A 90853-nucleotide genomic window follows, 5' to 3' on the forward strand; every position below is an offset into this window, starting at 1 on the left:
AAGAAGTCCAGAAAGAAGAAGTCCAGAAAGAAGAAGTCCAGAAAGAAGAAGTCCAGAAAGAAGAAGTCCAGAAAGAAGAAGTCCAGAAAGAAGAAGTCCAGAAAGAAGAAGTCCAGAAAGAAGAAATCCAGGAAGAAGAAGTCCAGAAAGAAGAAGTCCAGAAAGAAGAAGTCCAGAAAGAAGAAATCCAGAAAGAAGAAATCCAGAAAGAAGAAATCCAGAAAGAAGAAGTCCAGAAAGAAGAAATCCAGAAAGAAGAAATCCAGAAAGAAGAAATCCAGGAAGAAGAAGTCCAGAAAGAAGAAGTCCAGAAAGAAGAAGTCCAGAAAGAAGAAGTCCAGAAAGAAGAAATCCAGAAAGAAGAAATCCAGAAAGAAGAAATCCAGAAAGAAGAAGTCCAGAAAGAAGAAGTCCAGAAAGAAACAGCTCTTTCAGAAGAAGAAATAGCACAAAGAATATCAGTATTTCAAAATGAACTTGCCATGATTTGTCCTGTTTGCAATGAGGGTAAAATTGTTGAAAATGAAACAGAAAAAGGAAAAGTTTTTTATGAGTGCACCAATAATTTATGCCATTTTATAAGCTGGGCAAAACCTTATCATTTCACCTGCCCTTTGTGTAGTAATCCGTTTTTAATAGAAGAGGTTTCAACTAATGGCTCAAAAGGGCTTAAATGTCAAAGGGCAACCTGCGATTATCGCCAAGAGGGCCTGGGAAATCCAGGCCTATTTGCAAAACCCAAAAAAAAGAAAAGGATTGTCAGAAGGGTTAGAAGAAAAAAATAAGAGTAAATTTTTTAATCAAGCACATGTTGTTTTGGGATTATAGTTGTGAATTCTCCTGTAAATACAAGCAAATCTTTAGAATAAACATTTACTTTGACAAAGATTTTATTTTTGTCGGTTTTTAAGACTACAGCATCTGCAATGATAAGGTCTCCTATTTTAAGCGGCTTTAAAAACTTAGATGAGGATGCTGAAAGTACTACAAGGGGATGATTAACACATAGCATTGCAGCATAATCAGCAAGCCCAAAAATAAATCCTCCGTGAATAAGTCCTTTTTCATCCGCTGCCATTTCTTTGGTAAGTTTTAATTCTACCTTGGCTTGGTTTTTTGTACATAAAACAGGAGTTCCGCAAAGTTTTTCGTTAATTAGTTTGTGAGTATTAATCTTTGATTTCAAAAATAAGTTCCTCCTCTGTATTTTTAAGCTCAGGTATTTTAAATTTAAAACATGAGCCTTTGTTTTCTTCGCTTTCTACCCAGATTTCCCCTTTATGAGCTTTAATTGCTAATTTGCAAAAGGACAGCCCAAGTCCTGAAGATGATTTGTTTGATTCAAGGTGAAAGTATTTATCAAAAATAAGTTTTTGATTTTCAAGGGGGATTCCTTTACCCAGATCTTTTACATAAAAAACAATACAATTATCTTCGATTTCAAATCCTGTTGAAATTGATTTAGAGCCGCTGTGAGTTATTGCATTCATAATAATGTTTTGAAGAACTCTTAAAAGAACTCCTCTGTCACCCCAGATAAAAGGTCCATCATTTTCCTTGTATTGGTGAGTGATTTCAAGTCCTTTGTTTTTTGCAACGGCAAAAAGTCTTGATGAAGCTTCAGTTAAAATTTCGGGCACAGAAATTTTTTCCAATATCAGATTAAGAGAGCCATCCTGAAGTCTTGTTATATCCAGCAGATTTGAAATCATTGTATACATAGTGTCACAGCCGGACTGGGCAGCTTTTACATACTCAATGTTTTCATTATCAATGGTGTAGGACATTATATCAAGATTTGCAATAACTTCAGAAACAGGGCCTTTAAGATCATGAACCATCATTTGAAAGAATTCAGTCCTCATTTTTTCAAGCTTTTTAAGCTTTATGTTTTTTATTGAAAGTGTTTTTTGATTTTCTTCAAGCTTTTGAGTCAGTCGAAGGGTTTCTATCTGGCCGATTATTATTCCTGCAAGATCAAGAAGGATTTCCCTTTCTTCGTCTGAAAAACAGTCCTGACCTTTTTTTCCAGTAAGGTTGATTACTCCTATAACTTCATCCTTAATTATTATGGGGATTACAAGAAATGCCCTTGTCTTGTATTTCCCTTTTTGCCGACGTTCACCATCAAAGTCTTGAGGGTCATTTACATATAAAGGTTTTTTGTTTTTAAAAACCCAGCATGAGGGGCTTTCAGAGTTAAGCGGTTGTTTAATTCCTACAAGTTCAGGGTTTGTTGAAGCTGCAACTTCCATGCTCAGCCTGTTTTTTTTAATCATTATTGAGCCTTTGGAAGTTTCTGTTATAAGGGTGAGAAAGTAAATTAGCTCCATTAATTTTTCTGAATTTGACTTAGATTGATTGTTTGAGATTTTAATTATCTTTTTTATGAAACCCAAAATATCCATAGACTTGCTCATCTTAATCTCCATTGGAAGAGTTCTTTATAAAAGTTTTAAGTTCTGTTTATTGGCAGTCAATTGTTAAGTATTAAGTTTAAGAAGTTTTTTTACCTCTTCATTTGTGGGCATGATTTTTTCAAGCTTTCTTAATATTTCATCAGCTCTTAAGGCCTGTTTCATTGCCATGAATGATTTGGCAAGCATTAAATTTGCTTCAAAATTTTCAGGTTCAGTCTTGGTGATTTTTGTACAATAATCAATTACTTTTCCAGGCTGTTTAAAGTTGTTGTAAATTCTTGCAATGGTAAGCAAAACATCTGTTCGTTCTGGATAAAAAGTTTGAAGCTCTTCAAGAAGTTCCAGGGAATCTTCATAATGTTTGTGTTTAAGGTATAAAAAAGCAACTTCTTCTTTTTGAACAAGAGGGTCTTCTGCAAGTTCAAACACTTTGTTAAACAAAGGTTTTGCTTTTGCTATATTGTTGTTGGCAAGAAGAATTTTTGCAAAATTAAATGCTCTTTCATAATGTCTTGGGCTTATTTTCATAGCTCTTTCAAAGAACTTGCCAGCTTTTTCAATATCATTTTTTTTAAGATAGATTTCCCCAAGATGGTGGTATGCATAAACATCAAGCCTGTTCATTTTTGCTGCTCTTAAAAAGCATTTTTCAGCATTTGTCATTTCGTTTTTTTTATAAAAAAGAGAACCTAAAACCCTTATTGGACGAGAAGATTTTGGTTCAGCAATTATTGCTTTTTTGGAAATTTCTATGGCTTTGTCCAATTCTCCTGACTCGGCAAGCTCTCTTGCTTCTTTGAGTAAAACCATGAATTTTGGGGGGGTATTGTATTTTTCTATTACTCCCTTAATTTTGTTTTCAAGGGATTTGACTGTGAGCGGTTTTAAAATATAGGCGTCAATGTCTGATTCTGCAGCTTCTGCAACAATTTCTTTGTTTGATTCGGCTGTGATCATAATCACAGGCATATCCCTGAGTTTTTTGTTGTTTCTTATATGCTCCAAAACTTCTATGCCTTTCATTTTTGGCATATTCCAGTCTATTATTGCAAGATCAAAGTCTCTTTGGCTCATGGCTTTAAGTGCAAGCTCTCCGCTATAACACAGGGTGAATGAACTTCCGTATTTTAGGATTTTCATCATATTACGGATTGATTTGCACATGTTTTCCATATCATCTACAATAAGAACGTTCATTTTGTTGATGTCTATCATTTGTGTGGAGCTCCGTAGTGTAAATGGTTGCAGTTTTATTATTTAAATTGGCATTATATACCAAAAAAAAGAACAGACCATGAAAAATCTGATTTATCCTGATATTTGCTTTATTTGTAAAAATTTTTTTGAATACAAAGGGTTAAAAGAAGAAAAGTTTAAATTTCCAGGAGATTTTAACGAAGTGTTTTGCGATGTTTTATGTCCTGAGTGTTTAAGCAAAGTTTTTTTTGTTCAGGGTAGAATAAAAGATTTGTTTGCTGATAAAAAGTTTTTATCTTCAATTAATTCACCTTTTATTTATCAGGATTCTATTGTGGACATAGTACATTTGTTAAAGTACAATTATAAAACATTTTTTGCTGAAAAAATTTCATGGTTCATTTTAAAAACATATCTGGAATTTTATAAAAATCAGGTCCATGATCTGGCGGTGTTTGTTCCCATGCATAAAAAAGCTTTTAGGAAAAGGGGATTTAATCAAACCTATCTGATTGCTATAGAAACACAAAATCTTGCAAAAAAATACAGAGTTGATTTTCCTGAAATTAATAAAAATGTTTTAATAAAAATAAAAAACACAAGATCCCAGGCAGGATTAAAAAAAGAGGAAAGAAGAAAAAATATTTCCAATGTTTTTAAAGTAAAAAATTCTTTTCTTGTTAAGGGAAAAAAAGTCTTAATCATAGATGATGTTTGTACAACAGGCTCTACACTTGAAGAATGTGCAAAAACACTTGTAAAGTCCGGTGCCCAATGCGTGGATGCAATAACCTTTGCAAGAGCTGTTTAATATAAGGAGTAAATAAAATGCTTGAATTAAATCAGGTTAAATCAGGGTTTGTTCAGTTTGATGTTGTTTACGGAAATTATGAACACAATTTTAGTGAAGTTGAAAAAGGTCTTGAAATCTTAAATAAAAAAGAAACAGAGCTTGTAGTTCTTCCTGAAATGTGGAGCTGTGGATTTGATTATAATTCTCTTAGGGAGCATTGTCTTAAAACTCCGGAAATAATTGAAAGACTATGCGGTTTTGCAAAAAAATATTCCATGGTTATTACTGGATCCCTTCCTGAACTGGATGAAAATAAAATTTACAACACAGCCTATGTGATTGAAAAAGATGGAACAATAAACAGCTCATATAGAAAGGTTCATCTTTTTTCACTTGCAGGAGAGCATAAGAGATTTTCTAGAGGTGAAAAGGCAGTGGTTGCACAGACTTCAATAGGAAAGCTTGGTCTTTTAATCTGCTATGATTTAAGGTTTCCTGAGCTTTCAAGAACAATTACTGATATGGATGCTGATATAATTGCTGTAAGTGCTCAATGGCCTCTTGCCAGGCAGTCTCACTGGGAAATTCTTCTCCAGGCCAGAGCAATTGAAAACCAGTTGTTTATCATAGGATGTAATAGAACAGGAAGTGATACCAGGGAATATGGTGGAGGTTCTTTGATTGTTTCTCCTAAAGGCAGGCTTTTGTACAAAGCAGAAAACAAATTTGAGGCAGGTTTTGCAAAGCTTGAATTTATGGAAATGATAGAGTACAGATCCCAGATCCCTTCTCTTGAAGAAAGAGTGCCAGAAGCTTATAAATCCTGATTGAGGTTTTTATTATGGTTGATTATGCAAAAGCTCCGGTTTTTGAAAATATAAAAAATCTTTATCATGGTTTTTTTTTCAGAACTGGAGGAAAAAGTGTTTCTCCTTTTGATTCTTTAAATGTTTCCTTTGACGTAGGTGATAAAGAATCTGATGTAGTAAGGAATCGTAAATTTATTCTAAATGAACTTGGGTTTGATAAAATGATCTCTGTTAATCAGGTTCATGGAATTTCACATTATATTCCAAATCCCCTTGAAGGTGCTTATGGTGAACATTTTTTAAAAAAAGAAGATGCAGACATTTTAATAACAGATAATCCAGGGCAGCTTCTTTTGATAAAAACAGCAGATTGCCAGCCTATTTTAATTGTAGATTCTAAAAAAAGAGTTTGTGCAGCAGTTCATTGCGGATGGAAAGGGCTTGTTTCAAATATAATAGTGAAAACACTTGATATAATGATGGAAAAATACGGATCTTTACCAAAAGATTTGTCAGTTGCAATAGGTCCTTCCCTTGGTCCCTGCTGTGCTGAGTTTGTTAATTATAAAAAAGAGATTCCTGAATCACTTTGGGAATTCAGGATAGGAGACTATAATTTTGATTTAAGGGAAATTTCAAAACAATATTTTCTTAAATTAGGGGTTGAAGACAGAAACATTTGGATTGATCAAAATTGCACCAAATGCAGGGAGGATTTTTATTTTTCCTATAGAAACAATAAAGTCACTGGCAGGCAGGCATCTGTTATAGGGTGGAAACTTTAGTTGGGATTTAGAAAATGCATAAAATGATTTTTGTATTAAAAAATTTTTTATTTATTTTTCACCTTGGTTTGGGTACAAGGCACTTTGGAGTAAATAACAAGCTTTGGTCAAAAGACAGTTCTATTTTTTCTGTTCCCTTTTATAAGGGTATATTAACTTTTCCAGGAAGAATTAGAATGATGAAAAAAAGGGCTTTTATGGGTTTTATGCCATTTAATGAGGCAAAAAGGCTTTTTCCTTTATATGCAAAAAAAAATTATAGGAACGATTATAAATGAGTGGTTGTAAATCTTATAAAAATCCTCCAAGGCTTACTGAAACAGTAAAAGCTTCGGGCTGAGCGGCTAAAATAGGGCCGGAGGTTCTGGCCGAGATAGTCAAAGGGTTTCCCAAAACTAATAATAAAAATGTTATTGCAGGCTTTGAAAACTCTGAAGATGCTGGTGTTTATAAGATTTCTGATAAGTTTGCTCTTGTTCAGACCCTGGATTTTTTGACTCCTATAGTAGATGATCCCTTTGTTTTTGGACAGATTGCAGCGGCAAATTCTTTGAGTGATGTTTATGCAATGGGAGGAAAGCCTCTTACTGCAATGAATATTGTGTGTTTTCCTTCTTCAATTTATCCTCCTGATGTTTTAAAAGAAGTTCTTGATGGAGGCAGAAGTAAAATTGATGAATCTGGGGCAGTTCTTCTTGGAGGCCATAGTGTTGAAGACGATGAATTTAAATATGGTCTTTCTGTTACAGGTACAATTGATCCAAAAAATGTAAAAAGAAATTCTGATTCAACTAAAGGCCAGGATATAATTTTAACCAAAGCTCTTGGAACCGGAATAATTGCAACAGCTTTAAAAGGCGGAGTAGCTGATGAACTGTCAATAAATAAAATGATTGAAGTTATGATCTGTCTTAATAAATTTATAATTGAAATTATTGAAAATTATGAAATCGGCGGAGTTACAGATGTTACAGGTTTTGGGCTTGGAGGTCACCTTATGGAAATGGCTGTTGCCTCCCAAAAAAAAGTTTTTCTTTATTCAGAAAAACTTCCATTGCTGCCTATGGCCTTAGATTATGCAGAAATGGGACTGATTCCTGCAGGAGCATATAGAAACAGGAAGTATTGCAAGGACCATCTTCTGATTAAATCAAAAATAAATAAAGCTCTTGAAGATATAATTTTTGATCCCCAGACTTCAGGAGGGCTTTTAGTTACTTGTGATAAAAAGTTTTCTAAAGATATTTTGGGAAAAATACGAAATTCAAATGTTAGGGCTGAAATTATCGGTGAAGTTGTGGATGACGATAAAAACGGTATTGTTGAGGTTTTTTAACCAAAGGGGCCTTGTAAGGGGGTTTTTCGTTGACTGGGTTTTTTAATTATGGTAGGCGACGTTTTAAATGGAGATTTATGAATGGGTCAAATGAAGTGGTTTAAAGAGATTTCCTTGTTTGGAAGTGTGGGGCTTAGTTTTGCTTTATCCATATTTATAGGACTCTTTTTTGGGATTTGGCTTGACAAAGTTTTCTCTTTGTCTCCTATTTGTACCTTTGCAGGACTTTTTTTAGGAATATGTGCTGGATACAATGGCATTATTAAATTGATTAAAAGGATAAATAAACTCTGATGAGCAACTCTATGGACAAAGTTCCCCAGGTAAGAATAATAAAATTTGTTACAATTTCCAACTGGGTTCTTCTTCTTGTTTTCAGTTTGGCTTCATTCCCTTTAAAATCGTATAATTTTACCTCGGGAATAATTCTTGGAGGACTTATAGTATGTGTAAATTTTCATCTCCTTTCCAGGACTTTAAAAAAAGCTTTTGTTCCAGAAAAGCTTAAAAGTCATCAAAGCGTAATAGTAAAGTATTATATCCGCTTATTCATAAGCGGGGTGATTATATTTTTATTGCTGGCAAACAATATTGTTGCTCCACCAGGTCTTATTCTTGGTGTATCTGTTGTGGTTGCAAGTTTTTTTCTTGCCAGTATTCTTGAAATTAAGAAAATAATTTTTAAGGAGGCTGTGTAAGAATGGAACATCCATATTTGTTTTTGGTAAATTTTTTTGAAATTATAGGGCTGGGGGATTTTGCCCATGCCAACATCCACGTTATTTATACTTGGTTTATAATGCTTCTTCTTATAGGGCTTGGCTACCTTGGAGCAAGAAATGTTCAAATGATTCCTGGTAAAGCTCAGAATGTTTTTGAAGCTATTATTTCAGAGATTGAAAATTTTATGGTTGATACCGCAGGTGAAGAAGGAAGATGGTTTTTCCCAATTGTAGCCACTCTTTTTGTTTATATTTTTATATGCAACCTTTTTGGTCTTATCCCAGGTTTTTTTCCGCCCACTGCAAGTCTTAATACAACTGCATCATGTGCCCTTGTAGTTTTTTTTATGACACATTATATAGGAATCAAGTATCATGGTATTAAGTATGTAAATCATTTTACAGGGCCTGTATGGTGGCTTATCCCAATTATTATGCCCATTGAAATAATTGGTCATCTTGCCAGGGTATTGTCTCTTTCCTTTCGTCTTTTCGGTAATATGATGGGACATGAGCTTGTTGTAACTATTCTTCTTACACTTGCAGGGCTTTATCTTGCTCCATTGCCCATAATGGCTCTTGGAATTTTTATTGCCTTTGTTCAGGCTTTTATCTTTTTTCTTTTAGCTGTTATGTATTTTGCAGGTGCCATGGAAGTGGAAGAAAGTCATTAATTTTGGAAGCGTAATCAGTTTTATATATTTTCGGGTAATTTGTGAAGAAGCGTAATTAATTAACTTTTTAAGGAGGATTTTTTAATGGAAACACAGGCACTTAGTTTTTTTATCGCATCGGTTATAGGAGCCAGCTTTGGTCTTGCAATTGCAGCAGCATTTTGCGGATTAAGCCAGGGTATGGGTCTTAAAGCAGCTGTTGAAGGTATCGCACGTAACCCTGAGTCTTCAGGTAAGGTTACTGTTACCTTGCTTATCGGTCTTGCGATGATTGAATCACTTTGTATTTATGCCCTTGTTATTTCTCTTATCCTTATTTATGCACACCCTCAGGCAGAAGTAATTGCAGCTCTTCTTGGGTAATTAACTGCTTAAATTATCAGGTAAGTGAAAAATAAAAAAGTCGGGGACATTTTCTCCGGCTTTTTTTATTTTAAACCTCTAAGTCTTTATTTAGTTTTTTAAAATTTGTTTTAAAAATTTTCCTGTATGTGATTTTTTGTTTTTTGCAATTTCTTCAGGGGTTCCGGCTGCAACAATTTCTCCCCCTTCATCTCCTCCCTCAGGGCCAAGATCAATTATATAGTCTGAAAATTTAATCACATCAAGATTGTGTTCAATTACTATTATTGTGTTATCTGCCTTTACCAGCTTGTCCAATACTTCAAGAAGTTTTTTTATATCGTCAACATGAAGTCCTGTGGTGGGTTCATCTAGAATATACAAGGTGTTTGTTCCGGTTTTTTTTGAAAGTTCCCTTGAAAGTTTTATTCTCTGGGCTTCCCCTCCTGAAAGAGTGGTTGCTTGCTGGCCAAGTTTTATATATCCTAGTCCAACATCTTTTAATGTCTGAAGTTTGCTTTTTATCAATGGTATATTGGTGAAAAATTCTGAGGCCTGATTAATCGTCATATTAAGGACATCAGCTATATTTTTTCCTTTGAATTTTATGTCAAGGGTTTCTCTGTTATATCTTTTCCCTGAACAAAGGTCGCATTTAACATAAATATCAGCCAGAAAATGCATTTCAATTTTTATTACCCCATCTCCAGAACAGGCCTCGCAGCGGCCGCCTTTAACATTGAAGCTAAATCTTCCCGGCTTGTAGCCTCTTGCCTTTGATTCTTCTGTTTTGGCAAACAGCTCTCTTATATAGGTAAATATTCCTGTATATGTTCCAGGATTTGATCTAGGAGTTCTTCCTATTGGAGATTGATCAATGTTTATGATTTTTCTTATGTTTTCACTTCCTTCTATTGAATCATATTCTCCGGGTCTGAAAAGGTTTTTTCCATTAAATTTATTTAAAAGAGCCTTATAAAGAGTTTCAATTACAAGGGTTGATTTTCCTGAACCTGAAACTCCTGTAATACAGGTAAAAGAATTAACCGGGAATTTTACATTAATGTTTTTAAGATTGTTTTTTTTTGCTCCTTTTAATTCAAGAAATTCTTTTGCTTTTCTTCTTTTGGCCGGGATTTCTATTTTTTTTCTTCCTGAAAGATATTGTCCTGTAAGTGAATTTGATTTTAGTATTTCTTTAGGAGTTCCTTGAAAAGTTATTTCCCCTCCTAAAACTCCAGCTCCCGGGCCCATGTCAATTATTTGATCTGAATGAAGAATTGTATCTTCGTCATGTTCAACAACAAGGACTGTATTTCCAAGGTCTCTCATTTGTTTTAAAGTGTTTATCAGCTTTAGATTATCCCTTTGGTGAAGGCCAATACTTGGCTCATCAAGTACATATAAAACTCCTGAAAGCTTTGATCCTATTTGGGTTGCCAGTCTTATTCGTTGGCTTTCCCCTCCTGAAAGAGTTGAAGCTGTTCTTGAAAGGGTAAGATATGAAAGACCTACACTGGATAAAAACTCCATTCTGTCATTGATTTCTTTTAAAATAGGCTTTGAAATTTCACCTTTTTTTCCTGGAAGTTTTATTTGGGATAAAAACTTTTTTGAATCCCTGATTGCCATATCACAGATTTTTGGCAGTGTTTTTCCTTCAATTTTTACTGACCTGCTTACAATATTAAGTCTTGTGCCTTTACATGAAGAGCAGGGAATAAAGTTCATATATTCTTTTATTTCTTCACGGGATGCTGAAGATTTGTCTGAATCTAGGTATTTTCTTTTAAGGTTTTCGACTATGCCTTCGTATTTTTTATTTTTAACTTTTTTTCTGCCTTTGACCTGGTATTTAAAAGGGATCATATCTTTTGAACCATAAAGAATTGTTTCCTGGCATTTTTTTGGCAGATTTTCAAATGGAGTGTAAATATCAGCATCATAAAAATTAAGAATAGATTCTATAAAATCTAAAAAATAAAACGAAGTTCTGTTTGCCCAGGGTCTTATTGCCCCCTGTCTTATGGAAAGTTTTTTATCTGGTATTATCATTTCAGGATCAAGTTCTGTGGTGTTTCCAAGACCGTCACATTCAGGACATGCCCCCTGGGGAGAGTTAAATGAAAAACTTGAAGGCTTAAGTTCTGGATAGTTGATTTGGCATTTGGTACAGGCAAGGTTTTCACTGAACAAAATATCTTTTTCAAGATCAAGGTTTACTATTAGATTTCCATTTGACATTTTAAGTGCAAGCTCAACACTGTCGGAAAGCCTTTTTTCTATTCCCTCTTTATTGACAAGCCTGTCAATTACAACGTCTATATTGTATTTTTTGTTTTTGTTCATTTTAGGCAATTCATCAAGATCATAAATTTCATTGTTTATTCTTACCCTTGCAAAACCTTCCTTTTTAAGGCTTTCAAAAGTTTTTTCATGGGCTCCTTTTTTCTCAATAAAAATAGGAGACAAAATAATTAGTTTTGAAGATTTGGGGAAATTGATTACTTGATCAATTATTTGATCCACACTTTGAGCTTCAATTTTATCTCCGCAGGACCAGCAATAAGGGGTTCCTGTGCGGGCAAATAAAAGCCTTAAATAATCATAAATTTCAGTAACTGTTCCAATAGTTGATCTGGGGTTATGGCTGGCAGATTTTTGTTCTATGGCAATTGAAGGAGAAAGACCGTCAATAGAGTCAATATCTGGTTTTTCCATCTGGCCTAAAAATTGTCTGGCATAGGTTGAAAGTGATTCAACATATCTTCTTTGGCCTTCTGCATATAAAGTATCAAAGGCAAGAGAGGATTTTCCAGAGCCTGAAAGTCCTGTTACTACAATAAATTTATCTTTGGGTATGTCTACATCAATGTTTTTTAAGTTGTGCTCCCTTGCACCTTTGATGGATAAAATTCTTTTTTTCATTTAACCTCTTTATTTTTTATACTTAGAGTCTGAGTTGGATGTAAAATTTATCTGCTCAGGTTGAATTAAAAGTCCTAAGACTTGTAATCTAAGCTGGATTTAAAAAAAATAAAGCTAATTGCCAAAGTTTTTCATATTTACCGCCTGAAGGGCTGCAAGTTTTATTGCCTCTATCATGCTTTGGGGATTGGCAATGTTTTTTCCGGCTATGTCATAAGCTGTTCCATGATCAACAGATGTTCTTGGGAAAGGAAGCCCAAGAGTTGTATTAACTCCGTCTTCAAAGTGAAGAAGTTTAAAAGGGATAAGTCCTTGATCATGGTAGATGGCTAAAACTGCATCATAGGTTTTGTTTTTTGCTTTAAAAAACAAGGTGTCAGGAGGAAGGGGGCCTAAAACATTAATTCCTTTTTCAAGGGCTTTTTTTACAGCCGGAATAATGATTTTTTCTTCTTCATCTCCAAAAAGAGAATCTTCTCCTGCATGGGGATTAAGACCGCAAACAGCAATTTTTGGATTTTTTATTCCAAACCTTTGTTTAAGTGAAATATCTGAAAGAATAATTTTGTTTAAGATATTTTCTTTTGTAATGGCAAAAGGTACTTCTTTTAAAGGAATATGAATAGTTGCAAGAACAACAGAAAGACTTTTTCCATACATCATCATTGCATATTCTTTTGTGTTTGAATAGTGGGCAAGAATTTCAGTATGACCCTGAAAATTTATTTTAGAATTTTTCAGGGTGGTTTTGCTTATGGGAGCTGTAGCTATTGCCTGAGCTTTGTTTTCCATGCATAATTTTACCGAATCTATTATATAGGTAAAAACATTTTCTCCAGTATCTGGAGGAGGGGATGAATATTTAAAATCTTTAATAGGTTTTCCTGATTCAATAATCAAAAAATTATTAGTATCATGAAATGGTTTTTTGGGATTGTAATTGTTTAAATTAAAATTTATTGAAAAATCTTTGGCAGCCTTTTGGATTAGATTGGTATTTCCTACCATTACAGGACAGCAGATCTCGTGGATAGATTTTTCTTTAAGTGATTTAAGAACTATTTCAGGGCCTATTCCGCTTGGGTCGCCCATTGTGATCAGTATTACTGGTTTTATCATTTCTTAAAATCCTTTTTATTTAATAAGTTGTCTGAGTTAAAATTTAATTTAGCGGGTTTAAGTTTGGCGAAATATAAAATACACTAATTTTGTTTATCATGGAATCTTTGTAAAAGCTAAAAAACAATTTAGCCTGCAAACTTTGCTTGAAACTGGGCAGAACAGTGTTTTTAAAAAAGAACAAAATCTTTTACAATCATGTTCTAAAATCATTTGATTTCAGGAAGTTAAAAGAATTCAAGCTTAAAATTGAAAGAATAGACAAAATGTTTTTAAAAAAAATTGTCCAAGATTGCAGATTGTTAGATGAAAACCGAAGTAAAGCAGAGTAAATCTTCAAAAAACGGAGCTTTTTTAAAAAAGATGTTTTTTAAAATATTTGATAAACCTCTGAAACCTACCAGAATATTTGACAAAACTCCTTAGATGAAAAAAACCTTGTATAATGAGTGCTTTAAAAGATATTATCTGGTTAATATAGATAAATTCAGGATGTTAGAGTTTTTAAGGGTAAAGGACTAAAAACAGCTGTAACTGGATTTAAGTATGATTGACCTTAATCAATATCTGGATTAAGTATCTTGTCTATAAAGTTCAAGTTTAGTTTTTTTAAAAAAAATCACACAAATCATCGCTAATGTATAAATTTTGGGAATTTTTAATTTCCAGGAATTAGTATTTTTAAAAAAAAGTGTTGTTATGGATAATTTTTGTTCAAGGATTAAAGAAAAATTAAAAGAAAAAATGCCGGCCCATTCTTTCAATATGTGGATTGACCCTTTGTCAATTAATTTGGAAAATGGTAATAAGGTTATAGTTGAGTGTAAAAACAGTTTTTTCAAAAAAAGAATTTTGGAAAACTACTCAGAAATTATTAAAAAAGTTTTGGCTGAAGATACAGAAAAAACTGATCTTGTAGTTGATTTTACCGAGTCTTCAACTTTAAATTTAAAAAAGAAACCCAAAAAAAAGCAATTATCCAAAAATATTGTAAAGCCTACACAAAGAGAAAAGCATTTGTTTTCTGATAATAAACAAATGAGTTTTTTTGGAGACAGGTTTAAATTTCAAAACGGAAGATTTCTAAGGGCAGGGTATACTCTTGATAATTTTATTGTGGGGAAAAATTCAGAGTTTGCTTATTCTGCAGCTCTTTCCCTTGCTTCTCCTAAAAGAAGAACTCCATATAACTCAGTTTATATTCAGTCAGACACAGGCCTTGGTAAAAGTCACCTCAGCCAGGCCGTAGGCCATCATATATTGACTGATTTTCCCCAAGAGGCTGTTTACTATGTAACTGCTGAAGATTTTACAAACGAGATGGTAATGAGCCTGAAAAGTGATAATATAAACAGCTTTAAGGAAAGATATAGAAAAAAATGTGATGTTCTTCTTATGGATGATGTTCAGTTCCTTTCAGGGAAGGCAAGAACTCAGCAGGAACTTTCAATGATTCTTGATTATCTTATGGAAGCTGACAAAAAAATAATTTTTTCAGGAAGTCTTTCTCCACTTGAAATTCCAAAGCTTGACAATCAGCTCAAATCAAGACTTTCCTCCAGCCTTTTGTCCATAATTGACAAACCTGATTTTGCAACGAGAAAGAAAATAGCCAGAAAAAAAGCTGCTGCTTCAGGGTTTAATATTTCAGACAATATAATCGAGTATCTTGCAAGTGAGCTTACAGACAGTATCAGACAGCTTGAAAGTGGAGTTAATTCTGTAGGGATAAGAAGTTCTCTTTTAGGGGTTCCCTTAACTCTTGGACTGGCTGAAGAGATAATGGCTGAAATTACAGAAACAAAAAGGGAAATCACAATAGATTCCATTAAAAAACTTGTTTGTGATGAATTTGGAGTCACTGTTGACAATCTTGTTTCCAAATCAAGAAAACAGGCAATTGTTCGTCCAAGACAGATTGCAATTTTTCTTTCAAGGAAATATACTGATCAGCCTTTGCAGTTTATTGGAAAAAGTTTTAACAGGTATCATGCAACTGCTATTCATTCAATCAAAACAGTGGAGCAGGGAATTAAGTCCAGGAATGCATTTTTTAAACAAGTTGAGGTTTTAGAAAAAAAGCTGGAAAGCAAATTCTCTTAAAAAATTCATGAAAAATAAAAAAATACTGGAAAGCTTATTTAAAATTTTTTCCAAAGAAAATATCCTGTGGAAAAAAGAAGATTTGTTTTGCTATGGGTATGATTCAAAGGAAGGCAATTATTTGCCTGATTTTGTGGTTTTTCCAAATTCAGCAATTCAGGTTTCCCAGGTGTTGAAGTTTTGCTGTCAAAAAAGAATTTATGCAGTTCCAAGAGGTGCAGGCACAGGCACAACAGGAGGAAGTGTTCCTGTTAAAGGCGGGGTGGTTATCTGTCTTTCTAAAATGAATGAAATTTTAGAAGTAAACAATTCTGATTTTTATGCCAGGGTTCAGCCTGGTGTTTTTACAGGAGAACTTCAGCGTGAAGTAATGAAGTTTAATATGTTTTATCCCCCAGATCCTGCAAGTTCTGATTATTGTACAATAGGAGGAAATATTGCCGAATGTGCAGGGGGACCAAAAGCTGTAAAATACGGAGTTACCAAAGACTATGTAATTGGTCTTGAAGTGGTTTTACCCACGGGAGAAATTATTAATACAGGGGTTAAAACTGCCAAGGGAGTTACAGGTTATGATTTAACAAAACTTATCATAGGATCAGAAGGAACTCTTGCAATTGTTACAGAGGCAACTTTAAAACTTCTTCCTGCTCCTGAGTTTGTTAAAACAATGATTTCATTTTTTCCGTCAATGAATGATGCTGCAAAAACAGTTTCTAAAATAATTCAAAATGGCCTTATTCCCAGAGTGCTTGAATATATGGATCATTTATCCATTGAATGCATAAGGGAAGATGTGAACTTTGAACTTCCTGAAAATGCAAAAGCCCTTTTAATTATTGAATCTGACGGTAAAAAAGAATTTATAGATGCTGAAATTGAAGAAATAGAAAAAATCTGCAAAAAAAACAATTCACTAACTTCAATTATTGCCGAAGATCAAGAGGTTAAAACAAGGATTTGGGATGTGAGAAAAACCCTTTCTTCATCTTTGTTTAAATATGGGCCTGATAAAATCAACGAAGATATTGTTGTTCCAAGAAGTAAAATTCCCCAGGTAGTTTCAAAAATTGAAGAACTTAAAAATCAAACCAATCTTTCCATGGTATCTTTTGGTCATGCAGGAGACGGAAATATTCATTTTAATATAATCCTTGATAAAACAGATGAAATATTGCATGAAAAGGCAGTAAGTTCGGTTAAAGAGCTTTTTGAATACGTAATTGCTCTTGGAGGCACCTTATCAGGTGAACACGGAATAGGAATAACTAAGAAAGAATATTTAAGTCTGGAAATTGATAGAAACCAAAGGGATCTTATGAGAAGAATTAAAAATGCCTTTGATCCCGGGGGGATTTTAAATCCGGGTAAAATTCTTTAATAAAGGATTAAAATGAATAAAATAACCGGTATAATAATTACCTTAAATGAAGAAAAAAATATAAAAGATTGTATTTTATCCCTTAAAAAACTTTGCCATGAAATCATTGTTGTAGATTCTTTAAGCAAAGATAATACTGTTGAAATAGCCAAGGATTTGGGAGCTGTAGTTTATTTACAGAAATATCTTGGTGATGGTCCTCAAAAAGCTTTTGGAGTAAAATATGCCAAAAACGACTGGATTTTAAGTATTGATGCAGATGAAAGACTTGAAGACGATTTAATAGAAAAAGTTTCTTCCCTTGAACTTAAAAACGAAGATATTGCCTATGCTTTTAGGAGAAGAAATTTTGTTGGCAATCACTGGATTAAAGCCGCGGGGTTTTACCCTGATTATGTAACAAGACTTTATAATAGAAAAACTTCAGGTTATCTTGACAAAAAAGCCCATTCAAAAGTAGAAGCTCCTAAAATAAAAAAAATTAAGGGCCATATTACTCATTATACTTATGAAAGTTACTCCCACTGGGTTGAAAGACTAAGCTGGTTTTGTACTAATGATGCCTGGGGATATTATCAGGATGGAAGAAAAGTTGGTAAATATAAACCTGTTTTAAGTGCTATTGGTGCTTTTTTTCAAAAGTTTATTGTAAAAGGTGGAATATTTCAGGGAGTTGACGGTTTTACTGTTACATTAACTACTATGTTTAGGGCTTATATGAAATATACTATTTTAAATGAGATTCATGAGAATTCTAAAAACGAAAAAAAAGAATGCTAAAAACGATAAAAAACAACTTGATTTGGATTGTTTTCGTTCCTTTTATCTGGATTAATACAGGTATGTTTTGGTTTGAAAAAGGAGTCAGCTATACTCCTGCAATAATTCTTATTTTTACCTTGATATACTCAGTTGTTTTTAGAAAAGATTTAAAAGACAATTTAATTGATAAAAAACAAGACCTGTTTTTAAAACTTTTGATAATTTATCTAATTATCTGTGTTATTGTATATTTTTTAAATGGCTATAGTTCAAGGCAGATAAAAGCAATTGGCTATAGTTTTCTCTATTTATTGTTTCTTCCCAAAAAAGACCTGAAAAAACTTCCTTTTAAATTAACTATTGTTTTATCAGCGACTGGTTTCTTTGTTATCTCTTTTTATCAGTATTTTATTTTAAATACACCAAGAGTTCATGGTTATATTAACCCAATTGTTTTTGGTTCAGTAGTTGCTTTAGTTTGCTGTATAAGCCTTCTCTTGATGTTTGCAAGTAAGGAAAAAACAGAAAAGTTTGTTTTTTTTATTTGTTTTTCATTGCTTTTAGCTTCAACAGTATACCATCTTTCAAGAGGAGTTTGGTTAGCTTTGATATTTGTTTTTTGTTTTTTGTTTTTTTTAAATATAAAAAATAATTATTTAAACCATAAGAAAGCTATGTTATTTCTTTTAGTTATTATTTTAGGGGTCATTGCAGTTAATAAAGATATTATTTGGGATAGAGCTGTAACAAACACATCATTTGAGTTTTCTCAAATAAAAAAAGGTGACTTTAAAAACAGTGTTGGTTTAAGATTACAAATGTTTAAAAGTGGTTTTATCATAATAGAAGACAATCTTTTATTTGGTGTTGGCGATAATTTTTCTGAGAAAATAAAAAATCAATACAATAATAAGCAAGTTGATGGAGCACTTATCGAGTATCCTTTAAGTCATTTCCACAACCAATATATTGATAAATTTGTAAAAACAGGGATATTAGGATTTTTATCTTTATTAAGCCTTATTCTCTATCCATTGATTAGAGCTTTAAAATATAAAAAACCATCTGATTATATGTTGATTTCTATTTGTTCAATTTTGTTCATAGCAGGATTAACAGATGTTCCTTTAAACCATGGGCCAATTTTATATTATTTTTTTATTATGGCATATTTTTTAATGAATGTTGATAAAAAGTATCAAGGGGGTTGATAAATCTCGAAATGAATGAAACTAAAATTTTTGCTATAAGTTTAGATAGGTTTTCCAAAAGATTTGAAAACTTAAGTCGAAATTTGGAAAAAATTGGTTTAGAGTGTGAATTTTTTCAGGCGGTTGACGGAAGAGAAAATAAGAAGCATTCTCTTTTCAACAGGCATGATAAAAAAAAAAGGATGCTCATAAAAGGGAATCTTCTTAGAGGGCCTGAGCTAGGTTGTTATTCAAGTCATTATTTGTTGTGGGAAAAATGTGTTTCTTTGAATGAACCTATTATTGTTTTAGAGGATGATGCTATAATTATCCCCGATAATTTTTCAGATTTTTATAATAATATAAAAAATTTAAAAACAGATTATGAATGTATAAGGCTTTTTTATTGTGAAAAGCGAAAACCTAAGTTTTTAAAAATAGAAACCTTTGGGGCTTTTGATATTGTTAAGTTTTTTAAAGGGCCTAGTTATGCAGTTGGTTATTATTTAACTCCTTCAGGTGCAAAAAAATTTTTGGAAAGTTCTAAAACATGGATTCTCCCAGTTGATATTTTTATGGATAGGTTTTGGACCAATAAAGTTGAGTGTTATGGTGTTACACCAATTTGTCTAGAACATGGTGTTGAAATTTATGGTTCAAATATTACAGATAATACTCGAGTAATTAAAAAAAATTTTTTAACAAGAGTCAGGAGAGAAACCTTTGCTGCTAAAGAACTTTTTTTTAGACTAGTTCATAATTTAAAATATTGGTTGAAGTTTATCATAATAAACAGAAAATAACTATGTAATTGAATTTGTTACCTTATTAAAATTGTTTTTTATATATTTTGCATAATAACTTTTTCCACATCCTCAAATTTAATGTTATATAGGCATTTAATATCATAAGGGCATTTAATATTTTGGTTGCAAGGCCTGCAAGGTAAGTCTAGTTCAATATAGGAAGTATTGTGATTAATACTTCCGCTACGATTATAGGTGTTTGGGCCGTAAATACCGATTGTTTTTGTTTTTAGTGCAGATGCTAAATGAAAAATTCCGCTGTCAGAAGCAATTACCAGTCTGGCATTATACAACCATTTTTTGGTGTTTTTTAATGAGCTGAATTTAAACACAGGGAAACCATTTGTTTTTTCTAAAATTTTTTCAGCGATATCTGTTTCATGTCCAATTAAACGAACTGGAATATTTTTAGATTTAAAAAAATTACAAATATCTATAATAAGATTTAAAGGTATGCATCTTATTCGGCTCTTTGCTCCTATGTGAATGCAAACTTCATTGCCTGGCTTTTTATTTATAGATGTATTTAAATAGGTATTGTTTATTGGTTCAATGTTTAATAATTCAAGAACAGGTTTGAAATTATATACTATATGATTAGATTTAGTATATTTATTCACTTGTTTAGTGTAGACATACGAGTGTTTAATTTTTGAAAAAAAATTTTTATTTCTACCAATTTTATTTTTTGACTTAATTTTCTTAATGATTTTTCTGCTGCCATTATCTGAGGTAAGATCAATTGTTAGATCAAAGAAGGATGAAGGAATGCTTTTAGTTGTATACTCAATATAGTCAGTGTCAGAAAATAAAGAGCTAAATGTGTCTTTTATAAGGTAACTTACTTCATAGCCAGCCTTAAGTAAGGGGTTTGAAACATAAATACCTGATATTACATCACCTAAATTTGAAGTGTTTATAATTAAAGCTTTTTTCATCACAATAACCTAAAAAGATTAGGTTTTATAAAGTTTTTACGTGACAAGTATACATTTTCTCCTTGCTTCCACTCAGCATCAAAACCACTAGATCCACAGTAAAAACTTCTGTTACATCCTTGTTTCATTCTTTCATGAAGCTCTATGATAATAGAATTTACATTGTTTATCCAAGCAAGTGTTTCGCTAAAAACTTCTTTTTCTGCTCCCTCGATATCAATTTTTAAGATATCAATTTCTTCAAGGTTGTATTCAAGTATTAGTTTGTCAATTGTAATTCCTGGTACAATTGAATTGGAAGGTTTTTTAGCATCTTGCTCTGATTGTTTTTTAGATGTCATGAATCCCCAGTTGCCTAGACCTGGGTCAATTACATTTATTTCTTCATTTTTATTCCATAAGGCAGCGTGTATTGGAATAATGTTAGGGTAAGGAGCAACGTTGTTTTTTAAAAGTTCAAAATTCTTTTTTTCAGGCTCTATAGAATAAATTTTTGCTCCAGGAAATTTATTGGCAAAGTATATGGCTGCAAGACCTATATTTGCACCTGCATCAACAATAACTTGTGGATGCTTTTCTGTAGAAAAGTTATATTCTTCTTTTAAGAATATTTGCTTAAATGTTGATATATCAGATGATGAAGCCCGCAATGTGAATGGGTGTTTACAATCATTTCTATTAACTGTTAAAAGAATAGTTTTTTTTGTTGTTTTTGCTCGAAAACAGCAAAAGATTCCTTTTAATTTGCTAATCTTCCAATATAGTTTTATTCTTCTAAACATATTCATTTCCTTCATAAGGCAAATAAACAGTTGCTTTGCTATATGTTGTTAAAAACTAATTTAGTCTTTTTTTGAAAAATCAATTTTTTTCCATTTGCAATGTAAAATCCAGCCATTATTTGAAAAATTATAGAAAGAATATTTAAGTTTTATGATAATCCAAGACCAAGATTATCAGACGAATAGTCAAGTATTGAATTAAAAAATAGTTACTTCTAAGTTTTAAAGCCACAAACTGTTATTTTTATAAAAATCACTGAATAATCAAACTATTATCTTCAGTTCCAAAAATTTCATCGGAAAAAAGAAGGCTTTGGGTTTCGTGTTTTTCAAGATAGCATTTAATGCACAACGCACATTTTGTACGGCAGATCGAGTCTTTAGAATCAAACTCTCCAAAGCAGTCAAGGTGGCTGTCAATTATTTGCTTTAAAAGCTTTTTTTTAGTCATTTTATCTCCATTTTACATCCTGAATTTGGATGGAATTTTAAATTAATTAAATAATTGCCCTTGGTTTCTATAAAACTTCAAACATTTATTTGTTTTGAGCAACAAAGCTTAAACAACCTAAACAAAGTCAAAAACCTCATCAAGTTTTTTGTCAAGGACATTGTAGAGGGTTTCAAGACTGTCTGCTTTTTTTGCAGTAATTGAAATTCCCCCATATTTTTTTTCCAGGGCAGCAGCTGTGTCTTTATTAACAAGATCTGCCTTGTTTAAGGCAATCACCACAGGAAGGTGGTTGAGTTTAAGATCTTGTACTATTTTATTTACAGCTTCTATCTGGTTTTCCATTAAAGGATTTGAAATATCAGCTACATGTAAAAGAATATCTGCCGATTCAAGTTCTTCAAGGGTTGCCTTGAAAGCAGTTTTAAGATCTTCTGGAAGATCTCTTATAAATCCCACTGTATCTGTTATTATAACTTCACGCTCCCTTGGAAACCTGAGTCTTCTTGAAGTTGGATCAAGAGTTGCAAAAAGTTTATTGGCAGACATAACCTCACTTTTGGTAAGTGTATTTAAAAGGGTTGATTTGCCAGCATTGGTATATCCAATTATGGAAATAATAGGAATATTGTTTTTTTCGCGCTTAGCCCTTTGTTTTTTCCTGTTTTTTTGTACTTTTTTTAAATCTTTTTCAAGTTTGTTAATTCGGTCTCTGGCCCTTCTTCTGTCTGTTTCAAGCTTGGTTTCACCAGGACCTCTTCCTCCTATTCCTCCTGCAAGTCTCGACAAAGCAGTGTTTTGCTGCATCATAAGCCTTGGAAGAAGATATTTTTGCTGGGCAAGGGCTACTTGAAGTTTTCCTTCCCTTGTTTTTGCCCGTGAAGCAAATATATCAAGAATAAGTTGAGTTCTGTCTATTACTTTAACATCAAGAACTTCGGAAATAGAGTTTATTTGTGAAGGACTGAGCTCCTGATCAAAAACAATCATTGAAACATCTTTACTTAAGCAGGTTATGGAAAGTTCGTTTATTTTTCCTTTTCCAATAGCAAATTTTGGATCAGGTCTTCTTCTTGACTGATGCATTGTTTCCACAACTTCAATCCCTGCAGTTTTAGCAAGTTCTTCAAGTTCTTCAAGTGATGATTCAACTTCATATTTTGGTTGAGCTGATACATTTATTAAAACAGCCTTTTCCTTGGCACTGGTTTTTTTTGAAGTTGGACTTTTTCTAGAAATTTCATCTTCTATTGAAGATATAAGTTCAAAGCAATCGTTGTTTAAGCTTGAAATTGGATTTTTTTCGCTTACAAAATAAGGAGTGCTGTTTTTTTCATCAAAAATAAGATGGGCAGTAAATATTCCATCAGGACTTCCATCAGGATTAATTGTAACAGCACAGACAAGATCAAGTCTTAAAAGAACAAGATCGTTAATGTCTTCTTGAGAAAGGGCTTCGTTTGGCTTTAAATGGGTGTGAACAAATCTAAGGCCTTTGAGCCTGCCAGATCCTCCTCTATATCCGGATAAATCGGGAATAGATATTTGCTGACTTGTGCCTATGATCACATTTTCTATCTTGCCTTTTCTATCAATTAAAAGTCCTATTTGTCTTTTAACCTGGCTGGACAATGCAGATAATTTAAAGGCAATTTCAGGATCAACAATATTATCTGGGGATGTACTTTCAAAATAAAGAGATTCAATCTCTTTTAAGGTGGAAGCTCTTATTCCATCTGTGTTACCAAAAATTTTTTTCATTTATAGCCCGATCATGAGTAATTTAGGGCAAGTTCTTCAAATCTTGTGTATTTGCCCATAAAGCTCATATTAATGGTTCCAACCGCTCCGTTTCTGTGTTTTGCTATTATTATTTCAGCAAGACCTTTGTTTGGGTTGTTTTCATCCTTATTATATACCTCATCCCTGTAAATAAATGAAACAATATCAGCATCCTGCTCAAGAGCTCCTGATTCTCTTAAGTCTGAAAGCATTGGTCTTTTGTCGCTTCTTTGTTCAAGTGTCCTGTTAAGCTGTGAAAGAGCAACTACAGGAATGTTTAGTTCTTTGGCAAGCATTTTAAGGGATCTTGAAATTTCTGCTATTTCAAGGTCTCTTCTGTCAGATTTTGTCTGGGCATTCATAAGCTGAAGATAATCAATTATTAATAATCCAAGGCCTTTGTCCATTTTAAGTCTTCTTGCTTTAGTTCTTATTTCAAGGGGCCTTATATCAGGCGAGTCATCTATATAAATAGGTGAATCATATAAAATAGAAGCTGCATTATGAACCCTGTCCCAGTCTTCTTTATCAAGATATCCACCTCTTATTTTTGAGGAATCCACCCTTGCTTCAGCTGTTAAAAGTCTCATTGAGAGCTGTTCTTTTGACATTTCAAGGGAAAAAATCCCAACTGGAATGTTTGAACCCACTGCAATATTTCTTGCAAGATTTAGGGCAAACGCTGTTTTACCCATGGCAGGTCTTGCAGCAATAATTATAAGATCAGAACCCTGAAGACCCGAGGTTATTTTGTCAAGACTTGGGTATCCTGTGGGCAGTCCTGTAATTTTGCTGTCATTTCCCTGTCTTTCATCAAGGGTATTTATATTGATGTCAATAAGAGAGTGTAATGGAGAAAAATTTGGTTTTTGTTTTTTTTCTGTAATTTCAAATATGGTTTTTTCTGCAAAATCAAGAATTTCAGAAGCACTTCCAGCTTCGCCATAGCATTTTGTAATAATTTGGGAAGCAGAGTTGATTAGCCTTCTTAAATGTGCCTTGTCCCTTATTATCATTGCATAATCAATGGGGTTTGGTGCAATAGGGGAAAGTTCAATTATTGATGCAAGCTCTTGTTTTCCTCCTGCGTTTTCAAGTTCTCCTCTTTCTGTGAGATGGTTTGCAAGGGTTACAAGATCTATTGGTTTATTATTGCTGAAAAGATTAAGCATTGATACATAGATAAGGCTGTGGGAATGCTTGTAAAAATCTTCAGAACTTACAAGGTCTGCCACATCAAGAAGGGTGTCATTATCTAAAAGTATGGTTGCCAATAACGACGATTCCGCCTCATAGTTCTGGGGCGGAATTTTTGCTTCAAAAATTTTTGAAACATTGGTTTTTTTTGACATTTTACGCTCAGTTTTTAAGCTGAACCAAAAAACTTCCAATTTAAGTATAAAACTTATTAAATTGAATCAGGTATAGCATAAGTAAAACCTGACTAAACCTGCCTTTAAATCAGACAAATTTGAAATCTTTTAATTCAGTTTCCAACCGGAACAATCCGGCTGGAAATTATATTTATACTTATGCTTAACTAAGAATAATTTGTTTTAATTATTCCTCAGGAAGAATAGAAATGATAATTTCAGGTTCAACATCCGTATAAATTCTAACAGGAACAGAATATTCTCCTGTTTCCTTTATAGGTTTTGCAAGAAGAAGCATTCTTTTTTCAATTGAAATATCCTGTTTTGCCAGCTCATCAACAATATCCTGAGCTTTAACAGAACCGTAAAGTTTTTTATCTTCAGCAACTTTAGCACGGATTTCACATCTTACGCCTTCAAGACGCTTTGCCATTTCTTTAGCAATTTCAATTTCTTTGGCAATTTGAGCTTCTACTTTTTTGGCTTCCTGTGCCATGAGTTTTCTATTGGCATCGGTTGCCAACACGGCTTTTTTATGGGGAAGCAGGTAGTTTCTTGCGTATCCATCTGCAACTTCCACTTCAGAACCTATAATTCCAAGTGAACTTATTGTTTCTTTAAGTATAATTTTCATCAGTCCTCCATGTAAATAACAATCAAATTGAGCCTATATAATTTAAGGTGTAATTTTTTAATCTACTCTTCCAACGTAAGGCAGAAGTGCAAGATGTCTTGACCTTTTAATTGCAGTACTCAGCTCTCTTTGATGTTTTGCACATGTACCTGTTATTCTTCTTGGAATAATTTTTCCTCTTTCAGTTATGAAATGCTTTAAGGTTTTTGGGTCTTTGTAATCAATAGAAATGTTTTTATCAACGCAGAATTTACAAACTTTTTTTCTTCTATAGACCTTTTTTTTTCTTCTTTTTACATAAGCCATTTTTTAAAGGTCCTCCTCTGTTTTTGTTTCTGTGGATGCTTCTTCAGCTGAATCACTGACTGTTTCTTCTACTACTGTTTCTGTTGTTTCTTCAACAGCTTCTTTAGCGGCTTCAGAATCAGTTTCTTTTTCGAGCATCTCAGCTTTTATCTGCTCAATATCAGGATTATCATCAATAAGAACAGTAAGATATCTTGTTATTCTTTCATCAAGTCTAAAATATCTTTCAATTTCTGCTATAAGTGCGGCAGGAGTACAATATTCTATCCTGAAATAATTCCCCCTGGTTTTCTTTCTGATTTCATAGGCAAGCTTAAGCGAGCCCCATTCGTCAGTTTTTAAGTGAATTCCGCCACTTGTTTCAATTTGTGAAATCATTCTGCCATAAATTTCCTCCCAGGTTTCTTTACCTGTGTCAGGATCCATGACAATAATAGTTTCATAACGTTTCATAAAACCTCCTTTTGGCTTTTAAAGCCCCAATTGAATTATTGGAGCAAGGAATACTGAACAAACAAACCAAATTTAACTATCACCTGATTTGTTTGTTGTCAATTTTTATCTTTTGGGCTAATATTCAAATTTAAAATTTATCTAAAAAAATAGGGTTTAATTTGACTTTTTCAGGTTAAAAAATTAAGTAAAAGAACCTGTCAATTAAATATTTTTTGTGCAGATAAATTAAGGTTTTCAGAAGCCAGGATAAAAATCGATTAATATTTTAATAAAATAAAAATATAAAAAAAGTTTAAAACTTTGACACAGGGCTTTTGTTTTTGATATTAATAAGGAAGTTTTTTTGTCAGTAAGGGTCATTCCAAATAAAAATATTTTTTTGTTAAATTTAACTTTAAGGAGAAAAAAATGAAGAAGTTCTTTTTTGCAGCCATTGCTGCAGTCCTTGCAGTGGCAATTTCTGTTCCTGCAAGTGCTATTGAACATGAATTCAGCGGTTATTGGAGAACCAGAGCTTATACTCAGAAAAATTTTTCTGGGAGTAAAGACACCATTGGGAATAAAGACGTTCAAGCTGTTGATACAAGAACCCGTCTTTGGTATACAGCAAAGTTTTCCGATGATTTCAAGTTTGTAAATGGATTTGAAATGGATGCTGTTTGGGGTGGGGATGATAACTACTTTGATAAAGATGCAAATAAGAGTTATGGTCGCGTGGGTACCGACGGTGTAAATGTGCAAATCAAACATTCCTATGTTGATTTTAACTTTGAAAATTTCAATTTTAAAATTGGTGCACAGCCTGGATATATTGGCCGTGGTTTTATAATGGATGAAGATTTTGCAGGTGCAGTAATTACAGGAAATTACGGCAATATCACAGTTCCTTTTTACTGGATTAAAAATATTGAAGGCGGAATCGGTAAAGATAAAAATGATGGTGACCTTGATACCATAGTAATTGCTCCTGAGTTCAAAATAGACAATATGAGGATCAACCCTTATTTTGTTTGGAGTTATATGAATGATGGTGAATATGATTATTTAAATAATTTTACAGAGCAAAAATTCAAAGATTTTAACGTAGCTAACCTTGGTGTTGATGTTGATTTTGCTTTGAATGAAGATATTAATTTGTGGTTCACAGGTATTTACCAGTTTGGAAAAGCTGATGTAAGATCAGCAACTTTTGATCTTGATAATAAAAAGTATAGTAGTAAAGAAATTGATATTTCTGCATTCTTGATTGCATTTGGTGGAAACATGGATGTTGAAGGAATAGATCTTCATGGTCAGTTTTTCTATGCATCAGGTGATGATAAAGATCTAGACGGCGATTATAAGGCATTTGGAGACCTTACCCAGGGACAGTCCTATTATTGGGCGGAAATTATGGGTTATGGAATGGTTGACAACCAATGGTCAGCAGGTTCTTGTGGAGATAAAATTTCAGATATAATGGCTTTTAACTTTGGTGCTTCCATGTCTCCAATGGAAAAACTTACTGTTGGTGCTGATATCTGGGCTGCCTGGCTTGCAGAAGATGTTGTCCTAGCTGATGGTTCAAAAGAAAACTATCTTGGAACAGAACTAGACCTTTCTGCATCTTATAAGATAATGGACAATCTTGATCTAGACCTTGTAGCAGCTTACCTTTTTGCAGGTGATGCAACAACTGAGAAAGCTAAAAATGACAAAGACCCATATCAGTTAGCAGCTCAGCTTTCATTCTCATTCTAATAAAATCACAATAGTTTTTGTTTAAACAAACTAAGGCTCCTTAAAATTAAGGGGCCTTTTGTTTTATTTGTAAATTAATTTTATTAAAACCAAAAACAAATGAGTAAACACTTGTCCATGGTGATAAATTAAGGGTTTAAAAATTTAATGCAAAAATAATAATAACTGGATAAATCAACAAATCAAAGAAAGGTTTAAACGATTTGACATTTAGCCTTTGTTTTTGATATATATTAAGATATTTTTTAATTTCGGAAGGGTCATCTGAAATTAAAAGCAATTTTTTTATAATATTAATTTTAACTAGGGAGAAAAGAAATGAAGAAGTTTTTTATTGTAGCTCTTGTTGCAGTTCTTGCAGTTGCAATTTCTGTTCCTGCAAGTGCTATTGAGCATGAGTTCAGTGGTTATTGGAGAACCAGAGCTTATACTCAGAAAAATTTTTCTGGTAATAAGGACAAAGCTGAAAACCAAGACGTTCAAGCTGTTGATACAAGAACCCGTCTTTGGTATACAGCAAAGTTTTCTGAAGATTTCAAGTTTGTAAATGGATTTGAAATGGACGCTGTTTGGGGTGGGTATGATGGTCTTGATAATACAAAAAAGAGTTATGGACGCGTAGGTACCGATGGTGTAAATGTGCAAATCAAACATTCCTATGTTGATTTTAATCTTGAAAATTTCAATTTTAAAATCGGTGCCCAGCCTGGTTATCTTGCCCGCGGTCTTATAATGGACGAAGATTTTGCTGGTGCAGTAATTACAGGAAACTTTGGTAATGTATCTGTTCCTTTTTACTGGATCAAAAATATTGAAGGTGGGATTGGTAAAGATTATAATGATTTTGACGCTGACACTATCGTAATTGCTCCAGAAATCAAAATTGACAATATGAGAATCAATCCTTTTATTTCATATACTTATATGAATAAGAACTCTTCATATAAAGATGAAAATAATGTAACAAAGTATCATTATGATGTTCTTGGTGAAGGCAGGGATACAAAAAATTTACATGCAGTAAACCTTGGTGTTGATTTTGATTTTGCTTTAAGTGATAATTCTAATCTTTGGTTCACAGGTATTTACCAGTGGGGTGAGTTTGACGTTATAAAAAATGATGAATATAAAGGTCATGACATTTCTGCATACCTAATTGCTTTTGGTGGTAATCTTGATGTTGAAGGAATTGATCTTCATGGACAGTTTTTCTATGCTTCTGGTGACGATAATGGTGAAGATAGAGACAAAGATAACTTCCTAGACCTTACCCAGGGACAGTCCTACTATTGGGCAGAAATCATGGGTTATGGAATGGTTGATAACCAATGGTCAGCAGGTTCTTGTGGAGATAAAATTTCAAATATAATGGCTTTTAACCTTGGTGCTTCAATGTCTCCAATGGAAAAACTTACTGTTGGTGCTGATGTCTGGGCAGCCTGGCTTGCAGAAGATGACGAAAACAAAGAAAATTATCTTGGAACAGAACTAGACCTTTCTGCATCTTATCAGTTAATGGATAATCTTGTTTTTGACGTTGTAGCAGCTTATCTGTTTGCTGGTGATGCAACATCAGATGGAAAGAAAGGTTCAGAGAATGATAAAGATCCATATCAGTTAGCAGCTCAGCTTTCATTCTCATTCTAATAAAACAACTTAAGATTGTTGTTAGTTAGATTAGATAAATAAATTAAGGCTCCTTATTTTAAGGAGCCTTTTTTTATTGGTAAACTAGTTAAATAATTTTAAAGATTAGATTTTATTTAAACATCAGAAAGATAAATTTATTTAGCCAAGCTTTTTAGTAATCATTGGATTTACAAGTTTAGGATTTGCTTTTCCTTTGGTTTCCTTCATAACCTGTCCCATGAAAAAGCTTATCAGCTTTTTATTCCCTGATTTATATTTTTCCACTTCTTCAGGGTTTTGGGCAAGAATTTTATCAACCACAGCTTCAAGCTCACCTTCATCAGAAACCTGCTCAAGTCCTTTTTTCTTTATAATTTCATTGGGAGATTTTTGAGAAGATATACAGTCATTAAAAATTTCTTTCCCTGTTTTATCATTAATTTTTCCATCTTTAACTGCCAGAATAATTTCAGCCATAAATTTTGGTGAAATTTCTGATTTATCAGCTTCAATGTTTTTTTCTTTAAGATAAGATAAAAATGTTCCAAGAATCCAGTTTGCTGAAAGCTTTGAATCATTAACAGATTTGTTGGATTTTTCAAAAAACTCTGAAAGTTCCCTTGAAGAAGTAAGGGTTTCTGCCTGCTGATCTGAAAGATTTAATTTTTCTATAAATCTTTTTTTCTTTTCTTCTGGAAGTTCTGGAATTGTTTGTTTAATTTCGTTTTTCCATTCTTCACTTATTTCAATTGGCATAAGATCAGGATCTGGAAAATATCTATAATCATTGGCTTCTTCTTTTCCCCTCATTGAAAAGGTTTTAAATTTTTCAGGGTTCCAAAGCCTTGTTTCCTGAACAATGCTTTGTCCGTCTTCTATAAGAGCAATATGTCTTGCTATTTCATGCTCAATTCCATTTTCAACATGGCGAAAAGAGTTTAAATTTTTAATTTCTGTTCTTGTTCCAAGCTTTGTAGTTCCCTTTGGCCTGACAGACACATTGGCATCACACCTAAAACTTCCTTCTTCCATATTTCCGTCTGTAATCTGAAGGTACTTAACTATTGAATGGAGTTGTCTTAAATAATTTCCAGCTTCTTTAGCTGAGCCTATTTCAGGTTCGCTTACTATTTCAATCAGCGGAGTTCCAGCCCTGTTTAAATCTACATAGCTTACAGGATTTGATGGATCATGGATAAGTTTGCCTGCATCTTCTTCCATATGAATTCTTGTGATTCCTATTTTCTTTTTCTCATTTGTTAAGTCAGAATCAATTTCAAGATAACCTGAAAGTGCCAGGGGAAGATCCAGCTGTGAAATCTGATATCCCTTGGGAAGGTCAGGGTAAAAATAGTTTTTTCTTGCAAATACAGCTTTGGCCTGGACCTGGCAGTTTGTTGCTAGGGAAGCCATTATTGCAAATTCCACAGCTTTTTTGTTTAGTACAGGAAGGGTTCCTGGCATTGCAAGGCAGATTGGACAGGTAAACTCGTTTGGTTTGCTTCCAAATTCAGCAGGACAGCTGCAAAAAATTTTGGTGTTGGTTTTAAGTTGAACATGAACTTCAAGACCTATTACAGGTTCAAATTCCATTTTTAATCCTTAAATTATTTATTATTTTGTGGTTAAAGTATACAAAATCTGAAATCTTAGAATTGCCAACAGACTGGCAATCTATTAATTTAAAAAAGGTTGTTCCTGATTTCAAGTATTATTTTAAAAAAGAGGTGTCAATACAAAAGCCTAGTTTTATTGTTACTTAAACCCGAATTGATTAATTTTCAAGTAAGCAGCCAATAATAAAATTTATTTAGGAATTTAAATGGAATATTTTATCAGTTTATTAGGAATGGTTCTTGTGGTTGAAGGTCTTGTTTATTCTTTGTTTCCTTCAGGACTTAAAAAAATTGTTATAATGGTGTTATCCATGGAAGAAAAACAAATTAGAACCATGGGGATAACTTTTATGTTAATCGGCACTTTTATTGTCTGGGCTGCCAATGCCTGAATTGTAAATATATATAAAAAACAGAAACTTATTTTTTTAGCTGCTTGATATTTCTTAATAGATATGGTATATATACTTTTTGGTAAATTGGCATTAATCTCAAAGAAATGGTGGCAAAATGGAAGAAAAAGAGATGGTTCAAGCTTCATCAAAAACTTTTTCCGTAGGGGAGCTTGCTGTTTACCCTGCTCATGGTGTTGGACGAATTGAGTCCATAGAAACCAAGGAGATAGGCGGAACCAAACAGGATTTTTATATATTAAAAATTCTTGAAAATGGAATGGTTATAATGATCCCCACTGTAAATGTGGATTCAGTTGGATTAAGAGATGTTATTGAGGAAAGTGACATTGCTAAAATTTATGAAGTTATGCAAGACACTGATTCAATGACAGGGGAAACTCAGACATGGAATAGACGTTATAGAGAGTATATGGATAAACTTAAGACCGGCTCTATCTATGATGTGGCCGAAGTTTTCAGAGATCTCTTTCTCTTAAGAATTACCAAGGATTTATCTTTTGGAGAAAGAAAGCTTCTTGATACAGCCCAAAGTCTTCTTCTTAAAGAACTTTGTCTGGCAAGAAATTCAGATGAAGAAACAATGATGGCAGAAATTGAAAATCTTTTTGCAGATGAACTGGCAGAAGAGCCAAAAGAATCATAAACAAATCTTTTAAAGTTTGATTTTAGCTCAAACCGATCCTGTTCCCGATATGAATACATTTGAAAACCCAAAAGCCTCACAAGGCTCAGTGTTTGAGCTTTTAGTAACTCCCGAAGATGAAAGAAAAAGAATTGATGTTTTTCTTTGTACAAACTTAGACTGCTCAAGAAACTTTGCTTCAAATCTTGTTTCAGATAAAAAAGTTTTTGTAAATGGTGAAAATGTCAAGGCTTCCTACAAGATAAAAATAAACGATAAAATTTCTGGCCGGGTTCCCAAAATCCGGCCAATTATTCCCAAACCTGAAAATCTTTCACTTGATATTATTTATGATGATAAATACATTTCAATAATTAATAAGCCCCCTAAAATGGTTGTTCACCCAGCTCCGGGACATTTGTCATCCACCCTTGTAAACGGGATTTTATATGAATTTGAAAATATGGATTTTTCTTTTAACTCCCTAAGACCTGGAATTGTTCACAGGCTTGATAAAGATACCAGCGGTGCTATTGTTATAGCAAAAACTCAAAAAATACAAAAAGAGCTGGAGCAAAGCTTTAAAAATAGGGAAGTTGTAAAAAAATATTTTGTCCTTGTCCATGGAAATCCCCCTGAAAAATTTATTGTGGAAAAGCCAATTGGCAGGCATTTGACCAAAAGAAAAAAAATGTCTGTATCTTTTGAAAATGGAAGAGATGCCTTAAGTTATTTTAAGGTTATCAATTGTTTTGGGGATATTTCCCTTTTAGAAGCTGATATAATCACAGGGCGAACCCATCAGATTAGAGTTCATTTATCGTCAGAGGGTTTTCCTGTTTTAGGTGATGAGCTTTATGGATACAAACATCCAATGAAACATTTAAGTGATAAGAGCAGGGCAATTGTAAAAAAACATCTTTCCCGTCAAATGCTTCATTCTGCTTTTCTTTCCTTTAATCATCCCTATACAAAAGAAAAAGTAAGTTTTGAAGCAGATTTTTTTGAAGATATGAAAAAAATAATAAGTGAATTAAAAACCTGAAAAACTAGCTATGGAAAAAAAAGTTTTTATAAACATTGATAAAAATAGAAATACTTCTGCAATTATAAATCTGCCTTTGTCAAAGGGCTGTTTTTCAGGATTTGTATTTGTAATTGCCCATGGCTCAAGTAATGATAAAAATCATGAGCTTATTAAAGGGGTTTCTGAAATTTATTCTTTAAACGGAGCAAAAACAATTAGGTTTAATTTTTTGTTTAGAGAAGAAAATAAGTTTTCAGGGGATATAAAAAAGGATAATTCTTTAACCTATTTAAAAGTCTTTGAATATGCAAAATCAAGGCTTGCTTCTAAAAATGACTTTGTTTTTGCCTGTGGAAAATCCCTTGGGGCAAAAGTTGGAGCAGAGCTTATTTCTTCAAAGCTTATTTTTCCCCATGGATTTATTTCCTTTGGATATCCTCTTCATTCCAAAAGCTGTTTTTTAAACTTAAAGCTTGATCCTTTAAAAAATATTTTTGTTCCTTCAATTTTTTTTACAGGAGAATTTGATCCTCTTTGTAAAAAAGAACTTCTTTCAAGGGGTTTGGCTGAACTTAAAATTAATTCAAAAATTTATTTAATAAAAAATGCAGATCATGGGCTTGGAATTGACAAAAAATATACTAGCTCAATTTTTAAAGAAATTTATAAGGCAAGCTTGGAGTGGATAAACAGCTGGATAATAAAAAAACAAATCTAGAAACATTGATAAGCTTTTAGCCTTTTGTATTATAAAAAACTATTGATTTTTAAACTTAGATTTGAAATTTGAATTTGACAGATCCTGAGAAACTCTTAAATTACTTTATAAGCAACAAAAATGTTCATGGGTATTTAAATTTTTTAAATTCATGAATACATTTTTTACAAAATAAATAGGAGAATTCCATGTTTAAAGTTACCAATCCAGCACAAACTGAAATAGCGGCTTATTTTGCAGATAAAGAACTTAAACCTCTAAGGGTTTTTTTGCACCCTGGAAGCTGTGCAGGGCCTGAGCTTTTAATGTCTATTGATGAAAAAAAAGAAGGGGATAAAAGTTTTAAAATTAATGGAATAGAGTTTGTTATTGAAGAAAAACTTCTTAAAGATGTAAATCCTGTGGAAATAGATTATTTGGAAACAGGGTTTAAAATAAGCTCTTCTTTAAAAGCAGATCTGGGGTGTTCCGGCTGTTCTGGAGGCTGCGGGGTTTAAATATTAATCCTGGATTTTAAAATAATGAAAATATTTTTCTAGCTTATTCCCGGGTTTTGCCCGGGAGTAAGTTAAAAAATAAAAATTTTATAAAATTTCAAATTAAAAAACAAACAAATTACTAAAAAAATTCAGCTTTTAATCAAGACCTTGATTTAAGAAGATGTTTTTTTACTTCAGAATTAATACAGGAATAAATTTCACGATCATCTCCGTAAATATCTATGATATCCCTGTGGTTTATCAAATCTTCAATTATAAATGCAGTTAAATACAAAGATACAAAGTTAGGGTTTGGTACAAGCCCTCTTATTGGTGCCACTTTGTAGTCAATGTCAAAGTCTTCGGCTTTTGAAAGCTCTTCAAGACAGGAAAATATCTGCTTTTGAAGTCCGTTTTTATTGTTTGTTTCAATTAACTCTTTTTCAATTAATTTCATTGAGATGGAGTTGCTTAACGGATCTGCTTTTTCTTTAAGCTGATAAAGAATCTGTTGTCTTTCTCTTTCCCTTGAAGATTCAATTCTTGAAAGAATTTGGGATTCACGTGAACTTGGTCTGAAATTTTTCGCCATTATATTCCCTTTCTATTTTAGTGGGCGGGAAAATATTTCGATTTTACATATATTAAATAAAAAACTAAAAGCAAGTAAAATTTTACATTTATTATTCTAATTATTCCCAGGCTTCAATTAAAAGATTGAATTTGTTTTTTGTATATCTATCTTCTACAGCTTTTATTAAAACCTGATTTAAATGAGACGGAGGGTTTTCTTTAGAGTTGAAGATAAACCCTGTCATTTTGTTTTGATTAACACATCCTGGCTGAAAAAGCTCAAGTCTTGAATGGATTTCTTTTATTTTTGTTCTTGATTGGATTATTAAGTTTTTTGCAATAAAAAGTGGATAGGGGTTTGATTGTCCAAAGGGCTCAAGAATATCCAGTTCTTTTAAAAAATTTGGCAGGAGTTGATCAAAAGTAATTACATCTTCTGCCTGATGAACCGGGGTAAGACTGGCTGGTAAAATGTTTTTGTTTGAATAATCTATCAAGGATTTTGAAAATTCATTGTAGTTTTTAAAATCCAGTGAAAGACCTGCTGCCTGAGAATGGCCTCCAAAGTTTTCAAGGTAATTGTTTTGTGAAACTATAAGATCATAAATTGAAATGTTTTTTATACTTCTTGCCGACCCCTTAACAAAAGAATCTTTTTTGCTCAAAAGTATAGATGGTCTATTGTATTTTCTTGTTATTTTTGATGCTGCTGTTCCAAGGACTCCGGGTGCCCATTTTTCTGAGATAAATAAAAGAATTTTATTTTTCAAATCTTTTGGAGTCATTTGTTTTTCTATATCTTCTACAATTAAATTTTCCTGTTTTTTTCTTTCTTCGTTAAGCCTGTCAAGATTGTTGCAGATAGAAATTATTTCATTTGAATCAGATGATAAAAAAAGCTCAACACAGATTTTTGCATCAGACAGTCTTCCTGCAGAGTTAAGTCTTGGTGCAAAATAAAAAGCAATATCCTGGGAAGAAATAGAGTTTTTGTCAAGGTTCCATGATTGTAAAATCAGTTTTGGAAGTTTGTCATTGGTGGTTTTTAAATAATCAAGCCCGTATTTAGCAAAGATTCTGTTTTCTTTTATAAGGGGAACAACGTCTGCAATGGTTCCTATTGCACACAGCCATAGGTAGGAGTTTAAAGAAGGTTCTTTTTTTTTGTTAAAGAAATTGTTTTCCCTCATGGTTTTTCTAAGCTGAATTAAAAGATAAAAAGCCACTCCTGCTCCTGCAAGATGGGTGAGCCCGGAGCTGCAGTCTTTTCTCCATGGATTTACTACTGAATGGGCATTTTCAGGAATTTCAGGGATTTGGTGGTGATCGGTTACTATTGTGTCAATTCCCTGACTTTTTGCATAGTCTATGGCCTCTTTGTCTGAAGAGCCGCAGTCAACTGTTATTATAAGACTTACCTGCTTTTTTTTAAAAGAATCAACAAATTTTGATTTAAACCCGTACCCGTCTTTTTCCCTGTGGGGAATAAAGTAAAAAAGATTTTTAACATAGGGTTTTAAAAATTTGTATAAAATAGCAATTGAAGTTATCCCGTCAGCATCATAATCTCCGTAAATTAAAATATTTTCATTGTTGATTATGGCTTTTAATATTCTGGAACAGGCTTTTTCTATGTCTTTTATTTCCCAGGGGGGAGTGATTTTTTTAATATCAGGATAAAGAAATGATTTTAAATCTTTTAGTGAAGATATATTTCTATTTGCAAGAAGTGTTGAAGCAAGAAAGCTAAGCCCTGTGGTCTTTTGAATTTTATTTATCTGATCTGCAGGGGGCTTTAATGTATTCCATAAAGATTTTTGCATAGGTCTCATCATGATTTCAGAGTTGGCTTTTTTTAAAAAAAATTATATATTACCAAATTGAGCTTTTTAAGGTCAACCTTGAAAAGATCTCAAGTGGGATAAAAAGTTTAGTTTGGTTTTAGTTTAATTTTATTAAAATAGCAACAAGCGGGTTTAAATGGGTAATTGTGAGTTGGTTGAACTTAAAATTGAAAAAAAAGATATAGCTCTTTTAAAGTTTATATTTGAGGCCTACGAAGGAGCCGGGCTTACAACCACCCTTGATGCATCTTTGGGTAAAGTTGCTGTGATTACTCCTCCGGGCTTTAGAGAAGAAGTTTTTGAGATTTTACATTCTTTAAAAAATACAATAAATTTTAAAATAGTGTGATTTGGAGTTTTATGAAATCAGTTTATATTTTTACTTTGGGATGCCAGATGAATGTTTATGATTCTGAGCAGATTCTTCGTCTTCTTCATCCCCTTGGATATTCTTATGTAGATGATCCTGAAAAAGCGGATCTTGTTATTTTAAATACCTGTTCAATAAGACAAAAAGCTTTTGATAAGGGATTTAGTTTTCTTGGAAGGGTGAAGAAAAGAAAAAAGCTTGGTGATCATGTTTTAATTGGAGTTGGGGGATGTGTTGCCCAGCAGGAAGGTGAAAAAATTATTAAAAGAGCTCCCTATGTTGATTTTGTATTTGGGACCTCATCAATTCACAGGCTTCCTCAAATTGTAAAAAGAGCAGAACAAGGGGAAAAAGTTTCAGATATTTCAGAAAAAGAGGAAATTATTGAAACTGGAAGCAATCCCAATCTTCCTGATGAATTAACTCCTTCAGGTTTTGTTTCCATAATGAGGGGATGCAATAATTTTTGCACTTATTGTATTGTGCCTTTTGTAAGGGGACGGGAAAAAAGCAGAAACCCTGATGAAATAATATCTGAAATAAAACGCAGAGCCCTTAAAGGGATGAAGGAAATTACTCTTCTTGGACAAAATGTCAATAGTTATGGAAAGTCTGGAGGTATGCCTGATTTTCCTGATCTTTTATATTTGGTAAGTGAAATTGAAGAAATAGAAAGAATCCGGTTTGCCACTTCACATCCAAAAGATCTTTCTTCCAAGCTTGTTGATTGTTTTAAAAATATAGAAAAACTTTGCAGACATTTTCATATACCGGTTCAGGCAGGCTCAGACAAAATACTTTCTGCCATGAATAGAAAATACAGTGTAAAGGATTATCTTGAAAAAATAGCTGCCCTAAGAAAAGCATGTCCTGGAATTGAGCTCAGCACAGATATAATAGTGGGGTTTCCCGGAGAAACAGAAGCTGAGTTTAATCAGACCTTAAATCTTTTAAAAGAAGTTTCTTATGATAATGTTTTTGCCTTTGCTTATTCTGACAGGCCTGGAACAAAAGCTTCTTCCTTTGAAGATAAAATTGAGCTTAAAATAAAAAAAGAAAGGCTTAACAAGCTTTTAGATATTCAAAAGGAAATTACAAAAAAGAAAAATATGGATTTCCAGGATAAAATTGTCAGTGTTTTGGTTGAAAGGCAAAGCTGTCAGGAAAATAAACTTTCTCTATCAGGAAGAACCTTTGGAAACAGAATAGTTCATCTTCAAGAAGATTTGGGGTCTTTGGATGAAATTAAATTGTTCAAAGGCAAAATTGTTGATGTTAAAATTAAAAAAACCCTTGGACATTCTCTTAAGGGAGAGCTTTTGGAAACTTTCTAGATTTTTTGTTTTTTTATAAAATATGCAATTAAAAGTTTTTTGGTGTATAATTTGTTTGTTGTGTAAATGAATTTAGATTTTAAATTGATATTAAAAACAATAACTAAAGTGGTATTTGTATATGATATATGAAATGGAAGTAGCGGGAATGGGAATTGATTCTGAATCTCAATCGCCTGTTCTTCTTCTCAGGCAAATCAGCGGGGGAGATCCTGTTCCTATTTTGATCGGTCTTTTTGAGGCGGCCTCAATTGTAATGGCTTTAAAAGATGAGATTCCCCAGCGTCCCATGACCCATGATCTTTTTTGTAATTTTATAAAAGATCTGGGAATGTATGTAGAAAAAATTACAATTTATGATTTCAAAAACGGGGTGTATTATTCAAATATTTATTATAAAAGTAAAAAAGCTCCTGATTTTAGACTCCAGACAGATTCAAGGCCAAGTGATGCTGTAGCTCTTGCCTTAAGATTTAAGGCTCCTGTTTTTATGGATGAAAAAGTTATAGCAAAGGCTGGTGAAAGTTTTAGTCTTGAACATAGTGATGATTTTGATGGTTCAGAGCCTGTTGATAAAAGCGAAGAAGGCAAAAAGTGGGCTGAGTATCTAAAAAATCTTTCTGATGATGAGTTTGGAAAATACAAGATTTAAGTTTGCGGCCTAACTGATAAAAGTTGGATTAAAGTACGGGGGATCCTTCTGTTATTATCAGTTAAGGCCGCATATTTTATATTTCTATTCTATTATTTTTTTAATATTTTGAAAACCTTCGTCAATCATTTTTTTAAAATTTATCTGACCTTCCTTGTAGGCATCTTTCCATTGCTCAAGGATTTCTATTCCCTGGCCGCCAAAATCTTTGGCAAAGGGAAGGCTAAGGATATTTTTTGTAAATTTTTCGCTGTACTCCTGGTATTTTTCAAATGTTAAGTGTGCATGGTTTAAATTGTCCTGGTTAAACTTAAGACATTCTTTTAAAAAGCTTTTATTCATGGTAACTATCTCCGTTTGGTTTTTTAAATTAAATTTATGTTGTGTTGCACCATTAAATTTAACTATGATTGCTTGTTTGTCAATTTTGCTTCAATTTTAATATAAAATATTTTATTTTGCAATGCAAAAAAAGGTGGGAAATGGAAACTGTTCTTGTAAAAAAATATGCCAATAGAAGACTCTATGACACAGTTCAAAGTAAATATGTGATTATTCAGGAGTTAAGAGAGATCATAAAGTCAGGTAAAATGGTCAGGGTTATAGATGTAAACACTGAAGAGGATGTTACAGCTTTTATTCTCACTCAAATCCTTTTGGAAGAGGCAAAAAAGAAAAATGCCCTTTTACCCGAATCTCTTCTTCATCTTATTATTTGTTATGGGGATAATGTTTTGAGTGATTTTTTTGAAAGGTATCTTCAAAAGGTAATTAATAATTATCTTCATCAAAAATCAATGTTTGATGAACAATTTGGCAAAATGCTTGATCTGGGTATGGATATTTCAGGGATGGCTAAAAAAACCATGGATGGAATGACTCCTTTTAAGCCGTTTATGGATTTTTTTAATACAAATGATAAAAAAACAAAAAAATAACTGGATGGATTTGTATTTTTAAAGTAAAAATTTATGAAAAATCAATCTTTTGTCTTAAATTCCATAAAGTCTTTCAGAGTTTTTTGTTAAAAAGCCGGGTTTTGCTTGGTTGTTAAATAAATTTCTTTATTTTTTACCGGGTCAAGATTATAGTTGATTTGCTCAACCCTTTAAAATTTTTAAATATCCAGGCTCTTTGTCTTTGGCTGGTATTTTCAGACTTGTTTACTCTATAAATAATTCAGCTTTTCAAGTTGGTTAATTTTTGTTTATTTGCGTGGGATGGGCCTTTATATAAAAAGATATTTGGTCTGAATTTAAATGAAAAAGAAGGAGATTTTAAATGTACAAAAGAGCTTTTCGCCGGTTTTTCTTTTTTACGATTTTTTTTATTTTTTCAGTTTTTTTATCAAATCTTTATGCCGAGAACAAATTAAAGTTTAGCTGTTCTGCCCAGATAGCTGAAGCCCTTGGCAAAGATGTCCTTGAAATTTTGAAAGACAAAAGAGGAATAGTTTTTGACTTGAGAATAGTTTCTTCTGCTACTGCCTTAAACAGGCTTGAGAACGGCTTTTCAGAAATAGCTGCAGTTACCCTGCCCATTTCTTTTGAAATGCTGGAAAAAGGATATGTTTCAATACCTTTTTGTAAAGATCCTCTTGTTATAATAGTCAATAAATCTTGTCCTGCTGACTCGGTTAAATCAGTTCAGGTTAGAAAGATTTTTTCAGGCAATATTTCAAACTGGAAAGAACTGGGCGGTGATGATTTTGAAATTACAAAAATTATCCCCTGCAAGGACACAGGTGCTTTCAAAAACTTTGAAAGACTTTTTATGGGTTTGAAGCCGGTTGCCTATGATTTTATGAGCTATTCTTCAGTTGATACAATCAAAGGTGTTGGCTCAATTGAGGGAGGCATCTCTTTTATCTCCCATGGAGCCGCTGTAAAATCAGATAAAATTAAAATCCTTAATATAGATAAAAAGTCAGCCTTGAGTGGTAAATATGATTATTTTCAGACTTTTACCTTTGTAACAAAGGGTAGGCCTTCCGAAGCCTCAAAGGAACTTATTGATGTGGCTCTTTCTAAATCAGGGCAGGAAATTATGAAGCAAAAAGGGATGGTTCCAATTTTTACAGGCCAATAAACATAAGGGAATGAATATGAAAGTAAATTTAATATTATTGGCTGTTTTTGTGCTTATCTTTTCAGGATGTGCTTCTTTTACAACAGCTGCCTGGCCTCCTGTTGAAAGAGAAGTTGTTGGTGAAACCACAATTGTTGATGAAAAATCCAGTTATGATTATAGTCTTGAAACCAGGGATAAACGTTTTTTTGTTGTTGGAGTGCCTTATTGTCTTGAAAAGGAGTCTGTTTATAAGGTCAGTCAAAAACAGCATAGAGGAATTGTTTTCATTGTAATAGAAACTCCTATCTGGGGCCTTGGACTGGCGGACTGGGTGTTATCTTATATGATTTCTGAAAACAGTTTGAAAAAAGAACTTCTGGGATATAAACCCACAGGAATGAAAAAAAAGTGCGAAAACCAAATTGAAGTCTTTCCTGCCCAAGGGGAAATAATTATCCAAAACTCCAATTCAGGGGAAATTTTTTGGACTTTAACCGATGAAAATGGTGAGTTTTTTCTTGATACAATTATTGGAGAATATAGCGGGAGGAGTTCCTGGAATGTTTTTTTCAATCTTAATGATGAAATTCGATATCTTACAAGTTTTTGGTGGTAGGCTGAAAAATAAAGCCTGTTTTGTTTAAGGTTGTTTTTTCAAAAGAAATATTGACGCAGTCAAAATTGCAAGGCTTAAAAGAATTATAAAGCTTGAAGAAAAAAATAAAATTATAAAAAAAAACGGATTTTCCAAAGAGTAGGTTTTGATTAAGGAAAAAATTCCAAAGAAAAGAAAGAAAACACTTAAAATCAAGCTTGGTTTTTTTAAATAAAACTTTATATTTCCCAATTTCTACCTCAGATTTTATGATTTGTAATTTTAATCAAATTGACATTGGTTAATATACTTATAGGGTTTTAGTTTTTTTGCAATGTTTTTATCAGCGGTTTTCTTACCTGGGCTGATTCAAATTCTTCTTGATGATTGTAGTTATAGTTTGTATATTGCTAATTACTAAAAAAAACAAATTTTCTTTTAGCCAGTCCAGTCAAAATTAAATTTTAAACTTCAGGGAAATTTTATGCAGGACTCTAATTTGTATTTATCTTCAGATAACGGAATGAAAAGGGAAGAATTTTTTATTGAAAGAGTCAAGCTCCTTATTGTTATGAGTAAAGCCTTTATCAAAGGTTATCCTCTTGACGGTTACAGAAAAGAAGCTGTGCTGAACAATGCTGAGCAGGTTTTTTTTGAAACAGCTGACTGGGGCGGCCAATATTTGAATGTAAGGGAAAAGGATTTATATATAAAAGGGCTCAAACCGGATAATTACTTTTATCAGCGAGTAAAGCTCCTTGCTCTTATGGCGAAAAGTTTTGCTGAAGGTAATCCCACTGGATATTTCAGGGTTAAAGCCGCTGAAGATACAATCGAGGAAATAGAAAAGGCTCTGAAACTGAATCAGGATGAAGATTTGCTGGACTGTTTGTCATTCAAGGTAGCCTGACGGAGAAAGTTGCGGATGGAAAATGTAAAGATCATGGTTGTGGAAAACAATCCTATGGTTAATTCTCTGATAAAAGATGTGATGATGTTTTGTGTCAATAGGGAGATAATGTCATTTTCTAGTGATGATGAAGCAATAAGATATATGCAAAGCTCCGGAATTGTCCCAGACCTTGTTATTTCCAGGTATAAAAATCAAGGGGTGAGTCCGGGAAAAATTGTAGGTTATATAAAAGCCAAAAATAAAAAATCGATTTTTGTTTTTTCATCTGATGCTGAAAATGATAAGGAAAGAGTACAAAAAGATGGTGGCGATGCTTTTTTGTCCATTCCTTTTTCTATTTCAGATCTTTTTAAAATAGTTGATGATTTTGTTGTTGGCTGAGTTGTTTTGTAAATGTTTTTAATAAAACTTAATTATAATCTCAATCCAGCCAAGGTTGTATTGTTTTTTTGTTTGATATTTTTTGCTTCTTGCCAGGGCAAGCCGGAACTTAAGTATTCTGCGGTAATTGTTATAAAAGGCAGGGAAGTTAAAATGACAATTTATGGACCTTATTACGATGTGATTAACCAAACTACTGAGTTAGATAATGTTTTGAATAAAATACATAAAAATCATTCAGCAAAAACAGTTCTTATACGAATCCTCCCTTTAAAAAATTATAAAAACGATAATTTGTTTACAGAATATACAATTTCAAAAGTAACCAGCTATTTTGACTTGAAAAATATAAATTATGAAATTAGAGATGAAAGATAAATTTAAATCAGCCGGAGATTTTTATGAAGATAGATCCACCAGAATATATTAAAAAAATAAAACCCTATAAGGCAGGAAAACCAATTGAAGAGCTTGAAAGAGAATATGGAATTAAAAATGCAGTAAAGCTTGCTTCAAATGAAAACCCTCTTGGCCCTTCTCCAATGGCGGTAAAGGCAGTTAAAGAATTTGCTTTCCAACTCAATAGATATCCTGACAGCTCTGGATATGAACTTTCAGCCAAAATTTCTTCAAAATTTAATCTTCCCTTTGAAAATATAGTTTTAGGAAACGGTTCAGATGATATAATTGCTCTTTTGTGCAAAGCTTTTGTCAATGAAACCAAAAATGTTATCATGCCTGACCCTGGATTTTTAATGTATGAAATCTCCACAAGATCAGAAGGGGGAACTCCAGTTAAGGTACCTTTGAAAAACCTTTGTCTTGATCTTGATAAAATGGCAGATCTTTGCAATGAAAATACAGCTATTGTTTTTATAACAAATCCCAACAATCCAACCGGAAGCTTTATTTCAAAGGAAAAGTTTGAAGAGTTTTTAAATAAAATTCCCCCAAATGTAATTGTTGCTTCAGATGAAGCTTATATGGAGTTTTCTGAGTTATCTTATTTTTCTTGGGAACTGATAGAAAAACATGAAAATCTTGTATCCATGAGAACTTTTTCAAAGGCATATGGTTTGGCTGGTTTAAGAATTGGGTATGGAGTTATGAATCCTTTTATTTCCGGGATTTTAAATAAGATAAGACAGCCTTTTAATACAAGCCTTATTGCTCAAAAGGCCGCTTTGGCAGCCTTAGATGATGATGAGTTTCTTTTAAAAACAAGAAATCTTGTTTTTAGTGAAAGAAAAAAACTTTCAGAAGAATTTCAAAAAATGGGACTTCTTTCTTTTAAAACAGATGCAAATTTTATTTTGGTTGATCTTGGAAGGTCAGCAGATGATGTTTATGAAAAGCTTTTGCAAAAAGGAGTAATTACAAGATCCATGAGTTCTTATGGTTATCCCCAGTATTTAAGGGTGACAATAGGTCTTGAAGACGAAAATCTTTTATTGGTCAATTCCCTTAAAGAGGTTTTAATTAGTTGAAAAAACACATAATAACCATTGACGGTCCTGCTGCGGCAGGAAAAACTACAATAAGCAGGTCTATTTCAAAAGAGCTTGGTTTTTTGTATGTTGATACAGGTGCCATATATAGAGCTCTTGCCTTGTTCATGAAAAACAAGATGATAGATTTTGAGGATAAAACAAAGGTAGAAGAAAATCTTTTTGCTAAGATAAGGCCAAAAGGTGAAAAAGTTTTTTTAGATAACAAAGATGTTTCATCATTTATCCGAACTGAAGAAATATCCATGGGAGCATCCATAATTTCTTCCTATGAAAAAGTCAGAAGCTATCTTCTAAATGTCCAAAGATATATAAGCTTAGAATTCGATTGTGTTTTTGAAGGAAGGGATATGGGAACAAGGGTTTTTCCTGAAGCTGAATTTAAGTTTTATCTTGACGCAGATCTGGAAATCAGGGCCAGGAGAAGGTTTTCTCAACTTAAGGAAATAGATGAAAACTCAGTTTACGAAACTATTTACAATGATCTTAAAAAACGTGATCTTCAGGATATGACAAGGAAACATTCTCCGCTGAAACCCGCTCCTGATTCAGTGGTTATAGATTCTACTTCAATTGATCTTGATCAAGTCTGTGAAAAAATGCTCAAAGTCATAAGGTCGTCGATTTCATAAATTTAGACCGATTGCTAAACTAATTCATTGAAAATACAAAACTAATTTGTTTTTTCTTGATGTATTCATTCTGATTTGTTAAAGAAACAAGATTATGTTTTCTTAGCCGAAAGAAAATATAAAATATATCCAGGGAGAATTGATAATAATGGCAAATGACAATTTAGAAACGCAAGACAAATTTGAAGAAGTAGAAACAATGGAAGAGCTTCTTGAACTGTATGAAGACAGCTTCAGCAGGTTTCAAGAAGGCGAAGTGGTAACCGGTAAGGTTATCTCAGTTGGCAGGGATTCTGTAGTCGTTGATATTGGCTACAAATCTGAGGGTGTGGTTCCTGCTGAGGAATTCAAAGATGAAAACGGCGAAATTACTGTTGAAAAAGGTGATAAAGTCGAAGTAATGATTGAATTCTGGGATGAGGACGAAGAAGAGGTTGTCCTTTCCAAAGAAAAAGCCGAAAAGCAAAAAGTCTGGGATGAAATTGCAGAAATTCATGAACAGGACGGAGTTGTTGAAGGTATTATAATTAACAGAGTTAAAGGCGGTTTTTCTGTTGACATCGGAGTACAGGCATTCCTTCCAGGTTCACAGGCTGATCTTCGTCCTATCAAGAACATGGACGTTATGGTAGGCAAAAAATTCAAGTTCAAGGTTCTTAAATTCAATAAACGCAGAAGTAATATTGTTCTTTCAAGAAGAGTAATTCTTGAATCCCAGAGACAGGAACAAAGAGCTGCTACTCTTGAAGAGCTAGAAGTTGGAAAAGTAATGCCCGGTACAGTCAAGAATATCACCGAATATGGTGTTTTTATCGATCTTGGCGGAGTTGACGGACTTTTGCATATCACAGATATTTCCTGGGGAAGAGTCAAGCATCCTTCAGAGCTTTTTGCTCTTGGTGATGAAATTGAAGTTAAGATTCTTTCCTATGACCTTGAGAAAGAAAGAGTTTCTCTTGGTATGAAGCAACTTACCCCTGATCCATGGGAAACTGCTGCAGAACATTATCCTGTAGAAAGCAAAGTTAATGGAAGGGTTGTAAGTCTTACAGATTACGGTGCTTTTGTAGAACTTGAAGAAGGAATTGAAGGTCTTATCCATGTTTCAGAAATGTCATGGACAAAAAAAGTAAAGCATCCTTCTAAAATGGTTTCAGTTGGTGAAGAAGTTGAGGCTATTGTTCTTGACCTTAAGCCGGAAAGCCGCAGAATTTCACTTGGAATGAAGCAGGTTGAGCCAAACCCCTGGGATCTTATCAGTGACAAGTATCCTGTTGGAACAATCATTGAAGGCAAAATCAAAAACATTACAGACTTTGGTCTTTTCATAGGAATTGAAGACGATATTGACGGACTTGTCCATATATCTGATATTTCCTGGACAAAAAGAATCAAGCATCCTGGCGAAGTATACAAAAAAGGTGATACTGTTCAGGCAGTTGTTCTTGATATTGACAAGGAAAATGAAAGATTCTCACTGGGAATCAAGCAGACCCAGCCTGATCCGTGGGAAAGTGCTCCTGAGACCTATAAAGTGGGTTCAAAGATCAGCGGTAAAATAACAAATATCACTGATTTTGGTATTTTTGTTGAGCTTGAAGAAGGGGTTGAAGGTCTTGTTCATATTTCTGAAGTTGAAAATGAGAAAAAAGATCTTTCCAAAGAATATGAAACAGGCTCAGAGCTTGAAGCTAAAGTAATGAATGTCAATACTGAGGAAAGAAGAATAGGTCTTTCAGTCAAGCGCCTTGGAATGGATGATGATGAAGCTATTCTAAAGGATTATATCAAAAAGATTGAAGATGTTCCTACTTCTACATTTGGTGAAATCCTCAGGGAAAATATTGAGGAAAAAATCAAGGAAAAAGAAGAAGCAAGAAATAGCAAGAAATAGTCTTCTAATCTTTGAATGATTAAAATTAATATACGGGTACTTTAGCTTCTAAGGTATCCGTTTTTTTTAAGGAGATTTATAAATGTTTTCAAGAAGACATCCCTATCTTTTTTTTCTTTTGACCTTTACTTTAATAATATGTTCAGCATCCATAATTATTTCCCTTATTTCGGGAGCATCCAAACTTACTTCCAAAAAAACAGGTAAACACAATATAGGCGTTATCGAAATAAGCGGAATAATTTTTGAGTCTGAATCTGTATTAAAAAATCTTAAAAATTTTAGGGAAAGAAAAGATATTGAGGCGGTTTTATTAAGAATTAATTCTCCCGGAGGCGGAGTTGCCCCTTCCCAGGAAATTTATGAATCAGTGAAAAGACTTTCAGAGAAAAAAAAGGTAATCGCCTCCCTTGGAAGCGTTGCTGCTTCAGGAGGATATTATATTGCATCTGCAGCTGATAAAATAATAACAAATCCGGGTACAATCACAGGAAGTATAGGTGTAATAATGGAATACACCAATATTCAAGAAGTGCTGGATAAAATAGGAATATCTCCTGTGGTTATAAAAAGTGGAAAATTTAAGGATACAGGATCTCCAACCCGCAGCTTAAGAGAAGAAGAAAAAGAGTTTCTTCAAAATTTTATTGATAAAATTCACCTTAAATTCGTAGAAGATGTTGCCTTAGGCAGAAATATGGATAAAGAAAAACTTATGAAATATGCTGATGGAAGAATTATTTCAGGAGCTGACGCTGTTTTATACGGACTTGCGGATATGACAGGAAATTTTGAATCTGCCTTAGATTATACTGCAAAAGAGGCAGGAATAAAAAACAATGACTATAATCTTGTATATCCTCCAAAAGCAAAGTTTTCATTTTTAAAGGAGATTTTAAACGAGTCAATTTCCAGGTTTACCGAGGTTGTTTTTGAAAATACAAGCACTTTCAGTCTTAAATAGTAATTTATCAGCAATTAAAACTTTGTTTTATATAAAGGTAAAAAAATAAGAAAATTAAGATTAAGCTTTAATCTTTGAATGGGGTTATTCAAATTCTTCAATAGGCCCAATTCCTTTTCTTAAAATTTCAGGTTGATCATTGATAAGAGAGATAACACTTGAGGGGCCGTTTGGAACATTTCCCCCATCAATTATTATGTCTACAAGTTTTTCGTAGTAATCGGACATTTCTGCAAAAGTTTCAAAAGGTATTCCTTTTTCATCAGAAGCAGTTGTGGAAATTATAGGGTTTTCAAGCATTCTTACAATTTTTGTGCATATTGTATTGTCAGGCACTCTTATACCTGCTGTTTTTCTTTTGGTAAGCATCATTTTCGGTACTTGCTTGGAACCTTCAAGAATAAATGTATAAGGGCCAGGGAGAAGTCTTCTTAGTACCCTGTATGAAATGTTTGAAACTTTTGCATATTCACTTATATGGTTTAAGTCTGAACAGATAAAGCTGAAAGGTGTTTTTTTTGTTCTTTTTTTAATTAAATTAACCCTTGCAATGGCTTTTTTGTTTTTAATATCACAGCCTATTCCGTAATATGTGTCTGTTGGATAAATTATCACCCCTCCGTCTTTAAGGCAGGAGCAGATTTTGTTAATGAGCCGTTTTTGTGGATTTTCGGGGTAAATTTTCAGTATCATTTTTTTAATTTGTCCTTAAGGCTTATGTAAATGTATTTTTGTAAAACCAATAATTCTTGGAGTTCAGTTTTGATAAAATACCCTTTTTAGCCCTTGTTGTAAATTGGCAATAAGATTGGTTTTTTTTAGATTGCCAAAATTTTTCAGTTTTGTTAGTAGATAGTCCAACTTTAAATAAATAAACTAAATAATTTTTTGTTTATATTCAAACGTTTATAATAAACGAATCTTTGGAGGTCAATAATGACAAATATCCCGCCGGAATTAGCCTATTCATTTGATGATGTCTTGCTTGTCCCGAATTATTCTGATGTTCTTCCCTCAGACTGTGATACAAGAACACAGCTTACTCGGGAAATCAAGCTCAATGTGCCGATTATAAGTGCTGCAATGGATACAGTTACAGAGTCGGATGCAGCCATCAGCATGGCAAGAGTTGGCGGAATCGGTATAATACACAGAAACATGACCCCTGAACAACAGGCGATTGAGGTTGACAAGGTAAAAAAATCTGAAAGCGGAATGATTGTAGATCCTGTGACAATTTCTCCAGACAAGCCTGTTTCTGAGGTTCTTCAGCTTATGTCAACATATAGAATTTCAGGTGTTCCTGTGGTAGACGGCAAAAAGCTTGTTGGTATTGTAACAAACAGGGATTTGAGGTTTGAGCAAGACTTTTCAAAGTCCATAAGTGAAGTGATGACCAAGGAAAATCTTGTTACAGTAAAAGAAGGAATCACCCTTGAAGAATCCAAGGCAAAACTTCATGAACATAGAATTGAAAAGCTTTTAGTTGTAGACTCAACAGGCACCCTTACAGGAATGATAACTATAAAAGATATTGAAAAAATAAGAAAATATCCTTTTGCCTGTAAGGATGAAATGGGAAGATTAAGGGTTGGAGCTGCTGTAGGTGTTGGTCCTGATATGATGGAAAGAACTGAAGCCCTTGTTAATGCAGGAATCGATGTTTTATGTATAGACACTTCCCACGGACATTCCCAAAACGTTCTTGATTCAATAAAAAATATCAAGGCGGCTTTTCCTTCCCTTCAGGTTATTGCAGGAAATGTTGCAACTGGAAAAGGCGCAGAAGCTCTTGTAGAAGCCGGAGTTGATGCAATTAAAGTAGGGATTGGTCCAGGTTCAATATGCACCACAAGAATTGTTGCAGGAGTTGGTGTTCCTCAGCTGACAGCCATAATGAATTGTAAGTCAGTCTCCAATAAAACAGGAGTTCCTCTTATAGCTGACGGAGGTATCAAATATTCAGGAGATATAATCAAGGCTTTAGGAGCAGGGGCACATTGTGTAATGCTTGGAGGGCTTCTTGCCGGTACAGAGGAAAGTCCTGGAGACACAATTTTATACCAGGGGAGAACATACAAAGCATACAGAGGCATGGGCTCAATTGAAGCAATGAAATCTGGAAGCAAGGACAGATATTATCTTGGAGATAAGCAGTCTGATGAAGGTCTTGTTCCAGAAGGTATAGTTGGAAGGGTTCCATACAAAGGAACAATCTCTGAAAATGTTCTTCAGCTTGTAGGCGGTGTAAAAGCAGGGATGGGATATATAGGAGCAAGAACAATTGAAGAGGTAAGAGAAAGATCAAGGTTTGTCAGAATAAGCCCTGCTGGTTTAAGAGAAAGCCATGTTCATAATGTTATTATAACCCAGGAAGCACCAAATTACAGAGTTGAATAAGGTTTTTTACCCAGTAATTTTTTGTTTTGGTTTTTAAGATAAGATTTAAAAATTATAAAAGTCCGGATAAAGTTTGTAAAAACATTTGTCCGGATTTTTATTTTGTTCTAAGATTATTGGTTCATGATTTTATATAAAACTTGAGGGATTTTCAAAGTTGGACTCTTTCAGGTAAAATTTTATTGAAAAAACAAAATCTAAAAAACTGTCTTTGTTTAAGGCAAAATTAAAAATCATTTACTTCAGGTTTTTATATGCTGAGGTTTTGTATACAAATCTATAAGGGGTAATAATGTCTGGTTTAAAATTTGCGCATCTTCATCTTCATTCAGAATACAGTCTTCTTGACGGGGCCATAAGGTTTAAGCAGCTTTTTAAAAAACTTAAAGAAAACAATATGGATTCTGTGGCTTTAACTGATCATGGAACTATGTTTGGAGCTGCAGAATTTTATGACCTTGCAAAACAAGAAGGGATTCACCCTGTAATAGGTTGTGAATGCTATATGGCTAAAAGAAGTCTTAAAGATAAAACACCCCAGGATAAAAGTTCTGCTCACCTTGTTCTTCTTGCTGAAAACAACCTTGGTTATCAAAATTTGTGCAAGCTTGCCTCCATTGCAAAGCTTGAAGGGTTTTACTATAAGCCCAGAATTGATGATGAGGTTTTAAAAAAATATTCTAAAGGCCTTATTGCACTTTCTGCTTGTTTAAAAGGGGAAATTCCCCAGCTAATTTTAAAAAAAGATTTTGAAGGTGCCAAAAAAAAGGCACTTTTTTACAATGAAATGTTTGGACAGAACAATTTTTTTCTTGAAGTTCAGAAAAACGGGATTCAGGAGCAGGAAATTGTAAACTTGGGAATTGAAAAACTTTCAAAAGAGCTTTCAATTCCAATGGTGGCAACCAATGATTGTCATTATCTTAATAAGGAAGATTCAAGAGCCCATGAAATTCTTTTATGTGTTCAAACAGGTAAAACCATAGATGATCCCACAAGATTCAAATTTGGAACCAACTCCCTTTATGTAAAAACCCCAGAAGAAATGCAAAGTGATCTTGGAAAATATGAAGGAGCTGTTTCTAATACCTGGGAAATTGCCCAAAGGTGTCAGGTTGAATTTGATTTCAATACTTATCATTTCCCGGCAATCGAGCTTCAGCCCGGTGAATCTGAAGATGAAATGTTTGAAAGAGAAGCTCTTGAAGGGTTTAAAAAAAGACTTGAAGAGGTTAAAAAAAGAAATCCCAAAATAAATGAGGAAGAATACCAAAAAAGACTCCAATATGAAATTGATACAATACAAAACATGGGTTTTTCAGCCTATTTTATCATTGTTGCCGATTTTATAAGATTTAGCAAAAACAGTAATATTCCGGTAGGACCTGGAAGAGGTTCAGCTGCGGGAAGTATGGTTGCTTATTCAATGGGAATAACTGACCTTGATCCCATTGAGCATAATCTTATTTTTGAAAGATTTTTAAATCCTGAAAGAATAAGCATGCCTGATATTGATGTAGATTTTTGCATAAACGGCAGGGAAAAAGTTTTTAATTATGTGGTTGAAAAATACGGCAAAGATAAAGTTTCCCACATTATTACCTATGGAACAATGAAATCAAGGGGGGTTTTAAGAGATGTTGGAAGAGCCCTTGGGATTCCTTTGAAAGAAGTTGACTATATTGCCAAGCTTATTCCAGATAAAATTGGAATAAGCCTTGATGAGTCAATTGAGCAGGAGCCGGAAATAATGAGGACTGTTGAGGGAAGAGATGATCTTATGGAGCTTATTAAGGTTTCCAAAGTTCTTGAAGGTCTTACAAGACATGCTTCAACCCACGCAGCAGGTGTAGTTATAGGAGACAAACCTCTTTCAGATTATCTTCCCCTTTATTCAGGAAAGCAAGATGAAACAATTACCCAGTTTGATATGGAATATGTTGAAAAAATCGGTCTTGTAAAATTTGACTTTTTAGGATTGAGAAACCTTACAGTTATTGCAGAGGCTTTAAGGCTTATAGAAAAGCAGGGTCTTCTTCCTCCTGATTTAAAAAACCTTGATTTTGAAGATCAGGCTACTTTTGAGCTTCTTAAAAAAGGAGATACCACTGGAGTTTTTCAGCTTGAAAGTTCGGGAATGAAAGATTTGTTAAAACGTCTTAAGCCCGAAAGTTTTAATGATATAATTGCTCTTGTGGCTTTATACAGGCCGGGCCCCCTTGAAAGTGGAATGGTAAATGATTTTGTAAAAAGAAAACATGGGGAAGAAAAAATTTCTTATCCCATTGCCCAGCTTGAGCCTATTTTAAAAGAAACTTATGGAGTGATTTTATATCAGGAACAGGTAATGAAAATTGCAAGTGTTCTTGCAAATTATTCAATGGCAGATGCTGATGGCTTAAGAAAAGCAATGGGTAAAAAAATTAAATCCATGATGGATGAACACAGGGCTAAGTTTTTAGAAGGAGCAAAGGAAAATAAGATTGCTAAAGACAAGGCTGAATATATTTTTGATCTAATGGAAAAATTTGCAGGATATGGTTTTAACAAATCCCATAGTGCAGCTTATGCACTTATTTCATACCAGACTGCCTATTTAAAAGCTCATTTTCCAGTTGCTTTTATGGCTGCTCTTTTAAATAGTGAAATAAATTCAATAGATGGGGTGGTAAAATTTATTGATGAGTGCAAATTGCAGAAAATAGAAATTTTAAAACCCAATATAAATAAGTCTGATACTTATTTTAAGGTTGAGGATAATAAAATCCGTTTTGGTCTTGCAGCTGCAAAAAACGTAGGAGAATCTGTAGTTGATCATATTGTTGAGGAAAGACAAAAAAACGATGAATTTAAAGATATTTTCGATTTTTGCGAACGCTGTGATTTGAGAAAAGTGAACAAAAGAGTGGTTGAAGCCTTGATTAAATGCGGAGCTTTTGATGGCACAGGTATAAAAAGAGCTCAGCTTGTTTCTGTTATTGAAGAGGCTACTGAATATGGGCAGAGAGTAAAAAAAGACAAAGCAAGTCCTCAAATGGGTTTTTTTGATTCAGATGAAAGCTTTTCAGCAATGTTTGATAAACCAGTTGTTCCAGACATTGAAGAATGGGATGAAAAAGAGCTTCTTCTCCAGGAAAAAGAAGCCCTTGGATTTTATATTTCAGGGCACCCTTTAAATGCCTATAAAGATGTAATTACAACTTATTCCAATGCTGATTCATTAAGTCTTGGTGAATTAAAAGATGGAGATATTGTAATTGTTGGAGGAATTTTAAGTAAAATCAAGGTCATTTATACAAAAAAGAACGATAAAATGGCTTTTGTAACAATTGAAGATTTTAAGGATTTTCTGGAGATTGTTGTTTTTTCAGATCTTTATGTCCAAACTTCTGATTATTTTTATGAAGACAGTGTTCTTATGGTGGCAGGTAAAGTTCAAAAAAATGAAAAAGGCCTGAGCCTTATTGCAATTAAAATTTATCCTGCGGATCTGGCTGAAGAAAATCTTAGCGGATGTATTTATATAACAATGGAATCCGTATCTCACACCCCTGAAGATGTGTTAAAACTTCAGGAAATTTTAAGAAGGCATCCTGGTACCAAAAAAATTTATATAGATGTATTTACTAAGTCAGGGGCCCAGCTTTTAATGGAACTTCCAGATATTTTAAATGTTAATATTACAAAAGAGCTGGTTGAAGAATTAAGAGAGTTTGCAGGAAAAGAAAAGGTTTGGGTAAAACCTCTTGATCTTAATGTTTTTGCTGAAAAAGAAAGAAAACCAAGATTTACGGCAAGAGAAAAAAAATATTAATGGAAAAGTTTGATTTTTATACAAGAAAGCTTGAATCAAGAAAAAAGAAAAATCAGAAAAGATCTCTTGTTTCTTATCTTCCCTTAAAAAACGGGAGAGTTGAAAAAAATGGGGAAGTTTTTTTAAATTTAAGTTCAAATGATTATCTAGGGCTTTCTTTTAATGAAAAAATCATTGAAAAAGGGTGTGAGTATGCAAGAAAATTTGGAGCTGGCACCGGAGCTTCAAGACTTGTTACAGGAAGTTCAAAGATTTTTTTTGAGGTTGAGGAAAAGATTTCAAAACTTAAAAATAAAGATAAATCAATTGTTTTAAACTCGGGCTACCAGGCAAATATTGGGGTGATTTCTTCTCTTGCGTCAAGAAAAAGTATAATTTTTTCAGATTATTTAAATCACAATAGTATTATAAAAGGTGCTCTTTTAAGCAGGGCTGAACTTAGAAGGTTTAGGCATAATGATTTAAATCATCTTGAAGAAATGCTTAAAAAAACAAAAGACAAAAAATATTCTTCAAAAATCATTGTAACAGAATCAGTTTTCAGTATGGACGGAGATATCCCGGATCTTGAAAAAATTGCAGATTTAAGTGAGGAATATGGCTGTATTTTCCTTGCAGATGAGGCCCATTCAACTGGGATTTTTGGTGAAAACTCAATGGGACTTGCAAAAAGAGCTGATATTTCCATAGGAACCTTTGGAAAAGGCGGAGGTTCTTTTGGGGCCTATGTTTCATGTTCTGAAGAAATTTATGAGTATTTTGTAAATTTTTGTGAGGCTCTTATTTTTTCAACCTCTCTTCCTCCCTTTAATATTGGTGCAATTTCAGCTTTTCTAGATCTTATTCCTAAACTTGATGATAAAAGGGCTAAGCTTTTAAATAATTCAAATGCTTTGCGTAAAGGTTTAAAAGAAATTGGATTTGATCTTCCAAAGGGAATTACCCAGATTATTCCAGTAATTACAGGAAGTGAAAAAAGTGCAATCAGGCTTTCAGAGTTTTTAAAAAAAAGAAAGATTCTTTGTGTTCCCATTAGACCTCCCACAGTTCCAGAAAATATGTCAAGAATAAGACTTAGTTTATCTGCAGCTCATAATAAAAAAGATATTGATTATATTTTAGGTGTGTTTGATGAGTACAAAAAAAAATAGGGCTGAATTTGTTCTTCAACACGGGTGGGGACTTTCATCTTCATGCTGGGAGGGATGGAAAAATAAGCTTGGTAAAAACTTTATAGTTTCCATTCCTGATAGGGGATATTTTGGAGATGAAAAAATAATTAAGGATTTTAAGACAAGCTCTGAAAAAATTCTTGTATCCCATTCTTTTGGACTTTTTCTTTTTGAAAAGTCGCTTTTAGAAAAAGCTGATTCACTTATAATAATAAGCGGATTTACAAAGTTTCATCCAGAGGAAAAAAGGGAGGTCAGGCGAACAAGGCTTCTTATGAAATTCATGCAGAAAAAACTTAAATTGGAGCCTGAAAAACTCTTAATAGATTTTTATAATGGCCATGATTTAAGGGGAAATTTGGATTCAAACCCAGATGTTTTTCTTTTAGCAAAGGATCTTGAACAAATTAACACCCAAACTCCAGATATTGAATCAATAAAAAAAATAAAAAACATTTTAATTATACATGGGGCAAAAGATATGGTGGTGCCTTTATCAAGGGCAGCTTATTTAAAAGACAACCTTTTTCAGGCTGAAATGGTTGAGTTTGAAGATGGAGATCATGCGCTTCCTTTTGTATATGAAAACCAAGTAATTGAAAAAATCTTTGAGTTTTTAGGTTTTACAAATCAATGAAAAATTTAATAAGAAAAAGCTTTTCCAAACATTCAATTACCTATGATGATTATGCAATTGCTCAAAAAAAAGCAGCTTTTCTTTTAAAAGAAGAGATTTTAAAAGATGGAATTTGTGAAAAAAACATTGAAAAAATCATAGAAATTGGCTGTGGAACTGGAATTTTAAGCGTTTATCTAGATGATTTTTTTAAAAATTCTCAAATTTATTTTTCTGATATTTCTTCTCAAATGATCTTAGAGTGTAAAAAGAAAATAAAAACCTCGCGGCAAAGACATTTTCTTTTAGTAAATGGAGAAAATTATAAAAAAGAAAATCGTTTTGACTTAATTGTTTCTTCTTTTACTCTCCAATGGTTTGAAGATTATGGAAATGCCTTGAATAATTATTTATTATCATTAAAGAAAAACGGGTTTTTATACCTGGCTTTTCAAGGTCCTGAATCTTTCCCTGAATGGAAGCAAACAGCATTGGAATTAAACCTTCCTTTTACAGGAAATTTAATGCCTGATCCAAAAAAAATTAAAACCATAATAAACAAATTCAGCTCCAGTGAAGTTTTTAAAAAAGAAATAAAAGTCAATTATAATTCCTCCATTGATTTTTTCAGATCCTTGCAAAAAATTGGGGCAGGTCATAAAACAAATAGTAAATCTTATTCAAAAAAAGAATTTATAAATCTTATTAAACACTGGGATAAAAAAACAAATAATAAAGTTGAAATAACCTATGTGGTTTATTTTGTAAAAGGTCAAAAATAATGAGAAAAATCAGTCTTCCTTCTAAAGTTTTTGTTACAGGTACAGATACAGGAATTGGAAAGACTTTTGTATCATCTGTTCTTTCAGAAAAAATGAAGGCTTCGTATTGGAAAATAATTCAGACAGGAAATGATTCTGACAAAGAATTTGTAAAAAGTACTACCACTCTTTCCGAGGATAAAATAATAGATGAAGCCTATAAACTTAAATATCCTTTGTCACCTTATCTGGCTTCATTAAAGGAAAACAAAGAAATAAACATCAATTATATTTTAAAAAAGCTTGATCAAATAAAAGATCATAAAATTATCTGCGAAGGTGCAGGAGGAGTAATGGTTCCTGTGCAAAGAAAATATTTTATTTCTGATCTTATAAAAGATATTGGGTTTTCAGCGGTTATTGCTGCAAGATCAGGGCTTGGAACAATAAATCATACTCTTCTTACAATTGAGCATTTGAAAAGCAAAAACATTGACATAGCCTGTATAATTTTAAATGGTGAAATCAATGAAGATAACGAAAAAACAATTGAGGATATAAGTGAAATCCCTGTTTTTTCATTTGGTTATCTGGATTTTTCTAAAAAAATAAATATTTTTGAAATGTTTGAAGAAAAATTTTCTTTTGAAATAAGATAAATTTACAAATTAAATTTAGGGGATTTTATGAAAAACAAAAATTCAAATTTCTGGCTTCCTTTCACTCAGATGAAAGAAGTTGGTGAAGTTATAGAAATAGTAAAAGGAGAGGGTTCTTATCTTTTTACAAAAGATGGAAGAAAAATTTTAGATGCAATTTCAAGCTGGTGGGTAACTATCCACGGCCATGGAAATAAGGTTGTTGCAAAAGCAATCGGAGATCAGGCAAAAACTTTAGAACAGGTTATTTGTGCGGGATTTACCCACTTAAATGCTGAGGTTCTTTCTAAAAATCTTGTTGAACTTCTTCCTTTAAAAATTTCCAAAATGTTTTATTCAGACAATGGTTCAACTGCTGTTGAAGTAGGTTTAAAAATGGTTTTTCAATATTGGAAAAACAAGGGGGATAAAAACAGAAGAAAATTTATTGCCTTTGAAAATGCCTATCATGGCGACACTTTGGGAGCCATGTCTGTTGGAGGCAGGTCTATTTTTACAGATCAATTTAAAGAACTTTTGTTTGATACAATTTATCTTGAATATCCCTCCACTTTTGAAGGTGATAAAAAAGCAGAAATAAAAGAAAACTTGGTTATTGAAAGTTTAAAGAAAATTCTTAAAAATCAAGGTTCAGAAATTGCTGGCTTGATCATAGAACCTCTTGTTCAGGGAGCAGGTGGGATGAATATGGCAAGGCCTGTTTTTTTAAGAAAAATTGAAGAAACAATGAAAGAATTTGAAATTCCTGTTATCTATGATGAGGTAATGACAGGATTTGGGCGGACAGGGGATTTGTTTGCCTGTTTAAAAGCAAAGACAAATCCTGATATTATCTGCGTTTCAAAAGGAATTACAGGGGGTTTTATGCCTCTTGCCGGAACATTTTGTACAGATGAAATCTATCAGTCATTTTATTCTGATGATCCTTTAAAAACTTTTTTTCATGGACACTCATATACTGCAAATCCCATAGGATGTGCTGCAGGAGTTGCCTCTTTAAAATTATTGATGGAAAATAAAAATTATGAAAAAATTGAAGCCTGGCACAGGGAAGGCATAAAAAAGTTTGAAAACAATAAAAATGTTGAAAAAATAAGAATTTGCGGAACAATAATGGCTTTTGATATAAAAACACCAGGCGGAGGATACCTTGACAAGGTGGGCTCTTTTTTGAAAAAAGAGTTTTTAAAAAAAGGATTTCTTTTACGACCCCTTGGCAATGTATTGTATTTTCTTCCTCCCTATTGCATTACAAAAGAAGAACTTGAGGTTTTGTATGATTGTGTAAATGAAGTTACCTCATTACTTTAAGGAGATATCAAATGGGAATAGAAAAAAGAACAGCCTTTGTATCAGGGGCTTCAAGGGGGATTGGAAAAGCTGTAGCCTTAAAGCTTGCAGAAATGGGTTTTAAAGTGATAATCAATTATTCTTCTTCTGAAAATCAGGCAAAGCAAGTTCTTGAGCAGATTGAAAATTTTGGAGGAGAAGGAAGACTTGCCTGTTTTGATGTAACTGATAGAAAAGCATGCAAAGATGAGTTTAAAAAAATAACTGAAATAGAAAAAAGGCTTGATATTCTTGTTCATAGTGCAGGAATAAGAAAAGACGGTCTTGCAGTTAGAATGAAAGATGAGAACTGGGATCGGGTAATTGATGTAAATCTTACAGCTTTTTTTAATCTGGCAAAACCTGCTGTAAAATTGATGCTTAAAAATAAATGGGGAAGAATTTTGGGGATTTCTTCAACCTCAGGTCAGGCAGGAGTTCCCGGTCAAATAAATTATTCAGCTTCAAAGGCTGGTCTTATAGGGGCAATAAAATCTCTTTCCAAAGAAATTGGGCCAAGAAATATAACAGTAAATGCTTTAAGTCCGGGTTTTATTGAAACTGAAATGACCGATTCCCTTGACAAAGAAGAAATTGTTAAAACAATACCTTTACAAAGATTTGGAACTGCAGTTGAAGTTGCAGCTGTAGCAGGTTTTTTATGCTCTGAAGAAGCTTCCTATATTACAGGGCAGGTTATTGGTATAAATGGCGGAATTTATTAATCTGAAAGGAAATAAAATGGGATTGGACAAACAATTGCTGGATATTCTTGCATGTCCTGTGTGCAAGGGTGATGTTGTGGAGTCAGCTGATCAAAATTTTTTAATATGTGAGAAATGCAAAATAAAGTTTCCGGTAAAGGAAGGTATTCCTGTAATGCTTCCTGAAGAAGCTGTTTCTCTGGACAATGAGTAAAACTTATGAGTAAGCCTTTTTCCCCGGGCAAAGGACTTGTTGTTATAGCTATAATGACAAACGATAAAAGGCTTTTTGCTTTTGCATTAAAAGAGCTTGAAAAAGAATTTGGAAGTTGTTTTCTAGTCAGTGCCTGGTTAGATTTTTCCTTTTCAGATTATTATGAAAACGAAATGGGGAAAAAATTAAGTAAAAGGTTTGTTTGTTTTAAAAATCCTGTTAATCAGGACAGTCTTTTGAATATCAAGCATAAGACCTATGAAATAGAAAATAAATATCTTGAAGAAAATAAAAGAACTATAAATTTAGATCCCGGAATTTTAACTCCTGACAACTATGTATTGTCTACATTCAAAAATTTTCCCCATAGAATTTATCTTGGGAATAGTGTTTTTGCAGAAGTTGAGTTTTCCTTTACAAAAAATCAAATTATTTTTTATGATTGGACCTATTCTGATTACAGGGAAAAAGAAGTTTGTGATTTTTTTTTAACTTCAAGAAGATATCTATTGCTTTTTAATTCAATTAAAGCCTGATTTTGGCAGGCAAAAAAATATTAAAGATGCTAGTTAATGAAAGTGAGTTTCCATGATATTAAGCATGACCTCGTATTCAAGAGCTGAAAAAACAAAGGAAGATCTTAAAATATCTGTTGAAGCAAGAACTTACAATAGCAGATTTTTAGACATTGCATTAAAAGTTTCATCAGATTTTGCAGATCTTGAGGAAATTATAAAAAAAAAGATTTCTTCAGTAATTTCAAGGGGCAGGGTGGAAATCAAGTGTTACTTTGAAGATTTGGGTGAAAATGATGCTTTGATTTCCATAGATTCTGACAAGGCAAAAGCATATTTCAATATTTATGAAAAACTTAGGAATGAGCTTGGGATCAAAGAGGAAATTAAAATTGAGCAGATTTTAAAATCCGATGGGGTGATAAAGAAAAATGAGAAAAAAGATAATACAAAATATCTTGGTCTTTTAAATGAAGTAATGGATGAAATGCTTTCAGCCTTAATAAAAGCAAGAAAGCTGGAAGGCGAAGTTATTTATAATGATTTTTGCGAAAGACTTTCTTTGATTGATTCTTTGATAAAGGAAATTGAAGCTGAATCTGAAAATGCTGCAAAGGAATATTTTAATAAGCTCCAATTGAAAATAAAAGATCTGGTTTCCTCAGCAGAGCTGGAAATAGATGAGTCAAGATTTGCCCAGGAAGCAGCTTTTCTTGCTGATAAAACTGATGTTTCAGAAGAAATTTTAAGATTTAAAACCCATCTTATTCAGTTTAAAAAATACATGGATTCTGATTCTTCTCCTGGAAGGAATCTTAACTTTTTGCTCCAGGAGCTTCATCGTGAGATCAATACTCTCGGGGTTAAACAAGGGAGTGTAAAAATTTCAAAAAATTGTGTTGAGATTAAATCTGAGCTTGAGAAACTAAGAGAGCAGGTTCAAAATATTGAATAACCTGAATAAGGTAAAATCGCTTAATTCAGGAATAAAAAAAGAGTTTATTTAGAAAGTGTTGAAAGTTTAAGTCATACTTTTATCATAACTTAAAAATATTTGTTTAGTTTTGTTAATTTCTAAAATTAAAAGGTTTAGCATAATGACTAAAAACTCTTCCATGGGGAAAAGTTTATCTTCTAAGTTTAAATTAAATCAGCAGCTTCTTTTAAATATAGGTTTTGGAAGCACAGTGGCGGCTGAAAGAGTGGTTGCTGTTCTTTCTCCAAATTCAGCACCAATGAAAAGGCTGAAAGATAATGCAAAAGACGATAGGAGGCTTGTGGATGCTACCCATGGCAGAAGAACAAGATCCATTATTGTTTTAGATAGCAATCATATTGTTTTGTCTGCAATTCAGGCTGAAACAATTTCAAACAGGTTTGTTTCTTTGGGCCGGGAAAAGGAAGGCAGTCTTCCTTTGGATGATGAGGAGATTTTTTAAAATATGGAAAGAGGCAAAATTTTTGTAATTTCAGCACCTTCTGGTGCAGGTAAATCCAGTCTTTGCAATTATCTTTTAAAAGAGATTAAAGATCTTTGTTTTTCTGTTTCATACACAACCCGTGAACCAAGAAAAGGTGAAATTGATGGAAAAGATTATTTGTTTACAGATAAAAAAACTTTTGAGTCCTGGATAAAAGAAGACAAGTTTGCTGAATATGCTCTTGTTTATGGAAACTACTATGGTACCTCAAAGGATTATCTTTATAAATCAATTCAGGCTGGAAAAAATATTCTTTTGGAAATAGATATTCAGGGAGCAAAAGCAATTAAAAAAAAGTTTAATCCTGCTGTTTTAATTTTTATCAATCCTCCTTCCATTGAAGAGCTTGGAAAAAGACTTGAAAAAAGGGGGACTGACAGTAAAGAGATAATTAAAAAAAGACTTGTTGCCGCTGAAACTGAAATTAAGGCTTCAGAAATCTTTGACCATATAATTGTAAATGATGATTTTAAAAAAGCTTCAAATGAACTTAAAAATTTAATTGAAAAAGAAATTTCCTGAAGGCGGAATATGTCAAAAACAGAAATTCTATTTGGTAATCATAGTGTAATTTCAGCTGTAAAAGCAGGTAAAAGGAAAATAAATAAGATTTATTTAACTGAAAAAAACAGTTTTTCAGATGAAATTAGACAAGAAGCAGAAAAAAGAAAAATAAAGATTGTTCCAACAGATAAGGAAAAAATTTCAGAGCTTTCAAAGGCTAAAAACCATCAGGGAATTGCTGCAGAGGCAACTATGATTCCTTTTTATGATTTTAATGAATTTTTAAATTCCAATAAGTTTAAAAACCCTTTTGCAGTTATTTTAGATAACCTTGAGGACCCTTTGAATCTTGGTTCAATAGCACGTTCAGCCTTGTGCCTTGGTGCTGATGTCCTTATAATACCCAAAGACAGATCAGTTCGTCCTACTCCCTTTGCTTCAAAAGTTTCTGCAGGAGCCCTGGAGTATATTCCCCTTATTGTCCAGACAAATATTGTAAATTCAATAAAAGATCTTAAAGCTGCCGGTTTTTGGATCGGCGGTCTTGATGGAAGCGGGAAAGATATAATTGAAAAGTCTAGTCTAAGCTCGCCTTTTGGGCTTGTTGTTGGAAGTGAAGGTAAGGGAATTCGACCTCTTGTTAAAAAAAACCTTGATTTTGTTTTTAAAATTGAACAAAAAGGGCCGGTTACCTCACTTAATGCATCTTCTGCAGCAGCTATTGGGATTTATGAGTGTATAAAAAAAATAAAAAATTAGAGCTTTAAACAAAAATATTATTTTTATCAAAAGCCTCAATTATTTTTCCAGAAAGGTAAATTGAGCCGGCCGCACAAATAAGATCGTCTTTTGATGCAATTTTTATTGCTTTTAAACAGGCTTTTACGGGGTCAGGTTCAAGAAAAGAATTGATTTTTGTTAAGTTTTTAAGCTCAATTGGATTCAATGCTCTTGGAGAATCGGGTTTTGTAAATATAAAGGTTTTGGCTAAAGGCTCAAGAATTTTTAGGTTTTTCAAATAATCCTTGTCATTTAAAGATCCAAAAACAAAAATTATCTTTTTATTTTTATCCCTAAGAAAGTTTCTTAAAGCTCTTGATGAATCGGGATTATGTGCACAATCTACAATAAACTCAGGTGAGTTTAAAATTTTTTCAAGCCTTCCTCTCCATTTGGTTTTTTTAATTCCATCTTCAATCTGGTGTTTTTTTATCTTAAATATTTCAGGATAAAATTCATTTAATTTAAGACAGGCAAATGCGGCAAGACCTGAGTTTATTATTTGATGCATTCCTGGAAGATGAGGCTTGAGTTCTAAGTTATTAATATGATTAAGAAAAAAACTTCCATTGAGTTTTTCAATTTTAAAGTCTTTGTTTATTGCAAATAGGTCAGAATTGTTTTTTATGGCTTTTTCACTTATGATTTTAAGAACTTTTGGGTTGGTTTCTCCTGTAATTACAGGGATGTTTTTTTTTATTATACCTGACTTTTCATAAGCGATAAGTTCAATTTTATTTCCAAGAAAATCCAGATGATCCATAGTTACATTGGTAATTATTGACAAGTGGGGAATGATAAGATTAGTTGAGTCAAACTTTCCCCCCATTCCTGTTTCAATTACTGCTGCTTCAACCTTGTTTTCTTCAAAATATTTAAAAGCAAGAGCTGTGGTAAATTCAAAAAAAGTCGATTTTCTTTTTCCTGTATCATTTTTTTCTATTAGATCAAAAAGCCTGACTAAAGATTTGTTTTCTATCATCTTTCCGCAAATTTTAATTCTTTCTTTGAAATCATAAAGATGAGGAGAGGTGTAAAGACCTGTTTTTAAGCCGTATTCTTCTAAAACTTTTGCAATATATGAAGCTGTGGAACCTTTGCCGTTGGTACCTGAAATATGAATACTTATAAAGCTGGTTTGGGGATTGTTTAAATTTTGGAGGAGATTTTTGGTTACCTCAAGTCCTGGTTTAATTCCAGAGGCTGTTTTTGAAAAAAGTAAGTTTAGTTTAGAATTAATGTCCATAAAAATAAATTTAACTGGTTTTTATATAAATAGAATAAAAATTAAATTCAAAATATTGATTTAATAAATAAAAAAACCCGGCCTTAAGACCGGGCTTTAAAACTTGGACAAAGGATATTTTAAATTATTTTCTAAAACTTCTGCGTTTTGAATCTGCAATACGCTGACGTCTTCTTGCTTCTCGCATTTTACGTCTTTTAAGCTCATTTGGCTTTTCAAAATATTTTTTAAGACGAAGACGCTTGAAAAGTCCGTCGTTCTGGATTTTTTTCTTAAGCACTTTAAGCGCTTTTTCCAGATCTTCATCGTGAACTTTGACTTCGATATCCTTCAAGTAGATCACCCCTTTACTTAGATTTTTAAAAACTTTAAGGATATACTATAAATTTTTGAACTATGCAATAAAAAACCGCAGAAAAAATCTGCGGTATATTTAAAATTAGTCAAGAGCTTTCATAAGTGCTTCTTTAACAGTATCGATTGGTGCATCACCTTCAAGAACAACATAATTTGTTTCGCCTTTTTCAGCAAGATCCTTGAAATAGTATGCTGAAGCAAGAGTACCGGTTGTTTCATCATAGTAAATATCATGACGCTTGTTGATTGCTGATTCATCCTGGTCATCGGCACGTGTTGAAAGAGCACCTCCGCAAACTCTGCACTTATCGCCGTTGGGCTTGATTGCATCAATGTTTACATTGTTTGGATGTCCGTTGTCATTTTCACAAAGTCTTCTGCCCATGATTCTTCCCTTGGCAATTTCTCTGTCAAGTTTGATTTCAACAACATAATCAACCTTCATATTTTCTGCTTTAAGAGCCTCATCAAGTTTTTCAGCCTGCACCTTGTTTCTGGGGAATCCGTCAAGAAGCCATCCGCCTGCATTTTCTGGCTTTTTAAGGGTGTCAAGGATCATGGGAATGGTTATATCATCAGGAACAAGGTCACCTTTATCAATGAATTCTTTGGCTTTTTTCCCAAGTTCTGTACCGCCTTTGATGTTTTCACGGAAAATACCGCCTGATTCAATGTGTGAAACTTTGTATTTGTCTTTGATAAGTGAAGCCTGGGTTCCTTTACCCCCACCGTTTGGTGCAAAAATAAGAATGTTCATAATTTCTCCTTTTTTGAATATAATGTTTTATACTTACAAATTGTTTTAAAATTAATTTAGTTTTTGAGCTGATAATTTAAACTTATTATCCAAAATAGCCCTTGTTGTCATTTTTTTGCTAAAAGTTTTGCCAGAAAACATTTAGAGCTCAGGTTAAAAAAACTAATAGGATAAGTTTTTTTGTCAACTAAGATTTAACTAGTAACATATATTAGGTTTTAATAATCTTGTAAATGTATTATTGACAGTTTCATTTTTATCTGAATAATTATGAATATGTTGTGTTTGTTTTAATTTTTGGTTATTCTTACCTTAATTTTTCAAAAACACAGTCTTTTTAAAATCCTTTTGTATGCTTTTGTTAAGTCAGTTCGAATAAAAAAATAAAAAAATTCTTGCAATGGAGCGAAATTATAGTATTAAAACCTGTTAACTTTAATAAGCTGCATCAGGGAGGATTTTTTTGGTTCGCATAGGATTGACCGGCGGACCCGGCAGCGGGAAGTCTACTGTTGCTAAAATTTTCAAGAGTAAAAACATAGCATTTTCAGATCTGGATTATCTTTCCAGGGTTGCTGTAGAACCCGGCCGGCCTGCATTTAACAAAATAGTTGAACACTTTGGAAAATCTTCAGTCAGTAAATCAGGGGGGCTTGACAGGGCTTTTTTGAGAGACAGGCTGATAAAAAATCCAGGGGATAAAAAAATTTTGGAAGACTTGATTCACCCTGAGGTATTTAGGCTTCTTTCTTATGAAGAAGAAAAACACCTTAAGGCAGGGGAAAAGTTTTTTTGCGTGGAAGCTCCTTTGCTTTTTGAAGCAGGAATGCAAGATTTTTTTGACTTTATTGTTACTGTATACTGCTCCAAAAAATTACAGATTAAGCGAGTAATGGAAAGGGATGGCCAGTCATATCAAAGTGCAAAAGGTCTTGTTAATTCACAAATTCCTCTTGATAAAAAAGCAAGTGATTCTGATTTTGTTATTTATAATGAATTGGGAATTGAAGAGCTTGAAAAACAAGTTGCAATTATTCTAAAAGAGCTGAATTAAACCCTTGACTTTGTTTAGTAACTAATTTAATTATATTGGATAACCTGCCGTACAATAGGCTCTTCCTGACAATTAAATTCATCAGAAAAGCAAATGGTATTATAAAGAAACATCCTTGTGTTGAAACAATCCGCAATTAAATTATTAAAAAAATATATTATTAATCTTATTAGGTGATTAAATGAAATCTACTAAAACCAACGGGCAAAAGAAGCAGTCTTTAAAAAAAATAGACTCAGTGAATCTTTCCTCTCTTAAGAAAATGACTGTGGCAGATCTTGCCTCCATGGCTAAAAACTACGGAATAGACTGTCCTGCAGGAATGCTTAAGCAGGAGCTTATCTTTGCTCTCCTTCAGCATCATATTGATAAAAACGGAGCAATATACGGAGAGGGGACTTTGGAAGTCCTTCCTGACGGTTTCGGCTTTTTAAGGGCTCCGGACTACAACTATCTCCCCGGACCTGACGACATTTATGTTTCCCCGTCCCAGATCAGAAAATTTAACTTAAGAACCGGGGATACAGTTTCTGGGCAGATTAGGCAGCCAAAGGATACTGAAAGATATTTCGCCCTTTTAAAAGTAGAAGCAATAAATTATGAAGATCCTAATATAGCAAGAGAAAAAACACTTTTTGATAATCTCACTCCCCTTTATCCAGATGTAAAAATCAACCTTGAATCAAGAAAAGACAATTATTCAATGAGAATAATGGATCTTTTAGCCCCGATTGGTTTTGGGCAAAGAGGCCTTATAGTTTCTCCTCCAAGAGCTGGAAAGACTGTTCTTCTACAGAATATAGCAAATAGTATAATCGCCCATCACAAGAATGTGATCCCAATGGTTCTTCTTATTGATGAAAGGCCCGAGGAAGTAACAGATATGGCCAGGAATGTTAAAGCTGAGGTTATAAGCTCCACTTTTGATGAGCCTGCAGAAAGACATGTTCAGGTAGCCGAGATGGTTATTGAAAAAGCAAAAAGGCTTGTTGAGCACAAAAAAGATGTTGTTATTCTTTTAGATTCAGTCACAAGGCTTGCCAGGGCTTACAACTCTGTGATACCACCAAGCGGAAAAGTATTATCTGGAGGGGTTGATTCCAATGCTCTGCACAGACCTAAAAGATTTTTTGGTGCCGCAAGAAATGTTGAAGAAGGCGGCAGCCTCACAATTATAGCCACTGCTCTGATTGATACAGGCAGCAGGATGGATGAGGTTATTTTTGAAGAATTCAAGGGAACAGGTAATATGGAAATAGTTCTTGATAGAAAGCTTGCAGACAGAAGAGTGTACCCTGCAATTGATATTAAAAAGTCAGGAACACGAAAAGAAGATCTTCTCCTTGATAAGAATATACTTAACAGGGTATGGATATTAAGAAAATTGCTTGCCAACCTAAATAGTGTTGACAGCATGGAATTTTTGATTGATAAAATGGGCGGCACTTCAAGTAATGAAGAATTTTTGGAGTCAATGAACGCTTAGTGATTGTTCAAACAATTGTATTTGTTCAATTACTCTTTTAAAAAATAAAGTGATACAGGAGAGAGAAAATGAAGCAGGGAATTCATCCTGAATATGAAAAAACATCTATAACATGTGCCTGTGGCCATGTTTTTGAAGTGGGAGCAACAAAAAAAGATATGAACGTTGAGATTTGCTCAAAATGTCATCCTTTTTTTACAGGAAAGCAGAAACTTGTTGATACCGAAGGGCGTGTGGATAGATTTAGAAAGAAATTCGGCGATTACAAGGAGAAGCTAGGTAAGAAGTAAACTTTTTTGCTAAATTTCAGAAAAAGCGTTTCCTTTTTTTATAAAAGAACGCTTTTGTTTTTTTATGGGTATCTAAATTATGTATGAAAAACTTGAAGGTGTTTTGGACAGGTTCGAGAAGCTCGAGCAGTTATTGAGTGATCCTGATGTTATTAAAGACAGGGACAGCTACCAGAAATATATGAAAGAGCATGGAGAGCTTATATCTCTTGTTGATAAGTACAAAGAGTATAAGGAGATTGATTCTGAAATAGCTGAACACAAAGAGCTTACAAAAGATGAAGATCTCGAAATTCGGGAGCTTGCCTATGAAGGACTTCCTGATCTTGAGGAAGAAAAGGAAAAAATTGCTAAAGAGCTGAAAATACTTTTGGTTCCAACAGATCCCAATGATTCAAAAGACGTTATTCTTGAAATAAGGGCAGGAACTGGGGGAGATGAGGCCGGTCTTTTTGCGGCTGATCTTTTTAAGATGTATACAAAGTATTCAGAATCCAAAAATATGAAAATTGAAATAATGGACTCCAGTTTTTCAGGTGCAGGTGGTTTTAAGGAAGTTATTGCCCATGTTAAAGGGAAAAATGCCTATAGAACTTTCAAGTATGAAAGCGGTACCCATAGAGTTCAAAGAGTTCCCACAACTGAAACCCAGGGAAGAATTCATACCTCTGCTGTTACTGTGGCTGTTTTGCCCGAAGCTGAGGATGTTGATCTGCGGATAGATCCTTCAGATTTAAGAGTTGATTATTTCAGGGCAACAGGTCCTGGAGGGCAGTCTGTAAATACAACAGACTCTGCAGTTCGCATCACTCATTTGCCCACAGGAGTTGTTTCCACCTGTCAGGATCAAAAATCACAGCATAAGAATAAAGAAAAGGCCATGAAGGTTTTGAAGGCCAGAATTCTTGATGTAATGATTTCAGAACAAAACGAAAAAAGATCTCTTGATAGAAAAGAACAGGTAGGAACAGGTGACAGGAGCGGGAGAATCCGTACTTATAATTTCCCCCAGGGAAGAGTTACTGATCACAGGATAAATCTTACACTTTATAAAATTGAACAGATAATGGAAGGGGAGCTTGACCCTTTGACAGATGCACTTTTAGCTCATTATAATGCAAAGGCTTTGCAAGATGAGCAGCAATCATAAGGTGAAAACATCAGAGGTCTGGACAATTTCAAAAATTTTAAGCTGGACTGAATCATATTTTAAGTCAAAAGATATTGAGTCTCCAAGGCTTGGGGCTGAGCTTTTGCTTTGTTCCGCTCTTAAATGCTCTAGAATTGATCTTTACACTAATTTTGAAAAGCCCTTGTCAAACAATGAACTTAAATTGTTCAAGTCCTTTATCAAAAGAAGAGCAGATTTTGAACCTGTATCATACATAACAAATGAAAAGTCCTTTTTTGATCTTGATTTTTATGTTGATTCCAATGTTTTAATCCCCCGTCCTGATACTGAAAAACTTATTGAAGTTGTAATTGAGCTTTATTCGGAGAAAAAAGATGAAAATCTTAAAATCCTTGAGCTTGGCACAGGAAGCGGGATAATAGCTGTTTCCCTGGCTAATTATTTTAAAAATTCAAAGATTATAGCTGTTGATATATTTTTGGAAGCTTTAAAAAGAGCCAGAACTAACTCAGAAAAAAACAAGGTTTTATCAAGAATTTTTTTTCTTAATACAAACTGGTTTTCAGGTATCAGCTTTAAGCATGGTTTTGATCTTATTGTTTCAAATCCACCTTATATTAAAACTTCTGATATTGATTTTCTCCAGCCTGAAATAAGACTTTATGAGCCTGTTTCTGCTCTTGACGGAGGCGAAAACGGCCTTTTATGTGTTGGTGAAATTATAAAAAAAGCCGATCTTTTTCTGAAAAAAGACGGTTTTTTGGTGATGGAGGCAGGTTTTGATCAAAAACAGGGAATTCAAGCTCTTTCAGGGGAAAATAAAAATTTAAGTTTTGTTGAAATGGTTAAAGATTACGGTAATAGGGACAGGGTGGCAGTGATAAAAAGACTTTAAGTTTCACTAGTCTCTTGAAAATAAATACAATATTTGTTATTAAAAGCTGTTTTACATAAAACACGCATCTTGATTTTTATCCCCGGTGCCGTAATGGTCGGGATAAAAGACGATGGGTGCGGGTGAACAACCAAACTCAGGAGAAAATTATGGCTTACGTATCAATGAGAGATCTGCTTGAAGCAGGAGTGCATTTCGGACATCAGACAAGACGATGGAATCCCAAGATGAAACCCTATATATTCGGTGCAAGAAACGGAATATATATTGTTGATCTTCAGCAAACTTTAGAAATGTTTAAAAAAGCATACAGTTTTATTGAGGAAGTATGTGAAGAAGGTCAAAGTGTTTTATTTGTAGGAACAAAAAGACAATCAAGAGATGTGATTTATGAAGAAGCAAACCGTTGTGAAATGTTCTATGTTCAGAACAGATGGCTTGGGGGTATGCTTACAAACTTCAAGACAATGAGAAAAAGTGTTGAAAGACTTAAGTATCTTCATGAAATTGAAAATGACGGAAGAATTGAGCTTTTCCCAAATAAAGAAAAAATTTTACTTTTAAAGGAAAGAGCTAAGCTTGATTCAAATATTGGCGGTATTCAGAATATGAGAAACCTTCCAGGAGCAGTTTTTGTAATTGATCCAAAAAATGAATCAATTGCAGTGAAAGAGGCAAACAAACTGAATATTCCTGTGGTGGCCCTTGTTGATACCAATTGTGATCCTGATGGAATTGATTATATAATTCCGGGTAATGATGATGCTATCCGTTCTATTTCTCTTATTACTTCACAAATTGCCGATGCTTGTATAGAGGGCAGAAGAAGATATGAGGAAAGAGTTCAGTCTGAATCAGATAAAAACCAAGAGGTGAAATCTGAAAGATCTGCCAATCTTAAGCCTGGGGAAAGAAAAGTTATTTCAGAAGGCGAAGATGGCCCCGTTATAGAGGTTGTAAAGAAAAAGAGCTCTCCAGAAGCTTCTGAAGCATAATTTATATATAATTAAAGAATTAAATAAAGAATCCGGATATGTTTTACAACAGATCTGGATTCGTTTTATAAGCCTGATCGGTATAAGGTTTAATTTGCTAAAAATTGTTTTTATCAGGCTTTTAGTGTAAATTTTAATTCTTATTTAGATAGATAGAAAAAAATACTTGTTCAGCATATAAATATAATTAAGGAGATTTTAATATGGCAGAAATTAGTGCTCAGATGGTTAAAGAGCTACGTGATAAAAGCGGTGCAGGAATAATGGACTGTAAGCAGGCCTTGAAGGAATGTGGAGGAGATATAGAAAAATCAGTTGATTTCCTTCGGACAAAAGGGCTTGCAACAGCTCAGAAAAAAGCTGGAAGAGATGCTTCAGAAGGAAGAATTGAATCATATATCCATATGGGCGGTAAAATCGGGGTTCTTGTGGAAGTAAATTGTGAAACTGATTTTGTTGCAAAAAATGATGATTTTATTGAGTTTTGTAAAAATTTGGCAATGCATATTGCAGCAAGTGCACCTGAAGCAATAGTTCCTGAAGATCTTTCTAAAGATTTGTGCGATAGAGAAAGAAAAGTTTATGAAGAGCAGGTAAGGGAAATGGGCAAGCCTGAAAATATTATTTCCAAAATTGTAGACGGTAAAATGGAAAAATTCTACAAAGATGCCTGCCTTCTAACTCAGCCCTATGTAAAAGATCCTAAGGTTTCAGTACAAGATGTACTTACTGAACTTATTGCAAAAATGGGTGAAAATATAGTTGTCAAAAATTTTTCCAGATTCCAGATTGGAGGCTGATAATTGGCTGAACCAAAATTTGGAAGAGTTCTTCTCAAATTAAGCGGTGAGGCACTTATGGGTGACAAGGGCTATGGTTTATGCCCTGACACCCTTAAATATGTTGCTTCCGAGCTGGAAGAACTTTACAATAAAAATGTTGAAGTTGCAGTGGTTGTAGGCGGAGGAAACATATTTAGAGGGATTGCAGCAGGAACCTACGGAATGGACAGAGCTCCTGCTGATTATATGGGAATGCTTGCAACTGTGATGAATAGCCTGGCATTGCAGAACGCCTTGGAAAGAAGAGGGATTCCCACAAGAGTTCAAAGTGCAATTTTTATGGATGAGGTTGCAGAACCCTTTATTTTAAGAAGAGCTGTTAGGCATTTGGAAAAGAAAAGAATAGTGATTTTTGGTGCAGGAACAGGGAGTCCATATTTTACAACAGATACAGCAGCAGTATTAAGGGCCCATGAAATTCATGCCCAGATTCTTTTAAAAGCTACAAAGGTTGACGGAGTTTACGATAAGGATCCTGAAGAAAATCCTGATGCTGTAATGTATAAAAACCTTACCTATATGGATGTGCTTGAAAAACAGCTTAAAGTTATGGATATGACAGCAATTTCACTTGCCATGGATCATGATCTTCCTCTATGTGTTTTTAAATTGAGACAAAAAGGTGCCATTGACAGTATAATTTCGGGAACTCAGGTGGGCACTATCATAAGAAATAACAGCAAAGGATAAGACTATGATTAACGAAGTTCTAAAAGATACAAAAGACAAAATGAAAAAAACTCTTGAAACTCTTAACCAGGAACTTCTTAAAGTAAGAACAGGAAGAGCTTCAACAGGTCTTGTTGATTCAGTTGTTGTAGAATATTATGGAGCAAGAACTCCTCTAAATCAGCTTGCTTCAATAACTGTTCCAGAAAGTAGACTTGTTGTTATCCAGCCCTGGGATGCCACTGCCATTAAAGAAATTGAAAAAGCTATATTAAAGGCAAATATTGGTATTACACCTTCAAGCGACGGAAAGCTTGTCAGGCTTTCAATTCCTCCTCTTACAGAAGAAAGAAGAAAAGAAATTGTAAGACAGGTAAACAAGATCTGTGAAGATTATAAAGTTGGTGTAAGAAATGTGAGAAGAGACTCAAATGAAAGTTTAAAAACTTTTAAAAGTGATGGTGACATTTCAGAAGATGAGATGTTTAGAGGTCAGGATGAAGTTCAAAAGCTTACAGATTCCCATATCAAAGAAATTGATGAGGTGAACAAAGCCAAGGAAAAGGAAATTCTTGAATTCTAAAAGAGAAAATTTTTTAAAAAAATACTCCCTTTCAAAGGAAAACTTCCCTGTCCATATTGCTGTGATAATGGACGGTAACGGAAGGTGGGCCAAAAAAAGGCTGATGAACAGAGTCAAGGGGCATGAAAAAGGTGCAGATGCGATCCGGGGAATAGTTGAGCTTTCCAGGGAAATCGGTGTTAAAAATCTAAGCCTTTATGCTTTTTCCACAGAAAATTGGAATAGGCCTAAAACTGAAGTATCTGCTCTCATGAACCTTCTTGACAGGTTTATAAAAAATGAAAGAAGTAATTTTTTAGAAAATGACATAAGGCTCAATGCCTTTGGCGAACTTGAAAAGTTACCCAAAAAAGTATTGAACAATCTCAAGGCTTTGATGGAAGAAACCAGTTCAAATTCAACCATGTGTCTTAATCTTTGCTTGAGCTATGGAGGAAGGAACGAGATTGTTCATTCTGTAAGAAAAATTGCAGAAAAAGTTGAAAATAAACTTTTAAAGCCTGAAGAAATAACCGATGAAACAATTTCAGAAAATTTATACACAAAAGGCTTTCCAGATCCTGACCTTCTTATAAGAACCAGCGGAGAAATGAGGCTTAGCAATTTTATGATGTGGCAGCTTTCTTACTCAGAGCTTTTTTTTACAAAAACACTTTGGCCTGACTTTTCAAAGGAAGAATTCATTGAAATAATAAGACAGTTTCAGACAAGAGACAGAAGATTTGGAAAAGTTTAAAAAACAAAAGGATAAATTGTGGAAAGTTCGCACAAAAATCGTTGGATCACTGCTTTATTTGCCCTGCCTCTCCTGGTATTGCTGATTTTAAAAGGAGGGGCTTTTTTATTTAGTATTTTTCTTTTTTTTGTTTCAGCTATAGGTTTTTATGAATGGCAGAAAATCACTGATAGCAAACATTATTCCCTTGAAAAATTTAGAAATATCCCTTTTTTCTTAATTCCGGTTCTTTACTTTTCATCTTTTTTTTCAATATCTGTTCATATCCTTTTCGCAATCTTTTCAATCGGAATTGTTCTTTTTTTTCTTTTAAAAAGCTTTGACGGAACAGAAGCTCATTTTAAAGGAAGTCTTTATACTTTAAGCGGATTTATTTATACATCGTTTTTTTTATCTTTTGCCTCAAGAATAATGATAGAAACAGGACCAAGAGGAGTGTTTTTTCTTTTGATTGCAGTTTTTGCATCTGATACAGGTGCTTTTTACGCTGGCAGAAAATTTGGTAAAAATAAGCTTATGGAAAATGTAAGCCCCAAAAAAACAATTGAAGGTTTTGTCGGTGGTTTTTTCTTGTCAGTTTTGGCAGCAGTAATTTGCAGATTTCTTTTTTTCCAGGAGCTGCCTTTTGTTAATGCTTTATTTTGCGGTCTTTGTGCAGGAGCTATTGTTCCTCTTGGAGATCTCTTTGAATCAATGACAAAAAGAGTGTTTGGAATTAAAGATTCTGGTAATATTCTGCCCGGTCATGGAGGAATCCTTGATAGAGTTGACGGTCTTTTATTTGCTGTGCCTGTGTTTTATATTCTTTATATTTTTTAAGGGTTTGTAATGAAAAAAATTGCAGTTCTTGGCTCAACTGGTTCCATTGGTGTTAATACTCTTGATATTGTCAGGAGATTTCCTGATAAGTTTGAGATAATTTCTCTTTGCTGTAAATCAAACATTGACCTTTTAATCGAGCAGATAAAAGAATTCAGGCCAAAGATTGCATCGATTTTTGAAAAAAAAGACGCAGATGAGCTAAAATCAAGGCTGGGAAGCAGGTTTGACACAAAAATTGTTTTTGGAGATCAAGGCTATTGTGAATCTGTATCTCAAAGTGAAATTGATGTTGTGGTTTCAGCAATAGTTGGAAGTGCAGGATTAAAGCCCACAATTCAAGCAATTTATTCAAATAAAGATATTGCCCTTGCAAATAAGGAGTCTCTTGTTGCTGCAGGAGACATTGTTATAAATGAAGCAAAAAAAAGAAATCTTAAAATACTTCCCATTGACAGTGAACACAGTGCAATTTTTCAATGTTTGGAAGGCAATCAGAAACAAGAGGTTGCAAAAATATTTCTTACGGCTTCAGGAGGGCCTTTCAGAACAAAGGATATTTCAGAATTTAAAAACATAACTCCATCAGAAGCTTTGAATCATCCAACCTGGTCAATGGGGGCAAAAATTTCAATAGATTCTGCTACCTTAATGAACAAGGGACTGGAAGTTATTGAGGCTTGTTTTCTTTTTGACATTTCTCCTGAAATGATAGAAGTTGTTGTCCATCCTCAATCAATTGTTCATTCAATGGTTGGCTATGTTGACGGAAGCATAATTGCTCAGCTGGGAAAGCCTGATATGAGAGAGGCAATTTTATATTCACTTTCATGGCCTGAAAGATTTAAAACAGATTTTGGATTTCCTGATTTTTCCAAGCTTGACTTAAATTTTGAAAAACCTGACTTTGAAAAATTCAAATCACTCAAGCTTGCTTTTGAATCAGCATTAATTAGAAAGTCAATGCCTTGTGTGATGAATGCGGCAAATGAAGAGGCTGTTTGTGCCTTTTTAAACAAAAAAATCAGGTTTGATCAAATTCCTTATATTGTAGAAAAAGTAATGGAAGCCCATGAAGTCTTTGTTTTTTCATCTATTGAAGACGTCTTTTATGCAGATAAATCTGCAAGAACCAAGGCTTTTGAATACATCAACTCAATCTAACTTAAAACTTAAATCCTGGTTTAGCGGAGACTAAATAATGGTTACAATTATTTCTTTTGTAATAGTTCTTGGTATTTTAATTTTTGTACATGAATTCGGACATTTTATAGCAGCAAGATTATGCGGGGTTGGTGTTGAAAAATTTTCAATAGGGTTTGGCCCTAAAGTGATTGGATGGAAAAGCGGGGAAACCCACTATATGATTTCAGCAATCCCCCTTGGCGGTTATGTAAAAATGGTTGGAGAAGAGCCAGACACTGAATTAAGTGAAGAAGAAAAAAAATATTCATTTACCCATAAGGAAGTATGGAAAAAGTTTATAATTGTAGCAGCCGGTCCTTTTTTTAATTTTTTTCTTGCCATAATTTTATATTTTGGGCTTTTTATGTTTTACGGAAGCTATTTTTATCCCCCTGTAATAGGTGAAGTTACACCAAATACTCCTTCCTATGGAAAACTTTTGACTGGAGATGAGATTTTGTCAGTTAATGATAAAAAAATAAGCTCATGGACTGAACTAGAAAAAAATATTGAAAAATCAAATGGAAAAGATATTCTTTTAAAGGCAAAAAGGGGAAATGATTTAAAAGAAATAGTTTTAAAACCTGTTCTTCTTGATTCTGAATCTTTATTTGGAGAAAAGGAAAAAAAATATTCCCTGGGAGTAAAACCCTATCTTCCTTCTATTATTGGAAGAGTTGCTCCTGATTCACCTGCTTCAAAGGCTGGTGTCAATCCTGAAGACAGGATTGTTGAGATAAATTCAAAAAAAATATTTACCTGGTATGATGTTTCTAAAGCAATTTCTGATTCAGACTCGGCAATTGAAATTGTTTTTGAAAGAAACGGGGAAAGAATAAGAAAAACAATTGAGCCTGAAATAAAGGAATTAAAAGATCATTTAGGAAAACCTTTTGAAAGAAGGCTGATTGGAGTTGGAGCAAAAAATATAACAATAAATAAAAAATTAGGACCTGTTTCAGCCATGGCCGAAAGTTTAAGCCAGACATGGAAGGTAATTGAGCTTACTTTTGTTGGTATAGTAAAATTAATAAACGGCTCAATTTCAAAGGATAACCTTGGCGGTCCTATTATGATTGCTCAAATGGCAGGAGATCAGGCTAAGCAGGGACTGACAAGTTTTTTGGTTTTTATTTCGCTTATAAGTATAAATCTTGGTCTTTTGAATCTTTTACCTGTGCCTGTCCTTGATGGTGGACATCTTATGTTTTTTTTAATAGAAATGGTGACAAGAAAGCCAGTAAGCATAAAAGTAAGAGAAACTGCCCAGCAGATTGGACTTTTTCTTCTTCTCACGCTGATGGTTTTTGCTTTTTATAATGATATCTTAAGGTTGTTTTCAAATTAAAGTTAGAATTGATTGAAAACTTGAAATTTTATTTTTTTACTAAAGATTAAAAGTTAGACTCAGATTTAAAAGTCGGTTAAAAGACAGATTTTGTTTCACTAACTAATAAACAGGAGCAGGGCCAATGATCTACAAGCTGGAAACAGCCCTTAAAAGTTCTCTTAAAGATCCCCAGGGAGAAAGTTTAAGAAAAAAGGCAAGGGAATATTTCAATCTGGAACTTGAAAAAGTAAGAACAATAAATGTTTTACTTTTTGATCTTCCAATCTCTGAAAAAGAATTTGAATTTGTTTCAAAAGAGATTTTTTTTAATCCTGTTAGTGAAATTTATTCTTTTTCACAGATTGAAGAAGAATTTGATTTTTGTATAAATATAGGCTTTAGGCCTGGAGTTTGCGATAATCCAGGAAAAACAGCAGTTGAGGCAATTTCAGATATTTTATCAAAAAAGTTCCCAAAAGAATATGGAGTTTATTCAGGAAAAAGATATTGCATCAAAGGCAAGAACCTTTCAAATGAACAAGTTGAGCTTATTGCAGGGGAACTTCTTGCAAATGAGACAATTCAGTCATGGAAGGTTTACTCAAAAGACTTTGTATCTAAAAATGGTTTTCCTGAAGATTTGGTTCCAAAAGCAGTTTTAAATCATCAGCCTGAAGTAAAAGAAATTATTTTTTCCACTGATGATGAATTGAATAAAATAAGCGATGAAAGAAATCTTGCCTTAAATCCCAATGATGTCCCTGTAATTCGAGAGTATTTTTTTGATGAAAAAGTAATTTCTAAAAGAAAAGGATTGGGCCTTTCAAACCCAACTGATTTAGAGCTTGAATTCATTGCACAGGCAAGAAGTGATCATTGCAATCATAATACATTCCAGGGAAAATTTTTATATACTGACAAAGACACAGGAGAAAAGTTTGAAATAGACAATCTTTTCAAGGTATGCATTAAAGATCCAACAATTAAGCTTAAAAATGAGCTTGACTGGGTAGTTTCAGTTTTGTGGGATAATGCAGGTGCTGCTGTTTTTGATGAAAACTATAATTATACAATTACAGGTGAAACCCATAATTCTCCTTCAAATATGGAAGCATATGGAGGAGCCATGACTGGGATTCTTGGTATTTTCAGAGATATAATGGGAACAGGCCTTGGCTCCAAACTTATAATGGGAAGTTATGGGTTTTGCACTGGTTTAAGAGATTATAACGGAGAATTAAAACCCAAACTTCACCCAAGAAGACTGCTTGACGGAGCTATAGAAGGTGCCAAAGAGGGTGGAAATAAAAGCGGAGTTCCAACCACTTTTGGGCAAGTATATTTTGACAATAGATATATAGGTAAGTGCCTTGTTTATGTTACAGCTCTTGGTCTTATGCCAAAAGAAGTAAATGGAAAACCCTGCCATGAAAAAACCACATCTCCAGGTGAATTAATAGTAATTTGCGGAGGGCGGGTAGGAAAAGACGGAATTCACGGTGTTACAGCATCTTCAGAAACTTTTTCAGAAAGCACTCCAGCTGGCCATGTTCAGATAGGAGACCCTTACAGCCAAAAGAAAATGCACGATTTTCTTTTAGAAGCAAGGGATCTTGGGTTGATGACTTTTATCACAGACAATGGCGGAGGCGGGCTTTCATCTTCCATAGGCGAGTCAGCAAGATTAAGTAATGGATGTGTGGTAGATCTGGAAAAAGTTCCTCTTAAATATGAAGGACTTGATCCTTGGGAAATTTGGATTTCAGAATCACAGGAAAGAATGACAGCTGCTGTTAAAAAGGAAAATATTGATAAATTTCTTTCTCTTTCAGCCAAACATGAAGTTGAATCAACTATAGTAGGTGAATATACAGATTCAGGAATGCTCCATGTAAAATGGAATAATAAAACAATTGCCTACGTTGATATAGATCTTCCCGAAAAAGGATTTCCCCAGTGGAATTTTGAAGCAGAATGGTCATCTCCAAAATCAAGGGGAATGAATGAACCTGTAATTACTCCGCCTTCAGATTATAATCTTTTGGGTCTCAAACTTCTTTCTTCTCCAAATATTTGTTCCAAAAAATGGATCACAAGGCAATATGATCATGAAGCTCAGGGAACAAGTGTTATAAAGCCTCTTACAGGAGTTAATAAAAACATTCCTTCAGATGCTTCAGTAATAAGACCAAACTTAAAAACTGATAAAGGTCTTGTGTTTACCCAGGCAATCAATCCGGGATATTCAGACATTGACACTGATAATATGACAAGGCTTGTTGTTGATGAGGCATTTAGAAGACTTGTGGTAACAGGTGCTGATCCTTTTAAAATAGGCGGGGTGGACAATTTCTGCTGGCCTGGAATAAGCTTTGATGAAAAAACAAACCCAGATGGTAAACTAAAAGCTGCAAAACTTGTAAGATCTTGTCTTGCTCTAAAAGACATTTGCCTTGAATATAAAGTCCCTCTTTTGTCAGGTAAGGACAGTATGTATGTTGACGGACATTTAAAAGGGCCTTACGGTGAAACAAGAAAAGTTTCTGCCCCTGAATCTTTGCAGTTTTCAGCATCAGGAGTAATTGATGACTGTAAAAAAGCTATTACCTCAGGATTTAAATTCTCAGGGGATAAAATTTATCTTCTTGGAAAAACCTTTGATGAGCTTGGAGGCTCTGAGTTTTACAGCCTTTTAAATGAAAAGGGAGTAAATATTCCTTTTGTAAATCAAAAAACAAACCTTGAAATTTATAAAAAATATTATGACTCAAATACAAAGGGCCTTATAAACTCAGGTAAATCACTTGGAAACGGAGGTCTTTTTACAGCCCTGGCATTTTCTTCAATGGCAGGTGGATTTGGAGTTCAGATAGAACTTGATAAAGTCCTTGCTGATGAAAAACTTGAAGATTTCAAAACTCTTTTTTCAGAATCTTCAGGAAGAATTCTTGCAAGCGTGTCTGAAGAAAACGCTTCAAAATTTGAAGAAATAATTGGGAAATCAAACTGCTGTGAAATAGGTTTTGTAAGGAAAGATAAAAACTTTATTGTAAATTCAGCGGGCAATCAAATAATCAATCTTAATGTTGATGACCTTGAATCAGCTTTTGAAAAAAGATTTGGAGACCTTATATGATGAAAGTCAAAGCCCTTGTACTTACTGGATTTGGTATTAATTGTGACAATGAAACAGCCCATGCATTAGAACTTGCAGGAGCTGTGGCAGATAAAGTGCATATTAACGATATTATAAGTAAAAATGTTTTACTAAAAGACTATAAAATTTTTGCATTAAGCGGAGGCTCAAGCTGGGGAGACGAGCATGGAGCAGGAGTTTTACAGGCAATAAGAATGAAAACCCATTTTGGTGAAGAGCTTCAAAGTTTTGCCTTGGAGGACAACCTTGTAATTGGGATTGGTAATGGCTTTCAAACCCTTGTAAACTTGGGTCTTTTACCTGGATTTGATTTAAACTCCATGGAAAGAAAAGTTGCTCTTATAAATAATGAAAATGGAAATTTTATCAATGATTGGGTTTATTTAACTAAAGAATTCTCTTCCAATTGTGTTTTTACAAAAGGTCTTGATAATTTTGAGCTTCCCATAAGACATTCACAGGGAAAATTTTATACTGATGAAGAAACTCTTAAAAAAATAGAAAAAAACAATCAGGTTGTTTTAAGATATTCAACAAATGAGGGTAAAAGAGCAGAAAACAAATTTCCCCAAAATCCTGACGGCTCATTAAATGATATAGCAGGAATTTCTGATTCAACAGGACGTATTTTTGGACTTATGCCCCATCCTGAAGGTTTTGTTCATTGGACTCATCATCCCCAGTGGGATTTTATAAGTAAGGAAATGGAAAAAAACAATAAGGATCTTTTTAATTCAGATCTTCCAAAAGGTCTTAAAATTTTTAAAAATGCTGTTGATTATTTTTCATAAAATTAATTGATAGTTTTATATGTTTTTTTGTAAAGGACGGATTTATCCGTCCTTTTTTACTGGTTCCTGGCCTCTTGTTTGGAAATGTTTTTTCCCAGACTTTTTCTTAAGCTTTAGTTCTGCTCATTACTCAGATCTTTTATTTAGGGATATTCCAGTAAAAAATATAAAGTTTTTATGTCACAGACCAAGGCATAAATCTATTAAGAAACTTTAATAAAGGCCAAGAACATAATGACAATTTTAGTAACAGGCGGAGCAGGATTCATAGGTTCAGCACTGATAAGATATCTGATTAAATCAACAGACCATAAAATAATAAACCTGGATAAACTAACTTATGCAGGTAATTTAAGCTCTTTAGATGAAATAAAAGAAAGCCCGAATTATTTCTTTGAAAAAGCAGATATTTGCAATGCTAAAGAAGTTAAAAGAATTTTTGATAAATACAATCCAACCCTTATAATGCATCTGGCTGCAGAATCCCATGTAGACAGATCAATAGACGGGCCATCAGAATTTATAAATACCAATATTGTCGGAACCTATGTTTTGCTTGACCAGGCTTTTAATTATTGGAAAAATTTAAACCATACTGAAAAATCAAAATTCAGATTCCATCATATTTCCACAGATGAAGTATACGGAGATTTGGAAAATGATAATGAATTTTTCACAGAAGAAACTCCATACGCTCCAAGTTCTCCATATTCAGCATCCAAGGCAAGCTCAGATCATCTTGTAAGAGCCTGGCACAGAACCTATGGATTTCCAATTGTTATTACAAATTGTTCCAATAATTACGGGCCTTATCAATTCCCTGAAAAATTAATTCCCCTTGTAATTTTAAATGCAATTGAAGGAAAACCTCTTCCAATTTATGGAAACGGCACTCAGGTAAGAGACTGGCTTTATGTAGATGACCATGCAAAAGCCCTTTATCTTTCAGCTAGAAAAGGAAAACTTGGCCATACATATAATATTGGCGGAAAAAATGAAAAAAAGAACCTTGAAGTAGTAAATATTATTTGTGAAATTCTTGAAAATTCTAATTTAAAAAAACCTTCAAATATAAATAAATATAAAGATTTAATTACCTTTGTTAAAGACAGACCAGGCCATGATTTAAGATATGCAATAAATGCCACAAAAATTGAAAATGAACTGGGCTGGGAACCGGAAGAAACCTTTGAATCAGGAATTGAAAAAACTGTAAAATGGTATCTTGAAAATCTTAAATGGTGCCAAAATGTTCAGGATGGCTCATATATGAGAGAAAGGCTTGGTAATGGATAATAATACTAACAATATTAAAGGAATAGTTCTTGCCGGAGGAAGCGGAACAAGGCTTTATCCCATAACAAGAGGAGTATCAAAACAGCTACTTCCAATTTATGACAAGCCAATGATTTATTATCCAATTTCAGTTCTCATGCTTGCAGGAATAAAAGATATTCTTATTATAACTTCCCCTGAAGATTTAAGCTCTTACAAAAGACTGCTTGGAAATGGAAATGATTTTGGAGTAAATTTTTCCTATGAAGTTCAACCAAGCCCGGATGGCCTTGCCCAGGCTTTTATCATAGGTGAAAAATTTATTGGAAATTCAAGAGTATGTCTTGTTCTTGGAGACAATGTTTTTTATGGCCAGGGTTTTACTCCCAAGCTTAAAGAAGCAGCATCAAGACAAAAAGGTGCAACTGTTTTTGGTTATCAGGTAAAAGACCCGGAACGTTTTGGAGTAGTGGAATTTGATGAAAAAAAGCGTGCAATTTCAATAGAAGAAAAACCAAAAAAACCAAAATCAAACTATGCTGTAACAGGGCTTTATTTTTATGACAATAAGATTGTTGAAATTGCCAAATCTGTAAAACCTTCCAATAGAGGCGAGCTTGAAATAACAAGTATTAATCAGACTTATCTTGATATGGGAGAACTTAATGTTGAGCTTTTAGGACGTGGATTTGCCTGGCTTGATACAGGTACCCATGAAAGTTTGCTTGAGGCTGCCCAATTTGTTGAAACCATAGAAAAAAGACAAGGATTAAAAATTGCCTGTCTTGAAGAAATTGCTTTGTTAAACAAATGGATGTCAAAAGAGCAAATACTTGAATTATCAAAACAGCTGGGAAAAAATGATTATGGAAAGTACTTAAAAGGCCTTGTTCAATGAATCAATTAATTCCTGTAACTAAAAGCTATTTACCTGATAAAGAAAAGTTTAAATTCTATGTTGACAGGGTTTATAGTTCAGGATGGCCTACAAATAAAGGCCCTTTATTAACAGAAATTAATATTTAAGTCTTACTATATAGCTTAAAAAACACCGAAACTATTGTTGACTATTATATAGCCTCTCTATATAAATTGGCTGTTAATAAAAGATTTGTAACTTACGGAGCGGAGCTATATCCGTAAGATCAAATATGGACCCATATAATTGTCTACCTTTGATAGCATATGGCTTTTATTTTTTTAGTTTTGTCTGAAAATTTTCACCGACCTCAGCAGGAGTCCAAACAATCCATGGATGGTTGTTTTTCAGGTGTGAGCTATCGGCAAATCGGGATCAGGGCCCGATTTATTTAGGATTATTAGAATGGAAAAATTTGAAAAGCCGATACTTGTTACCAGGCCTTTTTTGCCTCCGCTGGAAGAGTATTGTGAGGGATTAAAAGAGATATGGGACAACCAGTGGCTGACCAATAACGGCCCGGTATTGCAACGGTACCGGGAGAAACTGAAAAGTTATATTGAAACAGAAAATATCTGTTTGTTCAACAATGGTACGCTTGCCCTGCAGATTGCCTTACAGGGAATGGGCATCACCGGCGAGGTTATTACTACGCCTTTCACCTTTGTGGCCACCACCCACGCACTATACTGGAATAAAATCCGTCCGGTTTTCTGCGATATTGAACCGGACACCTTCACCCTGGACCCGGCAAAGGTAGAAGAGCTGATTACCCCCTGGACCAAAGCGATCCTGGCCGTCCATGTTTTTGGAAGACCCTGTCTGATGAAGGAACTGGCAGATATTGCCAGGCGGCACAACCTGGCTTTGATCTATGATGCAGCCCATGCTTTTGGTGTTCGTGTCAATGATAGACCCATCAGTCATTATGGAGATTTGAGCATGTTTAGCTTTCATGCAACCAAGCTTTATCATTCCATTGAAGGCGGTATGCTTGCATTTAAAGATCCGGGTCTTGGCAAGACCTTTAAATACCTGAAAAACTTTGGATTCAAAAACGAAACAGAGGTAGTAATGCCCGGCACCAACGCCAAGATGAACGAGATGCAGGCCTTGATGGGATCTTTGATGCTAAAATATATGGATGATTTGGTGGAAAAACAAAGGCAGATATATGAAACATATGACGAGCGACTGAGTGAAGTCCCGGGTATCTCTTTCAGTCCTAAACCTGAATCGCATGTAAGATACAACTATGCGTATCTCCCAATTCAGATAGATGAGAAAGAGTTTGGAATGAGCCGGGATGCCTTATACACAAAGCTCAAAGAATACAATGTTTTTGCAAGGCGGTATTTTTATCCCTTGTTGAATGATTTTGCATGCTATCAGTCTGTACCGGTTTCAAAACCTCTTTCTGTGGCGGTAAAAGTTTCAGAGCGGATTATCACGCTTCCAATCTATGCGGATCTGCAGGAGGATAGTGTGCATCAGATTTGTGATATTATAGTTGGAATAGGTAAGAATTAAAATGAAACTTGGTATCATGCAGCCATATTTCTTCCCTTACATCGGATATTGGCAGCTTTTAAATTACGTGGATACCTATGTGGTTTATGATGATGTCAACTTCATAAAGGGTGGCTGGATTAACAGAAATTATATTCTATCCAATGGCGACAAATTACTTTTGATATTGAATTTAAAACAGGCAAGCCCCAATAAACATATCAATGAAATCGATATTGGTAAGAATCAGAAAAAGATTTTAAAAACCCTTTTTCAATCCTATTCAAAAGCACCTTATTTTAATTCGGTTTGTCCATTGATAGAAGATATTTTTTCAACCAAGGAACAAAACTTAGCATTGTTCCTGCTTAACTCAATCCAAAAAATAGTAGAGTTTCTGAAAATTAAAACCAAAATAGTCTTGTCAAGTGAAATAGACAAAAATAATGCTTTGAAAGGACAGGATAAGGTGCTTGAAATTTGCTCAAAATTAGGTGCGGATACCTATGTGAATGCATTGGGTGGCATGGCGCTTTATGATTCGGACGTTTTCAAAAAAAACAACATTGATCTTTACTTTTTAAAACCGCTTGATTTTGAATATCAACAATTCTCAGGCGCTTTTGAAAAAAATCTTTCAATAATGGACGTGCTGATGTTTAATTCACTCCACCAGATAAAATTGAATCTTCATGATTTTAAGTTGGTTAAAGGGGAAAAATGATAAAACCTCTTTCAAAACTTGCTATTCATAGTGTTCCAAGGTCAGGTTCTTCATGGTTGGGCCAAATTTTTAATAGTTCGCCTTTGGTCAAATTTGTTTTCCAACCACTTTTTTCTTATGCGTTCAAATCATTTTTGAATGAAAATTCATCAAAAAAACAAATTAATGATTTTTTTTCACAGATTGCTGTCTCCAATGATGACTTTTTATTGCAAAATAAAAATATAGGTTTAGGGTTTTATCCTAAATTTAACAAACAGCTATGTACCTTTGTTGCCTATAAGGAAGTGAGATATCATCATATTTTAAAAAACATGATAGAAAAGGCTCCAGATATTAAATTGGTTTGTTTGATTAGAAGTCCTTTATCAGTTATTGATGATTGGTTAAAAACACCCTTAGAGTTTAGGAGGGATTTAGGGTGGAAGGAGATAGATGAATGGAAATTTGCCGAGAAAAAAAACCACAATTTGCCGGAAGAGTTTAATGGATATGAAAAATGGAAAGAGACAGCGAATATATTTGAATGGTTAGAAAAAAAGCATCCAAACTCTGTTTGTATTGTTGAATATAAAAATTTGTTAAAAAACACATTGTCAGAAGCGCAAAGATTATTTGATTTTTGTGGTATTGAATTAGAAGATCAAACTCTTGATTTTTTATCAAAAAAAGAAAAAAAACATATTGATGATCCATATTCAGTCTTTAAAAATATTGAAGAAGATAGTGAATGGGAAAAAACTTTAAATAAAGACATTGCAAAAGCAATCCTTGAAGATTTACAAAATTCTAAATTGAAAAAATATTTATAGTGTCTAATCCTAAACCCCTACACCCAACATGCCAAAAGACAACACAATGCTACTAAAAAACAGCCCTTTTGAAATTACAAACTATGCCCCGGTTTTGATACCAACTTTGAATCGGTATAGTCATTTAAAAAACTGTATTTGTTCTCTTTCTTCGTGTATCCATGCTGAAGATACTGATCTGTTTATTGCCCTTGACTATCCTTTTAAAATTGAGCATTGGGAAGGCTACAATAAAATAGTAAAATTTATAGAAAAAATTGAAGGGTTCAGGCGTGTAATAATAATTAAAAGAAATCAAAATTTCGGTGCTAGAGAAAACATAAGAGATGCTCGCAGCATGATTTTTGAAAATTACGATAGATTGATTATATCTGAAGATGATAACATCTTTTCTAAAGATTTTTTAAGATTTGTTAATATCGGCTTGGAAAAGTATAAACATCGGCATGATATTTTTGCAATAAATGGGTATAATTATCCCATTGAAGTTCCTGCTGATTATAAGGATGATGTTTATCTTTGGCAAGGGATGTCTGCCTGGGGTTTTGGTATATGGAAAGAGAAATGGGAAGAATTAGAATCAAATGATGAGATTGTACTGTCAAACATAAAAAAATTCTTAAAATCTTATCGAAAGATATTGAACTATAATAGAGTTGCTAACCACTATGTTCGTAGTTTATTGTGGATGCTTCGGTTACAAAAGGTTCATGGTGATGGTCATATGTGTTTTCACCAATTTACGAATAATATGTATTCAATATTTCCAACTATTAGTCGAGTGAGAAACTTGGGTCATGATGGAAGCGGGCTGCATTGCAATGAAAAAAAGAAAGATCTTTTTAGTGATCAGCCAATTTATGACAAAAAAGATAACATTTACAATTTACCAATAAGTATAAAGCCAAATGATACTATGAACAAAATATTATATAAACATTTCAAGAAAAGCTTGATTTCGCAATTTGTGATATTGGTTTTAATCGTTTTTACATTTTTAAAATTAAAAGAATAAATTTTTTGTTAATTATTTCTAAAGTTTTTAATAGTCCTTTTGTTCGTAATGTTGCTATTGCAGCATCTGGTACGGCAGGAGCACAGGCTGTTCTTATAGCTTTCTCTCCCTTTGTTACAAGAATATATGGGCCTGAACCCTTGGGCTTGTTAGGCGTTTTCATCGCTTTTGCTGGATTGCTCACCCCTATTGCAACCTTGGCATACTCTTCTGCTATTGTGCTGCCACCTTCCCAAGAAAATGCCAACCACTTGGTATGGATTTCAATTTATATTTGTATTGTAACAACGGTAACTGTCGGTATCCTTTTATTGCTTGGTGGCAAACAATTACTTGCATTAACTAATTCTGAGGCCATATCTTCTTTCATGCTGTTTATCCCTTTAAGAATGTTTTTTTCAGGGTGCTATTTAACCACAGAACAATGGCTTATTCGTAATAATCTTTTCCGTATAATCGCAACCTTTGCAATTATAAATGCGATAATTATAAGTTTAGTGAAGGTGGGAACAGGACTTTTTATACCACAGGCGTCAACACTAATCTTTATATCTACTTTAGGCTTAGGGTTACATGCTGGGATGCTTTATTATGGGTCAACTAAAGCCAGGTGTTCTTTCAATGCACCAAAAATCAATGATTTTATGGGTTTGTTTGACAATGCAAAACGCTATAGTGATTTTCCCTTCTATCGGATGCCGCAATTATTAATTAGAACTGCCTCTGAAAGTCTTCCAGTTATACTTGTGGCCTCTTTTTTCGGACCGCTGTCTGCCGGCTATTATGCACTTAGTAGAAAAGTCTTGGGGATACCTTCTACACTAATTGGCAATTCGATAGGAGATGTATTTTATCCTAAAATAACCAAAGCTGCACAACAAGGTCAAAATATTTATGGATTGGTAATGAAGGCAACAATTTTAATGGGTTGTCTTGGTCTGATACCATATGGACTATTAATATTGTTTGGTCCAATGGCTTTTGAATTTGTTTTTGGTACTGGATGGCAAGATGCCGGCGAATACGCCCGATGGCTGTCAGTATGGTTATTCTTTTTTTTGTTGAGTGTCCCTTGTGCAAGAGTTTTACCGGTAATACAGGGTTTAAAATTTCATTTGTTTTTTTCATGTGTTTCAATAATTGTGCAATTATCTTCGTTAATTATAGGTTTTTTTTTATATAAGGACGACATTATTGCAATAGCGCTTTTTAGTGCTTCTGGTGCAGTTATGTATTTTCTATTTGTGTTGTTAGTACTCATGAAATGTAAAAATTTCAATTTGGTCAGGAATACAGCATAAAAATCCTATATGAAAAACGTCTAATATTTAGAAAGAGCATATAAATGTCATGAAAAAAATTTTATTTATTTTGCCAGCCATCCTGCTAGTAGTTCAAGCTTTTGATGAAACAATCGGAGGCTATCTTTCATACGTTAGAGGCACTTTGTTGATTTTGATGATTTTAGTTTTCTTTTTATATTATAAACTTAAATTAGATCTTGTTAGTAAGGCAATTATTGTTTTTTTGACATATACGTTTTTTTTATCATTTGAATCTACTAATATATTAAAGACCTTATTGAGCTACACATCAATATGTGTTTCGTTCTCATTTTATATTATATCCTACAGTACAATAAGCAATTATTCGCAATTTTATAGATTCAAAGTCCTTTTTTGGACAATGCCTTTCATCTATATTTTTAGTGCTGTTATTTTTTCATTTTTCAACCTAAGCAATCCAATTTATGGTGAGTATCAAATTGTAAATATGGGACCCGGGTTACATCATAATACCATATATACTGGAATATTAATCATATCAATATATTTTGTTTTGAGAAAATATAGCGAAGATAAGTTGAGGGATACAATTCTTATTACAACAATGGCAATTTTGATTCTTCTTTCTTACAGAAGAACGGCCATCATTCTTTTAATGGTTAGCTGCATAATTTTCATAACCATGTCCAAAAAACAAAATTTATTCAAATATGTTATTCCCGGAATGATTCTACTTATCACAACCTATCCATTATATAATGAATATGTCACTAATTATTTCAAAGCCAGGGGTACACGAGCTAACTTCGAATATGGGATACAATCTGAAACCAGATTCAAAGAAGTAACACTTATTACTGAAAGAATACTTAATGCAAATGAGCTTAAATATTTTTTTTTCGGGATGGAGTTCTTAAATTCTGAAGGGACTTATTATTCATCACGGTTTCCAGTTTTGTCTTCCAGACCCCTACATTCTGATTATGCGGTTGTTTTACATGGGTCTGGTTTTGTCGGTATTACATTATATTTTTTTCTTCTGATATCTATTTTGTGTAAGACCATCCAATGTGTCAAATTTTGTGGACTGAAAAATGATCTTTCAATCATGACCACTATTTTAACTTCCATCTTGATTTTGGTAACATTTTCCGGGAGTATATTAAGCATTACTTTTCGTACTACTCTTTTTTTATTTCTGGGATCTCTCATGAGAATTGTAGATCAAACTATTTTGACAGCTAGGCACAAACAAAAAAATACCAGGAGTGTTGTAAAAAAATGAAAGATAAACCTTCTATTCTCTTGTTTATCAAAGTACCTCCTCCTACAACCGGTGCAACACTCATGAACAAGCGTGTTTATGATAGCAGATTGCTTCAAAAACATTTTTGTATTCGGTCAATATGTATAAGTTATTCTGAGAACTTGCTTCAAATGGGTCATCTAAGTTTAAAAAAGATATTAAAAATCAAGTTGGTTTTTTTGTCGCTTTTAAAAGAACTTCTATTCCATAAACCCAATTTTATATACTTTCAAATATCACCTTTACAGTTGGGTTTTTACAGGGATTTATTGTTCGTCCTGCTCATTAAATTATTTAAAACAAAAATTGTTTATCATATTCATGTCAAAGGCATAAGTGAACATTGTGCTAATCAACCTTGGAAAAGGAAAATATATAAGTGCGTTTTTAAAGGGGAAGATATTATTTGTCTTTCCCATTTTCTTACATATGATGTTAAAGATTTTTTTCAAGGAAAAATCCATATAGTAAATAATGGGATTCCTGACATTGATGAGGTTTATAGAAGGAAACGGAAAGATAGCTCTTGTAACGAGACCAGGATTGTTTTTTGCAACCGAAAAATGACCCCTCTTTGCAACCGAAATTTGACCCACCTGAGTTAAAAAAAATTAACAACTATCTACTACCTCAACTTTGTCGAAGTCTCCGCCGTTGCGGCCTGGATC

Annotated in this window: 93 protein-coding genes; 72 read left to right on the top strand and 21 right to left on the bottom strand. The window is 33.4% G+C overall.

Annotated features, from left to right (window positions below):
- Positions 1-785, top strand: a 785-nt coding sequence (locus RBR53_08900) for a hypothetical protein (GenBank protein MDY0132774.1), incomplete at its 5' end; no start/stop codon positions are given.
- Between the two features lie 11 nt (positions 786-796).
- Here the strand turns inward: RBR53_08900 and RBR53_08905 are convergent.
- The 3 genes from RBR53_08905 to RBR53_08915 form a co-directional block, all read right to left on the bottom strand.
- A complete protein-coding gene (locus RBR53_08905; protein MDY0132775.1) occupies positions 797-1186 on the bottom strand; it encodes a PaaI family thioesterase in 390 nt (129 codons plus the stop codon).
- Positions 1170-2420 carry a GAF domain-containing sensor histidine kinase gene (locus RBR53_08910; GenBank protein MDY0132776.1) on the bottom strand — a complete coding sequence of 417 codons (1251 nt, stop codon included), beginning with the start codon at positions 2418-2420 and terminating at the stop codon, positions 1170-1172. Before RBR53_08910 ends, RBR53_08905 begins: the two co-directional genes overlap by 17 nt.
- A gap of 63 nt (positions 2421-2483) precedes the next feature.
- Complete coding sequence (locus tag RBR53_08915; GenBank protein MDY0132777.1) at positions 2484-3635, bottom strand: response regulator; 1152 nt, start codon at positions 3633-3635, stop codon at positions 2484-2486.
- 79 nt (positions 3636-3714) lie between these two features.
- Between RBR53_08915 and RBR53_08920 the strand changes: the two genes are divergently transcribed.
- The 9 genes from RBR53_08920 to RBR53_08960 all read left to right on the top strand — a co-directional run bounded on the left by RBR53_08920 (position 3715) and on the right by RBR53_08960 (position 9099).
- Positions 3715-4428, top strand: coding sequence for a ComF family protein (locus tag RBR53_08920; GenBank protein ID MDY0132778.1), 714 nt, complete (start codon positions 3715-3717; stop codon positions 4426-4428).
- A gap of 17 nt (positions 4429-4445) precedes the next feature.
- Positions 4446-5237, top strand: a complete 792-nt coding sequence (locus tag RBR53_08925) for a carbon-nitrogen family hydrolase (GenBank protein MDY0132779.1) — start codon at positions 4446-4448, stop codon at positions 5235-5237.
- A 14-nt stretch (positions 5238-5251) separates the two neighbouring features.
- Complete coding sequence (gene pgeF, locus RBR53_08930) at positions 5252-6004, top strand: peptidoglycan editing factor PgeF (GenBank protein ID MDY0132780.1); 753 nt, start codon at positions 5252-5254, stop codon at positions 6002-6004.
- A gap of 14 nt (positions 6005-6018) precedes the next feature.
- Entirely contained in the window at positions 6019-6282 is a 264-nt protein-coding gene (locus RBR53_08935; GenBank protein ID MDY0132781.1) for a hypothetical protein, read from the top strand.
- The gene (selD, locus tag RBR53_08940) at positions 6279-7340 is read left to right on the top strand and encodes a selenide, water dikinase SelD (protein MDY0132782.1); all 1062 of its coding nucleotides are present in this window, start codon (positions 6279-6281) and stop codon (positions 7338-7340) included. Before RBR53_08935 ends, selD begins: the two co-directional genes overlap by 4 nt.
- Positions 7341-7430: 90 nt before the next feature.
- Positions 7431-7634, top strand: coding sequence for an AtpZ/AtpI family protein (locus tag RBR53_08945; GenBank protein ID MDY0132783.1), 204 nt, complete (start codon positions 7431-7433; stop codon positions 7632-7634).
- On the top strand, positions 7634-8038 hold the full coding sequence (locus RBR53_08950; protein MDY0132784.1) for an ATP synthase subunit I: 405 nt from the start codon (positions 7634-7636) through the stop codon (positions 8036-8038). Before RBR53_08945 ends, RBR53_08950 begins: the two co-directional genes overlap by 1 nt.
- 2 nt (positions 8039-8040) lie before the next feature.
- Positions 8041-8736 (top strand): F0F1 ATP synthase subunit A, encoded by a 696-nt coding sequence (atpB, locus tag RBR53_08955; protein ID MDY0132785.1) that lies wholly within the window; start codon positions 8041-8043, stop codon positions 8734-8736.
- A gap of 84 nt (positions 8737-8820) precedes the next feature.
- Positions 8821-9099 carry an ATP synthase F0 subunit C gene (locus RBR53_08960; protein ID MDY0132786.1) on the top strand — a complete coding sequence of 93 codons (279 nt, stop codon included), beginning with the start codon at positions 8821-8823 and terminating at the stop codon, positions 9097-9099.
- Between the two features lie 90 nt (positions 9100-9189).
- Here the strand turns inward: RBR53_08960 and uvrA are convergent, their stop codons facing one another.
- Positions 9190-12006, bottom strand: a complete 2817-nt coding sequence (uvrA, locus tag RBR53_08965) for an excinuclease ABC subunit UvrA (GenBank protein ID MDY0132787.1) — start codon at positions 12004-12006, stop codon at positions 9190-9192.
- A 114-nt stretch (positions 12007-12120) separates the two neighbouring features.
- Positions 12121-13125, bottom strand: coding sequence for a 4-hydroxythreonine-4-phosphate dehydrogenase PdxA (gene pdxA, locus RBR53_08970; protein ID MDY0132788.1), 1005 nt, complete (start codon positions 13123-13125; stop codon positions 12121-12123).
- A gap of 699 nt (positions 13126-13824) precedes the next feature.
- On the opposite strand from pdxA, the gene dnaA reads away from it, so the two are divergent.
- The 5 genes from dnaA to RBR53_08995 all read left to right on the top strand — a co-directional run bounded on the left by dnaA (position 13825) and on the right by RBR53_08995 (position 19364).
- Positions 13825-15228: a chromosomal replication initiator protein DnaA gene (gene dnaA / locus RBR53_08975; protein MDY0132789.1), complete on the top strand. Its 1404-nt coding sequence runs from the start codon at positions 13825-13827 to the stop codon at positions 15226-15228.
- A 7-nt stretch (positions 15229-15235) separates the two neighbouring features.
- Positions 15236-16609 carry an FAD-linked oxidase C-terminal domain-containing protein gene (locus RBR53_08980; GenBank protein ID MDY0132790.1) on the top strand — a complete coding sequence of 458 codons (1374 nt, stop codon included), beginning with the start codon at positions 15236-15238 and terminating at the stop codon, positions 16607-16609.
- A gap of 12 nt (positions 16610-16621) precedes the next feature.
- Positions 16622-17389, top strand: a complete 768-nt coding sequence (locus tag RBR53_08985; GenBank protein MDY0132791.1) for a glycosyltransferase family 2 protein — start codon at positions 16622-16624, stop codon at positions 17387-17389.
- A gap of 293 nt (positions 17390-17682) precedes the next feature.
- Complete coding sequence (locus tag RBR53_08990; GenBank protein ID MDY0132792.1) at positions 17683-18582, top strand: O-antigen ligase family protein; 900 nt, start codon at positions 17683-17685, stop codon at positions 18580-18582.
- Positions 18583-18593: 11 nt separating this feature from the next.
- Positions 18594-19364, top strand: a complete 771-nt coding sequence (locus tag RBR53_08995; protein MDY0132793.1) for a glycosyltransferase family 25 protein — start codon at positions 18594-18596, stop codon at positions 19362-19364.
- A gap of 38 nt (positions 19365-19402) precedes the next feature.
- On the opposite strand, the gene RBR53_09000 is transcribed toward RBR53_08995, so the two are convergent.
- The 8 genes from RBR53_09000 to rpsF all read right to left on the bottom strand — a co-directional run bounded on the left by RBR53_09000 (position 19403) and on the right by rpsF (position 26086).
- Positions 19403-20305, bottom strand: a complete 903-nt coding sequence (locus RBR53_09000) for a glycosyltransferase family 9 protein (protein MDY0132794.1) — start codon at positions 20303-20305, stop codon at positions 19403-19405.
- Positions 20305-21087: an FkbM family methyltransferase gene (locus RBR53_09005; GenBank protein ID MDY0132795.1), complete on the bottom strand. Its 783-nt coding sequence runs from the start codon at positions 21085-21087 to the stop codon at positions 20305-20307. The genes RBR53_09000 and RBR53_09005 overlap by 1 nt, the downstream gene beginning before the upstream one ends.
- Positions 21088-21340: 253 nt before the next feature.
- Positions 21341-21538: a hypothetical protein gene (locus RBR53_09010; protein MDY0132796.1), complete on the bottom strand. Its 198-nt coding sequence runs from the start codon at positions 21536-21538 to the stop codon at positions 21341-21343.
- A gap of 117 nt (positions 21539-21655) precedes the next feature.
- Positions 21656-23299: a GTPase HflX gene (gene hflX / locus RBR53_09015; GenBank protein ID MDY0132797.1), complete on the bottom strand. Its 1644-nt coding sequence runs from the start codon at positions 23297-23299 to the stop codon at positions 21656-21658.
- 11 nt (positions 23300-23310) lie between these two features.
- Entirely contained in the window at positions 23311-24672 is a 1362-nt protein-coding gene (gene dnaB / locus RBR53_09020) for a replicative DNA helicase (protein ID MDY0132798.1), read from the bottom strand.
- A 208-nt stretch (positions 24673-24880) separates the two neighbouring features.
- A complete protein-coding gene (rplI, locus tag RBR53_09025) occupies positions 24881-25327 on the bottom strand; it encodes a 50S ribosomal protein L9 (GenBank protein MDY0132799.1) in 447 nt (148 codons plus the stop codon).
- Between the two features lie 57 nt (positions 25328-25384).
- A complete protein-coding gene (gene rpsR / locus RBR53_09030; protein ID MDY0132800.1) occupies positions 25385-25633 on the bottom strand; it encodes a 30S ribosomal protein S18 in 249 nt (82 codons plus the stop codon).
- A 3-nt stretch (positions 25634-25636) separates the two neighbouring features.
- Positions 25637-26086 (bottom strand): 30S ribosomal protein S6, encoded by a 450-nt coding sequence (rpsF, locus tag RBR53_09035; GenBank protein MDY0132801.1) that lies wholly within the window; start codon positions 26084-26086, stop codon positions 25637-25639.
- A gap of 411 nt (positions 26087-26497) precedes the next feature.
- Between rpsF and RBR53_09040 the strand changes: the two genes are divergently transcribed.
- Positions 26498-27829, top strand: coding sequence for a hypothetical protein (locus RBR53_09040; GenBank protein MDY0132802.1), 1332 nt, complete (start codon positions 26498-26500; stop codon positions 27827-27829).
- A 318-nt stretch (positions 27830-28147) separates the two neighbouring features.
- Positions 28148-29476 (top strand): hypothetical protein, encoded by a 1329-nt coding sequence (locus RBR53_09045; protein ID MDY0132803.1) that lies wholly within the window; start codon positions 28148-28150, stop codon positions 29474-29476.
- A gap of 141 nt (positions 29477-29617) precedes the next feature.
- Here RBR53_09045 and gatB read toward each other — a convergent pair whose 3' ends face one another.
- Positions 29618-31051, bottom strand: a complete 1434-nt coding sequence (gene gatB, locus RBR53_09050) for an Asp-tRNA(Asn)/Glu-tRNA(Gln) amidotransferase subunit GatB (GenBank protein MDY0132804.1) — start codon at positions 31049-31051, stop codon at positions 29618-29620.
- 229 nt (positions 31052-31280) lie between these two features.
- Here gatB and RBR53_09055 point away from each other — a divergent pair, with 229 nt between their 5' ends.
- The 5 genes from RBR53_09055 (at position 31281) to RBR53_09075 (ending at position 34354) form a co-directional block, all read left to right on the top strand.
- Positions 31281-31466: a DUF2065 domain-containing protein gene (locus tag RBR53_09055; protein MDY0132805.1), complete on the top strand. Its 186-nt coding sequence runs from the start codon at positions 31281-31283 to the stop codon at positions 31464-31466.
- 118 nt (positions 31467-31584) lie between these two features.
- Positions 31585-32133 carry a CarD family transcriptional regulator gene (locus RBR53_09060; protein ID MDY0132806.1) on the top strand — a complete coding sequence of 183 codons (549 nt, stop codon included), beginning with the start codon at positions 31585-31587 and terminating at the stop codon, positions 32131-32133.
- Between the two features lie 49 nt (positions 32134-32182).
- Positions 32183-33157 carry an RluA family pseudouridine synthase gene (locus tag RBR53_09065; GenBank protein ID MDY0132807.1) on the top strand — a complete coding sequence of 325 codons (975 nt, stop codon included), beginning with the start codon at positions 32183-32185 and terminating at the stop codon, positions 33155-33157.
- A gap of 10 nt (positions 33158-33167) precedes the next feature.
- Positions 33168-33857: a hypothetical protein gene (locus tag RBR53_09070; GenBank protein ID MDY0132808.1), complete on the top strand. Its 690-nt coding sequence runs from the start codon at positions 33168-33170 to the stop codon at positions 33855-33857.
- A 188-nt stretch (positions 33858-34045) separates the two neighbouring features.
- Positions 34046-34354 (top strand): IscA/HesB family protein, encoded by a 309-nt coding sequence (locus RBR53_09075; protein ID MDY0132809.1) that lies wholly within the window; start codon positions 34046-34048, stop codon positions 34352-34354.
- A gap of 142 nt (positions 34355-34496) precedes the next feature.
- Here RBR53_09075 and RBR53_09080 read toward each other — a convergent pair whose 3' ends face one another.
- On the bottom strand, positions 34497-34928 hold the full coding sequence (locus RBR53_09080) for a hypothetical protein (GenBank protein MDY0132810.1): 432 nt from the start codon (positions 34926-34928) through the stop codon (positions 34497-34499).
- A gap of 100 nt (positions 34929-35028) precedes the next feature.
- Positions 35029-36732 (bottom strand): single-stranded-DNA-specific exonuclease RecJ, encoded by a 1704-nt coding sequence (gene recJ, locus RBR53_09085; protein ID MDY0132811.1) that lies wholly within the window; start codon positions 36730-36732, stop codon positions 35029-35031.
- Between the two features lie 157 nt (positions 36733-36889).
- Here recJ and RBR53_09090 point away from each other — a divergent pair, with 157 nt between their 5' ends.
- The 3 genes from RBR53_09090 to RBR53_09100 all read left to right on the top strand — a co-directional run bounded on the left by RBR53_09090 (position 36890) and on the right by RBR53_09100 (position 39109).
- The gene (locus RBR53_09090; protein MDY0132812.1) at positions 36890-37102 is read left to right on the top strand and encodes a DUF4911 domain-containing protein; all 213 of its coding nucleotides are present in this window, start codon (positions 36890-36892) and stop codon (positions 37100-37102) included.
- A gap of 11 nt (positions 37103-37113) precedes the next feature.
- Entirely contained in the window at positions 37114-38457 is a 1344-nt protein-coding gene (gene miaB / locus RBR53_09095; GenBank protein ID MDY0132813.1) for a tRNA (N6-isopentenyl adenosine(37)-C2)-methylthiotransferase MiaB, read from the top strand.
- A gap of 121 nt (positions 38458-38578) precedes the next feature.
- On the top strand, positions 38579-39109 hold the full coding sequence (locus tag RBR53_09100; protein MDY0132814.1) for a bifunctional nuclease family protein: 531 nt from the start codon (positions 38579-38581) through the stop codon (positions 39107-39109).
- A gap of 84 nt (positions 39110-39193) precedes the next feature.
- On the opposite strand, the gene RBR53_09105 is transcribed toward RBR53_09100, so the two are convergent.
- A complete protein-coding gene (locus tag RBR53_09105; GenBank protein MDY0132815.1) occupies positions 39194-39451 on the bottom strand; it encodes a hypothetical protein in 258 nt (85 codons plus the stop codon).
- Between the two features lie 140 nt (positions 39452-39591).
- Here RBR53_09105 and RBR53_09110 point away from each other — a divergent pair, with 140 nt between their 5' ends.
- From RBR53_09110 to sppA, 10 genes are all read left to right on the top strand, one after another.
- Positions 39592-40047, top strand: a complete 456-nt coding sequence (locus RBR53_09110; protein ID MDY0132816.1) for a polyhydroxyalkanoate synthesis regulator DNA-binding domain-containing protein — start codon at positions 39592-39594, stop codon at positions 40045-40047.
- 343 nt (positions 40048-40390) lie between these two features.
- Entirely contained in the window at positions 40391-41197 is an 807-nt protein-coding gene (locus RBR53_09115; protein ID MDY0132817.1) for a substrate-binding domain-containing protein, read from the top strand.
- A gap of 16 nt (positions 41198-41213) precedes the next feature.
- On the top strand, positions 41214-41795 hold the full coding sequence (locus RBR53_09120) for a hypothetical protein (GenBank protein MDY0132818.1): 582 nt from the start codon (positions 41214-41216) through the stop codon (positions 41793-41795).
- 463 nt (positions 41796-42258) lie between these two features.
- Complete coding sequence (locus tag RBR53_09125) at positions 42259-42684, top strand: hypothetical protein (GenBank protein ID MDY0132819.1); 426 nt, start codon at positions 42259-42261, stop codon at positions 42682-42684.
- A gap of 15 nt (positions 42685-42699) precedes the next feature.
- Positions 42700-43068, top strand: coding sequence for a response regulator (locus RBR53_09130; GenBank protein ID MDY0132820.1), 369 nt, complete (start codon positions 42700-42702; stop codon positions 43066-43068).
- 153 nt (positions 43069-43221) lie between these two features.
- Entirely contained in the window at positions 43222-43446 is a 225-nt protein-coding gene (locus RBR53_09135; protein ID MDY0132821.1) for a hypothetical protein, read from the top strand.
- Between the two features lie 23 nt (positions 43447-43469).
- Positions 43470-44555 carry a histidinol-phosphate transaminase gene (gene hisC / locus RBR53_09140; GenBank protein ID MDY0132822.1) on the top strand — a complete coding sequence of 362 codons (1086 nt, stop codon included), beginning with the start codon at positions 43470-43472 and terminating at the stop codon, positions 44553-44555.
- Positions 44552-45208 (top strand): (d)CMP kinase, encoded by a 657-nt coding sequence (gene cmk, locus RBR53_09145; protein MDY0132823.1) that lies wholly within the window; start codon positions 44552-44554, stop codon positions 45206-45208. The genes hisC and cmk overlap by 4 nt, the downstream gene beginning before the upstream one ends.
- A 148-nt stretch (positions 45209-45356) precedes the next feature.
- The gene (locus RBR53_09150) at positions 45357-47102 is read left to right on the top strand and encodes a 30S ribosomal protein S1 (protein ID MDY0132824.1); all 1746 of its coding nucleotides are present in this window, start codon (positions 45357-45359) and stop codon (positions 47100-47102) included.
- 82 nt (positions 47103-47184) lie between these two features.
- Positions 47185-48066 carry a signal peptide peptidase SppA gene (gene sppA / locus RBR53_09155; GenBank protein ID MDY0132825.1) on the top strand — a complete coding sequence of 294 codons (882 nt, stop codon included), beginning with the start codon at positions 47185-47187 and terminating at the stop codon, positions 48064-48066.
- Positions 48067-48150: 84 nt separating this feature from the next.
- On the opposite strand, the gene RBR53_09160 is transcribed toward sppA, so the two are convergent.
- The gene (locus tag RBR53_09160; GenBank protein ID MDY0132826.1) at positions 48151-48759 is read right to left on the bottom strand and encodes an L-threonylcarbamoyladenylate synthase; all 609 of its coding nucleotides are present in this window, start codon (positions 48757-48759) and stop codon (positions 48151-48153) included.
- Between the two features lie 243 nt (positions 48760-49002).
- Here RBR53_09160 and guaB point away from each other — a divergent pair, with 243 nt between their 5' ends.
- The 14 genes from guaB (at position 49003) to rlmB (ending at position 62994) form a co-directional block, all read left to right on the top strand.
- Positions 49003-50466 carry an IMP dehydrogenase gene (gene guaB, locus RBR53_09165; GenBank protein ID MDY0132827.1) on the top strand — a complete coding sequence of 488 codons (1464 nt, stop codon included), beginning with the start codon at positions 49003-49005 and terminating at the stop codon, positions 50464-50466.
- A gap of 292 nt (positions 50467-50758) precedes the next feature.
- Positions 50759-54280 carry a DNA polymerase III subunit alpha gene (gene dnaE / locus RBR53_09170; protein MDY0132828.1) on the top strand — a complete coding sequence of 1174 codons (3522 nt, stop codon included), beginning with the start codon at positions 50759-50761 and terminating at the stop codon, positions 54278-54280.
- Positions 54280-55431 carry an 8-amino-7-oxononanoate synthase gene (locus RBR53_09175; GenBank protein MDY0132829.1) on the top strand — a complete coding sequence of 384 codons (1152 nt, stop codon included), beginning with the start codon at positions 54280-54282 and terminating at the stop codon, positions 55429-55431. The genes dnaE and RBR53_09175 overlap by 1 nt, the downstream gene beginning before the upstream one ends.
- Positions 55412-56089, top strand: coding sequence for an alpha/beta hydrolase (locus tag RBR53_09180; protein MDY0132830.1), 678 nt, complete (start codon positions 55412-55414; stop codon positions 56087-56089). The genes RBR53_09175 and RBR53_09180 overlap by 20 nt, the downstream gene beginning before the upstream one ends.
- Positions 56086-56850 carry a methyltransferase gene (locus tag RBR53_09185; protein ID MDY0132831.1) on the top strand — a complete coding sequence of 255 codons (765 nt, stop codon included), beginning with the start codon at positions 56086-56088 and terminating at the stop codon, positions 56848-56850. The genes RBR53_09180 and RBR53_09185 overlap by 4 nt, the downstream gene beginning before the upstream one ends.
- Positions 56850-57488 carry a dethiobiotin synthase gene (gene bioD / locus RBR53_09190; protein MDY0132832.1) on the top strand — a complete coding sequence of 213 codons (639 nt, stop codon included), beginning with the start codon at positions 56850-56852 and terminating at the stop codon, positions 57486-57488. Before RBR53_09185 ends, bioD begins: the two co-directional genes overlap by 1 nt.
- A 27-nt stretch (positions 57489-57515) precedes the next feature.
- Entirely contained in the window at positions 57516-58799 is a 1284-nt protein-coding gene (gene bioA, locus RBR53_09195) for an adenosylmethionine--8-amino-7-oxononanoate transaminase (protein MDY0132833.1), read from the top strand.
- A gap of 11 nt (positions 58800-58810) precedes the next feature.
- Positions 58811-59542: a 3-oxoacyl-ACP reductase FabG gene (gene fabG / locus RBR53_09200; GenBank protein MDY0132834.1), complete on the top strand. Its 732-nt coding sequence runs from the start codon at positions 58811-58813 to the stop codon at positions 59540-59542.
- Positions 59543-59558: 16 nt separating this feature from the next.
- Positions 59559-59735 carry a Trm112 family protein gene (locus RBR53_09205; protein MDY0132835.1) on the top strand — a complete coding sequence of 59 codons (177 nt, stop codon included), beginning with the start codon at positions 59559-59561 and terminating at the stop codon, positions 59733-59735.
- Positions 59736-59740: 5 nt separating this feature from the next.
- Positions 59741-60271 carry a DUF4416 family protein gene (locus RBR53_09210; GenBank protein MDY0132836.1) on the top strand — a complete coding sequence of 177 codons (531 nt, stop codon included), beginning with the start codon at positions 59741-59743 and terminating at the stop codon, positions 60269-60271.
- Between the two features lie 52 nt (positions 60272-60323).
- A complete protein-coding gene (locus RBR53_09215; GenBank protein ID MDY0132837.1) occupies positions 60324-61205 on the top strand; it encodes a YicC/YloC family endoribonuclease in 882 nt (293 codons plus the stop codon).
- 160 nt (positions 61206-61365) lie between these two features.
- Positions 61366-61689: a DUF370 domain-containing protein gene (locus RBR53_09220; protein MDY0132838.1), complete on the top strand. Its 324-nt coding sequence runs from the start codon at positions 61366-61368 to the stop codon at positions 61687-61689.
- Positions 61690-61692: 3 nt separating this feature from the next.
- Positions 61693-62253 carry a guanylate kinase gene (gmk, locus tag RBR53_09225; GenBank protein ID MDY0132839.1) on the top strand — a complete coding sequence of 187 codons (561 nt, stop codon included), beginning with the start codon at positions 61693-61695 and terminating at the stop codon, positions 62251-62253.
- A 9-nt stretch (positions 62254-62262) separates the two neighbouring features.
- Positions 62263-62994 carry a 23S rRNA (guanosine(2251)-2'-O)-methyltransferase RlmB gene (gene rlmB / locus RBR53_09230; protein ID MDY0132840.1) on the top strand — a complete coding sequence of 244 codons (732 nt, stop codon included), beginning with the start codon at positions 62263-62265 and terminating at the stop codon, positions 62992-62994.
- Positions 62995-62998: 4 nt separating this feature from the next.
- On the opposite strand, the gene RBR53_09235 is transcribed toward rlmB, so the two are convergent.
- The 3 genes from RBR53_09235 to RBR53_09245 form a co-directional block, all read right to left on the bottom strand.
- A complete protein-coding gene (locus tag RBR53_09235; protein ID MDY0132841.1) occupies positions 62999-64261 on the bottom strand; it encodes a folylpolyglutamate synthase/dihydrofolate synthase family protein in 1263 nt (420 codons plus the stop codon).
- Between the two features lie 124 nt (positions 64262-64385).
- Positions 64386-64595, bottom strand: a complete 210-nt coding sequence (gene rpsU / locus RBR53_09240) for a 30S ribosomal protein S21 (GenBank protein MDY0132842.1) — start codon at positions 64593-64595, stop codon at positions 64386-64388.
- A gap of 105 nt (positions 64596-64700) precedes the next feature.
- Positions 64701-65375 (bottom strand): adenylate kinase, encoded by a 675-nt coding sequence (locus RBR53_09245; protein MDY0132843.1) that lies wholly within the window; start codon positions 65373-65375, stop codon positions 64701-64703.
- Positions 65376-65838: 463 nt separating this feature from the next.
- Here RBR53_09245 and coaE point away from each other — a divergent pair, with 463 nt between their 5' ends.
- From coaE to RBR53_09360, 23 genes are all read left to right on the top strand, one after another.
- Positions 65839-66429: a dephospho-CoA kinase gene (gene coaE, locus RBR53_09250; protein MDY0132844.1), complete on the top strand. Its 591-nt coding sequence runs from the start codon at positions 65839-65841 to the stop codon at positions 66427-66429.
- A 238-nt stretch (positions 66430-66667) separates the two neighbouring features.
- Positions 66668-67915: a transcription termination factor Rho gene (gene rho, locus RBR53_09255; GenBank protein MDY0132845.1), complete on the top strand. Its 1248-nt coding sequence runs from the start codon at positions 66668-66670 to the stop codon at positions 67913-67915.
- 68 nt (positions 67916-67983) lie between these two features.
- Entirely contained in the window at positions 67984-68205 is a 222-nt protein-coding gene (gene rpmE / locus RBR53_09260) for a 50S ribosomal protein L31 (protein MDY0132846.1), read from the top strand.
- 79 nt (positions 68206-68284) lie between these two features.
- The gene (prfA, locus tag RBR53_09265) at positions 68285-69355 is read left to right on the top strand and encodes a peptide chain release factor 1 (protein ID MDY0132847.1); all 1071 of its coding nucleotides are present in this window, start codon (positions 68285-68287) and stop codon (positions 69353-69355) included.
- Positions 69339-70232, top strand: a complete 894-nt coding sequence (gene prmC / locus RBR53_09270) for a peptide chain release factor N(5)-glutamine methyltransferase (protein ID MDY0132848.1) — start codon at positions 69339-69341, stop codon at positions 70230-70232. The genes prfA and prmC overlap by 17 nt, the downstream gene beginning before the upstream one ends.
- A gap of 149 nt (positions 70233-70381) precedes the next feature.
- Positions 70382-71227, top strand: a complete 846-nt coding sequence (gene rpsB / locus RBR53_09275; GenBank protein ID MDY0132849.1) for a 30S ribosomal protein S2 — start codon at positions 70382-70384, stop codon at positions 71225-71227.
- A gap of 203 nt (positions 71228-71430) precedes the next feature.
- Positions 71431-72027 carry a translation elongation factor Ts gene (tsf, locus tag RBR53_09280; protein ID MDY0132850.1) on the top strand — a complete coding sequence of 199 codons (597 nt, stop codon included), beginning with the start codon at positions 71431-71433 and terminating at the stop codon, positions 72025-72027.
- Positions 72028-72030: 3 nt separating this feature from the next.
- Positions 72031-72759 carry a UMP kinase gene (gene pyrH / locus RBR53_09285; GenBank protein ID MDY0132851.1) on the top strand — a complete coding sequence of 243 codons (729 nt, stop codon included), beginning with the start codon at positions 72031-72033 and terminating at the stop codon, positions 72757-72759.
- 4 nt (positions 72760-72763) lie between these two features.
- Positions 72764-73321, top strand: a complete 558-nt coding sequence (gene frr / locus RBR53_09290) for a ribosome recycling factor (GenBank protein MDY0132852.1) — start codon at positions 72764-72766, stop codon at positions 73319-73321.
- Positions 73311-74057 (top strand): isoprenyl transferase, encoded by a 747-nt coding sequence (locus RBR53_09295; protein ID MDY0132853.1) that lies wholly within the window; start codon positions 73311-73313, stop codon positions 74055-74057. The genes frr and RBR53_09295 overlap by 11 nt, the downstream gene beginning before the upstream one ends.
- A gap of 18 nt (positions 74058-74075) precedes the next feature.
- The gene (locus RBR53_09300; GenBank protein MDY0132854.1) at positions 74076-74876 is read left to right on the top strand and encodes a phosphatidate cytidylyltransferase; all 801 of its coding nucleotides are present in this window, start codon (positions 74076-74078) and stop codon (positions 74874-74876) included.
- A 9-nt stretch (positions 74877-74885) separates the two neighbouring features.
- Positions 74886-76040 (top strand): 1-deoxy-D-xylulose-5-phosphate reductoisomerase, encoded by a 1155-nt coding sequence (gene dxr / locus RBR53_09305; protein MDY0132855.1) that lies wholly within the window; start codon positions 74886-74888, stop codon positions 76038-76040.
- 37 nt (positions 76041-76077) lie between these two features.
- Positions 76078-77409 (top strand): RIP metalloprotease RseP, encoded by a 1332-nt coding sequence (rseP, locus tag RBR53_09310; GenBank protein ID MDY0132856.1) that lies wholly within the window; start codon positions 76078-76080, stop codon positions 77407-77409.
- Between the two features lie 124 nt (positions 77410-77533).
- Positions 77534-80527, top strand: a complete 2994-nt coding sequence (locus RBR53_09315) for an AIR synthase-related protein (GenBank protein MDY0132857.1) — start codon at positions 77534-77536, stop codon at positions 80525-80527.
- Positions 80524-81339 carry a phosphoribosylformylglycinamidine synthase subunit PurQ gene (locus tag RBR53_09320; GenBank protein ID MDY0132858.1) on the top strand — a complete coding sequence of 272 codons (816 nt, stop codon included), beginning with the start codon at positions 80524-80526 and terminating at the stop codon, positions 81337-81339. The genes RBR53_09315 and RBR53_09320 overlap by 4 nt, the downstream gene beginning before the upstream one ends.
- Positions 81340-81570: 231 nt before the next feature.
- The gene (gene rfbB, locus RBR53_09325; protein ID MDY0132859.1) at positions 81571-82635 is read left to right on the top strand and encodes a dTDP-glucose 4,6-dehydratase; all 1065 of its coding nucleotides are present in this window, start codon (positions 81571-81573) and stop codon (positions 82633-82635) included.
- Between the two features lie 13 nt (positions 82636-82648).
- The gene (gene rfbA, locus RBR53_09330; protein MDY0132860.1) at positions 82649-83512 is read left to right on the top strand and encodes a glucose-1-phosphate thymidylyltransferase RfbA; all 864 of its coding nucleotides are present in this window, start codon (positions 82649-82651) and stop codon (positions 83510-83512) included.
- Positions 83509-83640, top strand: a complete 132-nt coding sequence (locus tag RBR53_09335) for a hypothetical protein (protein ID MDY0132861.1) — start codon at positions 83509-83511, stop codon at positions 83638-83640. The genes rfbA and RBR53_09335 overlap by 4 nt, the downstream gene beginning before the upstream one ends.
- A 298-nt stretch (positions 83641-83938) precedes the next feature.
- Positions 83939-85063, top strand: a complete 1125-nt coding sequence (locus tag RBR53_09340) for a DegT/DnrJ/EryC1/StrS family aminotransferase (protein MDY0132862.1) — start codon at positions 83939-83941, stop codon at positions 85061-85063.
- A 1-nt stretch (position 85064) separates the two neighbouring features.
- Entirely contained in the window at positions 85065-85766 is a 702-nt protein-coding gene (locus tag RBR53_09345) for a WbqC family protein (protein ID MDY0132863.1), read from the top strand.
- On the top strand, positions 85763-86578 hold the full coding sequence (locus RBR53_09350) for a sulfotransferase domain-containing protein (protein MDY0132864.1): 816 nt from the start codon (positions 85763-85765) through the stop codon (positions 86576-86578). The genes RBR53_09345 and RBR53_09350 overlap by 4 nt, the downstream gene beginning before the upstream one ends.
- A gap of 46 nt (positions 86579-86624) precedes the next feature.
- Entirely contained in the window at positions 86625-87593 is a 969-nt protein-coding gene (locus RBR53_09355) for a hypothetical protein (GenBank protein MDY0132865.1), read from the top strand.
- A gap of 5 nt (positions 87594-87598) precedes the next feature.
- On the top strand, positions 87599-88894 hold the full coding sequence (locus RBR53_09360) for an oligosaccharide flippase family protein (protein ID MDY0132866.1): 1296 nt from the start codon (positions 87599-87601) through the stop codon (positions 88892-88894).
- The last annotated feature ends 1959 nt before the right edge of the window (positions 88895-90853 follow it).

The sequence above is a fragment of the Desulforegulaceae bacterium genome (assembly GCA_034006035.1).
Taxonomy (GTDB): Bacteria; Desulfobacterota; Desulfobacteria; order Desulfobacterales; family JACKCP01; genus JACKCP01.

Coding starts and splice junctions, on each gene's coding strand:
- RBR53_09055 (MDY0132805.1), top strand. CDS start 31,281: ATGGAATATTTTATCAGTTTATTAGGAATGGTTCTTGTGGTTGAAGGT.
- RBR53_08960 (MDY0132786.1), top strand. CDS start 8,821: ATGGAAACACAGGCACTTAGTTTTTTTATCGCATCGGTTATAGGAGCC.
- fabG (MDY0132834.1), top strand. CDS start 58,811: ATGGGAATAGAAAAAAGAACAGCCTTTGTATCAGGGGCTTCAAGGGGG.
- RBR53_09120 (MDY0132818.1), top strand. CDS start 41,214: ATGAAAGTAAATTTAATATTATTGGCTGTTTTTGTGCTTATCTTTTCA.
- RBR53_09075 (MDY0132809.1), top strand. CDS start 34,046: ATGTTTAAAGTTACCAATCCAGCACAAACTGAAATAGCGGCTTATTTT.
- RBR53_09125 (MDY0132819.1), top strand. CDS start 42,259: ATGCAGGACTCTAATTTGTATTTATCTTCAGATAACGGAATGAAAAGG.
- RBR53_08995 (MDY0132793.1), top strand. CDS start 18,594: ATGAATGAAACTAAAATTTTTGCTATAAGTTTAGATAGGTTTTCCAAA.
- rpsB (MDY0132849.1), top strand. CDS start 70,382: ATGGCTTACGTATCAATGAGAGATCTGCTTGAAGCAGGAGTGCATTTC.
- bioA (MDY0132833.1), top strand. CDS start 57,516: ATGAAAAACAAAAATTCAAATTTCTGGCTTCCTTTCACTCAGATGAAA.
- RBR53_09180 (MDY0132830.1), top strand. CDS start 55,412: ATGAGTACAAAAAAAAATAGGGCTGAATTTGTTCTTCAACACGGGTGG.
- frr (MDY0132852.1), top strand. CDS start 72,764: ATGATTAACGAAGTTCTAAAAGATACAAAAGACAAAATGAAAAAAACT.
- RBR53_08935 (MDY0132781.1), top strand. CDS start 6,019: ATGCATAAAATGATTTTTGTATTAAAAAATTTTTTATTTATTTTTCAC.
- RBR53_09135 (MDY0132821.1), top strand. CDS start 43,222: ATGACAATTTATGGACCTTATTACGATGTGATTAACCAAACTACTGAG.
- pdxA (MDY0132788.1), bottom strand. CDS start 13,125: ATGATAAAACCAGTAATACTGATCACAATGGGCGACCCAAGCGGAATA.
- RBR53_09210 (MDY0132836.1), top strand. CDS start 59,741: ATGAGTAAGCCTTTTTCCCCGGGCAAAGGACTTGTTGTTATAGCTATA.
- dnaB (MDY0132798.1), bottom strand. CDS start 24,672: ATGTCAAAAAAAACCAATGTTTCAAAAATTTTTGAAGCAAAAATTCCG.
- rpmE (MDY0132846.1), top strand. CDS start 67,984: ATGAAGCAGGGAATTCATCCTGAATATGAAAAAACATCTATAACATGT.
- RBR53_09175 (MDY0132829.1), top strand. CDS start 54,280: ATGGAAAAGTTTGATTTTTATACAAGAAAGCTTGAATCAAGAAAAAAG.
- RBR53_09070 (MDY0132808.1), top strand. CDS start 33,168: ATGGAAAAAAAAGTTTTTATAAACATTGATAAAAATAGAAATACTTCT.
- uvrA (MDY0132787.1), bottom strand. CDS start 12,006: ATGAAAAAAAGAATTTTATCCATCAAAGGTGCAAGGGAGCACAACTTA.
- RBR53_09160 (MDY0132826.1), bottom strand. CDS start 48,759: ATGATACTGAAAATTTACCCCGAAAATCCACAAAAACGGCTCATTAAC.
- rpsF (MDY0132801.1), bottom strand. CDS start 26,086: ATGAAACGTTATGAAACTATTATTGTCATGGATCCTGACACAGGTAAA.
- miaB (MDY0132813.1), top strand. CDS start 37,114: ATGAAATCAGTTTATATTTTTACTTTGGGATGCCAGATGAATGTTTAT.
- RBR53_09235 (MDY0132841.1), bottom strand. CDS start 64,261: ATGGACATTAATTCTAAACTAAACTTACTTTTTTCAAAAACAGCCTCT.
- rlmB (MDY0132840.1), top strand. CDS start 62,263: ATGTCAAAAACAGAAATTCTATTTGGTAATCATAGTGTAATTTCAGCT.
- RBR53_09045 (MDY0132803.1), top strand. CDS start 28,148: ATGAAGAAGTTTTTTATTGTAGCTCTTGTTGCAGTTCTTGCAGTTGCA.
- RBR53_09345 (MDY0132863.1), top strand. CDS start 85,065: ATGAAACTTGGTATCATGCAGCCATATTTCTTCCCTTACATCGGATAT.
- guaB (MDY0132827.1), top strand. CDS start 49,003: ATGACAAATATCCCGCCGGAATTAGCCTATTCATTTGATGATGTCTTG.
- RBR53_09010 (MDY0132796.1), bottom strand. CDS start 21,538: ATGACTAAAAAAAAGCTTTTAAAGCAAATAATTGACAGCCACCTTGAC.
- hflX (MDY0132797.1), bottom strand. CDS start 23,299: ATGAAAAAAATTTTTGGTAACACAGATGGAATAAGAGCTTCCACCTTA.
- prfA (MDY0132847.1), top strand. CDS start 68,285: ATGTATGAAAAACTTGAAGGTGTTTTGGACAGGTTCGAGAAGCTCGAG.
- RBR53_08985 (MDY0132791.1), top strand. CDS start 16,622: ATGAATAAAATAACCGGTATAATAATTACCTTAAATGAAGAAAAAAAT.
- RBR53_09315 (MDY0132857.1), top strand. CDS start 77,534: ATGATCTACAAGCTGGAAACAGCCCTTAAAAGTTCTCTTAAAGATCCC.
- tsf (MDY0132850.1), top strand. CDS start 71,431: ATGGCAGAAATTAGTGCTCAGATGGTTAAAGAGCTACGTGATAAAAGC.
- RBR53_09220 (MDY0132838.1), top strand. CDS start 61,366: ATGGGGAAAAGTTTATCTTCTAAGTTTAAATTAAATCAGCAGCTTCTT.
- dnaE (MDY0132828.1), top strand. CDS start 50,759: ATGTCTGGTTTAAAATTTGCGCATCTTCATCTTCATTCAGAATACAGT.
- hisC (MDY0132822.1), top strand. CDS start 43,470: ATGAAGATAGATCCACCAGAATATATTAAAAAAATAAAACCCTATAAG.
- RBR53_09320 (MDY0132858.1), top strand. CDS start 80,524: ATGATGAAAGTCAAAGCCCTTGTACTTACTGGATTTGGTATTAATTGT.
- RBR53_09350 (MDY0132864.1), top strand. CDS start 85,763: ATGATAAAACCTCTTTCAAAACTTGCTATTCATAGTGTTCCAAGGTCA.
- RBR53_08925 (MDY0132779.1), top strand. CDS start 4,446: ATGCTTGAATTAAATCAGGTTAAATCAGGGTTTGTTCAGTTTGATGTT.
- gmk (MDY0132839.1), top strand. CDS start 61,693: ATGGAAAGAGGCAAAATTTTTGTAATTTCAGCACCTTCTGGTGCAGGT.
- RBR53_09245 (MDY0132843.1), bottom strand. CDS start 65,375: ATGAACATTCTTATTTTTGCACCAAACGGTGGGGGTAAAGGAACCCAG.
- RBR53_09040 (MDY0132802.1), top strand. CDS start 26,498: ATGAAGAAGTTCTTTTTTGCAGCCATTGCTGCAGTCCTTGCAGTGGCA.
- RBR53_09185 (MDY0132831.1), top strand. CDS start 56,086: ATGAAAAATTTAATAAGAAAAAGCTTTTCCAAACATTCAATTACCTAT.
- RBR53_08980 (MDY0132790.1), top strand. CDS start 15,236: ATGAAAAATAAAAAAATACTGGAAAGCTTATTTAAAATTTTTTCCAAA.
- RBR53_09150 (MDY0132824.1), top strand. CDS start 45,357: ATGGCAAATGACAATTTAGAAACGCAAGACAAATTTGAAGAAGTAGAA.
- RBR53_09090 (MDY0132812.1), top strand. CDS start 36,890: ATGGGTAATTGTGAGTTGGTTGAACTTAAAATTGAAAAAAAAGATATA.
- RBR53_09100 (MDY0132814.1), top strand. CDS start 38,579: ATGATATATGAAATGGAAGTAGCGGGAATGGGAATTGATTCTGAATCT.
- RBR53_09005 (MDY0132795.1), bottom strand. CDS start 21,087: ATGTTTAGAAGAATAAAACTATATTGGAAGATTAGCAAATTAAAAGGA.
- atpB (MDY0132785.1), top strand. CDS start 8,041: ATGGAACATCCATATTTGTTTTTGGTAAATTTTTTTGAAATTATAGGG.
- RBR53_09340 (MDY0132862.1), top strand. CDS start 83,939: ATGGAAAAATTTGAAAAGCCGATACTTGTTACCAGGCCTTTTTTGCCT.
- pgeF (MDY0132780.1), top strand. CDS start 5,252: ATGGTTGATTATGCAAAAGCTCCGGTTTTTGAAAATATAAAAAATCTT.
- rseP (MDY0132856.1), top strand. CDS start 76,078: ATGGTTACAATTATTTCTTTTGTAATAGTTCTTGGTATTTTAATTTTT.
- RBR53_09335 (MDY0132861.1), top strand. CDS start 83,509: ATGAATCAATTAATTCCTGTAACTAAAAGCTATTTACCTGATAAAGAA.
- RBR53_08910 (MDY0132776.1), bottom strand. CDS start 2,420: ATGAGCAAGTCTATGGATATTTTGGGTTTCATAAAAAAGATAATTAAA.
- dnaA (MDY0132789.1), top strand. CDS start 13,825: ATGGATAATTTTTGTTCAAGGATTAAAGAAAAATTAAAAGAAAAAATG.
- RBR53_08920 (MDY0132778.1), top strand. CDS start 3,715: ATGAAAAATCTGATTTATCCTGATATTTGCTTTATTTGTAAAAATTTT.
- RBR53_09215 (MDY0132837.1), top strand. CDS start 60,324: ATGATATTAAGCATGACCTCGTATTCAAGAGCTGAAAAAACAAAGGAA.
- RBR53_09060 (MDY0132806.1), top strand. CDS start 31,585: ATGGAAGAAAAAGAGATGGTTCAAGCTTCATCAAAAACTTTTTCCGTA.
- rpsR (MDY0132800.1), bottom strand. CDS start 25,633: ATGGCTTATGTAAAAAGAAGAAAAAAAAAGGTCTATAGAAGAAAAAAA.
- dxr (MDY0132855.1), top strand. CDS start 74,886: ATGAAAAAAATTGCAGTTCTTGGCTCAACTGGTTCCATTGGTGTTAAT.
- rplI (MDY0132799.1), bottom strand. CDS start 25,327: ATGAAAATTATACTTAAAGAAACAATAAGTTCACTTGGAATTATAGGT.
- RBR53_09080 (MDY0132810.1), bottom strand. CDS start 34,928: ATGGCGAAAAATTTCAGACCAAGTTCACGTGAATCCCAAATTCTTTCA.
- RBR53_09355 (MDY0132865.1), top strand. CDS start 86,625: ATGCTACTAAAAAACAGCCCTTTTGAAATTACAAACTATGCCCCGGTT.
- RBR53_09000 (MDY0132794.1), bottom strand. CDS start 20,305: ATGAAAAAAGCTTTAATTATAAACACTTCAAATTTAGGTGATGTAATA.
- bioD (MDY0132832.1), top strand. CDS start 56,850: ATGAGAAAAATCAGTCTTCCTTCTAAAGTTTTTGTTACAGGTACAGAT.
- RBR53_09115 (MDY0132817.1), top strand. CDS start 40,391: ATGTACAAAAGAGCTTTTCGCCGGTTTTTCTTTTTTACGATTTTTTTT.
- RBR53_09205 (MDY0132835.1), top strand. CDS start 59,559: ATGGGATTGGACAAACAATTGCTGGATATTCTTGCATGTCCTGTGTGC.
- RBR53_09110 (MDY0132816.1), top strand. CDS start 39,592: ATGGAAACTGTTCTTGTAAAAAAATATGCCAATAGAAGACTCTATGAC.
- sppA (MDY0132825.1), top strand. CDS start 47,185: ATGTTTTCAAGAAGACATCCCTATCTTTTTTTTCTTTTGACCTTTACT.
- gatB (MDY0132804.1), bottom strand. CDS start 31,051: ATGGAATTTGAACCTGTAATAGGTCTTGAAGTTCATGTTCAACTTAAA.
- RBR53_09130 (MDY0132820.1), top strand. CDS start 42,700: ATGGAAAATGTAAAGATCATGGTTGTGGAAAACAATCCTATGGTTAAT.
- recJ (MDY0132811.1), bottom strand. CDS start 36,732: ATGCAAAAATCTTTATGGAATACATTAAAGCCCCCTGCAGATCAGATA.
- prmC (MDY0132848.1), top strand. CDS start 69,339: ATGAGCAGCAATCATAAGGTGAAAACATCAGAGGTCTGGACAATTTCA.
- RBR53_09065 (MDY0132807.1), top strand. CDS start 32,183: ATGAATACATTTGAAAACCCAAAAGCCTCACAAGGCTCAGTGTTTGAG.
- RBR53_08950 (MDY0132784.1), top strand. CDS start 7,634: ATGAGCAACTCTATGGACAAAGTTCCCCAGGTAAGAATAATAAAATTT.
- RBR53_09105 (MDY0132815.1), bottom strand. CDS start 39,451: ATGAATAAAAGCTTTTTAAAAGAATGTCTTAAGTTTAACCAGGACAAT.
- RBR53_08915 (MDY0132777.1), bottom strand. CDS start 3,635: ATGATAGACATCAACAAAATGAACGTTCTTATTGTAGATGATATGGAA.
- RBR53_08945 (MDY0132783.1), top strand. CDS start 7,431: ATGAAGTGGTTTAAAGAGATTTCCTTGTTTGGAAGTGTGGGGCTTAGT.